Origin of the sequence: Sphingomonas immobilis (assembly GCF_030580995.1) — a bacterium.
Taxonomy (GTDB): Bacteria; Pseudomonadota; Alphaproteobacteria; order Sphingomonadales; family Sphingomonadaceae; genus Sphingomonas; species Sphingomonas immobilis.
This window is the reverse complement of record NZ_JAUQSZ010000004.1, coordinates 166109-278899: the sequence shown is the minus strand read 5'-3', so window position 1 is coordinate 278899 and position 112791 is coordinate 166109. Positions and strand designations below refer to the sequence as shown.

Here is a 112791-nt window from a genome sequence, read left to right as displayed (position 1 = left end):
GCGACGTCGAAACGATGCTTGTCGCGGACCCCGCTGGTGCCGATCTGCGATTCGACCGCGAACCCCGTCATGCTGCCGTCGACTCCTGCTGCGCCTTCCAGTCGCGCTTGATCTTCTTGGCGAGGCTCCATTTGTGGACCTCCGTCGGGCCGTCGTAGATGCGGAAGGCGCGGATTTCGCGGTAGAAATGCTCGACCATCGTATCCTCGGTCACGCCGGTGCCGCCGAGCACCTGGACGCAGCGATCGGCGACGCGGCTCAGCGCCTCCGACACCGTCACCTTGGCCATCGAGCTTTCGGCGGTGCCGAGCGCGCCGGTGTCGAGCACGTCGGCGCACCAGTCGATCATCAGTTCGGCCGTCTTGAGGTCCATCAGATTGTCGGCAAGCATGAAGCCGACGCCCTCGTGATCGATCAGCGTCTTGCCGAACGCCTGGCGGCGGTTGGCGTAATCGGTCGCGATCTCGTTGGCGCGCACCGCGGCACCATGCCAGCGCATGCAATGCGACAGCCGCGCCGGGCTAAGGCGGATCTGGGCGTATTTGAAGCCCTCGCCACTCTCGCCGAGCATCTGGTCGGCGGGCACGCGCAGATTGTCGATCGTGATCTCGGCATGGCCGCCGGGCATGCCGGTGTCGATCGTGTTGGGCACGCGCGTGATCTGGATCGCGGGATCGGGCAGATCGACGAGGAACATGCAGGCGCCGTCATCCGACTTCGCCATGATGATGCCGACGCTCGCGCCGTCGGCACCCGTGATGAAGCGCTTCTTGCCGTTGATGACCCAGTGGTTGCCATCCATCTTGCAGGTCGTCTTCATCATCGACGGATCGGAGCCCGCGCCGCCATCGGGCTCGGTCATGAAGAAGGCGCTGCGGCACTTGCCCTGGACCAGCGGATTCAGGAAACGCTCCTTGAGCTCCGGGCTGCCGACCTTGCCGAGCAGATACATATTGCCCTCGTCGGGCGCGGTGGTGTTGACGGCGAGCGGGCCGAGGATCGACAGGCCCGACTTGCGCAGCACCAGCGCGGTTTCGCGCTGCGTCAGATGGCCGCCGTCGGGCAGGATGTGCGGCGTGAGCACGCCCGCCGCGCGCGCCTTCTCCTTGAGCTCATCAATCAGCGAATCGAGCGGGTTGCCATGATGGTCGCGCCGCGTGTCGGCCTCGTAAGGCGTGACGACGTCGCGAACGAACGCCTCGACCTTCGCGGCGATTTCCAGGGCCTGCGGCGAATAGCCGCCTTTCGTGCTGTCAGCGTTGCTCACCTGTCATCCTCTTACCGATTTCAATGTTCCGTTGTTCGCACCGGGCTTCCGTGTCAACGTCGCGTGAAAAGATGAGGAGAGGTTATGGCGGTGCAAGCACCCGCACATCTGGACTGGAGCAAGACCGCGCCCGTCGCGGCGACGGTGCCCGCCCTGCTCGCCTGGGGCGCAGCGACGCACGGGCAGCGCGACGTGCTGGTGATCGACGACGAGCGGCTGACCTATGCCGAACTCGACACGCGATCGGCGGCGTTCGCGGCGCACCTGCTCGCGGCCGGCGTCGGGCGGGGCACGCGCGTGGGGCTGCTGCTGCCGAACGGTGCGGCGTTCGTGGTGAGCTTTTTCGCACTGGCGCGGATCGGCGCGGTCCCGATTCCGGTCAGCACATTGTCGAGCCCGCCCGAACTGGCGCGCATCAGCCGCAGCGCCGGGTTCGCGCTGCTGATCGCGACCGATGCGTATCTCGGCACGGATTTCCTCGCGCGGATAAGCGCGATGCTGGGCGACGGCGCGCGCGGCCCCGCGATCGCGCAGCCCGAGGTGCCGCATCTGCGCGCGATCTGGCTCTGGCACGGGACGGCGGCATGGGCGACGACGATCGTCGAATCGCCCGCGCCGCCAGCGGCAGCGGCCTGCGTCACCGCGGCGGAGGCGCTGGTCACGCCCGCCGACATGCTGACGATCATCTACACTTCGGGCTCGACGTCGGAGCCCAAGGGCGTGATCCACAGCCACGGCACCTTCATGCGATCGTCGCGGCGCTGGGCGGCGTCGATGCCGTATCGCGATGGCGACCGGCTGTTCGGGGCCTCGCCGATGTTCTGGGTCGGCGGGCTCGTCACCTCGCTGATGACGCTGATGCAGGTTGGCGGCGCGCTGGTCAGCTCGGCGAGGAGCGGCGCGGCGCTGCTCGACGTGATCGAGCGCGAGCGCTGCACCACGCTGCAGGTCTGGCCGCACATGGCGCGCCAGATCGCCGAAGACCCGAGCTTCGCGGGCCGCGACTGGAGCGCGATGCGCATCGGCACCGTGCTGGACATGATCCCGCCCGAGCGGCACCAGCGCAATCCCAACGGCTTTGGCTGGGCGATGGGGATGACCGAAACCTCGGGCCCGCACAGCCTGGCGATGGCCGAGATCGACGACGATCATCGCGGCGCGATGGGGCTGCTCGCGCCCGGCATGGAGCATCGCATCGTCGATCCCGAAACCGGCGAACTGCTCGGTGAGGGCGAGCCGGGCGAGCTGCACGTGCGCGGCGACACGCTGATGCTCGGCTATGCCGGGCGCGAGCGGACCGATACGTTCGATGCCGACGGCTGGTTCGCGACCGGCGACATCTGCTCGATCCGCGACGCGCACCTGTTCTTCCACGGCCGGCGCGACGCGATGATCAAGACCGCCGGCGCCAATGTCGCGCCCGCCGAGGTCGAGGCGGCGCTGCTCACCCTGCCCGGCGTCGCGGAGGCGCATGTCCTCGGCATCGCCGATCCGGTGCGCGGGCAGGTGGTCGGCGCGCTGCTGGTGCCGCACGCCGACGTCACGCTGGAACGCGATGCGGTGCTGGCCGCCGCGAAACCGCTGCTGTCGTCCTACAAGGTGCCGCGCAAGCTCGTCATCGCCGCCGCCGCCCCCGCGACCGGCACCAACAAGCTCGATCGCCGCGCCGCCGCGCGGATGATCGAGGAACTGGGGTGAGCGCGCCCTAGAGCGGATCGGCCGCGAGCAGTTGCTTGATCGACTGTTCGGCCGCCGCCAGCATGTCGGTGTGCTTCGGCGACCAGCCGAACTCGCGCCGCGTGCGCGGGCTGCGCGACCGGCTCGACACGCCGAACACGATCAGCGTCGCGAACTTGCCCCACAAGGCGATCGCCTCGTCCATCGTGATGCTGCGCGTCGGCGCGCCCGTCAGCCGCGCCACCGTCTCGGCGATCCAGCGGTTGGGCACTTCACCGGCGACGGCGTGATAGACCGCGCGGTCCTGGCCGGCCTCGGCGACGTGGCGGAAGGCCTCGCCCAGATCCTCGCCGTGGATGTGGGTATACATATTGAGGCCTTCGCCGATGTAGCAGGCGGCACCCGTCTTGCGCACCGAGCCGAGCACGTCGGTGACGAGCGCATGGGGCTGATCGTGCGTCCACACCGCCGGCGGACGCACCACGATGCCGCGCTTCAGGCCCTTGGCGGCGGCCGAGCGGACGCGCCCTTCCAGCGCCCAGCGCGTCGAGATCGCGCGTTGCGGCACGAACTCGTCGGTTTCGGCGAACGTATCCTCGCTCCACGCGCCGCCGGTGCGCTGGCCCAGCACGCCAGTGCCAGAACAGAAGATCAGCGACTTGCCGCTCGCGCTCATGTGATCGAGCATCCAGTCGACCACCGCCGTCTCGGCATCGCCCATCGAGGGGGCGAACACCACCGTCTCGGCATCCGCAATGCCGCGGGCAAGCGCGTCGCGGTCCTCGGCATCGCCGCGGATCGGCGCGATCCCGGTCGCCTTCAGCTTCTCCTCCGACGCATCGGAGCGCGCGAGGCTCGACACCTCGTGCCCCGCCGCGGCCATCGCGCGCGCCGCATGTCCACCGATCAGGCCGGTGCCGCCGATCACGAAAATCTTCATGGTCTTGCTTCCTTTATTTCCTGCGCAGCCGCGCGAGCCGATCGGCCATTTCCGGGCCGCGCCCGGCGGTGTGGTGCATTTCCCAGGCGATGCCGCCGGTCAGCGTCATGCCGTCGGTCTCGCGGCGCAGCGCCTTCATCGCGCGCGTCGCGCGCCAGCTGTTGGCGAGGATATCGGCGCACATCCGCTCCGCCTCCGCCGCCAGCGCATCGTCGGCCACGCACAGGTTCGCCAGCCCCATCGCGGCGGCCTCCGCCCCCGAATAAGTGCGCGAGGCATACATCATCTCGTCGGCGCGCGCCGGGCCGATGCGGCGCGGCAGGCGTTGCGAGAGGCCCCAGATCGGCACGAGATCCCATTTCGCATGGGTGTCGGCGAATTTCGCGCCTTCGCCAGCGATGATGATGTCGGCGGCGAGCACCAGCTCCAGCCCGCCCGTCATGCAATGCCCCTGCACCGCCGCGACCACCGGCATCGGCAGCGTCGCCAGCCGTTCGATCACGCCCGTCTCGAAGCGGCCGGCGGCATTGTCCTCCGACCCGCCGGCGATATCGTCGAGATCGTGCCCGGCGCAGAAGCTCCGCCCCGCCGCATCGAGCAGCACGCAGCCGACCGTGTCGGGCGTGATGCGGTCGAGATGCGCGTCGATCTCGCGAAAGCTCGCGAGGCTGATCGCGTTGAGCTTCTCGGGCCGGTCGAGCGTGATCCGCGCGAGGCCATCGGTTATCGAGAATTGCGTCAGGTCCGCCATCGTCAGCGCCCCGCGAACACCGGCGCGCGCTTGGCCTTCACCGCCGCGAGCCCTTCCCGGAAATCCTCGGTGCCGAGCAGGATCGCCTGGTTGAGCACGTTCGCCGACCATTCCGCCTCCATCGAGGTTTCGAGTCCGCGGTGCAGCGCCTCCTTCACCGAGGCATAGGCGAGCGGCGCGATCGCGGCGAGTTCGCCCGCGAACGCCGCGCCACGCTCCGCCAGCGCATCGGCCGCGACGATCTCGCCCGCCAGGCCGATCCGCTCCGCCTCGGCCGCCTTCACCGCCTGCCCGAGCAGCACCATCTGCGATGCGCGGCCGAGCCCGATCAGCCGCGGCAGCAGGAACAGCCCGCCGAGCGGCGGCATGATGCCGAGCTTGATCCAGCTTTCCTGGAAGAATGCATTCTCCGCCACGATGCGGAAATCGCAGGCGAGCGCAAGTTCGCAGCCGACCGTGACGGCGGCACCCTGCACCAGCGCCACCGTCGGCTTGGGGCAGGTGTAGATGCGCTTCGCCGCGCCCTGGAAATGGGCATAGATCTGCGCCTTGATGTCGCTCGCGGGCATTTGCGTCAGATCGTCGAGAAAGGCGAAATCGGCGCCCGCGCAGAAATGCTTGCCGTCGGCGGCAAAGACGATCGCCTTCACCCCGGCATCGGCGATCAATTCGTCCATCCCGCGGCAGATTTCCGCCAGCGTCTGCGGGCGCAAGGTGTTGCCCTTCTCGGGACGGGCAAGCGTCAGCGTGCCGATCGGTCCGGCACGGCCGACCGTAATATCCTCATAGTCGTTCACGAAAACTCCTGGGTTCAACTCAACCGTCGATGCGGTGGAATTCGGGAATCCAGACATCCTCGACCTGGACGAAGGCGACGCGCACCTTCTGCCCGATCGCGACGCTCTCCGGGTCGATGCCCTGCATCTGCGCGGTCAGCCGCACGCCCGGCTCGCCGTCGAGATCGACCACCGCGAGCGCGTAGGGCACCTGCAGATTGGGCAGCCACGGCTGGTAATTGACGGTGTAGCTGTGGATCACCCCCGTCCCCGCCGCCGCGCGCGGCGTGACGCTGCGCGACAGGCAGACGGGGCAGATCAGCTCAGGCGGGTGAATCGCGTGATCGCAGGCGTCGCAATGCGCGATCATCAGCTCGCCGCGTTCCCCGCCCGTCCAGAAGGGCGTATTCTCGGGCGTCAGTTCGGGCAGGATGCGGATCGGGGCGTTCATGCGACTTCCTTCACGTTTTGCGGGCGGACGAGCCGGCCGGGCAGCGCCCCGGTCGGCGCGCCGTCGCGGTAGGTGACGACGCCGGAGACGATCGTCGCGGCATAGCCATCGGCGATCTGGCGCAACCGCCTGCCGCCGGCGGGGAGATCGTGCGTCACCGACGGCACGTGGAGCTTGAGCGCGTCGAAGTCGATGACGTTGAGATCGGCCTTGTAGCCCGGCCGCAACCGGCCGCGATCGGAGAGGCCGACGGTGTCGGCGGCGGCGCTGGTCAGCGCCGCGACCGCCTTGGCGAGCGGAATGCGCTGCGCCGCCGCCACGTCGCGCGCCCAATATTGCAGGTAATAGGTCGGGAAGCTCGCATCGCAGATCATGCCGTAATGCGCGCCGCCATCGGCAAGCCCGACGATCGTATTGTCGTCATCGAGCATCGCGCGCACGGCGTCGTAATTGCCGTCGCGGTAATTGGCACCGGGCTGATAGATCAAGGTGCGGCCCTCGTTCTGCATCAGCAGGTCGTAAGCGAACGCCTCGAACGACACGCCCGCCGCCGCCGCGCGCTTGTCGAGCCGCTGGTCGAGCGGCGGATCGTAGATCGCCTCGTCGCCCATCTCATAGCCGTAGCGCGCGGCGTGGACGGTCTTGAGCGAGACCGGATTGGTATCCTCTGCCACCTCCGCCAGCAACCTTTCCCGGAAAGCCGGATCGCGCATCGCGGCGACCTTTTCGGGGAGCGTGAGGCCGTTGAGCGCGCGGAAGCTCGGGTGGAGCGAGAAGGGGTGGAAGCTGAGATCGAGCCCGTAGAACATGCCGACGGGGCGCGGCGCGACCTGCGCGCGGATCGGCACGCCCGCGGCATTGGCATCGGCGGTGCCGCGCAGATAGACCTGCCACGCATCCTCCGGCCCGGCGGGCATCTGCAGCAGCGAATAGGAAGTGGGCCGCCCCGCGCTTTCGGCGAGACGCCGGATCAGGCCGATCTCATCGCCCGCATCGCCCATCACGCGCGGGATGATCTGCAGCACGCCGGCATCGGCATCGTGCAGGCCGCCCGCCAGCGCGCGCAGCTCGTCCTCTTCGGAGAACAGGCTCGGCGCGAGATCGCCCGCCTTCGTGCGGTGCATCATGTTGCGCGACGTGGTGACGCCGATCGCGCCGGCGCGGATCGCCTCGGCGGTCAGCGCGCGCATCTGCGCGAGATCGTCGGCGGTCGGCGGCTCGTGGCTCGCCGCGCGTTCGCCCATCACATAGACGCGCAGGGCGGAGTGCGGGAGCTGCGCCGCCACGTCGATGTCGAACGATCGTTCGCCGAGCGCGTCGAGATACTCGGGGAACGTCTCCCAGTTCCACGGCAGCCCTTCGGTCATCACCACCTCGGGCACGTCCTCGACGCCTTCCATCACCGCGACCAGCATGTCGCGTTCGCCCGGTCGGCACGGCGCGAAGCCGACGCCGCAATTGCCCATCACCACGCTCGTCACGCCGTGGCCCGACGACGGCGCCATGCGGTTCTCCCACATCGCCTGGCCGTCGTAATGCGTGTGGACGTCGATGAAGCCGGGCGTGACGATCTTGCCGGTCGCGTCGATCTCCTCGGCGGCGGTGCCGGAGACCGCGCCGATCGCCGCGATCAGCCCATGCTTGATGGCGACATCGGCGATGCGCGCCGCGCCGCCCTCCCCGTCGTGAACGGTGCCGCCGCGAATGATGAGATCGAAATCCGCCATTACCCGCATCCTCTTGTCGTTTGCACGATCGATATCCTCGGCAACCTGGTTTACCAAGTGAATAGATGCGCGGTAAGGCGGCCGGGAGAGGATTCCTAGATATGACGAAGACAGTGCGGATCGGCGGCGCGTGCGGCTTTTACGGCGACTCCTCGGTCGCGCCCGCGCAATTGATCGCAGGCGGCGTCGATTATCTGATCCTCGATTACCTTGCCGAAGCGACGATGTCCGTGCTCGGCAACATGAAGCGCCACCGCGCCGATCTCGGCTATGCCGCGGATTTCACCGAATGGGTCTGGAAGGACAATCTGCGCGCGCTGAAGGAGACGGGCACGAAGATCGTCACCAACGCGGGCGGCGTGAACCCGCAAGCGTGCGCCGCGCGGCTTGCCAAGATCGCTGCCGACGCCGGCCTCTCGTTCAAAATCGCGATCGTCGAGGGCGACGACATGCTGGGGCGGCTCGACGAACTCTCCGCCCAGACCGAACTCTACACCGGCACGCCCTTCCCCCCGCACGATCAGATCGTCACCGCCAACGCCTATCTCGGCGCGACGCCGATCGCGAAGGCGCTGGCGATGGGTGCCGATCTCGTCATCACCGGCCGCGCGGTCGATTCGGCGCTGACGCTCGGCATCCTGATGCACGAATTCGGCTGGTCGCCCGAGCAGTACGACCTGCTCTCGGCCGGGTCGCTCGCCGGGCATATCGTCGAGTGCGGCGCGCAAGGGTCGGGCGGGCTGTTCACCGATTGGGAGGACGTGCCCGACTGGGCGCATATCGGCTATCCGATTGTGGAATGTTCGGCCGACGGCAGCTTCGTCGTCACCAAGCCCGAGGGCACCGGCGGCCTCGTCTCGCGCGGGGTCGTCGCCGAGCAGACGCTCTACGAGGTCGGCGATCCGCAGGCCTATATGCTGCCCGACGTGGTGTGCGATTTCACGCAGGTGACGATCGAGGAGATCGGCACGAACCGCGTGCGCGTGGCGGGCGCGATCGGCTATCCACCGAGCGGCAGCTACAAGGTGTCGATCACGCACCAGGACGGCGAGCGCTGCCTCGCCTTCATGCCCGTCGTCGGCCGCGACGCCGCACGGAAGGCGCAGCAGCAGGGTGAGGCGGTCGTCACCCGCGTCGAGGAGATGCTGCGCGACCGCAACCTCGGGCCGTTCCGCGCCAAAAGGATCGAGATCATCGGCGCCGAATCGAGCTACGGTGCCAATGCCCGCGCGCAGGCGACGCGCGAAGTGGTCTGCAAGATCGCGGTCGAGCATGACGACACCCGCGCCTTCAAATATTTTCTGCGCGAGTTCGATTCGCCGACCACGTCGATGTCGGTCGGCACGACCGGCTGGTTCGGCGGGCGCGGGCAGGTGACGCCGGTGATGCGCGTCTTTTCCTGCCTGATCGACCGCGAGGCGGTGTCTGTGACGGTGACGCTCGACACCACCGAAACGGTCGCCACCCCTGCCCCGCCGGCGCGCTTCGATCCGGCGATGATCGTGCGCCCGGCCGCGCCCGATGCGCCCGCGCCGCCCGCCGCGACGCGCACCGTGCCGCTGATCGAGCTCGCCTGGGCCCGCTCGGGCGACAAGGGCGATGCGTTCAACATCGGCGTCATCGCGCGCCGGCCCGAGTATCTGCCCTATATCCGCGCTGCTCTGACGGAAGAGGCGATGCGCGCCTTCTTCGCGCACGAGTTCGAAGGCGCGCGCAACCCCGCCGTCAACCGCTACGACGTGCCGGGGATGGACGCGCTCAACCTGCATTTCCTCGATGCGCTCGGCGGCGGGCAGTTCGCCAGCCTGCGGCTCGATCCGCTTGCCAAGGGCAAGGCGCAGCAGTTGCTCGATTTCGAAGTGACGATGCCCGCCCCGCTGTGAAGGGAACCGCGCCCGCGCTCGCGCGCTGACTCCGCCAGAGGAGAGATGCGATGGCCGACCCCAAGGATCCCGACGCGCTGACCGAGGATGGCCGCGCGCCGGTGTTGAGCGAAGATCAGGCGGAGACGCCGCCCGATGCCGATGCGGACGAGGCGAAGGCGATCGACCTGCCGATCGAGGAAGGCGATTTCGACGCCCAGCCCGGCTGAGCGGTCAGATCGCGCCTTCCGCGCGCAGCGCCGCGATGCGCGCATCGTCATAGCCCAGCACCTCGTGCAGCACGCTGTCGGTATGTTCGCCGAGCTGCGGCGGTGGGGATACCTGGTTGACCGGCGTTTCGGACATGCGAATGGGGTTGGCGATCATCGGCAGGGTGATGCCCGAGCTGTCGACCACCGTCCGCGCCAGATCGCGGCTGACGATCTGCGGGTCGGCGAAACACTGGTCGACCGTGTAGATCGGCGAGCAGATGATGTTGGCGGCGACCAGCGCCTCGTAGAGATCGCCGAGCGCCCAGTCGGCAAGCGTGCGGGTGATCTCCACCTCCAGCGCGGCGACGTTGGTGAAGCGTTCCGCGCGCGTCCCGAACAGCGGATGCGTCAGCAGGTCGAGCCGGTCGATCACGCCGCAGAAGATGCGGAACTTGTCCTCCGCGCTCGCCTGGATGTTGATCATCCCGTCCTTGCACGAATAGGTCTGCGCCGGTGCCGATCCGGCGGCGGCGGTGCCGAGGCGCAGCGGGATGTCGCCCGTCATCAGGTAATCGATCGCGCGGTGCGACATGGTCGCCACCGCCACGTCGAGCAGCGCCATGTCGATATGCTGGCCCGGCCCGCCCTGCTCGCGCACGCGCAGCGCCGCCTGGATCGCGTTGGAGGCGTACAGGCCGGTGATCAGGTCGCTGATGATCAGGCCGATCTTGGTCGGCGGCTGATCGGGTTCGCCGGTGATGCTCATCATCCCGCTCATCGCCTGAAACACGCTGTCGGTGCCGGGGCGCGGCGCATAGGGCCCCGTCTGGCCGAAGCCGGTGATCGAGCAATAGACGATGTCGGGCGCGACCTCGCGGATGCCGGCATAGTCGAGGCCGTAGCGGGCGAGGTCGCCGACCTTGAAATTCTCGACCATCACATGGCTGATCGCGGCGAGATCGCGCACGATCTGCTGCGCGCCGGGCTTGGTGAGATCGACCTCGACCGATTTCTTACCGCGATTGGCCCCGATGAAATAGCTCGAGATCGGCACGTCGTTGCCGTTCGCATCCTTGACGAAGGGCGGGCCGTAGTGGCGCATCTCGTCGCCGCGCGTCTTGCGTTCCAGCTTGATGACGTCGGCACCGAGATCGGCGAGCATCTGCGTGCAGAAGGGGGCTGCGAAGGTGCGGCCGAGATCGACCACGCGGATGCCCGCGAGCGGTTTCGGGAGGGACATGAGCGTCACTGTTCCTTGTGGTTCATCGCGCGCAGATTGTTGCCGACCCACATCAGCAGCAGCACGACGATCGGCGCGAAAATCGCCATGACGGTGACCATCGACAGGCCGATCTTGGCCTTGTCGACGAACACCGACTGGGTGATGAAGGCGGTGATCGGTGCGCCGATCAGCGATCCCAGCACGGTGATGACGGCGTAGAACCAGGCGGACATCCGCCCGCGCAGGTGCGGCGGCGTATGCAGCTGGAGCGCGGCGACGGCATAGCCGAGGAACGGGTAGCAGAGCACCGAATAGATCGCCATCGTGCCCAGGAAGATCCACGGATTGCCCGACAGCAGGCCGATGATCGTCGCCGGCACGCCGATCAGCACGCCGACCCATTGGTAGCGGACGTGCGCGTCGGCCATGCCGCGCGCATAGAGCCGATCGACCAGCATCGCCCCGCCGATCTGCCCGATCAGCCCGGCGATGATATGCTCGGTGCCCCAGGCAAGGCCGATATTGGCGATGTTCCAGCCATACGTGCGCTGCATGAAGGTGGGGATCCACGACAGCAGCGAATTGGTGATGATGTTGAGCGTGCCGAACGCCACCGGCAGGCCGAAGAACAGCCGCGGGTTGGAGGCGCAGAAGCGGAAGAAGGCGGCGATCGACATGCTCATGTCGCGCCCGGCCACCGCCTCGTGCCGGCGGTCGATCCGCTCCTTCACCAGCAGCGCGAGCGGCGCGAGCAGGACGGTCGGCACGCCCACCGCCAGGAACACCATCTGCCACGGCTGCACCGTGCCGATCACCGGCACCGCCTGCGGGCTGCCTTCGGCGATCAGATGGACGAGCTGCCCGCCGAGGATCGTCGCGAGGCCCGTGCCGATCACCGAGCCCAGCGAATAGGTGGCGAGCGCGGTCGACAGCTTCTCGCGCGGGAACTGCTCGGTGATCAGCGAATGCGCGGCAGGCGTCAGCGCCGATTCGCCGACGCCCACGCCCATCCGCCCGATCAGCAGCACCGGAAACGCGCCCGCCAGCCCGCACACGCACGTCGCCAGTCCCCAGACGATGATCGCCCCCGTCGTCAGCCAGCGGCGCGAGAAGCGATCGATCAGGCCGCCCATCAGCAACCCGCACAATGCGAAGAACAGCCCGAAGGACGGCCCCATCAACCAGCTCATCTGAAGCTCGGTGAAGCCGAGATGCGCCTGGATCGGCTTGACCATCATGTTGATGACCTGCCGGTCGATGAACGCGATCACGTAGAACGACAGGAACAGCGCGACCATCGCTCCGCCGGTCAGGTAACCGCGCGTCGCGCCGGGCGGGGATGGGGTCGTGCTGGTCATCGGCATCGCTCTCCTGTGGTCGCTCAGAAATCGACGCCGACGCGGACGCCGTAGGTGCGCGGCTTGGCAAAGACCTGCGTATCGCCCGACGCCGACGACAGGATGTAGAGCTGGTGCGCGGTGTCGAGCAGATTCTGCACCCACACCGCGACCTTGTAATGGCCGCCGGCCGGGCGCCAGCCCACTTCGCCGTTGATCAGCGTATAGCCCGGCTGGACGACACGGTTGCTCGCCTCCCAATATTGCTTGCCGCTGTAATAGACGTTGGCGGCGGTGGTGATCTTGCCCGCGCCGATGTCGAACGCATAGTCGAAGCCGCCGCTCACCGTGATGAAGGGCGTGCGGATGATGTTCTTGCCGGTCGCGTCGATGAAGACCGTCGCGTTGCCGCCGGTCGGCACGCCGCCCGCCGACAGGATCGGCGTCGTCACCTGCGCCCCCGGATAACTGGTGTAGGTGCCGTGCAGCAGCGACATGCCGAAGCGCAGGTTGAGGCCCTGGACCGGGTTGGCGAACAGCTCCGCCTCGCCGCCGTACAGCCGCGCCGCGCCGGCGTTCTGAAGGTCGGAGGCGAGCGTCACCGGATTGCGGACGTTGACCTGCAGATCGCTGTAGTCGGTGTAGAAAGCGGCGATCGTGCCGCGCAGCCACGGCGCCATCTTGAACTTGCCGCCAATTTCGTACTGCGTCACCGTCTCGGGGTTGACCGGCACCGGATTGGCGCTGCCGCTGGGGAAGGTCGAGGATGCGAAGATCCCCGATTTGAAGCCCTGCCCGGCCTTGAGATAGACGTTGGCATCGTCGCTGAACTTGTACTGGATCGTCCCGCTCGGCGTGAACTGGCTGAAGCGCTTGCGCCCGAAGCGTTCGTTGTTGGTGGTGAGATTGAGGTTGGTGATGTCGAAGCCGCGGATCTCGCTGGTGTAGCGGCCCGCCGCCGTGATCGAGAGCGCGTCGGTCAGGTGATAGGTCAGCTGCGCATAGGCGGCGATCGAATCGGTCGTCACCACCGAGACGATGTTGGTCGCCGCCGTCGTCACGCCCGCGGCGGAGGTCGTGATCACCTGCGACGGATTGTTGCCCGCCGTCGCCTGGAAATACGTGCCGCCGACGATCCAGTCGAGCCGCCCCGTCGTCGACGAGGCATACAGCTCCTGGACGATCGAGTTCGAATAGTAATTGACCTTCTGCAGCGAGACCGGCTGCGCGGTCGCGTCATTGTCCGACAGGATGTCGAGCTGCGAGCGATCGACGCCGGTGATCGCCGTGATGTCGGCGAACCCCGCGTGGAAGATCGCGGTCAGCGATCCGGCATTCTGCTGGAAGCGCGAATCGCCGCCGTTGGTCGATGTCTCGAACGGACCCGTCGGGATCAGCACCGCCGGGTTGCGCACCAGCGCGGTGGTGTTGCGGTTGAGCGGCTGCGCCGAGGTCGCGAGCGAATCGCGCATCGTGTTGTGCGATACCGAGAAGATCAGGTCGAGGTTCTCGGTCGGCCGCACGCGCACCTTGCCGCGGATCGAAAAGCCGTTGGTGTCGCCGCGGTTGGGCCCGCCCTGCAGGTTCTTCAGATAGCCGTTGTCATCCTTGTAGAGGACGGCGAGGTCGGCCGCGATCACGTCGTTGCCGCCGGTCGCATAGCCTTTCAGGAGCACCTCGTCGTAATTGCCGTAGCTTGCCGAGGCCTTGAAGGCTTCCTGCGCGCTCGGCGTCGTGGTAATGATGTTGATCGCGCCGCCGGTGCTGTTGCGCCCGAGCAGCGCGCCCTGCGGCCCGCGCAGCACCTCGATCCGGTCGATGTTGTTGAGTTCCATCACCGAGGAGGCGAGGAACGGCTGATAGACGCCGTCGATATAGACCGGCACCACCGATTCGTCGCCCGCGCCGACGCCGCGCGTGCCGATGCCGCGGATCGTCGGCTGCGGCGAGAAGGAGGATTGCGCGAAGTTGAAGCCCGGCACGACCTGCGCGAGCTCCTTGCTGCTCTGGATGCCCGAATTCTGCAGCGTCGCCGCGCTGAACGCGGAGATCGAGATCGGCACGTCCTGCAGCCGTTCCTCGCGGCGCTGCGCCGTCACGACGATATCGCCGACATCGGGCTGGGCCGCCGGGGCCGGAGCCGTCTCCGGCTGAGCTGTGGTCTGGGCGAATGCCTGGGTCGAACTGCCCGCCAGCAGAACGGCGGCGATGGCGACGCGGCGCGCGGATGCGATGTGAAGTCCCATTCTTCCTCTCCTTCGTCCGGCTCGTTCTTGTGGCCGTCATGCGGCTCGTCCGGTTCGACAGGAATTTCACATCCCGAAGGTGCGATCATCACCGATTTATCGCGCGATCTATCACGAAACGTGCTAGATGTGTAACGGGAGAGAAACATGATTGATCCATCAGAGATCAAGAGCTTCGTCACGATCGCAGAGGAGCGTTCCTTCTCGGCCGCCGCGCAACGCCTCGGGCTGGCGCAGTCCGCCGTGTCGCAGCGGCTCAAGCGGCTCGAGGACCAGCTTGCGCTGCATCTGCTCGATCGCACGTCGCGGCGGGTGCGCGTGTCGGTCGAGGGCGAGCTGTTCCTGCCGCACGCCTACCGCCTGCTCGAAGTGCATGAGGAAGCCCTGCGCGCCGCCGATCACATCCGCAGCAAACGCGGCTCGACGCTGCTGCTCGGCGGCTACAGCTTCCTGATCGAGGAACGGCTGAAACTGGTCGAGCATTTCCTGGAACTCAACCCGACGACGCAGGTCGATGTCCATCACGGCGCGCGGCTGGATCTCTACCGCCGGCTCGCGACGGGCGAACTCGACGCCGTCGTCGCGCTGGCGCTGCCGGGACAGACGCAGACCGATCTCGAGGCCGTCCATGTCGAGCGCCGCCAATGCCACGTCGCCTTTCCGCCCAGCCATCCGCTCGCCGCGCGGTCGACGATCACCTATGCCGATCTGAGCGGACATCCGCTGACGATCTCACCCGGCCGGCAGGACGCCGAAATCCTCGGCACCGTCACCGCCGAACTGGTGCGGCGCGGGATCGAACTGATCGCCGCGCCCGAAGCCGATCGTCGCGCGATCGAGCAATTCGCGAACGTGCGCGGGCTGCCGTATCTGCGCTGGTATCCCAGTTGCCGCGAACGGCATGAGCGCAGCGGTTGCGTCGTGCTGCCGATCGACGACGATGTCGTGTTCACCGACCTGATCGTCTATTTCAGCAAGGACGGCGGCCGTGCGGTCGCCAGGCACTTCGCAGACTCGGTTCGCGACTATGTTGCGCTGGGGCTGAACGAGGCGACGGCCTAAACCACGCGCCGCAGCAGCGGCTCGCCCGCGAAATGGCGGCGAAGGTTGTCGAGCGCCCCTGCGAACACGCGCGCGAACGCCTGTTGCGTCGCGCCCGCGACGTGCGGCGCCATCAGCACGTTGGGCACGCCGGCCCAGTCCGATCCATTGATCGGCTCATGCTCGAACACGTCGAGCGCGGCCGCGCCGAGCCGCCCGTCCTGCAGCGCCGCGATCATCGCCGGCTCGTCGATCACGAACCCGCGCGAGACGTTGACGATGAGGCCATCGGGGCCCAGCGCAGCGAGGACGTCGGCGGTGATCAGCCCGCGCGTGCTGTCGTCGCCCCGCGCCGCGACCATCAGCACGCTCGACCAGCTCGCCAGCTCCTCCAGCGATTCGATGCGCGGCCACGCCGCGTCGGGCTTGGGGCGCGGCCCCCACCAGGCGATCTCGCAGCCGAACGGCTCCAGCCGGCGCGCGATCGCCAGCCCGATATGGCCGAGCCCGACGATGCCCACCTTCTGCGCCGACACCGACACCGGCGGGCGGCGGCGCGCAGCCGGCCAGCGATCCTCGCGCACATAGCGGTCGTTGGCGATCACCTCGCGCGTCTGGGCGAGCATCAGCGTCACCGCGAAATCGGCGACGTCGCCGGCGTTGAGATCGCCGGCATTGATGACGGCGACGCCGCGCGCCTTCGCCGTGTCGAGGTCGATCCCCGACATGCCGGCCGCCACCGTCGCGATCAGGCCGAGATCGGGCAGCAGATCGAATCGCGCCGCATCGAACCGCTCCATCCCCGAAACCAGCGCCGCGCCGATCCCCGCGCCGTTGGCGGCGAGAAACGCATCGCGGTCGCCGGCGCCCTCCAGCCGGACGATCTCGAACTCATCCGCGCCCGGACGCACCAGCTTCTCGATCGCGTCGCTCATCACGAGCAGTCTGGGTTTGGGCATCGCTCACCTTTCAGTTTCCGTTGACGAATAGCGCGGGCGCGTGAATGGCACACTTATATAACCTAGCAAAACAGCAAGGAGCGGCGACTCATGGAAACACGCTTTCTCGGCCGGAGCGGCCTCGAAGTCTCGGTGTTCGGCTTCGGTACGATGACCTTCAGCGACGGCGAGGGCATGTTCGGCGGCGTCGGCGCGACGCGCGGCGACGATGCCCGGCGCCAGATCGATATGTGCGTCGATGCGGGCGTCAACCTGTTCGACACCGCAGACGTCTATGCCGCCGGCCGCTCCGAGGAAATCCTCGGGCAGGCGCTGGGGGCAAAGCGCAAGGACGTGATCGTCGCCACCAAGGCGTTCGGCCGCATGGGCAAGGGCGCGCACGACACCGGCCTGTCGCGCCGCCACCTGATCGACGCCTGCGACGCCAGCCTGAAGCGGCTCGGCACCGACTGGATCGATCTCTACCAGGTCCACAGTTTCGACGCGCTCGCCCCGCTCGAGGAGACGCTGCGCGCGCTCGACGATCTCGTGACGGCGGGCAAGGTGCGCTACATCGGCTGCTCCAACTTCAACGGCTGGCATCTGATGAAGGCGAGCGCCATCGCCGAACGGCGCGGCAGCGAGCGTTTCATCGGCCAGCAGATCCAATATTCGCTGATGGTGCGCGATGCGGAGGAGGAGCTGCTCCCCTGCGGCGTCGATCAGGGCGTCGGCGCGCTGATCTGGAGCCCGCTTGCGCAAGGCTTCCTGTCGGGCAAGTTCCGTGACGGCGACAGCGATGCAGCGCAGCGGCTCGTCCTCAACGGGCGGCTGAAATCCTATGACACGCCGCTCGGCAAGGCGGTGGTCGATGCATTGCTGGAGATCGCCGCCGCGCATCCCGGCGCCTCGCCGAGCCAGGTCGCACTCAACTGGCTGCTCGCGCGGCCGGGCGTGTCGACCGTGCTGCTCGGCGCACGCAGCGACGAACAGCTCGCCGACAATCTCGCGGCGGCAAGCTGGTCGCTGACGGCGGACGAGGTCGCCGCGCTCGACAAGGCGAGCCAGACCGGCATGCGCTATCCCAATTCGCACCACCGCCTGTTCACGCAGCACCGCAACCCGCAGCTGTTCGAACGCTTCAAGGATTGAGTGTGACGCTACCGCTGGCGGAAAGGCTTGCGCTGGAGCGTAGCGGGCCGAACGTGTTCCGCGGCTTCGCGCCCGATATCGGCGGCGCGCGCATCTTCGGCGGCGCGGCGGTCGGGCAGGCGCTGCTCGCCGCCTATGAGACGGTGGAGGCGCGCGTCTGCCACTCGCTGCACTGCTATTTCATCCACCCCGGCAACCCCGCAGAGCCGGTGTTCTACGAGGTGACGCGCTCTCGCGACGGCGGGGCGTTCGCGACGCGGCACGTCTCGGCGGTGCAGGACGGGCGGCCGATCCTGGAAATGCTCGCCTCGTTCCAGCGCCCCGCGCCGGGCTTCGAACATCAGGCGACGTTGCCCGACGCGCCCGATCCCGCGACGCTCGGCGACGACGATCAGCGCGGCGCGGCGGTCGGCATCCAGCTGCGCAACGTGCGCCTCCCGCGCCCCGGCTGGACGGAGGAGGTGCAGCCGCCGCATCACCAGACGTGGCTGCGCAGCGCCCTGCCGCTCGGGCCGGAGCTGCGCCATCACCAGGCAGCGCTTGCCTATGCCTCGGACTTTCCGCAGCTTCCCACCATCGTCCAGCCGCATCCGGTGACCTGGTCGACGCCGGGCTTTCAGGTCGCGAGCCTCGATCACGCGATCTGGTTCCACCGCCCGTTCGATTTCACCGGCTGGCACCTGTGCGACATGGATACGCCCTCCTCGTCCGACGAACGCGGGCTCAGCCGCGCGACCGTCTTTGCGCAGGACGGTACGGTCGTCGCGACGGTGCTGCAGGAGGCGATGATCCGCCTGCGCGCACCCCGCGGCTGACGCGCTTCGATGACGACCGTGGAGGAACGATGAGCCAGCCCGCCCCCTTCGATCTCACCGGCCGCGTCGCGCTCGTCACCGGCGGCAACGGCGGTATCGGCCGGGCGATCGCGCTCGGCTTCGCGCGTGCCGGCGCCTCGGTCGCGATCGCCGGGCGCAATCCCGCCAAGACCGCCGCCGTCCTCGCCGAGCTGGCGGCGATCGGCCGCCCCGCCACAGCGCTCGCGCTCGACGTCACAGACCGGGCGGCGCTCGCGGCGGCGTCCGCCACGGTCGAGGCGGCGCTCGGGCCCATCGACATCCTCGTCAACAACGCCGGCATCGCCGAGGCGAGCGGCGGCATCCTGCGCCAGAGCGAGGACGGGTGGGATACGATGCGCGCGACGCATGTCGATGCCACCTTCCTGCTCTCGAAGAGCATCGCCGCCGGCATGGCGAAGCGCGGGCGCGGCAAGATCATCAACCTCGCCAGCATGTACGCCTATTTCGGCAGCGGCATGGCCCCCGGCTACAGCGCGGCGAAGGGCGCGATCGTGCAGCTCACCAAATCGATGGCGATCGAGCTCGCGCGCCACAACATCCAGGTCAACGCCCTCGCCCCCGGCTGGATCGAGACCGACATGACCGATGGCGCGCGCGACGCCGATGCGTTCAACGCGATGCTGATGGCGCGCACGCCGGCCGGGCGTTGGGGCAAGGCCGACGAGCTGGCCGGCGCGGCGGTGTTCCTCGCCAGCGCCGCGAGCGACTTCGTCACCGGCGTGACGCTGCCGGTCGACGGCGGCTATTCGATCTTCTGACCTAGTCCTCGCGCTCGGTCAGCAGCCCGCGCGGATCGCCGAGCGAGGCACCGCCGTCCATCGTCAGCGTGCGGCCCGTCACATAGCCGCCCTCATCGGAGGCGAGGAACAGGAAGGCCGCGGCGATCTCCTCCGGCCGTCCGGCGCGGCCGATCGGGATCTCGCGCCCCATCGCGGCGATCTGCTCGGGGCTCGCCATGCTGGTCAGCGAATGCGTGACCGTCAGACCCGGCTCGATCGCGTTGACGGTGATGCCGTGGCCCGACAGCTCCAGTGCTGCCCCGCGCACGAAGCCCGTCACCGCCATCTTGACCGATCCGTAGTGGACGCGGCTCGGCAGCGACTTCTGGTTGCCCGCCACCGACGAAGTGACGAGGATGCGCGGCGCGCCGCTCTTCTTCAGCCACGGCAGCGCGTCGTGCGTCATCCAGAACGCCGCCTTCACGCCCACGTCGAACATCTTGTCGAGGACGTCGTCGGGCATGTCGGCGAGGAAGGCAGGCGTGAGATAGGCGGCATTGTGCAGCACGATGTCGATCGCGCCGAAATGCGCGGCGGCCTGTTCCACCATTGCCTTCACCGCCGCGCGGTCGCCCATGTCGAGCGCGATCAGGATCGCCTCGCCGCCGGCCGCGACGATCTCGTCGACCACCTCCTGCCCCGGCGCGGCGGTGCGCGTCGCCACCACCACCTTCGCACCTTCCGCGGCGAACCGCAGCGCGGTCGCGCGGCCGATGCCGCGTCCGCCGCCGGTCACGATCGCGACTCTTCCGTCCAGCTTGCCCATGACTCTCTCCTCTTTTGTTTGCCTTAGTCCCGGTCGTGCAGGCGCAGGATCAGCGACTGGCTGGCCGTCGCCATCAGCACGCCGCCTTCGGAAAACAGATGCATCCCGCCGTGGACGACACCGGCATGGACCGATTCGATCCGCGTGTCGCACAGCACCCATGTGCCCTCGGCGGGCCGCGCATAGCGGATGGTGTTGTCCAGGCTGTTGCCGCCCGCATCGCGCCCGACGGCGTCGCTGATCGCGACCGAGACGTAGTCGGCGGCGATCGCCAGCATCGCCGCATCCACTGCGCGCCCGTCGCGCGATCGCAGCCAGAAGCACAGCCGCCCGACGCCGCGCCCGTCCATCACGACGCCGGTGGGATAGCGTCCCGCCGCCAGCCGCACCTCGAAGCGATCGCGCACGTCGCCGCCGCGCTCGCGCCAATGGCTCACCTCCGGGCAGTCGCCGGGGGGCGGCACGTCGGGCATCGTCACCCACTGGTCGGAAATCGCGCTGTCGCGCGCGCCGAGCGCGGCGCTGACCGAGATGATCTTTTCGTCGTCGACATGCAGCAGCACGTTGGCCTGGCTGGTCTGATTGCCCTCGACCGGCACCCACACGTCGAGATCGACCACCGACCCCGGCCGCGCGAACGACAGATAATGCGCCGTCGCCCAGATCACCGGGCGCTGGCACGTCTGTTCCAGCGCGCTGATCGCCGCCGCCAGCCCGACGCCGCCGAACAGGAAGCGGCGTTCGGGCAGGCCGACGGAGATGTCCAACGTGACGGGCAGATACCAGCGGTGCGGATTGTGCGTCGCGCGCAGATCGAAAAGCGGTGCCATAGGACACGCCTTGTCGCATCCCGGGGCGCGAGCGCAAGCGGGCTCTCGACTCGAACGCCGCCTTTGCTATGGCACTTAGATAGATAGGTCGCGCGGAGGATACCGATGCAATATACCCGGCTTGGACAAACCGGCCTGCGCGTCTCGCGCCTGTGCCTCGGCTGCATGACCTACGGCATCGCGCAAAAGGGGCAGCACGAATGGACGCTCGACGAGGAGTCGAGCCGCCCCTTCTTCCGCCAGGCGCTGGAGGCGGGGATCAATTTCTTCGATACCGCCAACGGCTATTCGGCGGGAACCTCGGAGGAGATCACCGGCCGCGCGCTGAAAGACTTCGCGCGGCGTGACGAAGTGGTGATCGCCACCAAGGGCTTCATCCCGTGGCGCAACGCCCCCAACACCGGCGGCCTGTCGCGCAAGGCCCTGTTCCAGGCGGTCGATGACAGCCTGCGCCGGCTCGGCACCGACTATATCGATCTCTACCAGATCCACCGCTTCGATGCCGAAACGCCGGTCGAGGAAACGATGGAGGCGCTCCACGACATCGTGAAGGCGGGCAAGGCGCTCTACATCGGCGCGTCGTCGATGGCGGCGTGGCAATTCTCGAAGATGCAGTACGTCGCCTCGGCGAACGGCTGGACGCGCTTCGTGTCGATGCAGCCGCAGGTCAATCTCATCTACCGCGAGGAGGAGCGCGAGATGCTGCCGCTGTGCGCCGACATGGGCGTCGGCGTCATTCCGTGGAGCCCGCTCGCGCGCGGCAAGCTGACGCGCCCGCTCGACGTCAAGACCGCGCGGTCGGAAACCGATCAGTTCGGCAAGGCGATCTACGCCAAGACGGCGGATCAGGATGCCGCCGTGGTCGATGCCGTGTTGAAGATCGCCTCGGCGCGCGGCGTGCCGCCGGCGCAGATCGCGCTCGCCTGGCTGCTCGCCAAGCCGGAGATCACGGCGCCGATCATCGGCGCGTCGAAGCCGGCGCAGCTCGACGATGCCGTCGCCGCGCTCGACGTCACGCTCGACACGGACGAGATCGCCGCGCTGGAGGCGCCCTACGCGCCGCACGCCGTGACCGGCGTCACCTTCCCGTCGCGCTTCACCGGCCGCGTCTCGGTGCTGTCGTGAGCATGCCCTTGCGCGTCGCCGTCACCGGCAGCGCCGGCAAGATCGGGCGCGAGGCCTGCGCCGCGCTGAAGGCCGCGGGCCACCGCGTGATCGGGCTCGATCTGCGCGCCGCGACGATCGGCGGGGTGCGCACGGCGGCGGTCGACTGTACCGATTTCGGCGCGGTGCTCGGTGCGCTGTCGGGCATCGACACGATGTTCGGCATGGCGCCGCTGCCGCAGGTGCCCGATGCGGTCGTCCACCTCGCCGGCATCCCCGCCCCCGGCCTCGCCGACGATGCGCGCATCTTCGACGTCAACACCGTTTCCACCTACAACGTCTTTTCCGCCTGCGCGCGGCTCGGCATCAAGCGCATCGTCTGGGGATCGAGCGAGACGATCCTCGGCCTGCCCTTCACCACCCCGCCCGCCTTCGTGCCCGTGGACGAAAGCCACCCCGATCTGCCCAACTGGTCCTATTCGCTGGCGAAATTCCTCGGCGAGCAGATGGCCGACCACATGACGCGCTGGCACCCCGCCCTCTCGGTCGCCTCGCTGCGCTTCTCCAACGTGTTCGACGCCGCCGATTACGCGCAGCAGCCGGGCGCTGCCGCCAGGCCCGATTTCCGCAAGTTCAACCTGTGGGGCTATGTCGATGCGCGCGACGCCGGCGAAGCTTGCCGCCTCGCCGTCGAAGCCGATTTCGCGGGGCATGAGCGGTTGATCATCGCCGCATCCGACAACATCACCGGCCACCCCAGCGCCGATCTGGTGGCGGCGAACTTCCCGCAGAGCCCGGTCAAGGGCACGCTCGACGGCGACGCCTCGCTGCTGTCGTCGGCACGCGCGAAGGCGGTGATCGGCTACGAACCGCGCCATTCCTGGCGGAACGCGGCGGCATGAGCGACATCGTCCGTTTCGAAGTGATCGACCGCGTCGGCGTCATCACGCTCAACCGCCCTGACAAGCTCAACGCGCTCGACGATGCGATGCACCCGGCGCTGGATGAAGCCTGGGTGGCGGCGCATACCGACCCGAGCGCGCGCGCCATCGTGCTGACGGGCGCGGGGCGCGGTTTCTGCGCCGGTGCCGACCTCACCCGGCTCGATCGCTTCGCCGCCAGCCGCGGCAGCGATTTCGATTTGCCTGCGCCCGGCGTGGCCGGCGCGGCCTATCGGGGGCTCGGCCTCGATCCCGATCTCGCCACGACCTACACCTTCCCGCTCGCCACGCCCAAGCCGGTGATCGGCGCGATCAACGGGGCGTGCATCGGCATCGCCTTTGCGATCGCGATGACCTGCGATGTCCGTTTCGCCAGCACCACCGCCAGGTTCGGCGCGGCCTTCCCCCAGCGCGGCATCCATGCCGAGGCCGGGATCGCGTGGCTGCTGCCGCGCATCGTCGGCCGCACCCTCGCCGCCGATCTGCTGATGTCCGGCCGCGTGATCGGCGCGGACGAGGCGCTGCGCATCGGCATGGTCAGCCGCATCGAGGAGCCGGACGCCTTGCTCGATGCCGCGATCGGCTATGCGCGCGAGATCGCGATCAACTCGGCCCCGCAGGCAGTCGCGATCATCAAGCAGCAATTGTTCGACGGCTGTACCGAAAGCTTCGGCGACGCCGCGCGCAAGGCGCATGACCTGCTGCTCGAACGCTTCGCCTCCGACGATTTCGTCGAAGGCATCGCCAGCTTCCGCGAGAAGCGCCCGCCCCGTTTCGCCGACCTGTAAGGACGCCCACCGCGATGATGATCCGCAATCATTACGACGAAGAACACGAAGCCTTTCGCGACGCCTTCCGCACCTTCCTCGAACGCGAGGCGATCCCCAACCGTGCGCAATACCGCGCCGACGGCATGGTCAGCCGCGATCTCTATCGCAAGATGGGCGAGCAGGGCTTCCTCTGTTCGTGGGTGCCCGAGGAATATGGCGGCCTCGGCCTCACCGATTTCCGCTACGACCAGGTGATGATGGAGGAGGTCGGCCGCAGCCTCGAATCGGGGATCTGGACCGGCGCGCTCAACCGCAATTCGCCGCCCTATATCGGCAAGTACGGCAGCGAGGAGACCAAGCGCCACTTCCTCCCCAAGCTCGCCAGCGGCGAGATGATCTGCGCGATCGCCATGACCGAGCCCGATGCGGGCAGCGACATCGCCGGCTTCAAGACCCGCGCCGAACAGCGCCCCGACGGCACCTGGGTGCTCAACGGCTCCAAGACCTACATCTCCTACGGCCTGATCGCCGAGCTGTTCGTGGTGGCGGCCAAGACCGACGTGAACAACAAGCGCCAGCTCGGCCTCTTCCTCGTCGAACGCGGCATGCCCGGCTTCAGCAACGGGCGGAAGCTCGAGAAGCTCGGCTTCCACACGCAGGACACTGCCGAGCTGATCTTCGAGGATGTCGTGCTGCAGCCCATCCACGTGCTCGGCGATCCCGCGAAGGGCTTCGACTATATGCGCGGCGGCCTTGCCGAGGAACGGCTCACGACCGCGGCGCAGTCGCTGCCCTGGTCGCAGAAGGCGATCGAGCTGACGCTCGATTTCGTGACGCAGCGCAAGGCGTTCGGCCAGACCGTCGCCGATTTCCAGAACACCAAGTTCAAGCTCGCCGAGATGCAGACCGAGGTGAACGCCTGCCAGGCGTTTCTCGATCACTGCGCGCGCCTGTTCAACGCCGGCCAGCTCGATCAGGCGACCGCCGCTTCGCTCAAGCTCAAGACCAGCGAGGTGCAGGGCCGCATCGTCGACGAATGTCTCCAGCTCCACGGCTCGGCCGGTTACATGCAGGAATATCCGATCTGCCAGCTCTATCAGGACGCACGCATCTTCCGCATCTTCGCGGGCACGTCCGAAGTGATGAAGATCGTCATCGCCAAGGATCTGATGGGGCGCTGACCTATTCGCCGCGCGCCCGCGCCGCTTCGACGGCGCGGCGCATCGGCGCCAGGCCGAGCACGAAGGCGATCGTCGCGACCGGCCCGAGCGCCAGCACGCTCACCGCCAGCGACAGGTGGATGAGCGCGTCGTCCTTGAACATCAGGTCGGTGAACAGGCCGACAATCCCCGGCCCCACCGTCAGCGCGAACAGCGCGACGAACAGCAGGTAGATCGCCGACATCCGCCCGCGCAGCGTCGGCGGGGTGACGATCTGGATCGCCCCCGCCGCGATCGCCACCATCCCCATCGGGATCATCGCGATCGTCGAAAGCGCGAAGAACAAGGTCGGGTTCGGCATCAGGAAACACCCCGCGCCCGTCACCGTCGCCGCGATCCCGCCCCAGACGTAGAAGCGCATGTGCGCGTCGAGAACCCCGCGCGCATACCAGCGATCGACGATCGCACCGGTGATCGGCAGTGCCAGCGCGCCGGTCACGAAGGTAAAGACCGCCAGGACGATACCGGTCTGTCCGATCGGCCAGCCGAAATGGCGCGTGAAATAGGCGGGCAGCCACGCCAGCCGCGAATAGGCCATCGCCATGATGCAGGCGAAGCCGAGGAAATGGCACGCGAAGAAGCGGCCGTGGGCGTGGAGGAACGCGAACAGTTCCCGCCAGGTGCCGCGCACCGCGCCGGCGCCGCGCCGCGCCGGTTCGGGAATCAGGAACACGAGGAACGCGAGCAGGATTCCCGGCGCGCCCGTCACGATGAACGCGAAGCGCCACGCGGTGACATGGCCGAGCAGCGGCAGCGTCACGCCGTCCTTCGCCGCCTCGATGATGAGCCCGCCGATCGCCAGCGAGGACGATGCGCCGAGCTGCGCGCCGATCGCGAACACGCCGAGCGCCAGCGTCAGCCGCTTCTTGGGAAACAGGTCGCTCAGGATCGAATAGGCGGCAGGCGCGAGCGCCGCCTCGCCTGCCCCCACCAGCACCCGCGCGGCGAGCAGTTCGGGATAGGTCCGCGCCAGCCCGCACGCCGTCGCCGCCAGCGCCCAAACGAACACGCCCACGAAGATCACCCGCCGCCGCGACAGGCGATCGACCGCAAGGCCGAGCGGCAGGCCGAACAGCGCGTAGAGCAGCGCGAAGGCGAAGCCCTGCAGCAGGCCGATCTGGAAATCGGAAATCCCCAGATCGGCCCGGATCGGCGCGACCATCAACGCGATGATCTGCCGGTCGATGAACGCGAGCGCGTAGAGCAGCAACAGCACGCCCACCGCCGTCCAGGCGATCCGCGCGGCGGGGTAGCTCGGATCGCTGGAAGCGGTGGATGCAGTCATGCCAGCCTCAGAACTTGGTGCCGATGCGAATGCCGTAGGTGCGCGGCGGCGAATAGCGATCGAATTCGGCGGGCGTGCCGTACAGGATCGCGCCCGTCGCCGGGTTGCGCAGCGGCGAGCTGTTGATGATCTGCGTGATCGCCAGCGTATCGGTCAGGTTCTGTCCGTACGCCTCGACGAACCAGCCCGAATGCGCCGTGTAGCGCACGTTCGCGCCGAGCAGCCAGAAGCCGGCGGCCGAATAGATCGGGTTCTGGAACACCGTGTAATAGGTGCGCGAGCGGTACGATCCGTCGCCGTGCAGCGTCACGTCGCCGCTTGCCAGCGGGATCTTGTAGTCGGCGTAGACATTGGCCGAAATCTCCGGCGCGCGCGTCAGCCGGTTGCCCTGGACGTTGAAGAACGGCCGCGCGGCGGGATCGGTCGCGGTGCAGGAACCGCGCAGCGGATCGCAGAACACCGCCGATCCGAATTCCGAATGAAGGTACGACAGGCCGCCGCCGACGGTGAAGTTGCTCGTCGCCTTGACGTCGAGCGTCGCATCGACGCCGTAGAGCTTCGCGCTGCCGGCATTGGTGATGATCGGCGAGATCACGCTGTTGATGGTCAGGTACTGAAGAACCTGGATGTCCTTGTAATCATAGTAGAACCCGGAGACGTTGAAGCGCACGCGACGGTCGAACAGTTGCGATTTGAAGCCGCCTTCATACGACCAGATGCTCTCGGGGCCGAAGCTGTTGGTCGGCACGTCGGTATTGAAGCCGCCGCTTTTGAAGCCGCTGGTCGCGGTTGCGTAGATCAGCCAGTCCGCATTGGGCCGGAACTCGACGCCGACACGCGGCGACCATTTGCTGTCCCTGCGGCTGTTGAACGTCGGCGCGGCGACCGGGTCGACGCGGTAGAAATCATAGGTCTTCTTTTCGCTGGTGTAGCGTACGCCGCCGACGATGCTGAACTGGCCCAGATTGAGCTTGGCATCGACGTAGAAGGAATAGGCATCGGTCGTGCCGAAGCGATCGGTATAGGTGCGCGGCACCGCCAGGCTCGGGCCGAGGATGCGCTTCAGCTCCCTGGCACTCTCGTAGAAATAGGTGCCGCCGATGATCGCGGACAGCGGCCGCTTCTCGTCGGTCGACAGATAGGTTTCGTGATAGATCGAATCCGATCGCACATAGCTGCCGATCGCGCCGACGCCGTTGGGGAAGTACGTGCCCGGACGCGGCACCTGGTCGCTGTCGTAGTAGATCGGGCCGACGTCGTAGATGCGGTCGCTGGTGATCGACGTCAGCTTGCCGATCGGCGTCGTCCAGTGGATCGTGGCGCTGACGCCGTAATCCTTGGCGGGCTGCTCCGGCTCGATGTCGTAATAGACCGCGCGCGGATCGTCGGTGTAATATTGCGGATTGCCGGCATAATAGACCGACGTCGCAGGCCGCAGCTTCAGGAAATCGCCGCTTTCGGTATAGGTATAGTCGCCGCGCAGGATGATATCGAGATTGTCGGCAGCGAGGATCTTGAAGGCGGCGCGGATGCCCGCGATGCGCAGGTTCGCGATGCGATTGCCGGTAAACAGGTTGCGGTAATAGCCGTCGCGATTCTCGTACTGTGCGGAGATGCGCGCCAGCAGCACGTCCTTGACGATTGGCCCGGAGATCGAGCCGCGGATGTTGAGATCGTTGTAATTGCCATAGGCGATGTCGGCCTTGCCCTCCATCCGGTTGGCGGGATCCTGCGTCACGATGTTGATCGCGCCGCCGGTCGCGTTGCGGCCATAGAGGGTCGCCTGCGGGCCCTTCAGCACCTCGATCCGTTCGATGTCGCTGAAGCTCTGGTTGGTCTGCGTGGTGTTGGGCAGATAGACGCCGTCGAGATAGGTCGAGACGCTGTTGGCGGTCGCGATGCCCTGCAAATTGGAGCCGATGCCGCGGATATAGACCTGCGTCTGCAGGCCGAGATCCTGCGACACGAGCAGACCCGGTGTCTGGAACTGCAGCGTCGCGGTGCCCTGCACGCCGGTCTTGTCGAGCTGTTCGCTGCTCAGCACGTTGATGGCGGCGGCGGTGTCCTGCGCGGTCGCGGTGCGGCGCAGGCCGGTGACGACGATGTCGCGCGACGGGTCGGTATCGGCGGCCGCCTCGGGCGGCACCACCGGCGCGGCGGACTGGGCCAATGCTGGTGCGGCGGCGAAGCACGCCAGCGCAAGCGACGACGAACGAATCATCAGCGATCGAATATCCTTCATGGCATCCCCTCTTCCTGTTGCGCCGCCCTCATTGCGGGGCGTTCGCTTTTCTGGACGTTGCGTCCAGAGCTCGATTGATCCCACACTTGCGGCGGGCGATCATTCTTCAATTAAGGCGTTATCTATCATCGTTGGCGCTAGATCGCGGTTCGCGCAGCGCGCCGTGGACGAACATCTGTTCCCACGTGCTGCTGATCCGCGCCGCACGCTCGCGCTTTTGCTCCTGCGTGCCGCCCATCGACAGCGCCATGAGACCGGCGAAATCGAGCGCGGAGGAGATTAACGCCGCCGCCACCGGATCGACCCCGTCGCGCAAGGAACCCGCGCGCGCCATCACGTCGAGCTGTTCGAGCAGCTTGGCGGAGCGCGCATCGGCCGCCACGCCCTCCTGCAGGATGCGGTAGATGCGCGTGCGGATGATCGATTCGTCCTCCACCGCCAGCCGCAGCGCGAGGCCGAAGGGGTTGCGGAAATGGTGCGTGCCGTCGGCGAGGTGCAGCAACTGCGCCTGCACGTCGGCGCGCATCGCCACGAGCAGCGCCGGACGATCGGCGAAATGGTAATAGATCGTGCCGCGCGCGACGCCGGCCCGGCGTGCGGTGGCGACCAATGTTACCGCTTTCTCGCCCCCTTCCGCCATCAGCTCGATCGCCGCCGCGATCAGCCGCTCGCGCTGGTCCTCGCCGCGGCGCGAGCGGGTTGACGGCCCAGGATCGGTAACGGGATCGGTCACTGTGGCGAGGCTTAACAAGTGCGTCCTCCGAAGTCAGCTTGAATTTGTTGTACAATGTTGTACAAGTCCGTCAACGACAGGAGAGGATGATGGCGTCGATTGCCAATCTGCCGGCGGCGGGCGGCCTGGGGGACGAAGTGGCGCTGACGCCCTTCGGCACCGCGCCGCTGCCAGTGTTCGTGCAGCCCCGCGTGGAGGCGTTGCGCGCCGATATCGGCGCGCTGGCCGACTGGTTCCGCACCAACCGCCCCGCGCTGGATCAATTGCTCGTCGATGCCGGCGCGATCGTGCTGCGCGGCTTCGCGGTGGAGGATACGGCCGCCTTCGGGCGCGTCGTGGATTGCTTCGCGCCGACCGATTTCGGCTATCTCGCCGGTGCCTCGCCGCGCGCCCAACTCGCGCCGCGCGTGTTCGAGGCGACCAGCGCGCCCGCCGAGGCCGTGCTCGGCATGCATCAGGAGATGGCGTATCTCCCCAATTATCCCAGCCGGATCGCCTTCTACTGCCGGATGCCCTCGGTGACGGGCGGCGAGACCTATCTCGCCGACATGCGCGCCGTCACGCGCGAGATTCCCGCCGCTTTCCTCGCCGCCGTGCGCGAACGCGGCGTGCTCTACACCCGCAATTTCCGCGCGCCGCAGGTCAGCACCGGCCACCCGGTGCTCGATGTCTTTCACAAGACCTGGACCGATGCCTTCTCCACCGCCGATCCCGGCAAGGCGATCGCCGATTGCGCCGCGATGGGCCTGCAGGGATCGTGGCTCGACGACGGCAGCCTCTCGGTCGCTTACCGTGCGCCCGGCCTGATCGATCATCCCGTCTCGGGCGAGTGCCTGTGGTTCAACCAGATCGCGACGCAGACGCTTAACCGGCAGAACACCGGCGATCGCTTCGCCTTGTACGAACGGCATTACGGCAGCACCCGGCCGCGCCCGTATCTCACCACCTACGGCGACGGCGGCGCGATCCCGGAGGATTTCGTCGCCGCGCTCTACCCGATCCTGTCGCGCAACACCGTCGCCTTTCCGTGGAGCCACGGCGACATCCTGCTGATCGACAATTTCCGCACCGCGCACGGCCGCAACGCCTTCACCGGCCTGCGCGACGTGCAGGTCGCCCTGCTCAACTAAGGAGTTCCGCCATGGCGACGCTCGCCTTCGATGCCGCCCCCGTTTCCGCAAGCCCGATCAGCGAGGGCGAGGCCGCCGCGCGGCGCGATCTCGCCGCCTGCTACCGGCTGTGCGCCCTCAACGGCTGGGACGATCTCGTCGCGACGCACATCTCCGCGCGCGTGCCCGGCGAGGAGGCGTTCCTGATCAATCCCTTCGGCTTCCTGTTCGAGGAGATCACGCCGTCGAGCCTCGTCAAGATCGACCTCGACGGCAATCTGCTCGCGCCGACGCCGCACAGCGTCAATCAGGCGGGCTTCGTGATCCACAGCGCGGTCCACGCCGCGCGGCCCGATGCGCATTGCGTGATGCACCTCCACACACGCGACGGCGTCGCCGTCTCGGCGATCGAGGAGGGGCTGTTGCCGCTCAACCAGACGGCGATGCTGCTCGCCACCGACATCGCCTTCCACGAATACGAAGGCGTCGCGCTGCACCTCGAGGAACGCGAAAGGCTCGCCGCCGATCTCGGGAGCCGCAGCCTGATGCTGCTGCGCAATCACGGCACGCTGGCGCTCGGCCCGACCGTCGCCGACGCCTTCACCTCGATGTATTTCCTCGAATGGGCCTGCAGCGTGCAGGTCCGCACGCTGGCGATGGGCCGGCCGCTGCACATGGCCGATGCCGGCGTCGTGGCGGGCGTCGCCGCGCACCGCAGCCCGGACGGCAGCGGGCTGGCGCGCGATCTCGTCTGGCCCGCGATGCTGCGGCGGCTCGACCGGCACGATCCGCACTGGCGCGACTAGGCGCCGCCGCGCCGGAACTCCGAAGGGCTCATCCCCGTCCACTGCCGGAACGCGCGCGTGAAGGAGCGCGGCTCGGCATAGCCGAGCGCCGCCGCCACCGCCTCCACGCTCTGTCCGGTCAGCGAGAGCTGGCGCATCGCCGCGTCGCGCCGCACGTTCTCGCGGATCGCCGACAGCGCCATTCCCTCGCCGCGCAACCGCCGCCGCAGCGTATCGGGCCCGATGCCGAGCGCGTGCGCCACCGCATCGCCGTCGCGCGCCGGGTCGGCGGCGAGCAGCAGCCGCACGCGCCGCGCCAGGCCCGTGTCGCTCGCCGGGATCGTCATCATGTCGAGCGGCGCGCGCGCCAGCATCGCCGCCAGATCGGCGCGCGTCCGCCGGATCGGCACCGCCAGCGCATGCGCATCGAGCTCGATCGAACGCTCGCCCGCGTTGAAGCGGTGCGGGCACGGAAAGAGATATTTGAACTCCTCGAAATAATCGCGCGGGCGCGGATAGTCGAAGGTCGCCGCCAACATCGGCACCGTCTCGCCCGCCAGCCAGCACGCCAGCCGGTGCCAGGTGATCAGCCAGAACTCGCTGAAATAGCGCGTCGGGTCGAGCCCCGGATCGGCGAAGCGCGCGACGATCTTCACCCGCTCGCCCGGCTCCACGCGCGTCTCGATGTCGCGCGTGGCGAGCGTGTAGAACCGCGCCGCGCGGGTCAGCGCCGCCGCCACGTCGGGCGCGTCGAGCGCGATCTCGCACGCGAAGGCGAAGGCGCCGGGCGGCATCGCATGCGCGGTATAGCCCATGAATTCGTCGTCCATCGTCGCGCGGATCGCCGCCACCAGCCGCGCCATCGCCGTCACGTCGCCGCGCCAGCCCGGCATGTCGAGATTGGCCGGGTCGATCCCCGCCGCGCGCAGCAGCGCATCGACATCGACCCCGCGCTGCAGCGCGCCGTCGGTGCAGACGCGGAAATAGTAACGGTCGATCGTCGCCACGCAGGCCTGCCCGGTTCGGTGAGTTTGCCTCGCCGATACTGACCTGTTCGCCGCCGATGACAAGCGTAAACCGGCGCCATCACCGCCGCGGCCGATGAGTCGCGCGGCCCCGTTTCGCCAGGAGAGCGCCATGAACGCCATCGCCACACCCCCCCGCGAGGAATCCGCGGAGCGCCGCTGGGCGCGCTTCAAGCCGATCGTCACCGGCGACGATTATGTCGCGAGCCTGCGCAACCGTCCCGTCTCCGTCTATCTCTTCGGCGAGCTGATCGCGGAGCCGGTCGATCATCCTATCATCCGCCCGTCGATCAACGCGCTCAAGCAGACCTATGATCTCGCGACCGAGGATCCCGAGCTGGCGACCGCGCACAGCGACCTGATCGACGCGCCCGTCAACCGCTTCCTGCACATCGTCGGCTCGCCGGGCGATCTCGTCGCCAAGAACCGGATGCAGCGCCGCATGGGCCAGCTCACCGGCACATGTTTCCAGCGTTGCGCGGGGCTCGATACGGTCAGCGTGCTGCACTCGATCACCTACGATATCGATGCCAAGCACGGCACGACCTATCACCAGCGCTATCTCGAGTTCATGCGCCACGCGCAGAAGAACAACATCGTCCTCGGCGCGGGCATGACCGATCCCAAGGGCGACCGGTCCAAGCGCCCGAGCGAGCAGGCCGACCCGGACCTGTTCATGCACGTCACCCGCCGCACCGAACAGGGCATCTACGTGACGGGCGCGAAGGCGCACATGACCGGCGGGCTCAACTCGCACTGGATCTGCGTCATGCCGACCATGAACATGGGCGAGAAGGACAAGGATTACGCCGTCGTCGGCATGGTGCCGGGCGATGCCGCGGGCATGACCTACATCTACGGCCGCCAGTCGTGCGACACGCGCGCGATGGAAGCGGGCGAGATCGACAAGGGCAATGCGAAGTTCGGCGGGCAGGAAGTGCTCGTCGTGTTCGACGACGTGTTCATCCCGCACGAACACGTGCTGATGGACGGCGAATATGAATTCGCGCAGGAAATGGTCGCGCGCTTCACCAGCTATCACCGCGCTTCCTACGTCTGCAAGACGGGGCTGGGCGACGTGCTGGTCGGCGCGGCCGCGACGATCGCCGAATATAACGGCGCGGATCAGGCCAGCCACATCAAGGACAAGCTCGTCGAGATGACGCATCTCAACGAGACGATCTATTCCTCGGCGATCGCCTCCAGCCATGAGGCGAAGCAGCTTCCTTCGGGCATCTTCATGAACGATTCGATGCTGGCGAACGTCTGCAAGCACAACGTCACGCGCTTCCCCTACGAGATCAGCCGCCTCGCGCAGGATCTCGCCGGCGGCCTGATGGTCACGCTGCCGAGCGAGCAGGATTTCGATCACGAGGTCGCAGGGCCGATGCTGCGCAAATATCTGATGGGCCGCGCCAACGTGCCGGTCGAGCATCGCCAGCGCCTGCTCCGCCTGATCGAGAACATGACGCTCGGCCGCAACGCCGTCGGATATCTCACCGAATCGATGCACGGCGCGGGCTCGCCCCAGGCGCAGCGCATCCAGATCCTGCGCGGCATGGAGGTCGAGCGCAAAAAGGGATACGCCGAGGATCTCGCCGGTGTCGGCCGCAACGAGGAGCGCGTCTGAACGACGCAACCGGCGACCGGGCAAAGACCCGGCGCAAGCGAGAGGAAGAACGACGTGACGACAGGCGATCTGCCCGGGCTGGCACGGCTGCGGCCCGACGATCATTTCATGATTCTGTCGGAGACCGACGCCTCGCCGATGCATGTCGGCGCGCTGCTGCTGTTCGACGCGGTCCCGGCCGGTTTCGCCGAGACGATACGCCGCCAGGTCTCCGAACGGCTGCCGGCCACGCCGCTGCTCGCGCGGCTGGTCGAGGCGCCCGAGGGGTATGATTCGGACGTCTGGGCCGATGTCGCCGCATGCGATCTCGACTATCACCTCACCCGCGTGTCGCAGCCGCTCGATCCCGTGGCCCTTCGCGCCGCCGTCGCCGACCTGTCGATGGAACGGCTCGATCTCGCCCGCGCGCCGTTCCGCGGCTTCGTGTTCGATGCGCTGCCGGGCGGCGCGGGCGCGGTCTATCTCAAAGTCCATCACGCCGTCGCCGACGGCATCGGCTTTCAGGAGATCCTGCGCCGCCTGAGCGATGCCGAGCCCCCTCCCCCGCCGCGTCCGGCCGATGCGGCGCTGCCCGATGCGGAGACATGGCGCGCCGCCGCCGACGCACGCTTCGCCGCCCTCGCGCCGGAGGCCGCCGCCCATTCGGCGCAGCGGCGCGAGGCGCTGGCCGCGCTCGACGCGCTCAAGCAGGATCCCGCCTCGGCCCGCGCGCGCACGCCTGTCCTCAAGATGAGCGGGCCGACCTCGCCGCAGCGCAGCCTCGCCACAGTGTCGCTGCCGCTTGCGCGGGTGAAGGCGGTGGCGGCCGCGCTCGGCGGCACGATCAACGACATCTTCCTCGCCATCGCCGCCACCGCGATCCGCGAGACCCTGCTGGAGATCGGCGACCTTCCCGAGACGCCCGTCGTCGTCAATTCCGCGCGCAGCTACCGCCGGCCGGAACACGGCGCGTTCGGCAACCGCATCGTGGCCCTCCACCCGCACGTCGCGACGCATCTCGCCGATCCGGTCGAACGGCTGCGCGCGATCCAGGCGTCGATGGCGCTCGAACGTGCGCGCACGCACCTCGACGAGGCGATGCTCGGCGCACCCGAAAAACCCAACGGCGCGCGCGACCGGCGCGCGAAATTCGCGGAGCGGACGGCGGACGGCGGGCGGCTGCTGCCCGGCAACGTCACGCTCTCTAACGTCCCCGGCCCGGCCGAGGCGCTGTCGTTCGCAGGGCTCACGCTCGCCGCCAATTATCCGGTGCCGATCATCGGCAGCGGGCGCTTCCTCAACATCACCTCGCGGCGCAGCGGCGCGATGCTCGACATGGGCGTGATGAGCGACGCCAGCCGCCTGCCCGATGCGCGGCCGATCGGGGCGCGCGTCGCCGCCGCGCTCGATCTCTACGAGGGCCTCGCGCTTGGCTGATCGCCAGCCGCTCGTCCTGCTGAGCGGCGTGGGCGGGGACGAGGCGGTGTGGGAACCGCTCGTGCGTGCGCTCGCCGACGTGGCCGATTGCCGGCCGATGGTGGCGGCGGGCGACAGCATCGCGGCGATGGCGGACGATATCCTCGCGCGCTGCGACGGGCCGTTCGCCCTCGCCGGCCATTCGCTCGGCGGCTATGTCGCGCTGGCGATCCAGCGCGCAGCGCCCGCGCGGGTGACGCGGCTCGCCCTGCTCAACACCAGCGCGCAAGCGGACGATGCCGATGCCCGCGCCAATCGCGAAAAGGTGATCGCGCGGATCGCGCGCGACGGGTTCGACGCGGTCGTGCGGCTGATGGCCCCGGCGACCACGGCGTCGCCGATGGCCGAGGCGGCGGCGATGCTGCTGCGCTCCGGCGGCGAACGCTTCGTGCGCGAACAGCGCGCCGCGATGACCCGGCCGGACGCCCTGCCCGGCCTGTCCGCGCTCGCCGTGCCGCTGCTGGTGGTGGGCAGCGCGCGCGACGCGATCATCCCGGCGGCGCGCAGCGTCGAGATCGCCGATGCCGTCCCCGGCGCGACCCTCGTGATGCTGCCCGATGCCGGGCATCTCGCCCCGCTGGAGGCACCGGCGGCGGTGGCGGCGGCGATGCGCGCGTGGCTCGCGGCGGCTTAGCTGCCGCGGTGGCGCATCGCCGCCATCACCCCGCCGTCGACCAGCAGATCCACGCCGGTGATGAACGATGCGCGGCCCGATGCGAGGAATTCGATCGCATCGACGATTTCGGGCATGGTCGCCTCACGCGCCAGCGGCGTCGCGGCGAGCAGATCGTGTTTTACCGGCTGGTTCCTGAACTCCAGCGCCCCCATCGGCGTCGCGACCAGCCCCGGCGAGATCGAGACGATCCGCGCGCCGCGCGTGCCCCACGCCGCCGCCCGCCGCTCGCACATCCGCTTAAGCGCGAATTTCGAAAGCTGGTACGCGAGCAGCGAGCTGGTTTCCGGCATCAGCCGCTCGATCCGTTCGATCGTGCCATCGCCGAGCGGATCGTCGAGCAGCGAGACGATCGCCTCCGCCGGCGTGAGCGTATGGCTGGCGAGCGAGCCGACGAACACGGCCGCCGTTCCAGCGCCGGCGAGCGCGAACATCGCCTGCTCGATGCGGGCGGTGCCGGTCAGGTTGGTGTGCATCAGCGTCCGCCAGTCGCCCATGCTGGGGGAGAGCGCGGCGACATGCGCGCAGGCCCGCAAGGGGCCGCGCGCGCGCAGCATGGCGGCAAGCGCCGCGACCGATTCGCCGTCGGTGATGTCGCAGGCGACGCCGGTGACATCGAGCCCTTCGTCGCGCAGTGCCGCCGCGCGTTCCTCGATCGCCACGGCGTTGCGGCTGGCGATCACCACGCGGTGCGTCTGCGCGAGCCGTCGCGCCGTGACCAGGCCGAGTCCGCCCGAACCGATGACGGCCGCGAGCGGCAGATCGGGGCGTTCACTGGAACCGATCGTCGCCATTTTCTCTCCTTTATGCTTCCGGCGCTTCACGAGCCCGATACGATCGGCTAGTCGGGCGCGTCGATGTAGATATCTGTTTCCCTCCGCGAGGGCCAACGGCGTAGCGGTAGGATGCTGGAAGAGAGAGGGCGAAGCGGCCGAATGACCAAGCAGGCACTGGCGGGGCTGCGTGTCCTCGATTTCTCGGATGCCCGTACCGGCGCACAGGTCGGGCAGACACTGGCCGATTTCGGCGCCGAGGTGATCCTGATCGAGAAGCCCGGCGGCGCGGCGCTGCGCGGCCAGGCGGCGTGGCCGTTCTGGGCACGCGGCAAGAAATCCGCGACGCTCGATCTCAAGGATCCCGCCGATCTCGCCGTCGCGCTCGATCTCGTCAGGACCGCCGACGTCGTAATCGAAAGCTTCGAGCCCGGCACGGCCGACCGGCTCGGCATCGGTTACGCCGCGCTCAGCGCGCTCAACCCGCGCCTCGTCTACGGCTCGATCACCGGCTTCGGCCGCGACACCGGCTTTTCGGATCTGCCGGGCTTCGAAGGGCTCGTTTCCGCGAAATTCGGCATCAACTGGACGATGGAGGGCATGGCCGACCGGTCGGGCCCGGTCTATTGCTCGGTCGCCTACCCCTCCTATGCCGCCAGCCAGCTTCTGTTGCAGGGCATCCTCGTCGCGCTGTACGAACGCGAGGAGAGCGGTGCGGGGCAATGGGTCGAAACGTCGCTGGCCGAGGCGATGACGATCTACGATCCGTACGGCTGGGCCATGCGCACCGCTGCGATCAAGTTCGGCGGCGGCGAGATGAAGCAGCTGCCGCGCGTGCTTGACGGCGTGCCGACCGGCGGCCTGTCGTTCCGGCTGCTGATCGCGCTGACCAAGGACGGCCACTGGCTGCAATTCTCGCAGACGCCCGACCGGCTGTTCCGCGCGATGATGCGGCTGTTCGGGCTCGAATGGATGTTCGACGATCCCGAATGGTCGGAAATTCCCAATTTCGAATCGGCGGCGAAGCGACTCGAATTCTGGGAAATCCTGCTCAACATCGTCCGCAGCAAGACCGCGGCGGAATGGGCCGCCGGCTTCGACGAGGAACCCGACGTCTGGGGGGAACAGTTCCGCAAGGGCAGCGAGCTGCTCCATCACCCGCAGATGGAATGGAACAAGATGGTGGTCGCGCCGGATCACGCGGGCTTCGGCACGGTGCGCCAGCCCGGCCCGATCGCGCATCTTTCGGCGACCCCGGCGGACGTGCTGTCGCCGCCCCCCGCGCTCGGCCAGCACGACGCCGAGGTCCGCGCCACCGCGGGCGCGGCGAGCTCTGCCACCGCCCCCGCGGCGCCCTCCGCCGCGCTGCCGCTCGCCGGCGTGACGATCGTCGAACTCGCGACCTTCTACGCCGCCCCCTACGGCGCAACGCTGCTCGGCGAACTCGGCGCGCGTGTCATCAAGCTCGAGGAGTTGAACGGCGAGCCGCAGCGCAACATGCTGCCTTTCCCCGAAGTCGCCGGCCTGAAAGCGTTGCTCGGCAAGGAATCGGTCGGCGTCGATCTCGCGACGGCGGAAGGGCGCGAGATCGCCTATCGCGTCATCGCCAAGGCCGATATCGTCCTGCAATCCTTCCGCGGCGGCGCGGCGAAGCGCCTCGGCCTCGACGCGGAGTCGCTCCGCGCTGTCAATCCCGACCTGATCTATCACAATGCGCCCGGCTATGGCGTGGACGGGCCCTACGCCCGCCGCCCGGCCTTTGCGCCGACGATCGGCGCGGCCGCCGGCATCGCCTGGCGCAACGCCGGGCCGGTCATCCCGAGCGGTGCCGACCTCGACCTCGCGGCGATCGAGCCGGCGTCGAACCAGCTCGGCAGCGCGGTGATGACGGGCGGCAACGCCGACGGCATGTCGGCGATCACCGTCGCCAGCGCGATGATGCTCGGCCTGCTCGCGCGCCGTCGCGGCCACGGTGCGCAGGATCTGTTCACATCGATGCTATCGAGCGTCGCGCACGGCCTGTCCGAAGTGATGCTCGAATATGACGGCCAGCCGGCGACACCGGAGGCCGATTCGGGCCTGTACGGCCTGCACGCGCTGTACCGGCTCTACGAAACGCCATCGGAATGGGTGTTCCTGGCCGCCCCGCGCGATCGCGACTGGGACCGGCTCGTCACCGCCTTCCCCGCCGCCGCTTCGCTCGCCAACGATCCGCGATTCGCGACGGCTGCCGATCGCCGCGCGAACGACGCCGCTCTCGCCGAGGCGATCTCCGCGCTGTTGCAGGCGCGCCCCGCCGCGGAGTGGGAGACGCTGCTGCGCGCTCACGGCGTCGGCTGCGTGGTCGCGGCGCGCGGCCCGATCGAGGCGAACTACATGGGCGATGCCGGTGCGGCGATGAACCTCCTGACCGAGGGCGATCACCCGATCCTCGGCGAGATGTCGCGCCTGAAGCCGCTGATCCGCTTCTCGCGTTCGGCGACGACGACGAAGGACGCACCGCTGGTCGGCCAGGATACAGAAGTGGTGCTGCGCGAATTCGGCTATTCGGACGACGAGCTCGCGGCGCTGGTCGCCAAGGGCGTCATCGTGATGGGGTGATCACGCGGGCGGCGTCAGACTGACGCTGCCCGTCGCCAGCACCGTGCCATCCGCGGCGCGCGCCCAGAGCGACAGGTCGATACGCCCCGGCCCAACGGAGTCCACCGTCGCTCCGCACGTCAATACACCAGGATGAAACGGCCGGTGATACCGCACCGCATAGCGGGCGATCGTCGCCTGCGCGGGCGGCGCCCAATCGGTCACGACGCGGCACATATGCGCAAAACTGAGCCAGCCGTGTCCGATCACGTCGGGATAGCCCTGTTCGATCATGAACGGATGGTCCCAATGCTGGCGCACGTAATCGTCGGCAGCGCCGGCATATTTGACGAGCGCGAGGCGATCGACCTCAAGCGCGATCTCCGGCAGCTCGAAGCCGGCAGCGGCGTCGGCAAAAGGGTTTTGCGATGTCATGGCGGTCTTTCAGGGATCGAACGAAACAGAGCCGACGCGCACCGTCGCGACGCGCGCGCCGTCCTGATTGCTCAGCGTCATCTCGGCGATCTGGAATAGCAGCGGCCCGGCGCGGCCCTCACGCAGATAGGCTTCGGCGTAGCGCGCCTCGCCGCTGATCACGTCGCCGGCGCGGATCGGCACGCCGAGGTCCACGGCGTCGTCGGTATGCAGGAACATCGATAGCGGCAGGTCGAACGTCAGCAGGCCCGCCATCGTCTCCGCGCAGAAGGTAGAGACATAGGTCGGCGCGGCGATGATCGCCCCGAACGGGCCCTTCGCCGCTGCCGCTTCGTCGATGTAGAGGGGATCGGTCTGGCCGGTGGCGTGCGCGAACTTGACGAGCGCACCAACCTCGATCCGCCGCGATACTCCGGGGCCAATCGTGCCGATCCGCGTGCGCAGCCGGTCGACATGCGGTTGAAGGTCCGCCGCCGTCGCCTTGATATCCTCCGAAATCGCCACGACGCCCCTCTGCCCGACCGTCCGAAACCCTAGATATTTGGAACTTCGGTGTCAATATGACTTTCGTGTTCCAATGTACCGGCGGCTTGGAGGAGAGGGAACGGTTCGCCCGGCACGAAATCGAATCCGTCCGCGGTGGCGACGATCCGGCCATGATGCGGCTCTGGGAAATGCGCTGGAAAAATCAGCGCGCGTTCGGCCGCCACTCTCGCGAACAAAGATTTCCGGGTCGCGATAGCCTGGCCGAGATCGTCGCAGCCGCGCAGATGCAGGTCGGGCCGCAGGATCTGGGCGGGATGATGCAGGGTATCGCCCACGAAATAGGCGATCGCCTCCGCAGACTCGAGGCGCAGGATCATGTGGCCGTGCGTATGGCCCGGCGCCGCCTCGGCCAGAAGGCTCGGCGAGACGCGATATGGCGGCTCGATCAGACGCGCCAATCCGGCGGCCAGGACCGGTGCCACCGACTCGGCGAAGACATGGCGGTTATATTCGTTGAACTCGGGGTCTGGATCGACCGCCGCCGCAGGATCCCAGCGCGCGACTTCGCGTGCGGCGAACAGATAGGTCGCGTTGGGAAAGGTCGGGACCCAGCGCCCCCCCTCGTCGCGCGTGTTCCAGCCGCAATGATCGCAGTGAAGGTGAGTGCAGAAGACGATGTCGATTTCTTCGGGCGCAACGCCTGCCGCCGCCAGGCCGGCAAGCCAAGGCGTATCGAGATCCTCGAAATACGGAAAGCCCGGACGTTTGCGGCCATTGCCGTTGCACGGATCGATCAGGACGATCAGCCCGTCGACGTGGACGATCCAGCTCTGGCCGCAAAAGACGAAGCTCATGCGTTCGCGGTTGAGAAAGCCGCCGCCAAACGGCACGAGCGCGCGCGTGATGAAATCGGCATCGTCGGTCAGCGCATCGATCGGCAATTCGAAGCGCAGTTCCTCGACCCGGTCGATCATGGCCTCTCCTACCCTCAGCGGCATGACCCTTCTCCCGACGCGCCCGTTCGCGATATCGCACGGCAGGTTAACCGGCCGAATCGGGAGCGGCAATCGGGCAATGGGCAGGCTTGCCCTCCCCCGCGAGCGGTCGCAAAGACCGTGCTGGAACACGCAACGCAGGACGCGCAGCATGGACGACGATTACGGCCCGACTTCGCACAGTTTCGTGTCGCAGCGGCTCAAGCTCAATTATCTCGACTGGGGCAATGCCGCCGCACCGACGCTGATCCTCGTCCACGGCGGGCGCGACCATGCGCGCAGCTGGGACTGGATCGCGCGCGCGCTGCGCCACGACTGGCACATCATCTGCCCCGATCTGCGCGGGCACGGCGACAGCGCCTGGTCGCCTGACGGGGCCTATACGATGCCCTATTTCATCTGCGACCTCGCACAGCTCGTCCACCAGCAGAGCGCCAAACCCGTGACGATCGTCGCCCATTCGCTCGGCGGCGCGATTTCGCTGCGCTACGCCGGGCTCTACCCGGAGCGCGTGCGCAAGCTGGTCGCGATCGAGGGACTCGGCCTCTCGCCCGATGCGATCGAGGAACGCGACGCGACCGCCTTTGCCGATCGCTGGCGTGGCTGGATCGAGGAGCGCCGCGGCATCAGCGCGCGCTCGCCGCGCCGCTACGCGACGATCGACGAAGCGCTGGCGCGGATGCGATCGGAGAACGGTCACCTCTCCGAGGAGCAGGCGCGGCATCTGACCGTCCACGGCGTCAACCGCAACGAGGACGGCAGCTTTAGCTGGAAGTTCGACAATTATCTGCGCTCGTCGCCACCGCTCGACGTGACCGATGACGAGTTGCACGACCTGTGGGGACGGATCGACTGCCCTACCCTGCTCGCCTACGGCAACGACAGCTGGGCGTCGAACCCCGCGAAGGACGGTCGCGCCGCGCATTTCAGATCGGCGCAGGTCATCACTTATGACAATGCCGGCCACTGGCTGCATCACGACCAGTTCGACACGTTCCTGGCGGATCTCCGCGCGTTTCTGTGATGTTTCCCAAAAAATGTTGCGGCGCAACAATTTCTCTTGACAACGCTGCGCTAGCTAATACTAAGCTAGCGTAAGATCACCAAACCGATCGCGTCATCCTCAGGAAAATGGAGCTGCATCATGCGTATCATTCTGACCCTCGCCGCCGCCACGCTCGTCGCCACCCCGATCGCCGCTGCCGTTGCAGCGGATGCCACCGGCACCGCCACCGCCGTCGTCGCTGCGCCGAAGCGTGGCGCCACGCTGCGCGATGCCAAGGCGACCCGCCTCGGCTCGATCGACCGCGTCAATGCCGACGGTTCGGTGCAGATCATCTTCAACTCGAAGTTCGTGACGATCCCCGCCGACAAGCTGGTCTCGGGCACCGACGGCGTCGCGACCTCGCTGACCAAGGCGGAAGTCTCGAAGCTCCGCTAATCGAAACGGCCCGGTCGCGCGTGTGCGCGGCCGGGCCTTTCTTTCACTCTACCAACCGCGCGATGATCTTCTCGCGCTGCTCGGGCGTCACGCCGAGCCCATCGCGCAGATACCCGTCGATGCTGCCATAGCGCTCGACCATCGCCGCGAAACCATTCTGCAGATAGCGCGGCTCGACCGACATCAGCGCACGCAGGCCGTCGTCGGTCATGTCGCCGAAGATCGCCTTGATATGCAGCCCGCCCGCCGCGACGCGCGCCTCGATATTGCCGGTGATGTTCGTCAGCAGATAATCCGCCATCATGTCGTCGGGATGGACCCCGACGAGGTGGTGGAGCAACGCGACGGCGATGCCGGTCCGGTCCTTCCCGGCGAGACAGTGAATCAGCGTCGGCCGGTCGAGATCGGCCAGCCGCGCGAAATAGCGCGTGTAGAGCTCCATCAGAACCGGCCGGAAGGGCATGGTGCGATAGGTGTTCATCATCGATTCGCGCGCCTGGTCGGCGTCCATCGCACCGCGCGCCGCCTCGACATGCGGCGCCTGCGTCACCGTCTCGTCCTCGATCAGGATGACCTCGGCATCGAAGCCGTCTGGGCGCGGGCACGGGGCCGCGATACGCTCGCTCTTGCCGCGCAGGTCGATCACCGCGCCGAGGCCGAGGCCCGCCACCGTCGCCAGATCCTCCGGCGTCGCATCGAAATGCTGGGCGGAGCGGAACAGCCGCCGCTCGCGCAGCCGCCCGTGCGGGGTGGCATAGCCACCATAGTCACGGAAGTTGAAGATGCGGCGACACTCGACCAGCCGATCGAGCACGATTGCCTCAGACATCGCGGTATCCTTTCCTGAGAGGGAGTGGTCAGAGCGCGCGGGCGATCAGCACCTTCATGATCTCGTTGGACCCGCCGTAGATGCGCGAGATGCGCGAATTGCGGAACATCTGCGCGATCGGATATTCGTTGATATAGCCGTAGCCGCCGTGAAGCTGCAGGCACTGATCGACGATTTCCCACTCGGTATCGGTCGCCCACATCTTCGCGATGGCGGATGTCGTGTTGTCGAGCGTGCCGGCGATCGCCTTGGCCGTGCAATCGTTGACGAAGGTCTTGGCGATGCGCGCCTTGGCGTACATCTCCGCCAGCTTGAACTGGGTGTTCTGGAAATCGAAGATCGGCTGGCCGAACGCCTTGCGCTGCTTCACGTAGTCGACCGTCTCGGTCAGCGCGCGTTCCATCGTGGTGACGGCGTTGACCGCGATCAGCAGGCGCTCGCGCGGCAGCTCGGCCATCAGCTGGAGGAAGCCCTTTCCCTCCTCCGACCCGAGCAGGTTCTGCGCGGGCACCCACACGTCGTCGAAGAACAGCTCCGACGTGTCCTGCGCATCATTGCCGATCTTGTCGAGATTCTGGCCGCGCCGGAAACCTTCGACCTCACCCGTTTCGACCACCAGCAGAGAGATGCCGCGCGCGCCCTGCGCCGGGTCGGTCTTGGCGACGACGACGACGAAATCGGCGATCTGGCCGTTGGAGATGAAGGTCTTGGAGCCGTTGATGCGGTAGCCGTTGCCGTCCTTCAGCGCGGTGGTGCGGATCGCCTGGAGGTCGGAACCCGCACCGGGCTCGCTCATCGCGATCGCCGCGACACGCTCGCCGGTGACGAGGCCGGGCAGCCAGCGGTGCTTCTGCTCCTCGGTGCCGTGCAGCTGGATGTATGGCGTGACGATGACGTTGTGCAGGCTGGCGGCGAAGCCCTCCACCCCCTTGCGCTGGATCTGGTCGACGACGACGAGATCGTGGCGGAAATCGCCGCCATGCCCGCCGTAGGCCTCCGGCACCGACACGCCGAGCAGCCCGGCCGCGCCGGCTTCGCGCCAGAACTCCCGCTCGACCTGGCCGTCCTCGCGCCATTTGGCGACGCGCTTCTCATCGACGTTCTGATCGAGGAAACGTCCCACCGAATCGTGGAACATCCGAATTTCCTCGTCGGCCATATAGTCGGGCTCGGGAAAGGTCATCGCGGTCATCTGGGATCCTCAGGCAAGCATTGTGCCGACAGCCCTGACAAACATTCGGCCCGCGGGCAATCTCACCTGGTCAGATAGGTGCGTACAAATCGACGGGCCGGAACGCCACCGCCTCACGCCTCGCAGGCGATGGGATCGACCTCGACCAGCCGCGGCGCGGATTCGATATTGGCGATGACGCGGTCGAGCACGCCGAGCGCGATCTCGAGCGCGGCCGGATCGACCCCGGCGAGCGCGATCGTCTCCTCGTTGGCGCCGAGCTGGGCCAGCCGGTCGAGCAGCGGCAGCGCGAGCGACGTCAGATAGAGGCGATGCGTGCGGCGATCGGCGGCATCGGCGCGCCGTTCCACCCAGCCGCTGTCGACCAGCCGGTCGATCAGCCGGCCCGCGGTCACGTCGCTCACCTCGATCAGTTCGGCGATGCGACGCTGCGACGCGCCTTCGTAGCAACTGATCGCATAGATCGCCCGCCACTGCGCGCGGGTGATGCCCAGGCTGCGCGCACGCGCATCGAAGCGGGTTCGCTGCAGGCGGCCGATCAGGCTAATTCGATAACTGATAAGGGCATTGGCGCGCATTCCGGCTCTCTCCACGCGGCTCGTCTCCCGGCTGCATCAAACGCACTTGGTTAGACATCTCGTCGCAAATGTCCTAGCCGGAATGCGTAAACCTTCTCGCGAGCACGAACGCGATCATAGGACAAGGAGAGGCGCGATGACCAGCCACGGGATAGCTGCGGAGGAAGGCGTCGTCGATTCGTCCCCGATCAGCGAATACGGGCTCGGTCGCGGCACGATGATCGCCATTGCCTGCTTCACCGCGACATTGTCGGCCGCGCTGATCTACGACGTGCTGCCACCGATCATGAGCAACCTGACGGAGCATTTCGGCGGCGGCGCGCACGGCACGTTCATCGCGCAGTTGGCCGGTACGCTGCCGCTGTTCGGCGTGATGCTCGGCGGCCTTACCGCGGGCTGGATCGCGGAGCGCATCGGCCTGCGCGCGGCGCTGCTGAGCGCGATGGCGCTGTTCGGCCTGTCCGGTTCGGCAGGCGTGGTGCTTGACCACGAGACCGCGTTCCTGGCCACGCGGTTGCTGATGGGTGTCGGTGCCGGCGTGATGACGGCCGCCTGCAACGCGATGATCGCGATCTATTTCAGCGGCGCGCCGCGGGCGCGCATGAACGGCTTCATCATCGGCTCGGGGGCGATCGGCGGCATCGTGTTCGTGCTGATCGCGGGGCTGACGGCGACATGGTGGTGGCGCGGGCCGTTCCTGTTGCACGGCGCGATCGTGCTGATCTTCCTCATCCCGGTGCTCGCCGCCGGCCGGGTTCCGGCAAGCCCGCCGGAATCCGACAATCCGTTCGCGAACCTCAAGCGCTTGCGGCCGATCCTGCCGGCCTGCGCGACCGGCTTCGCCTGGTTCGTGATGATGTTGATGAGCGGCGTGAAGACTCCGTTCGTCATGGCGGAATCGGGCATCACCGATCACGGCACGATCGGCATGATCTATGCGCTCAACGCGGCGTCGGTGACGGTCGCGTCATTCCTCTTCGGGCATTTCGTGCCGCGCTATCAACCGGTGCTGGTGATCCGCCTGTCCTTCCTGATCGCGGCGATCGGGCTGTGCGTCGTCGCCACGGCGCACAGCGTGCCGCAGTTCATCCTCGCCCTCGTCATCAACGGCAGCAGCGTCGGCGTCGCGCTGACGGCGATCTGGACCTGGGGGATGCGGCTGGCGCCGCGCGCTCTGGTGGCGCGCGCGCTCGGCACGATGACGACCTGCCTCTATCTCGGCGGCGCGGTGATGCCGATCCTGACCGCGCCTTACGAGCGGTTGCTCGGCACGCGCGGCCAGTTCTTCGGCATGGCGGCGACGATCGTCGTGGTCGTCGCCCTGCTGTGGATCACTCAGCGCAGCCGCACCACGCTGACGGAAGCGCCTGCGGAATAATCCTCAGTCCGAAAAGGCCGCGCTGCCGGTCGCGACCTGCGCGCCGTGCTGGTTGACGATCCCCAGCGCCAGGTCGCCCTCCCCTTCGGCGGCCGGCGCCGCGGTGCAGTGGAGCGCGTCGCCCGGAAAGGCGCTGCTGCGATAGCGCACGTCGATGCGCCGCAGCCGCTGGCCCGCCGGCGCGCGCGATCCCGCCAGTTCGGCAAGGTAGCTCGACAGCCCCCAGCCGGGCAGGATCGGCAGCGGCAGCCCTTCCGCCTGTGCATAGGGCGTGTCCCAATGAATGCGGTGTACCCCCCAGATCGCGGCGGCGAACATGAACATCGTCACCATGTCCGGGCTCTTGATGAAACCATCGTCGGTCCATTCGGTCGCGGGCCGGCTGGCGGTCGCGGCCGCCTCTCCCTCCGGCGCGGCATAGGGCGGCAGCGGCGGCGGCGGCGCGCGCAGGATCAGCGTCGAGCCGTAGCGCTCGATCACCTCCCCGGCGGGCGTCGTCAGCGTCGCTTCCTTCTCGACGAAGACGATGTTGCCGGTCTTGCCCTGCTTCTCGGTGATCGACTTGGTGGTGAACACCTCGACGATGTCCTCACCGGCGATGGCGGGACGGACGAGATCCCAATGCTGCCCAGCGAGCATCGTCTGCAGATGCGTGAGCCCCGGCGGTGCGGCGCTGTCATACTGGCCGTCGGCGAGCAGGCCCGAGCGAAACGGCACGGGGCGTGTCGCGGAGGCGTTGAACAGCGGCGGCGCGACGATCCCGGCGAAGCCCGCCGCGCGCGCCGCGCTTTCGTCGGTGAAGATCGGGTTGGGATCGTCGATGGCGGCGGCGAACTTGCGAATCTGGTGCGCGTCGATCTTGCCGTGGCGTGGCTCGGTCTGCTCGCCGACGATCGACATCACTTGCGGCGTCAGGAAACTGGCTTGGGTCACACGACCTCTCCCTTGAAAGACGTTCGGATTATTGCCCGAAATTCGGATCGGTGCGCATCACCGCGACGACGCCTCCGTCGACGCGCAGATCGGTGCCGGTCACGAAACTGGCCTGCGGCGAACATAGATAGACGATCGCGTCGGCGATTTCGCCGGCGCTGCCCATGCGCGGCACCGGCGTCGCGGCGAGCATCTGTGCGATGACCGGCGCGGCGTCGAACTCCGCGGCGTTCATCGGCGTGTCGATCAGGCCGGGCGACAGCGAGACGATGCGCGCGCCGCGCTTGCCCCAAGCCGCCGCGCGCGCCTCGACCAGCCGCATCACGCCGCGCTTCGAATAGCCATAGCCCGCGTAAGGGTCGCCGCCCGCCGCCAGCCGGTCGAGCGCGCCGTCGGCAAGCGGATCGTCGAGGTCCGCGTCGCGATCGCTCGCGGCGGTGTGCCCGGCGACCGAGGCGATCAGCACTGCCGCGCTCCCCTCCCCCGCCAGCGGCGCGAGCGCGTCGGTCAGCCGCACGCTCGCGCACAGATTGACGTCGAGGATGCGGCGCGCGTCGGCCATCGTCGGCGAGAGGCCGGCGGTATGGATCAGCCGCGCCAGCCCGCCGTTCGCCTCGACCGCCGCGACGATCGCTGCGAGGACGGCGGGTTCGGTGAGATCGCCCGCGACGATGCGGTGCCCCGCCCCCGCCAGTTCCGGCAGCAACGCGGACAGCTTCGCCTCAGACACATCGCACAGCAGCAGCGGGCCGCTGGCGGCGAAGCGTCGCGCGGCTTCCGCACCCATGCCGCCGGCCGCGCCGGTGATGACGGTGAGGCCGCTCACTGGCTGCGGCCCCGCGCCTGCACGGCGAGGCGGCGCGCCTCGACCTCCTCGGGCGTGACCGCGGAATTGGCGGCGGAGGAGACGCGGTGTTCGATCGCCAGACCATCGCCGAAGCTCGCCGCATAGCCGTCGTCGATCAGCGTCTTGTAGGCCTTGAGCATCGCCGGATCGATCGACGCCATGTCGCGCGCGAGCTTCTGCGCGGCGGGCAGCAATTCGTCGGGCGCATAGACGTGATTGACGAGGCCCCAGGCCTCGGCGGTGGCGGCGTCGAGGAAATTGCCGGTGAACGACAGTTCCTTCGCCCGGCTGATGCCGATGATGCGCGACAGCTTCTGCGACAGGCCCCAGCCCGGCATGATGCCGACGCGCGCGTGCGTGTCGGCGAAGCGCGCGTTGGTCGAGGCGACCAGCACGTCGCAGGCGAGCGCGACCTCGAACCCGCCGGTGATGGCGACGCCGTTGATCGCGCCGACGACGGGCTTGCGGCACACCTCGATCGCCTTGACCGGGTTCTCGTCCGCCCCCTCGGCGTTGGCGGCACCGAGCGCACCCGGCTCCGATCCCAGTTCCTTCAGGTCGAGCCCGGCGGTAAAGGCGCGCGTGCCCGCGCCGGTCAGCACCACGGCACGGACGTCGTCATTGGCGTCGATCGCGGTCATCACCTTGAACAGTTCGGAGCGCAGCGCCTTGGACAAGGCGTTCATCGCCTCGGGCCGGTTGAGCGTGACGGTGGCGACGCCGTCCGTGATATCGAGGGTAATGATCTCGCTCATGCAGCCAGTTCCTTCGCTTCGGCGCGCGCGCGGGCGCGCAGTTCGTGTTTCAAGATCTTGCCGGTGCTGTTGCGCGGCAGGTCGGCGACAAGCACGATGCGCTCCGGCGTTTTCTGCTTCGCGACGCCGATGCCGGCGAAATAGGCGCGGACGCTCTCCAGCGTCACCTCGGCGCCCGGCCGCGCGATGACATAGGCGCTGACGATCTCGCCCATCCGTTCGTCGGGAAAGGCCACCACCGCCACGTCGAGGATGGTCGGATCGGCAAGCAGCAGATCCTCGACCTCGCGGGAGGAGATGTTCTCGCCGCCGCGGATGATGATGTCCTTCTTGCGATCGGAGATGACGAGGAAGCCGTCGGGATCGAAATGGCCGATGTCGCCGGTGCGATACCAGCCGCCGGGCAGGAAGGCGGCGGCGTTGAGGCGCGTGTCGAAATAACCGGTGAAGAGTTCGGGCCCGCGCGTCACCATCTCGCCATCGACGCCGGGGGGCAGCACGTTGCCATCGTCATCGACGAACTGCATCTCGCAGCCGACCATGAGCTGCCCCTCGGTCGTCAACCGCTTTTCCATCGCGTCGGCGGGATCGCCGGTGGTGACGGTGGGATGCTCGCTCGATCCGTAGCAGCGGAAGGTTCTCAGGCCCCGCGCGGCGCAGCGCTCGATCAGCGTCGGCGGCACCGGCGCCGCGCCGACCAGCACGCTGACCATGCTCGACAGATCGCGGCCGTCGCGGTCGGCGGCATCGAGGATGCCGGTAACATGGAACGGCGTGAACGAGCCCGAGCTGATACGGTGCCGCTCGACCAGCATCGCGGCATCGGTGACATCCCACTGGTCCATCAGCACCAGCTTGGAGCCTTGCGTGATGTAGCGCATCATCGTGCAGGCACCCGCGACATGCCCCGGCGGCCACGGCGAGAGCGTGACTTCGACGATCGCGCGGCGCGCATAGGCGACCTGCGCCATTTCCGACAGCAGCGTGCGGCTGGAATGGCAGACCCCCTTCGGATCGGCCGTCGTCCCGGATGTATAGACCAGCATCGCGAGATCGTCGGCATCGCGTGCGGCGGGCGCCGCGCCATCGTCCTGCGCCAGCATCTCCTCCCAGCGCGTCGCACCGGCGGGCACCGCATCGCCGATCACGACATGCGTCGCCAGCGCGGGCAGATCGCCGCACGCCGCCAGTGTCTCGCCGTAGTCGGCACTGCGCCAGCGATCGGGCGTGACGAGCAGTCTCGCGCCCGACTGGCGCAGGATGAAGCCCATTTCCTTCGCGCCGTAGATCGAGACGATCGGCAGCATCACGGCCCCGGCATGGGCGATACCGATGCACGCCACGATCCACTCGCTCCACGCCGGCAACTGCACCGCGACGATGTCGCCCGGCACGATGCCGCGCGCACGCAGCCCGGCCGCGAAGCGCAGGCCGTCGGCCATCACGTCGGCCAGCCGGTGCGATCCGGGGCGAAGGGCGGAATGGACGACCAGTTCCGCATCGGGGTGAAGCGCCGCACCGTCGAGAAATGCGGCGATCAACGGCCGGTCGGTGCCCTCAAGCGTTGTTTCGCTCATCGCATTCCCCTCCGTTTCTTGCTTTTCACGGTGTCCACCATGGCCAGGACGAATCGCTCTCCCTGCCAATGCCCGCGCACCGTGCGGCGCACAAGCGCTTTGCCCGCACCACGCTTACCTAGATAGCGACGTCGCTTTGACCCGGACCGGCAATTCGATATGGGACGCGGGCGAAGGAGTCGATGATGCCGGACGAAAGCCATCCCGAAATCCGTGAGGGCGTACGCCGGCTCGTCGCTGATTTCCCCGGCGAATACTGGCGCGCGCTCGACCGGGAGCGCACCTACCCGACGGAATTCGTCGCCGCGCTGACGCAGGCGGGCTATCTCGGGATGCTGATCCCGGAAGAATACGACGGCTCGGGCCTCGGCCTGTCGGCGGCATGCGCGGTGTTGGAGGAGGTCCACCGCTCGGGCGCGAACGGTGGTGCGGCCCATGCGCAGATGTATACGATGGGCGCGATCCTGCGCCACGGCAGCCCCGAACAGAAGGCCCGCTACCTGCCCCATGTCGCCAGCGGTGCGCTGAGGTTGCAGGCGTTCGGCGTGACCGAACCCGGCGCGGGCACCGACACGACGCGCATCTCGACCTTCGCGCGGCGCGACGGCGACGATTATGTCGTCAACGGCCAGAAGATCTGGATCAGCCGCGCCGAGCATAGCGACCTGCTGCTGCTGCTCTGCCGCACCGCGCCGCGCGACGCCGCGGCCAAGCCCTCCGCGGGGATGAGCCTGCTGCTCGTCGACATGCGGCAGTCGGTCGGCAACGGGCTGACGATCCGGCCGATCCGCACGATGCTCAATCATGCGACGACCGAACTGTTCTTCGACGATCTGCGCGTGCCCGCCGCCAATCTGATCGGCGCCGAGGGCAAGGGCTTCCACTACGTGCTCGACGGCATGAACGCTGAGCGCATCCTGATCGCCGCCGAATGTATCGGCGACGGGCGCTTCTTCATCGACAGGGCGAGCGCCTATGCGAAGGAGCGCAATGTCTTCGGCCGTGCGATCGGCGAGAACCAGGGCGTGCAATTCCCGATCGCGCGCGCGCAGATCCAGCTTTCCGCCGCCGCGCTGATGGTCGACCATGCCGCCGCCCTGTTCGAGGCGGGAGAGCCGTGCGGCACGGAGGCGAACATGGCGAAGATGCTGGCATCCGAGGCGAGCTGGTATGCCGCCGATATGTGTGTGCAGACGCACGGCGGCTTCGGTTTCGCCGAGGAATATGACATCGAGCGCAAGTTCCGCGAGACGCGGCTCTATCAGGTCGCGCCGATCTCGACCAACCTCATCCTCAGCCATGTCGCAACGCATGTGCTGGGCCTGCCCAAGTCTTTCTAGGAGAGGCGCATAATGACTGCCACGCCCGATCTTTCGCCGCTGTTCCAGCCCTTTACGTGCAAGTCGCTCAGCTTGCGCAACCGCATCGTGATGTCGCCGATGACGCGCCAGTTCGCGCCCGGCGGCGTGCTGATCGACGAGGTCGACGGCTATTACGCACGCCGCGCAGCGGGCGGCACCGGCCTCATCGTCAGCGAAGGCACGGCGGTCGATCACGCCGTCGCGCATTATTCGGCGAAGATCCCGCATTTCTACGGCGACGCCGCGCTGGCGCGCTGGCGCGCGGTGGCGGCTGCGGTCCATGCCGAGGGCGGCGCGATCGTGCCGCAGCTCTGGCATTCCGGGCTTGCCCGCCGGCGCAGCCACACCGCCAATCCCGAATTGCCCAACGCCTCCGCCTCGGCGCTGACCGAGGACGACCTCACCGCCGCCGCCGCGAACGGCACCGCCCCGCCCTCCGACAAGCCGCGCCGCCCGGCCGAGCCGCTGAGCGAGGCCGAGATCGCCGATGTCGTCGCCGCCTTCGCGCAGGGCGCGGCCGACGCCAAGGCGGTCGGCTGCGACGGCGTCGCGATCCACGGCGCGCACGGCTATCTGCTCGACCAGTTCTTCTGGGAACGCTCGAACCGGCGCGACGACCGCTACGGCGGCTCTCTCGAGAACCGCATCCGCTTCGCGGTCGAGGTGGTGGCGGCGGTGCGCGCCGCGGTCGGCCCCGATTTCGCGATCCTGCTGCGCTTCTCGCAGTGGAAGAGCCAGGATTACACCGCCAAGATCGGCCCCACGCCCGATGCGCTCGCCGCCATCCTGCAGCCGCTCGCCGATGCCGGGGTCGATGTGTTCGACGCCTCGACCCGGCGCTTCTGGGAGCCCGAGTTCGAAGGCAGCCCGCTCAACCTCGCCGGCTGGGCCAAGAAGCTGACCGGCAAGGCGGCGATGACGGTCGGCTCGATCGGACTCGACGGCGAATTCCTCACCGGCGGCGGCCCGGCCGAGGCGAGCGCCTCCACCGAAAGGCTCGAACAGCTCGCCGAGATGATCGCGCGCGGCGATTTCGATCTCGCCGGCGTCGGCCGCGCGCTGATCGCCAATCCCGACTGGGCGAACCTGGTCGAAAGCGGCCGCTTCGACGCGCTGCGCCCATACAATGCGTCCGCGCACGTCAAGACGCTGGAGCAGACCGAAGCCGCCTGAGCGGCTCGCCACGAGAGAGAGGATCCCCGATGGACATCACCCGCGACACGCCGTTCGTGCCCGAGGACGACCAGTATCACGCGCTGGGCGGCGATCCGCTCAACCTCGAGACCAACTGGTGGTCGATCAACATCCCCGAGCGGCGGATCGGCATCTGGGTCCATTCGGCCTATTATCCCAACACCGGCAAGCTGCGCTGGCGCATCTTCGCGTGGGACGATCGCGGTGCCGATCCCGCGCGGCTGGCCTATTACCGGATCGAGGACGGCGTCGACATGCCGGGCGCGCCGGACCTGCGCGACATCGTCTTCCCGGCGGGCGGCTATCACCTCAAGATGACGCGACCGCTGATGGACTACCGCGTCGAATTCGCCGATCCCGCCGCCGGTTTCGCGCTCGAGTTCGATTTCGTCGCGGCGCATCCGCCGCACCGCTTCACGCCGGGCGAGCCGCCGGCGATGTTCAACCCGCACCTCGACCAGCTCGGCCGCTATACCGGCACGCTGACACTGCGCGGCGAGCGCATCCCGATCGACTGCTGGTCGGTGCGCGACCGCACCTGGGGCCCGCGCGAGGGGGCGCATGCTTCGTCCCAGAAATACGTCGGCAAGCCCGCCAAGATCCTCCACCCCGGCGGGCCGCGTTGGCGCGAGATCGAGCGCGAGCGCGGTCGCGGGCGCATCCAGTATATCTTCGGCCATACCGACGACCAGACGGGCTTCCTCAGCTTCGTGCGCCCGCAGGACGGCGACGTGCAGGGCCGCTCGCCGCTCAACATGGGCTGGCTGCTCAAGGACGGGCGCTTCACCCGGCTCGACAAGACGAAAAGCTGGATGAAGAACTGGCGCTCGCCCGACACCGGCTGGAGCGCGCATATGGACGTGATGCTCGCCGACGAGGAAGGCCGCACGATGGAGGCCGAGGGCTTCACCGTCAGCCATATGTGCGAGCACGGCAACGGCTCCAACGCGCTGATGCGCTGGGAATATGACGGCAAGACCGGCTGGGGCGAGGATCAGGACGGCTGGAAGACCGATCATTTCGCGCGGATGCTGTCGGCGCTGCGCGCGACCGGTTGACAGCGAGGGGACCGGGCGGGGATAGCGCCGGCTCCCCAGAGCGAAGGCCCGCGACGTGACCGACCCATCCCCCGCGGCGACCGACCCGGCGCTCAGCCTCGACTATTACCCGCACCACCATCACGTCACGCTGCGCCAGTCCGACGGACTGGGCGACGAGGGGCATGTCCCCAACGGCACGCTCGCGGTGCTGTGCGACGATGCCCGGCAGGACGTCTATACGCACATCATCGGCGACCGGATCCGCAGCCACGCGATCCATCTGGTCGAGATCAATTTTCGTTTCCTGCACGAGGTGACCTATCCCGGCAGCCTGACGATCGGTGTCGGCATCGTCGCGATCGGCAACAGTTCGATGCAGCAGGTGATCGGGTTCTTCCGCGACGGCCGCTGTCACGTCCTGTGCCGCGTGGCGAGCGTAAAGACCGCCGACGGCCGCTCGGCACCGCTGACCGATGCGGAGCGCGCGCGGGCGCAGGCGTTTCTCGTCTCCGGCTAGCGCGACGTCAGTCGAACATGCCGCCGTCACCCTGATAGGTAACGCGGATCAGCACCGCGCCGGCATCAGGAAAACGCGCGCGCGCCTCGGCGCTTTCGTAGGTGACGGCGCGTGGCCCCGCACCGCGCAGGTTCGACACGCTGTAGGCGGCAAGATCCTCGCGCGCGAGCGTCGCCAGCACGGCATCGCCCGATACGATCTCGATCGCGACGCGGAATTGCGGCAGCTTGGCGATTTCCTCGTCGAGGCCGTGGATGCGATCGTCCTCGGCCCGCCAGCCCTCGCTCCAGGCGGCGGCGCGCGGGTCGCTCGCGGAATAGGGATTGGCCTCGTGCGGGAGGCGATAGGCGTGGTCGGCGCGCGCCATCAGGCGGATTTCTTCGAGCAGCGCGTCGTTCGCCATGATGTCGGTCTCCATCGCCGCGTCTCGATCGCGACCGGCGCGGATATGCACGCCCCGTCACGCGGTTTAAAGAGGTAACTCGAAGGCTTCGTGGCGGTTTCATTGCCATATTGAAGATTTTCTGCCACAAACCGCGCATCTATTGTTCAGATGAGGCGGGGATCGCGCAAATGCATTCAGATGCCACCCGAATCGGCGAACTGGCCGATGCCGGCGAGCGCATGATCGAGCGCTTGCGCCGCAAGGCGTTCCTGCCCGAAAGCCGCAAGAGCCTCAACGTGCGCGTCGGCATCGCCGAGGCCGCGGCCTTGCTCGGCTGCTCGACGAATCGCATCCGCATGGCCGAGGAGGACGGCCGCCTCCCCCCTCCCCCCGCCTCGGGCACCGGGCGGCGCGTCGGCTATACGATGGAGGATCTGCTCAACATGCGCGAGGTGCTAGGCGCGAGCCCGGCGCGCGCGCCGCTCGATACGCCCGCCATCATCGCCGTGCAGAATTTCAAGGGCGGCGTCGGCAAATCGACCGTGACGACGCATCTCGCGCATCATTTCGCGGTGCTCGGCTACCGCGTGCTGGTGGTCGATTGCGATAGCCAGGCGACGACGACGACGCTGTTCGGCTTCAACCCGCATTTCAACATCACGCGCGAGGAAACGCTCTACCCCTATCTGTCGATCGACCCGACGCAGACCGACCTGCTCTATGCCGTCAAGAAGACGACCTGGCCCAATGTCGATCTCATCCCCTCCAACCTCGAGCTGTTCGATGTCGAGTACGAGCTGGCGGCTTCGGGTTCGGACGGCGGATCGGTGCTGGCCGCGCGGTTCCGCAAGCTGAAGCGGGGGCTCGCCGATCTCGCGCGCAATTATGACATCGTCATTCTCGATCCGCCGCCCGCGCTCGGCACGATCAGCCTGGCGGTGATGCAGGCGGCGAACGCGCTGCTCGTGCCGCTCGCCGCGACGACGCCCGATTTCTGCTCGACGGTGCAGTTCCTCTCGATGATGGATCAGGTGATCCAGCAGCTCGGCGATGCCGGGATCGATGTTTCCTACGATTTCGTGCGGCTGATCTGTTCGAAGTTCGACGGGAACGATCCCAGCCACGCGATGGTCCAGTCGATCATGGAACAGACCTTCGGGCCGACCTTGCTGCCGGTGCCGATCCTCGAATCGGCAGAGATCAGCCACGCCGCGATGCGGATGATGACGGTGTACGAGCTGGAGCGGCCGATCGGCACGCCCAAGACGCACAAGCGCTGCCGCGCCAATCTCGAAGAGGCGCTCGGCCAGGTCGAATTGCTGGTACGGCGCGGCTGGGGGCGCACGGTGCCCGCCAGCGAAGAGACGGTCGTCAACGAAGCGGCATGAAGGGGCTGTCCTACAGCGCTTTTGTTCTTGATATGTTCGCGTGAGAGGGAATCGAGTGGCACGCAAGCAAAAGGAATATCTCGCGGCATTGCTCGCTGACGAACCCGCCGCCCCGGCCGCGCCCGAGGCCGGCGCGCCGGACGGTGCGGCGGCGGCGAGCTTCGCCGACCAGCGTGCCGAGCGGATGCGCGGCACGACCTTGCTCGGGCGCGAATCGGCGCTGGCGCGGCTCGCCTCGGGCGAGGTGCGACAGGTCACGCAGTTGCTGCTCGATCCCGCGCGGGTGCGGATCTGGCCGGGCAACGCGCGCGTCTACGCCCAGCTCAGCGAGGAGAATTGCCGCGACCTGATCGATTCGATCCTTGCCGAGGGCGGGCAGAAGGTGCCGGCGGTGGTGCGCCGGGTCGAAGGCGATCCGGCCTGCGACTATGAGGTGATCGCGGGCACGCGGCGGCATTTCGCCGTGTCGTGGCTGCGCGCCCATTCCTATCCCGATGTCGCCTTCGTGGCGCAGGCGGCGGTGCTCGATGACGAGGCGGCGTTCCGGCTCGCCGATCTCGAGAATCGCGCGCGCAAGGACGTGTCCGATCTCGAACGCGCGCGCAATTATGCCGCCGCGCTGACGCAGCATTACGGCGGCCAGCTCACGCGCATGGCGGAGCGGCTGCGGCTCTCGAAGGGCTGGCTGTCGAAGATGGTCAAGGTTGCCGGCATCGACGATGCGGTGTTCGCCGCCTTCGCCTCGCCTGCCGACGTCCAGCTCAAGCCCGCCTATGCGCTGGCACAGGCGCTCGACCATGCAGGGGCGGCGCGCGCGATCCGGGCGATGGCGGGCGTCATCGCCGCCGAACAGGCCGATCTGCGCGCGGGCGGCAACGCCCCCTATCCCTTCGCCGACGTGCTGCGCCGCTTGCTCGATGCGCCGCACGCGCGCGCGGCCAAGCCCGAGCCCTATACGCACCAGCTCGCCGACGGCCGCGCCACGATCAGCGTGTTGTCGCACAATCGCCAGGGCGTGACGTTGCGGCTGCACGCCGGGTCGGGCGCGGACAAGGAGACTCTGGTCAACGCCTTCCGCGCGACGCTCGCGCATCTCGACGCGGCGGGGATCGCCCCGAAGAAATGATGGTGCCGCGCCCTGCCCGCCGTTTCCCCGGGGAAACGGGCGCGGTGTTTCCCCGGGGAAACGCACGATGACGCGCGCCAACCGCGAGCGAATCGCCGAACAGTTCGACCTGTTCCTTCCCTATCTCTCCGACCTGCCGCTGCGCGACCAGCGCGAGATGATGGAGCGGCCGTTCTTCAGCCTCGCCAAGTCGAAGCGGATGAAGCCGATCGACTATCGCTCGCCCGACGGCAAATTGTGGGTCCATGTCTCGGCCAATCCCGATTACGGCATGGCGACGATCTGGGATGCCGACATCCTGATCTATTGCGCCTCGATGCTCGCCGACATGGCGCGGCGCGGGGTCAACGACGTGCCGCGCAAGCTCCACCTGATGCCCTATGATCTGCTGCGCGCGATCGGCCGCCCGACGACGGGGCGCGCCTACGAACTGCTCGGCCAGGCGCTCGACCGGCTGGTGGCGACGACGGTCAAGACCAACATCCGCGCCGAGAACCGCCGCGAGGCGACCTTCTCCTGGCTCGACGGCTGGACGCAGCTCGTCGACGAAAAGACCGAGCGATCGCGCGGGATGACGATCGAGCTGTCCAACTGGTTCTACGAAGGCGTGATGATGACGGGCGGCGTGCTGTCGATCGACCGCGCCTATTTCGACATCACCGGCGGGCGCGAACGCTGGCTCTACAAGGTCGCGCGCAAACATGCGGGCGGCGCGGGCGAGGCGGGCTTCGCGATCTCGATGCCGACCCTGTTCGAGAAATCGGGCGCGGAGGGGCAGTACCGCCGCTTCAAGTTCGAGCTCGCCAAGATCGCCGAGCGCGACGAACTGCCCGGCTATGCGCTCAGCCTGGAGACACCGGCCGGCAAGCGCGAGCCCAATCTGCGCATGCGCCGCCGCGCCGACGGCGAGATCGCGAAACCCGCGCGGGCGGCAAAGGCTGCCCCCTCCCCTGCCCTTCCGGCCGCATCCGCGCCTGCCCCCGCCGAACCCGTTCTCGACGCCAGCGCGCTCATCCGCCGTTCGGTGAGCGGCCTGTCGGGCCGCGCGACCGAAGGCTTCATCGCCGACGATACGCTCGCCCTGCTGCGCGCGGAATGTCCCGGCTGGGACTATCAGAACCTCCACGCGCTGTTCCGCGAATGGATCGGCGGCGACGCATCGCGCACGCCGGTCAATTACCAGAGCGCCTTCATCGGCTTTGTGCGCCGCTACGACGGCAAGAACCGGCACACCCTGCCCGGCCGCTGAGCCGCTACCCGCGTTCCCGAAGGTACGAGATCGCCGCGCCGTCCGTTCCCGATGTGTCGGCATCCCGCGCCCGATCGGCGTCCGATCCCCCGCCCTGCCCTCCCGCTCGCCAAAGCGGCGCAAGAATTGAACGCCAATCGCGGTGCGGTTGTTGGATTTGATTCAATCGCGACGCCGGTGACGGGCTCCGGCACGGCGCATCGACCTTTCGGGAACGGCTCCCGACCTTCCGGGAACGCTCCGACGATCTTTCGGGAACGGCGTCCCCGACCCTTCGGGAACGCCTCACCGACCTTTCGGGAACACCCTACCCCGCCCGACTCGCGGATTCCGGCCCGTCACGGCGCGGATTTCGGGGGCCTAACCTTCTAATAGAATCCTGAAACCCTCTAACGCCTACGAGAGAATTTGAAGACTTTGGAAAGGGAGAAGGGGGTTCACTTCCACTCCGGCTCGCTCCACCACGGGAAATAGCCGGGCATGCCGGTGCTGACCTTGTCGGCATAGACCGCAGGGCGCTTCTCCAGGAAGCTAGTGACACCCTCGACCGCGTCGGCGCTGCGTCCGCGCGCATAGACGCCGCGGCTGTCGATGCGGTGTGCCTCCATCGGGTGCGCCATGCCGAGGCCGCGCCACAGCATCTGGCGGGTGAGGGCGACCGACACCGCTGCCGTATTGTCGGCGATCTCGCGGGCGAGCGCGGTGGCGGCGGGCAACAGATCGGCGGGCGCGAGGAGGGAGCGGGTGAGGCCGCCCGCGTGCGCTTCGGCGGCCGGCATCACGCGGCCGGTCATGCACCATTCCAGCGCGGTCTGGATGCCGACGACGCGCGGCAGGAAGAAGCTCGACGCAGCCTCGGTCACGATGCCGCGCCGCGCGAACACGAAGCCGATCTTGGCGGTGTCGGCGATCAGGCGGAAATCCATCGCCAGCGTCATGGTGATGCCGATGCCGACTGCCGGGCCGTTGATCGCGGCGATGACGGGCTTGAGGCTCTCGAAGATGCGCAGCGTCACCTTGCCGCCGGTGTCGCGCACATCGGGGTGGCTCCAGTCGATCGTGCCGTCCGCCGAAACCGGCCCGCCGCCGTCGCGCACGGCATAGTTGAAGGTGTCGGCACCGGCTTCGAGATCCGCGCCCGCGCAAAAGCCGCGGCCTTCGCCGGTAACGATCACCACGCGCACGTCGTCATCGGCATCGGTCTTGTCGAACGCCGCGACCAGCTCGCCCGCCATCACCGAATTGAAGGCGTTGAGCCGGTCGGGGCGGTTGAGGGTGATGGTGGCGATACCGTTGGCGACGTCGTAGCGAATGGTCTCGAACATAGGGCTCTCCTCTTTCGAGGAGAGCGATTACGCAGCGCTGCCGAGAATGTCGATAATGGCGTGCCGGTCCTGGCCGGCGAGCCAGAAGTCCGCCGAATTGACCAGATGCGTGCGCCAGTGCGCCTCGGCACCGGCGGCGTCGCCCGTCTCGATCAGGCGGGTGAGCCGCGCGATCGAACGCACGCCGCGGCTGCGGAATTCGAGCGCGGCGGCATCGGGCTCGACCGGCTCGGCATGGCGGTCGCGGTTGCGTTGATGCGTTTCGAGCAACGTCGCGATCGTCGCTGCGGTCAGCGCGAGCATCTGGTTGCCGGTCAGCGCGACGAGGCGCTGGTGGAAGCGGGCGAGGGCGCCTGCCAGATCGGTCCAGGCGCGCGCATCGACCAACGCCGCGAGCTCGGAATGCGCGGCGCGCAGGTCGGCGATGTCGCGGCGGTCGCGGCGCCTGGCCAGCAGCGCGGCGGCGAAGGGCTCGAACGCCTCGCGCGCTTCGTAGAGTTGCTCGATCGTCGCGCCCGCCGCCTGCAGCGTCTGTCCCGTCACGCGCGCGGCGCTGTCGGGGGCGGGGCGCAGGGGGCGCACGCCGCTGCGCGACCCATGGCGCACCTCGATCAGCCGTTCGCTCTCCAGCACGCGGAACGCCTCGCGCAGCGTAGGCCGCGACACGCCGAAGCGCGCCATCAGCGCGGGCGTGCGATCGACCGGGCGGCCGGCGATGATCTCGCGGCGCAGCGTCTCCGCGATGGTCTCGGACGCGCGACGCTTGGGCAGGGGAGGGGCCTCGCTCATCCGCCCGCCGCCTCGCGCGCCTCGGCATCGCGATTGGCCTTGTAGAGATAGGTCAGCACGCCGACCGGGATGCGGCTGCCGCCCGTCACCTGCACCACCGTGCCGCTCGTCCACGACGATTCGTCCGATGCGAAATAGACGGCGAGCGGGCCGACATCGTCGACCTCGCCCAGACGGCGCAGCGGCACCGTCTCGATCTGGCGGCGGCGGCGGCTTTCGGAGGTCATCGAGGACGAGCTTTCGGTCAGCACCACGCCCGGCGCGATCGCGTTGACGCGGATGCCGAGGTGCCCCCATTCGACCGCCATCGTCGCGGTCAGGTTCTCGACGCCGGCTTTGGCCGCGCCGTAATTGCCGGTCATCGGGCAAGGCTGCGAGCCGGAGCGCGACGAGATGTTTATGATCGATCCGCCTCGCGTCATCGTCCGCGCGGCGGCCTGCGCGGCGAAGAACGTCCATTTGAGGTTGAGATCGACGACCGCATCCCACTGCCGCTCGTCCATGTCGATCAGCGGCCCGACATCGCCTGGCGACGCGCTGCCGGCATTGTTGACCCAGCAATCGATATAGCTCCGCCCGCCAAGCGCCAGCGCCGCCGCGACCACTTCGGCAATGCCATCGAAACTCATAATGTCAGCAGGCACCACCGCAACATCCGCGCCGAGCGCGCGCAATTCGGCCGCAGTCTCCTCCAGCGGAGCGAGGCTTCGCCCGGTAATGACCACGTCCGCGCCGGCCTGCGCCATCGCGCGCGCGATACCGCGGCCGATGCCGCGCCCGCCACCTGTCACCACCACCGTCTTGCCGCTGAGCGAGAACATGCATCGTCTCCTGTATGTCTTTAATGGATACCTTCTGCTCTTGACATGGAAACCCTGTCAATGTCTGTTGCGCGCCGAGCCGCAGCAGAATCGGCGCGGAGGAGAGTGGCATGGAATTCGCCTGGACCGAGGAACAGCAGGCCTATCGCACCCGCGTGAAGGGGGCGCTCGACGAGCTGCTGCCCGACGATTGGGACAGCCACTACGCGCCGCAGGGCTATGGCTCGGCTGACCAGATCAACTTCAGCCGGGAGTTCTGCCCCAAGCTCGCCGAGCGTGGGCTGCTGGTGCGGCACTGGCCGGCGGAATGGGGCGGCGAGAGCGCCGATCCGTGGGAGCAGTTCATCCTCGCCGAGGAGATGAAGTGGCGCGGCGAACCGCGCGGGCCGCAATATATGAACGTCAACTGGCTCGGCCCGGTGCTGATGAAATACGGCACGCCCGAGCAGCAGGAGGAGCATCTCGGCCGCATCCGCCGTGGCGAGGTGATCTGGTGCCAGGGCTATTCGGAACCGGGCGCAGGCACCGACCTCGCCGCGTTGCAGACGCGCGCCGAGCGCAAGGGCAACGGCTATGTTGTCAACGGCCAGAAGATCTGGACGAGCTATTCGCGCCTCGCCGATTTCTGCTTCCTGCTCGCGCGGACGGGGCAGGGTCGCAAGGACATCTCGATCTTCCTCGTGCCGATGGATACGCCGGGCATCGAAGTGAAGCCTTTCCCCGGTCTGGTCAGCGACGGGCATCTCAACGAAGTGTTCTTCACCGATGTCGAGGTGCCGGGCAGCGCCCGCGTCGGCGAGGAGGGCAAGGCCTGGGACATCATCACTTACGCGCTCAGCTTCGAGCGCGTCGGCATCCCGCGCTATCACGTCGGCAGGAAACTGCTCGACAAGGCCATCGCCCAGCTAGCGCGCGAGGGCAGGGGAGACGATCCCGTCATCAAGGCGCGCGTCGGGCGGATCGTCGCCAAGTTCGAGGCGGCACGGCTCCTGACCTATGTCGTCGTGGATCAGCGCGCGAAGGGGGCGGGGCCGAGCGTCGACGCCAATATCAGCCGCATCACCGCGTCCGAGGCGTGTACCGATCTCACCAATTTCCTGATCGAATACGTGCCCGATTGCCTGACGACGGGCGATCCCGTGCTGCGCGAATTTCACCGCGGCAACATCGCCGCGACGATCGCGGCCGGCACCTACGAACTTCAGCTCAACCTGATCGCGCGCGGCGCGCTCGATCTGCCGCGAGGAAACTGACGCGATGGATATGGAATTGACGGGCGAGCAGCGCCTGCTGGTCGAGGCGGTAGAGGCGCTCGGCAGCCGCTGGCAGGCGATGCCGCCGGGGCACGAGCGCGATTACGCGCATTACGAAGCGAACCTGCAAGGCGCGCTGGCCGAGGGCGGCTTCCTGCGCGCCGGGCTCGACATGGGGATGCTCGAGGCGGCGCTGGTTGCGATCGAAGTGTCGCGGTTGCCGGTGGTGACGAGCGTCGGCGCGTCGGCGCTGGTCGCAGCCGTACTGACGGGCGACGTCCCCGATGGTCCGCTCGCGATCGTCGGGGGCGACTGGCGCAAGGCGCAGCGGATGCTGCCGGTGGCGACGCACGCGCTCGCGCTGCACGGCGAGCGCGCGCTGCTGCTCGATCTGGCCGGCGTTGCGGTCGCGCCGGTCGCCTCGGTCTATGCCTATCCCTACGGCCGCTTCGCCGCCGAACCCGACTGGTCGGCCGCGACCGATATCGGCGACGCGGCGACGCTGCGGCAATGGGCGCGCGTCGCCATCGCCTGCGAGGCGGCGGGCGCGGCGGAATCGGCGGTGGCGGTAACGGTCGCGCACGTGAAGGAGCGTTTCGCCTTCGGCCGCGCGATCGGCAGCTATCAGGCGGTGCAGCACCGGCTCGCCCAATGTCATCAGATCGCGCGCGCGATGCGCTTCCTCGCGCTGCACGCGGCCTGGTCGGGCGAGGCGACGGCGGCGGACATCGCCGCGACCTATGCGCAGGATCACGTCAACAAGCTCGCCTTCGATCTCCACCAGTTCAGCGGCGGCATGGGCGTGACGTGCGAATATCAACTGCACTTCTTCAGCTATCGCCTGCGCGCGCTGCAGGGCGAACTCGGCGGGGCGGACGGTGCGGCGAGCGGCGTGTACGACCGGCTGTGGGGCGCAGCCGCCTGAGTCGCATCGATCGCGGGCGCGGCGCGTTGATGGCGCATGCAGACGGAGAGACGCGATGACCGATCAGACCAGCCAGCCGCCCGAAGTCGACACCGACGAGGAAAAGCGCGCCGCGCTCGCCAGGGCCGAACGCGAGCAGGGCGTCGTCGATCAGCAGGCCGCGAGCGCCATACCGGCCGAGAAAACGCCGGCGCAATAACTCTCGTCAGGAGCGAGGGCTCCAAAATCCCCTCAGAGCCTTGCTGAGCGCTTTTTGCTTCAAGGGTATCCCTGCGCACGGCTGTAAGCCGGTTTGCCGCTGTGCGCGGCTCTGAGGGGATGCTTTTTCGAGTCGCACCTTGCCCGCGTTCGGTACCGTGCGCATTTCTCGAACGATAGACCGTTGTCGGCGCGCTTTTTCGAATGCTCCGCTCAAATCCATGTGCGGAACAAGAATCCGCTTTTGTTCGGATTGGCGCAACACTAAGGTCATCTCGTACCAGAGAGCGCTTTTCCGCGAACCGGCGGCCGGCGACAGGGGAGGGAACCACATGACGACCATCGCAGTGATCTTGCGCGACGGAACCGAACAGCATCTGCCGGCACAGTCCGGCTTTTCGGTAATGGAAACGATTCGCGACGCCGGCATCGACGAGATGCTGGCGCTGTGCGGCGGTTGCTGCAGTTGCGCGACGTGTCACGTGATCGTCGATCCGGCCTGGATCGATGCGGTCGGCGGGCCCAGCGCCGACGAAAGCGATCTGCTCGACAGCTCCGATCACCGCGTGGCGACCTCGCGGCTGTCGTGCCAGATCGCCATCGCGCCGGAACTCGACGGCCTGCGCGTCACGATCGCCCCGGAGGACTGACCGCCGGGACTAACGCTCAGCCCGCCGCGCGATAGTCCGCCTCGAGCCGGTCGACCAGTTCGGCGACGGTCGGGATATCGTCGATCTGGCCGACACCGTGGCCGCCGCTCCAGATATCGCGCCACGCCTTCAGCTCTTCGGGAATGGTCGGCTGGAGGAAACCCTGCGTCGGCGGCAGGTTCGCCGGGTCCAGCCCGACGCGCTCCAGCGATCCGCGCAGGAAGGTGGCGGACATGCCCGAGATCCGGTCGGTGGTGATGACGTCCATCATCTTCTGCCCGACCAGCAGGTCGCGATATTCCGGCCCGGCCATCGATTCCTGCGTCGCGACGAAGCGCGTGCCCATGTAGGCGAAATCGGCGCCGAGCGCCTCGGCCGCGCGGATGCCGCGCCCGTCGCTGATCGCGCCCGCCAGCAACAACGCGCCGTCGAACTGGCGGCGCGCCTGCGGCACGAAGGCGAAGGGATTGGCGGTGCCGGTGTGCCCGCCCGCGCCCGCCGTCAGCAGGATCAGCCCGTCGACGCCTTGCTCGGCTGCCTTGGTGGCATGGCGCAGCGTCGCCACGTCGTGAAAGACGAGGCCGCCGTAAGCGTGGACCTTCGCCACCACCTCACCCGGCGGGCCGACGCTGGTGATGACGAGCGGCGGCTGATACTGTTCGATCAGCGCGAGATCGGCGACGAAGCGTGGCTCGCCCGCGCCGCGCACGATCAGGTTGACGGCATAGGGCGCGATGACGGCGGCGGGGTCTGCGGCCCGCGCATCGGCCAGCTCCTGCTCGATACGCTGCAGCCACGCCTCGAAATCCTCCGCGGTGCGGGCGTTCGCGCTCGGGAACGATCCGATCACGCCCGCCTTGCAACAGGCGATGACGAGATCGGGGCCTGACATCAGGAACATCGGCGCCGCGATCACCGGCAGGCGGATGCTCGCCCGCAATTCCTCCAGCGTCATGCGGCGACGGCTCCGGCCACACTCAGGCCCGCGCGCTTGAGGCCGAACAGCCGGGCTGCGTTGAGCCCGACGATATCGGCCTTCTCGCCTTCCGAAATCTCGATCCCGTCGAACAGTTTCGACAGCACGAACGGCGTGTTGGGGAAGGTGCCCTCGGCGTGCGGATAGTCCGAACCCCACAGGAACGCCTGATGCCCCACCACCGATCGCGCCATGATGCAGGCGCGGTCGTACTGGAACGAGCAGGCGACCTGATCGCGGATGATCTCGCTCGGCATCCGGTCGAGCTTGGGGCGCACCATCATGTAATGCGCGTCGTAGACCTCGTCCATGCGCTCGGCGACGGCGGGCAGCCAGCTCGCGCCCGATTCGATGCAGGCGATGCGCGCGCCGCGGTGCCGGTCGAGCATCCCGCCCGCGACGAGCATCATGATCGCGTCGGCACCGTCGTTCATCTGCCGCGTATAGTTCATCACCGCGCCGCCCGCGCCGCGGTGGACGACGACATCCTCCTGGCCTGTGCCGGTGTGCAGCACGAAGACGATGCCGAGCTCGGCGGCGAGCGCGAACACCGGATCCCACACCTCGTTATTGTAGGTCGGCACGCCGGCGGGCATCACCACCGGCAGCATCGCCGTGGTGAAGCCGAGCGAGGCCAGCCGCTTCAGTTCGAGCGCGGTGTTGCCGAGATCGCGCACCGGCAGCACGCCGCAGCGCACGAACACGTCGGTATGCGCGCGGAAGAAAGCGTCGTGCCAGTCGTTGTAGATCTGGCAGGTGGCGAGCTCCGCCTCGGGATCCTCGATATGATAGGTCCACAGCGCGAGGCTGGGAAAGACGATCTCGGCGTCGATCCCTTCCGCGCGCATGTCGGTCAGGCGGCCCTCGATATTGTTATGGCCGAGCGCCTTGCGCGCGGGCTGTTCTCCCGGCGCGAGCTTGCGCGTCGCGGTCGCCTCCATATCGGCCATGTTGGGGCGCATCCGCATGCGGTGGATGATCTTGTCGCCGCTGACGGTGCAGCGGAAATCGTCGCGCACCTCGCTGCGGATCGCGTGGAAGGCCAGCGACTTGGGCAGGTTGGCGGTAAAGAGATCGGCGGGCTCGACGATGTGGCCATCGGCGCTGAAAACGAAGCTCATATCCTGTCCTCTCCTCTGTTTACCCGCCCTGACGGGCGCGCGATACAGGTTCCTCTATGCGGCATGTGGATTGGTTGATCCCCCGCGGTATGCCGGATAGAGAGAGATAATAACAGTGCGGTGTCAACCGATGTCGAGGCGCCGGCGCGCGACCCGACAGGGCGCGGCGGGTGAGAGGGCGAAGGCTTTGACGCAGCAGACACAGGCGTTGGCGGGTTTGCGCGTCATCGACTTTTCCGACACGCGCGCCGGGACGCAGACCAGCCAGCTGTTCGCCGATTTCGGTGCCGAGGTCATCCTGGTCGAACGGCCCGGCGGCAGCGCGCTGCGCCGCGACGGCGCGTGGCCGTTCTGGGGGCGGGGCAAGCAGAGCATAGAACTCGACCTCAAGGCACCTGACGACCTGCAGGTCGCGCAGCGGCTGGCGGGCAGCGCAGACGTGGTGATCGAGAGCTTCCGGCCCGGCGTCGCCGACCGGCTCGGCATCGGCTATGCGACGCTGGCGGCGGGCAATCCGGGGCTGGTCTACGCTTCGATCAGCGGCTTCGGGCAGAGCGGGCCGCTGGCCGGTCTGCAGGGCTACGAGGGCATCGTCATGGCGACCTTCGGCGCGATGTCCGCCTTGTCGACGCTGTCGCCGGGCGACGGGCCCGGTTTCGCCTCCGCCGCATATTGCGCCTTCGCCACGAGCCAGCTTGCGGCGCAGGGGATCCTCGCTGCGCTCTACGAACGCGGCAAGAGCGGCGCGGGGCAGCGCGTCGAGACCTCGCTGGCCGAGGGCCTTACGGTCTATGACACCTTCAACTGGTTCTCGCGCGTCGTCGCCAGCCGGTTCCAGGACAGCTTCACGCAGACGCCGGTATCGGCAAACGGCGTTCCCAGCGGCGGCCTGTCGTTCCGCCTGCTGATCGCGCTCACCAAGGATGGCCGCTGGCTGCAATTCTCTCAGACCGTCGATCGCCTGTTTCGCGCGATGATGGCGATGTTCGGCCTCACCTGGATGTTCGACGATCCCAGATGGAAGACCGCGCCGGACTTCGACGACGTGGATACGCGACGCGAATTCTGGGAAATTCTGCTCGCCAAGGTACGCGAAAAGACGGTTGCGGAATGGGCGGCGGAATTCGATCGCGACCCGAATGTCTGGGGTGAATTGTTCCGCAAGGGCAGCGAATTGCTCGATCATCCCCAGATGATGTGGAACGGCATGACGCACGAGACGGCGGATCGTGACGTCGGTGCCTTGCGGATGCCGGGGCCGATGATCCGCGCCGACGCCACGCCCGCGCGGATCGGCGTGGCCCCGCGGCTCGGCGAACATGCGGCGGCGCTGCGCCGGATCGCCGAGGCGCTGTCCGATCCCGCGCCCGGCGGCACCGCGCCGCCCGCCGTCCGTGCGAAACCGCCGCTCGACGGCGTGACGGTCATCGAGCTCGGCACCTATTACGCCGCCCCGTACGGCGCGACCCTGCTCGCCGAACTCGGCGCGCGCGTCATCAAGCTCGAACAGCCTGACGGCGATCCCCACCGCAACATGCTGCCCTTCCCCGAAGTGTCGGGGATGAAGGTGCTGCAAGGCAAGGATTGCGTGGCGATCGACCTGCACGGCGATGCGGGCCGCGCCGTCGCGCACGCCATCATCGCCAAGGCCGACATCGTGCTGCAATCGTTCCGCGCGGGCGTCGCCGAGCGGCTGGGGCTCGACGCGGCGACGCTGCACGCGATCAACCCCGGCCTGATCTACCAGAGTGCGCCGGGCTACGGCGAGAGCGGGCCGTGCGGGCATCGCCCCGCCTTCGCGCCGACGATTGGTGCTGCGGCCGGGCTCGCCTGGCGCAATGGCGAGTCGGTGATCCCCGAAGGCCCCGATCTTTCGCCTGCGGAGACCAAGGCGGCGGCGCTGCGGCTGGCGGCGGCGGTGATGGGGGTCGGCAATGCCGACGGCCTCTCGGCGGCGAGCGTCGCGACGTCGATGCTGCTCGGGCTCGTCGCGCGCCAGCGCGGGGCAGGGGGGCAGGTGCTGTTCACGTCGATGCTGTCGAGCGCCGCGCACGCGCTGGCGGAGACGATGGTCGAATATGATGGCGTCGCCCCGCCCGATCGTGCCGATGCGATCGTGCAGGGCTTTCATGCGCTCTATCATCTCTACAAGGCCGCAGACGGCCGCTGGCTGTTCCTCGCCGCACCCCGCCAGCGCGAGTGGGAACGGCTGTGCGGCGCGCTGCCGGGCGGCACGGCCCTGCGCGACGATGCGCGTTTTGCGACGATGGCATCGCGGCGCGACCATGACGCGGCGCTGCTCGACGCGCTCGCGGAAACCTTCGCGACCCAGCCGGCGGCAGCGTGGGAGGCGCTGTTGCGCGCCGCCGACGTCGCCTGTGTGGTCTGCGCGCCGGGGCCGGTCGAGGCCAATTATCTCGACGCCGGAAGCGTGGGCCAGCAGCTCGGGCTGGTGACCGAGACCGACAATCCGTTCCTCGATCGCGTCCCGCGCCTGAAAGCGCTGATGCGCTTCTCGCGATCGGAAACCGTGGCGGGGCCGGCCGGGCTGGTCGGGCAGGATACCGACCGCGTGCTCGCCGATTTCGGCTATGACGCTGCCGAGATCGCACAACTCGGCGAGCGCCACGTCGTCGTCCAGAATTGAGTCGCCGCGCGCTGCCGTTTCCGCCGCAGGCTGCACGACCGGAGTGGCGCGAAGAAATGACGTTTCATCACTTGTTGCGCTGACGGCGTACGGTATGATCGCAGTCTGAAAAGCGGCCCATGAGAGCGCGGCTAACGGAGAGCGAACGATGTACGACGTGATGGCGGGTGTCCGCGTGATCGAGGTGGCGGAACATACGTTCGTGCCGGCGGCATCGATGATCCTCGCTGACTGGGGTGCCGACGTCATCAAGATCGAGCGCACCACCGCGGGTGGCGATCCCGGCCGCAATCTGGCGATCCCCAATTCCGGGCGCGACGGGCGCAATATGTTCTTCGAGGCGGGCAATCGCGGCAAGCGTTCGCTGGCGCTCGATCTGACGCAAGCGGAGGGCCGCGCGATCCTGCGCCGGCTCGTCGAGACGGCGGACGTGTTCATCACCAACCTGCGCGCCGATGCGCGCGCCAAGCTCGGCATCGAACCGGCCGATATCGCCGCGATCAACCCGCGCATCGTCTATGCACGCGGCACCGGCTATGGCCTGCGCGGGGCGATGGCGAACGACGGCGGCTTCGATTTCCCCTCGTCCTGGTGCCGCTCCGGCTCGGGCTACATGCAGACGCGCCCCGGCCTGGAGCCGCCGCAGCAACCGGGATCGGTCGGCGATCTCGGCGGCGGGGCGACGCTGGCGGGGGCGGTCGCGGCGGCGCTGTTCCGGCGCGAGCGGACGGGGCAGGGCGCGGTGGTCGACAATGCGCTGTATCTGTTCGGCATCTATCTGATGTCGCAGTCGATGGCGGCGGCGGGCATGGGGCTGGATCGCGGGCCGAACGGCGGCCGCGACGAGGCGTTCAGCGCGATGGTGAACCTGTACCGCACGAAGGACGACCGCTGGATCTCGCTGTGCCTGCTGATGGATCGCTGGTGGCCCGATCTGCTCCAGCATCTCGGCCGCACCGATCTGCTCGACGATCCGCGCTACAAGGATGCCGCCGCCCGGTTCGAGAACCGCCGCGCGCTGATCCGCGAGTTCGACGAGGTGTTTCTCGCGCACGATTTCGCCTGGTGGAAGGACAAGCTCGCCACGCTCGAAGGCGTTTGGGCGCCGCTGCAGAGCCCGGCCGAGGTGATCGCCGACCCGCAGGCGCTGGAAAACGGCTTCATCACGCGCATCGAGGACGGCGACGGGCAGGGCTATCTCGGCGGGGCATCGCCCGCGCAGTTCGACGAGCGCCCGATCGGCGCGCTGCGCACCGCCCCGCGCTACGGCGAGCATACCGGCTCGATCCTCGCCGAGCTGGGCATCGCGGGGGAGGAAGCGGCGGCGCTGCACGGTGCCGGCATCGTCCGCCTGCCCGACGCGGCCTGACCCGTGATCATTTCTCGGTGCCGTTACAATTTTCAGCTATTGTTCGGCATCATGTTACAGTAAAGCATCTATGTAACGACGGCCCGACAGAGTCGCGGCACGCTTGGAGAGGACAGCATGACGATTCTGAAGAACAGCAAGGCGCTCTACATCAACGGCGAATGGATGAGCACCGACCAGCTCGAGGCAGTGCTCAATCCGGCGACCGAAGGCGTGCTCGGCGAGGCCCCGGTCGGCGGCCCGGCGCATGTCGAGGCGGCGCTCGCCGCTGCCTACGAAGCCTTCCACAAGGGTCCGTGGCCGCGCCTTCCGCAGCGCGAGCGCCAGGCCAAGATGACCGAGTTCCTCGACGCGATCGAGCGCCGCGCGCCGGAGATCATCAAGCTGATCGTGGCGGAGGCCGGCGCGACGCAGATGCTCGCGCAATATCTGCAATACGGCATCCCGATGCAGCACGCGCGGCACATGGTCGAGATCTCGTCGCGCCCGGCGATCACGCCGCTGCCGGTCGAAACCACGCCCAATGCGCAGGGCACGCTGACGCTGGGTGCTGGCGTGATGGCGCGCGATCCGGCCGGGGTGGTCTCGGCGATCACGCCGTACAATTTCCCGTTCTTCCTCAACATCGGCAAGATCGTGCCCGCGATGGTGGTCGGCTGCACCGTGGTGCTCAAGCCGTCGCCCTACACGCCGTTCGAGGCGCTGATCCTGGGTGAGATCGCGGAGGAAGTCGGGCTGCCCAAGGGCGTGCTCAACATCGTGACCGGCGGGATCGAGGTCGGCACCGCGCTCACCACCGATCCGCGCGTCGATCTCGTCAGCTTCACCGGCTCCGACAAGGTCGGCGCGATGATCCAGGCGCAGTCGGCGCCGACGCTCAAGCGCGTGCTGCTCGAACTCGGCGGCAAGTCGGCGATGATCGTGCGCCCCGACGCAGACATCGTCGCGGCGGCGCAGAACGGGCTGATGGGCTTCACCATCCACTGCGGCCAGGGCTGCGCGCTGCTGACGCGGCACGTCGTCCACAATTCGATCCGTGCGCAGTACGTCGCGGCGGTGAAGGACATGCTGCAGCATGTGAAGGTCGGCGATCCCGCCGATGCATCGGTCGGGATGGGCCCGCTGATCCGCGAAGTGGCGCGCAAGCGCACCGAGGATTACGTCCAGATCGCGCTCGATCAGGGGGCGACCCTGGTGTCGGGCGGCAAGCGGCCGGCGGGGCTCGACAAGGGCTTCTTCCACGAGCCGACCTTGTTCGACAACGTCCACAACAGCCACCGCATCGCGCAGGAGGAGGTGTTCGGCCCGATCGGCGTCGTCATCGGCTACGACACCGACGAGGAGGCGATCGAGATCGCCAACGACAGCGAGTTCGGTCTCTCGGGCTCGGTGTTCTCGGCGGACGTCGGCCGCGCCTATGAGATCGCGCTGCAGATCCGCACCGGCGGCGTCTCGATCAACGGCGGCGGCGGCCGCATGTCGAGCCACGCGCCGTTCGGTGGCATCAAGCGCTCGGGCTATGGCCGCGAATACGGCATCGAGGGCCTGAACGAATTCACCACCATCAAGACGATCAGCTTCAAGGGCGGTTGAACCCCCCGCGAGGCAGGAGAGACGACATGACCGATCTCATGGAAATCATGATGAGCCCGCCGCCGGAAGAGCCGGTGCATCTCGACGTCGAGGCACCCGCGCACGTCCCGCGCGAGTTGATCCGCGATCTGCGCAATTTCCAGGGTCAGCTGCCTAACAGCTGCCCCGATCCCTATATCCACACCGAGCGGCTGCGCGAGGCGGACATTCCGCCGGTCATGTGGTCGCCGTTCCCGTCGACCTGGATTGTCGGCGGACACTGGGTGCTGACCGGGTACAAGGATTGCGCCAAGGTCTATCAGGACGGCGAGACCTATGGCTCGCATGGCCAGGCCGATTTCCAGAAGCTGATCGGCGAGGACTTCAAATGCATCCCGCTGTCGTTCGACGGCGGCGAACATTCGTCCTACCGGCGTTTCCTCAACCCCTGGTTCACCCCCAAGGCCGTGGGCGAGATGGACGCCGATATCCGCGCGCTCTGCGACGAGATGATCGACGAATTCCTGGCGAAGGGCGGCGGCGATTTCGCCTATGATTTCGCGCGCGTGTTCCCGGTCAAGGTGTTCTTCAACTTGATGGGCTTCCCGCATGCGGTGCTCGATCAGTTCCTCGCCTGGGAATATGAGATCCTGCATACGCGCGATTTCGAGCGGATGGGGGCGGCGACCGCGTCGGTGCTGGCGTGGCTGCGCGATTTCATCACGGAAAAGGAAGCGAGGCCCGACGACAGCCTGACCTCGAAGATCGTCAACGGCACGATCGACGGCAGGCCGCTGACCGCCGACGAGAAGATCGGCACGATGTTCTTCCTGTGGCTGGGCGGGCTCGATACGGTCGCCTCGACGCTGGGGCAGATGTTCCGCCGGCTCGCACTCGACCACGGCCTGCAGCAGCGGCTGCGCGAGAATCCCGCGCTGATCCCCGGCGCGATCGAGGAATTCCTGCGGATGCAGCCGCTGGTCTTCTCGATGCGCCAGCTCAAGAAGGACCAGGTGCTGCACGGCGTCGAGATGAAGTCGGGCGACTGGGTGCAGGCGCTCACCTCGGTCAGCAATTTCGATCCCGAGACCTTCAAATGCCCGCGCGATTTCGATCCCGAGCGCAAGGGCAACCGTCACTTCACGCTGGCGAGCGGCGCGCACCTGTGCATGGGCGCGCATCTGGCACGGCAGGAGATGAAGATCGCGCTCGAGCATTGGCTGCGCCGCGTGCCGATGTTCAGCATCGCCGACAGCGATGACCAGATGGTATCGCCCGGCCTGATGTCGGTGACGAACCTCCACATCGCCTGGTAAGCCCCCGTAAAAAACACAAGACTGGAGAGAGATCGATGCGTTTCGAGAACAAGGTCGCCGTCGTCACCGGCGCGGGGCAGGGAATCGGCGAGACCTATGCCAAGCGGCTCGCCGCCGAGGGCGCGAAGGTCGTCGTCGCCGAGCTCAACGCCGAGCAGGGCCAGCGCGTCGCGTCCGAGATCGGCGATGCGGCGATCTTCGTGAAGACCGACGTGGCCGATCCCGCCTCCTGCGCCGCGCTGGCCGAGGCGACCAAGGCCGCGTTCGGCGGTGTCGACTATCTCGTCAACAACGCCGCGATCTTCGCGGGCATGCGCTACGAACCGTTGATGTCGGTCGATCTCGACTATTACCTCAAGTTCATGGCCGTGAACCTGCACGGCGCGCTCTACGTCACGCGGGCGATCGTGCCGCTGATGGAGGGGCGCAAGGGTGCCGCGATCGTCAACCAGTCGTCGACCGCCGCCTATCTCTCGGGCTCGGCCGGCGCCTATTACGGCATCTCGAAACTCGGCACCAACGGCCTGACGATGAGTCTCGCCGCCGAACTCGGTCCCAAGGGCATCCGTGTCAACGGCGTCGCGCCCGGCCCGACGCTGACCGATGCGATGCGCCAGGTCGATGCGAAGATCATCGAGGGCATCGTCGCGCAGATGCCGCTCGGCCGCCTCGGCGACACCAACGAACAGGCCGACGCCGTGCTCTTCCTGCTGTCCGACGCGGCCGGATTCATCACCGGCCAGACGCTGTGCGTCGACGGCGGCATGATCCGCAAGCCATGAGCCTCGCCGGCAAGGTCGCGATCGTCACCGGCGGGTCGAAGGGAATGGGCAGCCGTTTCGTCGATGCGCTGGTGGCCGAAGGCGCGAAGGTGGCGATCTTCGCGCGCGCCTCGGCGGAGGCCGATGCGCTGGCGGCGCGGCACGGCGATGCCGCCGCCGCGTTCGATTGCGACGTCGCCGATGCGGCGGCGGTGGAGCGCAGCATCGCGGCGGCGGTCGCGCGCTTCGGGCGGCTCGACATCCTCGTCAACAACGCCGCGCTGTTCCATCCCTTCCTGCTCGAGGAAGCGACCAGCGCGCAGGTCGAGCGGCATGTCGGCGTCAACCTGCTCGGGCCGATCTGGTGTACGCGCGCGGCGATCCCGCATCTGCGCGCCAGCCGCGGCCATATCGTCAACATCAGTTCCGAATCGGTGCGGATGCCGTTCCCGTTCCTCAGCGTCTATGCGGCGACCAAGGCGGGGCTGGAAACATTGTCGCAGGGCCTGCGCGACGAGCTGCGCGAGGATGGTATCCGCGTCACCGTGCTGCGCTCCGGTTCGGTGGCGGGCAGCACCGGCGGCGCGCATTGGGATCCCGAAGTGGTGCCGCGCTTCTTCGCGACGATCCAGCGCACCGGCCATGCCGCCTTCACCGGCCACAGCGTCGAACCCGAAACGATGGCCAGAACGCTGATCGCGGTGCTGACGCTTCCGGCCGACGTCAGCGTCGATCTGATCGAGGCGCGCGCATCGCAACCCGCCAACGAAACGTCGCTGGCCCGGGCGAGCGCCAATCGCGCCGAGTGACGTTTCAGCCGGCGGTGTCGTCCTGGATCGGCCAGCCGAACGAGGCCGCGATCGTATGCGCCGCCGCTTCGCGCATCTGGGCGAAGGTGATGACGCCGCCGTTGCTGTCGTAGACGCGGGCGAGCGCGCCCAGGCGCTCGAGCATCATCAGCACGGTGCCGCCGCTGGCATAGGGAAAGACACGGCGCGAAACCCGGCCTTCCCGCTGCGCCAGCTCGATCTTGTGGACCATCGCCAGGATCAGCGGGCGAATCGATTCCTCGCGGACGCGGATGAAACGAATGTCGCCCTCTTCGGCGGCGAGGTTGCGCGTGCGCATCAGCGCGCGGTGCGCGCCCCAATAGGCGAGATAGTGATCGACCATCTCGACCGCGCGATCGTGGCTGTTGGCGCGCGTCCATTCGGAATTGACCGTGGCGATGATCTCGGGCGTGCTTTGCGTCAGCTCGGCCGAAGCGGCGAGCGCGACCTCGATCACATTGTCGAAATACACGTAGAAGGTCGCCGCCGACGTGCTCGCCGCCTGCGTGATGTCGACCACCTTGAGGTCGCGCAGCGGGGTGGTGGCGAGGAGCTCGACGGTGGTATCGATGAGCTTGCGCCGGGTCCGCCGGCCCTTCGAGCCCATCATCTGGCCGCTCTGATTCAACTCCGGCGTCGCCAACGTCAACGAATAGCCCCTCGTAACTTTCCCAAACACCTATACACATCGGTTTACAGCGCGAAAGCGCCGCGATAACAGGATTGACGGATCGTCAGTTATTCGCGCGGGCGACTCTCGCGCGGCATAGGCGGCAGGAGAGGAAGAAGATGACGCAGGTAATGAAGGGCGTCCGCGTTCTCGAGATCGCGCAGTTCACCTACGTGCCCGCGGCGGGCGCGGTGCTGGCCGATTGGGGTGCGGACGTGCTCAAGATCGAGCACCCGGTTCGCGGCGATGCGCAGCGCGGCATCCAGATGCTGCAACGCCTCGCAGTCAATCCGCAGCGCAGCGCCTTGATGCAGCACCCCAATCGCGGCAAGCGGTCGGTCGGGATCGATGTCTCCACGGCGGAGGGGCAGGAGCTGATCTACGAGCTGGCCAAGTCCTGCGACGTGTTCCTCACCAATTATCTGCCCAGCCAGCGGCAGAAGCTGAAGATCGATCTCGAACATATCCGCGCCGCCAATCCCGACATCATCTACGTCCGCGGCTCGGCCTTCGGCGACAAGGGGCCGGACCGGGAAAAGGGCGGTTTCGATTCGACTGCCTTCTGGGCGCGCGGCGGATCGGCCAAGCTGGTGACGCCGCCCGAACTCGGCGGCCCGCTGCTGCAGCCCGGCCCGGCGTATGGCGACACGATCGGCGGCATGAACATCGCCGGCGGCATCGCCGCCGCGCTGTTTCACCGCAAGAATACCGGCGAGACGACCGAGGTCGACGTGTCGCTGCTGTCCTCCGGCATCTGGGCGACGGCGTGCAGCATCGACGTGGCGATGGAGCTGAAGTCCGATCCGTTCCAGGCGCAGATGCCCGGCGGCGGCGCGCAGGTCGGCACCAATCCCTTCATGGGCGTGTTCGAAACCGCCGACGGCGGGCACATCAACCTCACCGTGCTGAAGCCCGGTCCCTATATCCGGGACACTTTCGAGCATCTCGACCTCGCTCACCTGGTTGACGATCCGCGCTTTTCCACCGACACCGCGCTGATGCAGGAAGCGAATGCCGCACTGGCCCATGCCGAAGTGACGCGCGCCATCAAGGCGCGCCCCTTCGCGTGGTGGATCGAACGGCTCAAGACGCTGAAGGGCCAATGGGCGCCGTACCAGACCGTCCACGACGTCGCGTCGGATGAACAGGTACTTCAAAACGACTTGATCTTCGAGGTCGAATCGGCTGATGGCGGGCCGCCGATCCGGCTGGTCGCCAATCCGGTGCAGTTCAACCGCGCCAAGGTGGAGACCGTCCGCGCGCCCGAACCGTCGGAGCACACCGAGCTTGTGCTGATGGAATTGGGCATCGACTGGGACCGGATCGAACAGTTAAAAGCGATCGGTGCGGTCGCGTGATGGAGAAGGACATGGAGTTGAAGCCCGGTTCGCGTTGGAAGAGCGCGGTTTGCACGAGCGAAGTCGTGGTGGTGCGCCCTCCCAAGACGCCGGTGAGCCTGGAATGTGGCGGGCAGCCGATGGTCGCGCTGGCCGCGACGGCACCCGAAGGCCTCGAACTCTCGCCGGACTTTTCCGGCGGCACCGCGGTCGGCAAGCGCTATTTCGACGAGGCGGCGGGGCTCGAAGTGCTCGGCAGCAAGGCCGGCAAGGGCTCGCTCGCGATCGACGGCAAGCCGCTCAACCTGAAGGAAGCCAAGGCGCTTCCCGCTTCGGACTGATCCATCGCCATGCAGATTTCGCTCCTGCTCGAAATGGCCGCCGAGAGTTTTCCCGACCGGCCGATGCTGTCGGGCCCGGACGGCCCCGTTCTCGGTGAGGAAGTGCTGGCGCGCGCGCGCGGCGGCGCGGCCTGGCTGGCGCAGCAACCGGGCAAGACGCTCGTCTTCTGCGGCCTGAACGGCCCGACGCTGCCCGTCGCCCTGTTCGCCGGCTCGCTGGCGGGGATGCCGTTCGCGCCGGTCAATTACCGGCTGGCGGATGCCGATCTGCGCAAGCTGCTCGCGCGCACCGCGCCGTCGGTCGCGATCGTCGATGCCGACATGGTGGCGCGCGCCGAGGGGATCGAGGGCGTGACCGTCGTGACGCGCGAGGCGTTCGACGCCGCCTGTCTCGATCCCGCCAACCGCGCGGCGGAGATCGAGCCGAGCGAGCAGGACATTGCCGTGCTGCTGTTCACCAGCGGCACCACCGGCGAGCCCAAGGCGGCGGTGCTGCGCCACGGCAACCTTACCTCCTACGTCGTCTCGACGGTCGAGTTCATGGGCGCCGAAGAGGGCGAGGCCGCGCTGATCAGCGTGCCGCCCTATCATATCGCCGGCATCTCCGCGATCCTGACCGGCATCTACGGCGGGCGGCGGCTCGTCTATGTGTCTGCCTTCACGCCCGAAATCTGGGTCGATACCGCGCTTGGCGAGGCGGTGACGCACGCGATGGTGGTGCCGACGATGCTCGGCCGCATCCTCGATGTGCTCGATGCGCGCGCGATCACGCTGCCGACGCTGCGCGCGCTCTCCTATGGCGGCGGGCGGATGCCGCTGCCGGTGATCGAGCGTTCGCTGGGGCTGCTGCCGCACGTCGATTACGTCAACGCCTACGGCCTGACCGAGACGAGCTCGACCGTGGCGGTGCTCGGCCCCGACGATCACCGCGAAGCGATCTCCTCGCAGGATCCCAAGGTGCGCGCGCGGCTCGGTTCGGTCGGCCGGCCGCTGCCGACGCTCGAACTCGAGATCCGCTGCCCCGACGGCAAGCCCGTCCCGGCGGGCGAATCCGGCGAGATCCACGTCCGCGGCGAGCAGGTGGCGGGCGAGTACCTCCACAAGAAAGTGCTGTCCGACGACGGCTGGTTCGCGACCAACGACGCGGGCTATCTCGATGAGGCCGGCTATCTCTACGTCGAGGGTCGGCTCGACGACGTGATCGTGCGTGGCGGCGAGAACATCTCGCCCGGCGAGATCGAGGACGTGCTGCGCGCGCATCCCAGCGTCCGCGACGTCGCCGTGCTCGGCCTGCCCGACGATCAATGGGGCGAGCGCGTGGCGGCGGTGCTGGTGTGCGACGACGCACCGGCGATCGCCGAGCTGGCGGCGTGGGTGAAGGCGCGGCTGCGCTCCACCAAGACGCCCGAGACCTGGGAATTCCGGGCCGAGCTTCCCTATAACGAGACCGGCAAGTTGCTGCGCCGCGTGCTCAAGGTCGAGCTGACGACGCGGGTCGCCGCCTGAGCGCGGCCTTGGCCGCGATCGATCATCTCGAGGCGGAAGCCTTTTCGGCACTGGGCGAGCGGCCGATCGTCTGGATCGACCTTGCCGACGCGGGTGCGCCTGCGCGGGCCCGCGCCCTGTCGCGCGACACTACGGCGATCGTCGGCGGGATCGACCGCGCGGGCGCCGTGCCGGTCGTCGAACCCGACGCTTTCGACCTTCTGCTGACCACCCGCCCTGCCGCGCCCGCGCCGTGGGTGACGGTGCGCGATCCGCTGGCGGCCGCGCAGGCGATCGCCGCGGCGGTGGCGCGTGCGCCGATCGCGGCGGCGGCGGCGGCGCGCGTGTTGCGGATCGGTGCGGGCCTGCCGTTCGGCGATGCGCTGCAACTCGAATCCTTCGCCTATTCGACCTTGCTCGGCGGGGCGGCGTTCCGCGCGTGGCGCGCGGCGCAACCCGATCGTGCGATGCCGGTGGCGGCAGGCCCGCCCCTCGCCGTTGCGCGCGACGGCGATGTCGTGACGATCACGCTCGCGCGGCCTGAAAGCCGCAACGGCATCTGCGCGGGGATGCGCGATGCGCTGCACGAGGCGCTGTGCGCGGCGCTGGACGATCCGTCCTCTCCGTGCGTCGTGCTGCGCGGGGAGGGGGCGTGCTTCTCCACCGGCGGCGTGCTGGCGGAATTCGGTACGGCGACCGATCTCGCGCAGGCCGATGCGGTGCGGATGCTGCGCTCCTGCGCGCTGCGCCTGCACGAACTGGGCGACCGCGCGACGGCGATGCTGCACGGCGCGTGCATCGGATCGGGGATCGAGATTCCCGCCGCCGCCGCCCACCGCTTCGCCGCGCCCGGCAGTTTCTTCCAGCTTCCCGAACTCGGCATTGGCCTGATGCCGGGCGCGGGCGGCACGGTGAGTGTCGCCCGCGCGATCGGGCGGCACCGCACCGGCTACATGCTGTTGAGCGGCCGCCGCATTCCGCGCGACGTGGCGGCGGGCTGGGGGCTGGTCGCGGCATGAACCGCGCGCTCGCCCTGGCGGATCGGCTGTGCGGCGACATCGCGCGCCACGGCGTCCAGCTCGATCCGCGCGCGACGCTCGATCGCGGCGATGCGGTCGCGCTGGCGCGGCCCGGCCGGCGTTCCGCCAATCGCCACGCGCGGCTGGTGCGCGCGCAGGACGGCTGGCTCGCGGTCAATCTCGCGCGGGGCGAGGATATCGAACTCGTGCCTGCCTGGCTGGGACGCCCGGTACGCGGCGACGCATGGTCCGCCGTGACGCGCGACGTGCGCGGCATGACGGCTGTGGAGGCGCGCGACCGGGCGGCATTGCTCGGCCTGCCCGTTTCGATCGTCGGCGAAGCGCCGCCGCGCCTGCCCAAGCCGCCGGTGCAGGCAGGCGGACACCCCCGCGCCGCGCCGCGCGTCCTCGATCTGTCGAGCCTGTGGGCCGGGCCGCTGTGCGGCGCGATCCTCGCCGCCGCCGGGGCCGCCGTCACCAAGATCGAAAGCGCCGCCCGCCCCGACACGACCGCGCGCAGCGCCCCCGCGCTCGACCAGAGTCTCAACGGCGCGAAAGCGCGCCAGCGGCTCGACTTCGCGCAACCCCGCGACCGCGCGCGCCTCGCCGCCCTGATCGCCGAGGCGGATGTCCTCATCACCAGCGCCCGCGCCCGCGCCTTTGTAGCGCTCGGGCTGGACCGCGATACGGTGCTGGCCGCCAACCCCGCGCTGATCTGGGTGGCGGTGAGCGGTCACGGTTGGGACTCGCCGCGTGTCGCCTTCGGCGACGACGCCGCCGCTGCGGGCGGGCTGGTGCGCTGGAGCGCGAGCGGTGCGCCGGAGTTCCTCGGCGATGCCGTCGCCGATCCGCTGACCGGGCTTGCCGCCGCCGCCGCCGTGCTGGGCGCGCTCGCGGGCGGCGCGAGCGGCTTCATCGATGCCGCCATGGCGGGCGTCGCGGCCTCGGCGCCGTGAGCCGGCTGCTGCTTCGCGGCGTCGAGGTCGACGGCGCGGCCTGCGACGTGCTGATCGCCGACGGGCGCGTCGCCGCGATCGGCCGCGACCTGCCGCGAGAGCGCGACGAGATCGCCGGGCGGGGCGGCGCGCTGATCCCCGGCCTCGTCGATCACCACATCCATCTGCTCGCGACCGCAGCCGCGGCGGAGTCGATCGATCTGTCGGCGTGCGAGACGCTGGACGCGGTGGCGGGCGAGATCGCGCGCATCGCCGCGACACGCCCGGCCGGAAGCTGGCTGCGCGCGACGCGCTGCCCCGCGCCGGTCGCCGAACGGCTCGACCGGCATGTGCTGACGCGCATCGCCCCCGCGCACCGTCTGCGCGTGCTCGATCGCACCGGCGCCTTGTGGGTGCTCAACGATGCGGCGCTGGCGGCGGCCGGCGAGATCGCCGGGCTGGAGCGCGATAGCGGGCGGCTGTGGCGCGGCGATGCGGCGCTGCGCGCGGCGATCGGCACGGTCGTCCCGCCGCTCGCGCCGCTTGGCGCGCGCCTCGCCGCCTGCGGCGTCACCGCCGTCACCGACGCGAGCGTCACCACCGATGCGGATGCGGCGGCGATCCTGACGGGCGCGATCCCGCAGCGGCTCACGCTGATGAGCGGCGGTGCGCTGTCGTCCCCGGCAGACGGTGCTTTCGCGGTCGGGCCGGTCAAGATCGTCCCCGACGAACGCGCACCGCCCGATCTCGACGCCTTCATCGCCCGCATCGCCGATGCGCGCGCCTGGGGCCGGGCGGTCGCGGTACACTGTGTCACGGCGTTCGAGCTCGCGCTGACGCTGGCGGCGTTCGAAGCGGCGGGCACCCGGCCGGGCGACCGCATCGAACATGGCAGCGTGATCCCGGCCGACGCGATCCCGGTGATCGCCGCGCTCGGCCTGACGGTGGCGACGCAGCCGGGCTTCGTCGCGGCGCGCGGCGACGCCTATCTGCGCGATGTCGCGGCGGGCGAGCACGCCGATCTCTATCGCTGCGCCAGCCTGATCGCGGCGGACGTGCCGGTGCTCGGCAGCTCGGACGCGCCCTACGGCCCGCTCGATCCGTGGGCCGCGATGCGCGCGGCGGTGACGCGCGAGACGGCGGCGGGCGTCGTGCTCGGCGCGGACGAGCGGATCGCCCCTGCGCAGGCGCTGCGCCTCTACACCGGCGGCACCAGCGTGCGCGTGGGGATGGCGGCGGACCTCTGCCTGCTGCGCGTCGGCCTGGCCGCGACGCTCGACGCGCTCGATGCGCAAAACGTCGCCGCCACGCTGATCGGTGGACGGGCTGTCCACTTATCAATCTAGGTGTACTTGGTAACGAGAAACGGTAAAGGATCGTATGCCGCGCTGCAGCGACGGACGAAGGAGAGGACGGACATGGCGATCGCCATCGACCTGAACGGGCAGGCCGCACTCGTCACCGGCGGGGGCGGCGGCATCGGCCGCGCGATCGCGCTGCGGCTGGCGGCGGCGGGCGCCGACGTCGCGGTCGCCGACATCGTGCCGGAGCGCTGCGAGGAAGCCGCCGCGCGCATCCGCGAGGCGGGCCGCAAGGCGCTCGCGATCCCGACCGACGTGATGGACAGCGAACAGGTCCGCGCCGCCGTCGCGCAAACCCACGCCGCGTTCGGCCGCTTCGATATCCTCGTCAACAATGCCGGCGGCGTGTCGCGGCGCGATTTCGTCGATCAGTCGGAGCGTAGCTGGCAGCGGCATATCGACATCAACATGACGAGCATGCTCGCCGCCATCCACGCCGCCGCGCCGCTGATGGTGGCGGGCGCGCGCGGCGGATCGATCGTCAACGTCAGCAGCATCGAGGGCACGCGCGCCGCGCCGGGCTTTGCGGTCTATGCCGCCTGCAAGGCGGGGATGGAGAGCTTCACCAAATCGATGGCGATCGAGCTGTCGCAGCACGCGATCCGCGTCAACGCCATCGCGCCCGATCATACCGTGACGCCCGGCAACCGCGGCAATCGCAGCGGCCCGGTCGATCCGGCGAACTGGAAGGAACCCGGCGCAGAGGCGCAGGATGCGATGAACCGCCTGGTCCCGCTGGGGCGCGAAGGCGTGGATGTGGAATGCGGGGACGCCGCCGCCTTCCTCTGTTCGCCGCTCGCCTGCTACATCACCGGCGTGGTGCTGCCGGTCGATGGCGGCACCGCCGCGGCGGCCGGCTGGCACCGTGACCCAGACGGCGCCTGGACGCTCGCCCAGGGCCTGAAATTCGGCTGAAGGAGCCTCCATGTCGATCATCACCACCGAACGGCAGGGGCCGATCGCCATCCTGCGGCTCAACCGGCCCGATCTGATGAACGCGCTCGGCGCGCCCGGCGACGGCGAGGCGATCCAGGCCGCCTGCGCGGCGCTCAATGCCGATCTGGCGGTGCGCTGCGTGATCCTCACCGGCGAGGGCCGCGCCTTCTCGGCCGGCGGCGACGTGAAGGCGATGGCCGATCCCAACGGCTCGTTCTCGGGCACGGGCCTCAAGATCCGCAACCATTACCGCGACAACATCCACCGCGCCGCGCGCGCGCTCTACGGGCTCGACATGCCGGTGATCGCCGCGGTCAACGGCGCGGCGATCGGGCTGGGCTGCGACGTGGCGTGCATGGCCGATATCCGCATCGCGTCGGACAAGGCGAAGTTCGGCGTGACCTTCCTCAAGCTCGGCCTCGTCCCCGGCGACGGCGGATCGTGGCTGCTGCCGCGCGTGATCGGGGCGAGCCGCGCGGCAGAGCTGTTCTTCACCGGCGACGTGATCGACGCGCAAACCGCCGCCGACTGGGGCCTCGTCAGCCGCGTCGTGCCGCACGACACGCTGCTGGACGAGGCGCTGGCGCTCGCCACGAAGATCGCCGCGCTGCCGCCGCATTCGCTGCGCCTGACCAAGACGTTGCTGCGCCAGGGCCAGAACACCAGTTACGATACCGCGCTCGACATGGCCGCCTTCGCCCAGGTCAACGCGCACGCCACCGCCGATTACCGGGAGGGCGTCGCCGCGCTGATCGACAAGCGCCCGCCCGACTTCAAGGGAGAATGAGATGACCGACGATCCGAAGCTCGTGTTCCGGCCCGAGGACGATTGCTATCATCAACTCTCCGACGATCCTTACGAGACCGAGACCAACTGGTGGTCGTTCAACATCCCCGAACGCAAGATCGCCTGCTGGATCCACACACCCTATTATCCCAATCGCAAGACGGTGACGTGGCGCATCTTCGTGTGGGACGATCAGGGTATCGAGCCCGGCCGCCTCGCCTATTACAAGAAGGTCGAGGAAGCGCCGATGCCGGACGATCCCGATCTGCGCGACATCACTTTCCCGAACGGCGGCTACAGCCTCAAGATGCTCGAGCCCGGCATGAAATATCACCTTGGCTATGAGGACAAGGAGCGCGGCTTCGCGCTCGATTTCACGCATACCGGCGTCCACCCGCCGCACCGCTTCCGCCCCGGCGAACCGCCCTTCGTGCAGACGCCGCATTTCGATCAGCTCGGCCATGTGATCGGCACGATGACGCTGCGCGGCGAGAAGATCGCGATCGACGGCGTCGGCGTGCGCGATCGCACCTGGGGCCCGCGCGGCGGCCCGTACCAGACCAGCCAGAAGAAGCACGCGCCCGACAGCAACCGCGTCAAGCATCCCGGCGGGCCCTTGTGGCGCCAGATCGAGCGCGAGCGCGGGCGCGGGCGGATCGATTACATCTACGGCCACAGCCTGGATTTCCAGACCGGCTTCCTCGGCTTCGTGCGGATGCAGGATGCCGATGCCAAGGGCTGGGCGCCGATGAACGTCGGCTGGCTGCTGAAGGACGGCGTGTTCGGGGAGATCGACAAGGAAAAGTCGAAGATGCTCAACTTCCGCGATCCGGTCGCGGGCTGGAACAGCCACATGCTCGTCGATCTGTACGACGAGACCGGCCGCCGGCTGGAGGCGGAAGGGCAGTCGGTCAGCCGCATGAGCGAGGGCGGCTACGGCCTCAACCAGTTGATGCGCTGGGAAATGGACGGGCGCATCGGCTGGGGCGAGGATCAGGACGTGTGGGTGGGCGATCATTTCGCGCGGATGCTCAACGCGCTGAGGACGACGCGGTGAGCGATCTCGCTGCGTTGCTGCCGGACGGCCTGTTCGCCGCGGTCGAGGCGGCGGCGGGCGCGACCATCACCGCCGTCCGCCCGCGCGGCGGCGGCGGTGCCTCGCGTGAGGGGGCGGAGCTGACGCTCGCCTTCGCCGACGGGCGCAGCGCGGACGCCTATATGAACTACGACGTCCACCGCGCAGGCGCCGGCGACGATGCCGCCTTCCTGCGCGAGGCCGCGATCCTGCGCGCGCTGTCCGGGCCGTTCGCGGGGTCGGGCGTCGCGACGGCGCGCTTCATCGCGTCGATCCCCGAATTGCGCGCGCTGGTGGCCGAAAAGGTCTCGGGCGATTCCAATTTCCAGCTCGTGAAGAGCGATCCCGCGCGCCGCGATGCGATCGCCGCCGATTTCATGGCGCAGCTAGCGGCGCTCCACCGCGTCGATCCGCACGGCGTCGCGGGCGTGCCCGCCCCCGCCAGCGTGCGCAGCCAGATCGAGGCGCGCATCGCCGACATCCGCGAGAACAACGCCGCGACCGGCAACCCGCTGATCCATCTCGCCGCCGACTGGCTGGCGGCGAACATCCCGCCGGAGCCGGAGCGGATGGTGGTCGTCCACGGCGATGCCGGCCCCGCCAATTTCCTGTTCGCGGGCGACAAGGTGACGGCGCTGCTCGACTGGGAGCTGGTGCATGTCGGCGATCCGATGGCCGATCTCGCGATGATCTGCCTGCGGATGCTGTTCCAGCCGTTCGTGCCGCTGCCCCAGGCCTTTGCCGCGTACGAGGCGGCGGGCGGTGCGCCGGTCGATCTGGCGCGCGTGCGCTACTGGCGGCTGCTGTTCCAGGCGGGCTTCTCGAGCCGCTCGCGCCATGATGACCCGACCGCGCCGCCGCCGCCCAATCTCGGCATGAACATGGTCTATTCGATGGTTCACAGGCGCGTGCTGGCCGAGGCGCTGGCCGAGGCGAGCGGCATCGATCTCCCGCCCGTCGCCATGCCCGATGCGCCGGAGGGGCCGCACGCGCGCTCCTTCGCCATCGCGCTCGACGATCTGCGCGACATGATCGTCCCGCGCCTGTCGGATCAGCAGGCGGCGGTGAAGGCCAAGGGCCTCGCCCGGCTGGTCAAATGGTGGCGCGATATCGAACGGTTCGGGCCGGGCTTCGCGGCCGTCGAGGTCGCGGAATTGTCGGCGGCGCTGGGCAGGCCGTTCGCGACGCTGGGCGAGGCGCGCGCCGCACTCGCGGCGGCGGTGGCGGGTGGTGCCATCGCGCAGGAAACGGCGGTCCGCCTGTGCCACGCCGGCGTCGTGCGCGATTCTGCGCTGATGGCGGACGCGATGGGCGGTCTGGCCAGCACACGCTTCGCACCGCTCACCTGATCTCACCCCGATCCTGCATTGTCACGAGTGACACTTTGCCGGCGCGGAAGGGCAAAGTGTCATGCGTGACAAAGCGCGCGACTCGCGCATTTCCGGGATTCACACCGGCATCCGATTGTGCTTTGTTCCCGGCATGGACACGGTTCGCCCCAACACACACGAGGCGTCGCCCGCGAGCGTCGGCGCGATCCTGCACCGGCTGTCGGCGCAGTCCGCGCGGCCGCGCTACGCCTTCCTCGTGCTCAACCTGCTGAGCGAAGCGGCCGATGCGCGCGGCGAGGCGGGGCCCTTCATCCGCCGCGAAGGCGCTGCGGTGCCGATCCGCGACTGGCTGACCGAGCAGCTCATGCCGGTCTCCGCCCGCGACGGGCGGCGCGGCAAGCTGCGCGTGCGCCTGCGCGAAGCGATCGAGAGCGCGGCGGAGGATGCGTCCGCCAGCGATGCCGAGGTCGAGGCGGCGGTGCATGAGCGCGCACTGGCGGTCGGCAAGACCAACGTCAGCCGCGCCGTTTCCGATCTCGTCCGCGCGGGCCTCGTCGAGCGGCATTATGCCGGCTGGATCAAGGATCACGTCAACCGTGGTGGCGGGCGGCACGCGGTCTATACCGTCGCGCGCGAGGCGCTGGCGGTGATGCGCGGCGGCGGCGGCCTGGCGCGCGCGGAGCAGCTCCGCCTGATCTGAAGGGGAGGGCCCGGCATGGACGATCCGGTCGCGATTACCAACTGGCGGCGCATCGATGCGCGGCTGACGACATCGGGCCAGCCCGACGAGGCGCAGCTCGCCGCGATCCGCGCGCTCGGCGTCGAGCATGTCGTCAACCTCGCGCTGCACGAGCATCCACGCGCGCTGCCCGACGAACGCGCTGCGGTGACGGCGCTTGGCATGGCCTATCACCATATCCCGGTCGATTTCGACGCGCCGACCGAAGCCGACTTCGCGAAGTTCTGCGCGGTACTGGCCGAGGCCGGCGACCGGCCGCTCCACGTCCATTGCATCGTCAACGCGCGCGTGACGGCGTTCGTCACCCGCTATTTCCGGGAGGTGCAAGGTATGGCCGACGCGCGGGAGCAGGCCCGGCTCGACTCGGTGTGGCGGCCCGGCGGCGTCTGGGCGCAGTTCCTCGGTGACGAGGAATCCGTCGGCGAGCCGCACCGTTACGCGGGGCGCGACTATTGACGCTTCAGCGCACCATCAGCAGGCCGCCGTCGATCGCGTAGATCTGTCCGGTCAGGAAGCGCGCGCCGGGCGAGCAGAGGAACAGCATCAGCGGCACGAAATCGCGCTCCGGGTCGCCGAGCCGCCCGTCGATCGGCATGTCCGTCGCCAGCCGGGCGTCGAGCGCGGCGAGCGCCTGCGGCGACATTTCGGAGCGCGTCTTGGCGTACATCGGCGTGGCGATCGCCGGGGCGATCATGTTGACCGTGACGTTGTGCTTGCCCCATTCCTTGGCGGCGGTGCGCGACCAGGCGACGACAGCGCCCTTCGTGGCCGAATAATGCGCCTTGTTGGGCAGGCCCGACACGCCCGCGCCTGAGGCGAAGTTGAGGATGCGCCCGCCCGCGCCGCCATTGCCGTCGCGGATCAGCCGGAACGCCGCCTGGTTGGTCAGCAACGTGCCGCGCGCGTTGACGGCGAAGATCTGATCCCAGGCCTCGACCGTGATGTCCTCGGCCGGAGAAGCGGGCGCGATGCCGGCGGCGTGGACCAACGTGTCGAGCCCGCCGAGCAGCGCGGCACTTTCCGCGAACGCCGCATCGACCGAGCCCTTGTCCGACACGTCGCAGGCGACGAACCCGGCGATGCCCGCCGCCTCCGCCGCGGCCCGCCCCGCCGCCTCGCTGCGGTCGAGCGAGACGACGCGCGCGCCGGCGGCGGCGAGCGGCGCGAGCAGCGCCGCACCCATGCCGCTCGCCCCGCCGGTGACGGCGATCCGCTGCCCGGTGAGGTCGCTCACCTCACCACGTCCCGCCGTCGCAGCGCAGCAGCGTGCCGGTGACGTAGCTCGACGCCGGGCTGGCGAGGAACAGCGCCGACGTGACGATCTCGGGCGGCTGGCCGGGGCGTCCGAGCGCGTTGCGCGCTGTCTCGCGCGCCTCGGGCGTCCAGGCCTTGGCGATATCGGTGAGGAAGGGGCCAGCCGACAGCGTGTTGACGCGCACCTTCGGCCCATATTCGTGCGCGAAGGACAAGGTCATCGCGTTGAGCGCCGCCTTGGACGATCCGTACGGCACGATCTCGGGCAGCGGCATCACCCCGCCGGTCGAGGACACGTTGATGATCGCGCCGCCGTCGCCGTCGCGCATCCGCTGCGCGATGCGGCTGGCGAGCCGGAAAGGGCCCTTGAAGTTGAGGTTGAAGACGCTGTCGAACAATTGCTCGGTCACGTCGTGGCTCGGCATCCGCGGGCTCATCCCGGCATTGTTGACGAGGATGTCGATCCGGCCGAACTCGGCATAGGCGGTGTCGATCAGCCGGTCGATCTCGTCCCATTTGCCGACATGCGCGCCGATCGCCAGCGCCCTGCGGCCGAGCGCGCGCACCTCCTCGGCGGCGGCCTCGCAATTCTCGATCTTGCGGCTGGCGATGATGACGTCGGCACCGTGGCTGGCGAAGGCGCGCACCATCTCCAGCCCGAGCCCGCGGCTGCCGCCCGTGACGAGCGCGACCTTGCCCGTCAGATCGAATAGCGGGTGCATCCTCTTCCTCCTCTTATGTGTCAGCCGCTGACGTAGATCAGCTGGCCGGTGATGAAATCCGATTCCGGGGTGCAGAACAGATAGATCGCGCCTGCCGCTTCCTCGGGCGTGCCGGCGCGACCGAAGTGATTGCGCGATTCGACGTCGGCGAAGCGTTCGGGCGTCATGCCCATCACCACGGGGGCGCCCAGCACCGTCTCGTTGCGCGTCTCGCCCTCGGCGAGCGGCGCGTTCATGCGCGTGCGGATCAGCCCGAAGGCGACCGCGTTGACGTTGACGCGCGACGGGCCCCACTCGCTGGCGATGACATTGGTGAGGCCGACCAGCCCCATCTTGCCGGCGGCATAGCCCGAATGGCCGATCGCACCGCGGATCGAGCCCGAGGAGACGTTGACGACCTTGCGGTGATGCCCGCCGCCTGCCGCCGCTTCGCGCTTCGCGGCCGATCGAATGAACGGCGCGGCGGCGCGCAGCAGTCGGAACGGCGCGGTCAGATGCACGTCGATCATCGCGTCGAACAGTTCGTCGGGCGTGTTTTGCACCATGCCGTGGCGGGCATAGCCGGCGTTGTTGACGATGATGTCGAGCCCGCCCAGCCCGTCGATCGCCGCCGCCACGAAGCGTTCGGCGAAACCCGGTTCGACGACATTGCCCGCACAGGCCAGCGCCCGGCCGCCGCCTGCGACGATCTCGTCGGCGACCGCCTGCGCGGCCGCCGGATCGAGATCGTTGATCACCACCGCCGCCCCGGCCGAGGCGAGCTTCAGCGCCGCCGCGCGGCCAATGCCGTTGCCCGAGCCGGAGACGATGGCGACCCGGCCGGCGAGGCCGTTCATTACTCGGCCGCTTCCAGCGCGGGGGCCTTGCTCAGGATGTCGGCATATTTCTCGCGCGCGGCGGCAAGGCGCGTCGGGATATGCTCGCTCGGGAACAGGCCCTCGGACGGCTTGGCGTTGCGGGTGAACGCCTTGGCGACCTGCACCTTGTGGACCTCGGTCGGCCCGTCGGCGAGCGCGAGGCTGGGCAGGCCCATCCACATCGCCGCCAGCACCGTCTCGTTGGTGACGCCGTAGCTGCCGTGGATCTGGATCGCGCGCTGCACCACGTCGTGATAGATTTTCGCCATCTGCACCTTGCACATCGCGATCAGCGTGCGCGCGGCACCGTGCGGCTCGTTGTCGATCACCCACGCGGTCTTGAGCACGAGCAGGCGGAACTGCTCGATCTCGATCGCGGTGTCGGCGATCATGCCCTGGACGAACTGGTGATCGGCGAGCAGCTTGCCGGCGGTGCGGCGCGAGACGACACGCTCCTGCATCATCTCGAACGCGCGCTGGCAGCGGCCGACGGTGCGCATCGCATGATGCACGCGCCCGCCGCCCAACCGCGCCTGCGCGACCTTGAAGCCCTCTCCCGGACCCCCGAGCATCGCATCGAGCGGCACGCGCACCTTGTTGTAGTGCATGTAGCCGTGGATGCCCTGGCTCTCGTTGTCGAGATCGTCGCCGATCACGCCGACGTTGCGGACGATCTCGATCCCCGGCGTCTCGGCGGGCACGACCAGCATCGACATGCGGCTGTGCGGCGGCGCGTCGGGGTCGGTGACGGCCATCACGATCAGGAAGCTGGCGTAGCGGGCGTTCGACGAGAACCATTTATAGCCGTCGAGCACCCATTCGTCGCCCTCGCGCGTCGCCTTGCAGACGAATTCCTTGGGGTCGGCACCGGCCTGCGGCTCGGTCATCGAAAAGGTCGAGACGATATCGCCGTCGAGCAAGGGCTGGAGATAGCGCGCCTTCTGATCGGGCGTGCCGAACATCGCGAGGATCTCGGCATTGCCGGTATCGGGCGCGGCGGTGCCGAAGATGGTCGGCGCCCAATAGGACCGGCCGATGATCTCGTTCATGTACGCGAGCTTCATCTGGCCATAGCCCTTGCCGCCGAGATGCGGATCGAGGTGGCAGGCCCACAGCCCCTGCGCCTTCACCTGCTCCTGCAGCGGCGCGATGACGGCGCGCGCGGTGGCGTTCTTCGTGTCGTACGGGTCGCCGTGATGCGGGAAGAGCAGGTCGATCGGCTCGCATTCGTTCTTCACGAAATCGCGCATCCAGGCGAGCTTGGCCTGAAATTCGGGTTCGACGGTGAAATCCATTGGGTCTCTCCTGATATCTTTTGGGGGTCAGCCGATGCGGCGGATCAGCGCCTCGGCATTGGCGAAGCTTTCGAGCACGAGGCGCGAGAAGAACACGCCGGTTTCCTTCGACAGCGTGCCCTGCGCCGACTGCGCGACCTTATATTCGAGGATGCAGCCGCCCTTGAACATCGCGAGGATCGCGTAATAATCGAAGTCGGCCATGTCGCGGCCGGTGCCCGATGCGTAGTAACGCGCCATTTCCTGCCGCGTCGGCCAGTTCTCGCTGTTGTAGAGCCGCTTCGAGGGCAGCACGTCGGGTGCCGTCTCGTCGCGCATCGCATTGGTGAAGCTGGCGAGATCGAGCAGCGGATCGCCGATCGTCGACAGCTCCCAGTCGATCAGCGCGTTCAACCGGCACGGCGGCCCGTCGGCGAACAGCGCGTTGGGCGTGCCGACGTCGCCGTGGATGATCCCGGCCTTGAACGTCTTGGGGATGTTGTTCCGCAACCAGTCGCGCGTCAGCTCGTAGCCCGGCAGGTGACGGCCGGGATAATCGTAGAGCTCCTTGTAGCTGAGGAGCTGGCCTTCCCAGCGATCGACCTGGCGTTCCAGGTAATTGTCGGGCTTGCCGAAGCCTTCGAGACCGACCGCCTTGTAATCGACATTGGCGAGCGCGACGAGGCCGTCGACCATCGCGTAGGCGACGCCATATTCGAACGGCGCCTTGTCGAACGGGGCCTTGTGATAGATGTGCTCGTCGATGATCGTAGCGGCCCAGCCCTCGACCAGTTCCATCACGTAGAACGGCGCGCCGATCACGCCGGCATCGGCGCAGCTCCCCCGGCAGACGGGGTGCGGCACCGGCGTGCCGTTGAGCGCGGTCAGGATGCGCGCCTCGCGCAGCACGGTCTTTTCGCTGCCCGGCGGCGGCACGGCGGGCGGGCGGCGCAGCACCATCGTCTCGCCGCCGCGGTTGAGCGACAGGATGACGTTGCTGGTGCCGCCGTGGATCTTCTTCACCGCGAGCGGGCCGTCGCCGAGCTCGGGGATGGTGTCGTCAAGCCACGCGGTCAGCCGCGCGACGTCGTAAAGCCCTTCGGTCTCGCTCATGCATCCTCCTGTTCGTCGGCGTCGGCGGTTTCGCCGATCGCACGGACATTCTGCTGGATCGCCGCGCGGACGGTGCGCAGGCCGGCGACCACCGTCGCCAGCATATCGGCATCGATACCCTCGGCGAGCTGTTCGGCGCGCGCGATGCCGGCGAGATCGGCGAGGTGCCGCAGCCGCGTGCCCTCCTCGGTCGGGGCGAGCAGGCGCGCGCGCTTGTGATCGGGGTTGTCGTGCCATTCGATCAGGCCGCGCGCGACCAGCGCATCGGCGGCGCGCTGGATCACCTGCCGGGGATGATCGAGGCTCCTGCCGATCTGCGGCACCGTCGGCAGCTGGCGCGCGCCGGTAACGGCGGTCAGCACGACGTTCTCCACTTCGGTCAGCCCGTGCATCGCGCGGATATCGCGAAAGGCGACCGCCATGCGCCCGCGCGCCCGCGCGATCTCGTCGAGAAACTGAATCAGGTGGCGCGCGGTTTCGGACATGACACGTTCATGCCAACTTGACACATCAGTGTCAACTGCCTTGCTAACGTCAGGCGGCGGCGTCCTCCGCGACGATGCCGCGCATCCCGCTCGCGACATAATCGACGAAGGCAGGCCCGACGCCCTCGCCGGCAAGATAGGCGCGCGACACCGGCAGCGGCGTCGCGCGGAAGCCGGGATCGGCGATGGCGCGCGCGGGAAAGTCGTGGTGGACGATCGCGCCGCGCCCGATCAGCACGTAATCCGCGCCGTGATCGAGGCAGCGTTGCGCGCGCGCCGCATCCATGATCTTGCCCGCGACGCCGAGCCGCGTCGTCCCGCGCGGCAGATCGGTGAAATAGTCGATCAGCGGCTTTCCCGCCTCGGCGAACTCGATCGGCGGCTTGAACACGTCCCACAGCGACATATCGAGATAGTCGATCCGCCCCGACAGCATCACCTGTTCCGCCAGCGCACGCGCCTCGGCGATGGTGATGCCGAACCGTTCGGGCGACAGCCGCAGGCCGAGCTGGAAATCCGCGCCCGCGCGGTCGCGGATGCCGGCGATGACCTCCAGCAATACGCGCGTGCGATTCTCGAAGCTGCCGCCGTAGCGATCGTCGCGGTGGTTGTTGTCGGCATCGAGGAACTGGCCGAGGAGATAGCCGTGCGCACCGTGCAGCTCGACGCCGTTGAAGCCCGCCGTCTCGGCGCGCAGCGCCGCCAGGATGAAGTCCTCGATCACCTGTTCGACCTCGCCGGTCGACAGCGCCCGCGCGCCGGTTTCGGCATCGTCCCATGGGCAGACCGCGGGCAGGCCGGTCAGGTCGCTGCGCGCCCGGCGGCCGGAATGCTGGAGCTGCACCGCCGACGGTGCGCCCGCCGCGTTGATCCCCGCCGCCAGCCGGGTGAGCCCGGCGAGATGCTTGTCGGACCAGATGCCGAGCTGGCCGGGAAAGCCCTGTCCATCCTGCTGGACGTGTGCGGCGCAGGTCATGGTCAGGCCGAAGCCGCCCTGCGCGCGCATCGTCAGCCAGGTATATTCGTCCTCGCCCAGCGTCCCGTCGGGGTTGCTCTGCGTGTTGGTCAACGGCGCGAGCATGAAGCGGTTCGGCATCGCCGGGCCGTGCGCGAGGCTCAATGCCGCGGCGAGGGGGACGGAATCGGCCAACAGAATCTCCTCAGGCGGAAGCGGTGCTGCCATCGCACCAGGTAATGGCATAGCCTGCGCCCGACGCCTGCACACGACAAGCCTTGGCGCCGCGGAAATGGCCCGGCGCGACCACCAGGTTCCGATCGGCCGCAAGCTGCAGCAGCGCGCGGCGCGACGCCACCGCCGCAACCGGATCGTGATTGCCTGCGGTGTTGATGTCTGGATCGAGGATCTGGATTGGCGAGTGGACGACGTCGCCGATAAACAGCGCGCCGTCGCCGCCGGCGTCGAGCCTCACGGCGATCTGCCCGATCGTATGGCCGGGTGCCGGCATCAGGGTGAAGGCATCGGCGAAGGTCTCGCGTCCCTCGACCACCCAGGCGAGCCCGGCCTCGATCACCGGCAGCACGCTGTCGGTATAGACGCCGCGATTATAGGCGACCTCCGCCGGCAGGTCGCCGGTCAGTTCGCGCGCCCAGAAATCGCGCTCCGCCCGGCTGAAGATATAGCGCGCGTTGGGAAAGGTCGGCACGAAGCGGCCGTCGACGGCGCGCGTGTTCCAGCCGCAATGGTCGGCGTGGAGGTGTGTGCAGAGCACGAAATCGATGTCGTCGGGCGTCACGCCGGTTGCGCTCAACCGGTCGAGCCACGGCGTATCGAGCTGGTGATAGCCCGGTATGGCTGCACGGTCGCGGCCATTGCCCACGCATGGGTCGATCAGCACCTTGTAGGGGCCGATCTCGACCAACCACGCATGGTGCGAGAAAAGCGCCGCACGTGCCTCCGGATCGATATGATCCGGGACGAGGAGCGCGCGGTGGCCGGCGATCAGGGCGGCGTCCCATCCTTCGAAAAAATATTCGAGCGGGTAAGCCATCGAATCCTGCTCGAGGATGGCGTGGACCAAAGCCGCGCCAACCCTGATCGCCGACATGCGACTATACGCGCTCGATGATGATCGCCGGGGCCATGCCGCCCGCCGCGCACATCGTGACGAGGCCGCGCTTGAGGTCGCGGCGCTCGAGCTCGTCGAGCACGGTGCCGATCAGCACCGCGCCGGTCGCGCCGATCGGATGACCGAGGGCGATCGATCCGCCGTTGACGTTGACCTTCTCGCGATCGAGCTTGAGGTCGCGGATGAACTTCTCGGCGACGACGGCGAACGCCTCGTTGATTTCCCACAGGTCGATGTCGTCGACCGTCAGGCCGGCGCGGGCGAGCGCCTTCTTGGCGGCGGGGACGGGGGCGTTGAGCATCAGCGTGGGATCGTCACCGACATTGACCGCGACGACGACGCGCGCGCGCGGCTTCAGCCCGTGCGCATCGGCATATTCCTTCGATGCGAGCAGCACGGCGGCAGCGCCGTCGACCACGCCCGAGCTGTTGCCGGCATGGTGGAAATGCTTGATCTCGATGTCGGGATATTTCTTGTTGATCAGTCCGTTGAAGGTCGTGCCCTTCTCGTCGAGCGGCATCGATCCGATCGCCTCGAACGACGGCTTCAGCGATGCGAGACCCTCCGCCGTGGTCTGCGGGCGGGGGAATTCCTCCTTGTCGAGCACCAGCGCGCCGGTATCGTCATAGACCGGCACCAGGCTCTTGTCGAAACGCCCCTCGGCGATGGCGACGGCGGCGCGGCGCTGGCTTTCGAGGCCGAGCGCGTCGAGAGCCTCGCGCGTGATGCCTTCCATCGAGGCGATGGCGTCGCCGCATACGCCCTGGTGCGATTGCGGATAGGCTTCCTGCAGGCGTTCGTTGCCCGATCCCATGCCGAGCGGCTTGAGGCCCGCCGCGGCTTCCTCGGCCGCCATCGTCGCGGTGAGCGACATCATCTCGGTGCCGCCGGCGATCACCAGATCCTCCAGCCCCGACATGATCTGCCCGGCTGCGAAGCTGACCGAGGAGATGCCGCCGCCGCAGAAGCGATCGAGCGTGGTGCCGCTCACCTTCGGGTCGAAGCCCGCGTCGAGCAGGGCCATGCGCGCCATGTCGCCGCCCTGCTTGCCCTTCTGGGTCGAGGTCGACCAGATCACGTCATCGATATCGGCGGTGTCGAGCTTGTTGCGTTCGGCGATCGCCTTCAGCACCGTCGCGGCGAGGTGCTGCGGGTGCATGTGCGCGAGCGCGCCTTTTCCAGCCTTGCCCACGCCGCGCGGGGTGCGGACGGCATCGATGATGTACGCTTCGGCCATATAGTCGTCTCCACAGATGTGCCGCGCTGGCGCGCGGGGTCGATTCGGAATAGCTGTCTCACCTAGCCATACAAGTGGGTCACACAAGTGGCGAAATGAAACCTTCGGGCAGGAGAGAGATGGGTATGCGACCACTGGAAGATAAGATCGCGCTGGTAACGGGGGCGGGCCGGGGCATCGGCCACGCCATCGCGCGCCGGCTCGCGGCGGACGGGGCCGAGGTGATCCTGAACTATTCGCGCGCGAAGGAAGGCGCGGAAGCGCTCGCCGCCGAGATCGTCGCGGACGGCGGCAAGGCATGGACGGTGATGGGCGACGTCGCCGATCTCGCCTCGATCGCCGCGATGTTCGAGGTTGTCGCCGCGCGGACGCCGGCGTTCGACATCCTCGTCAACAATGCCGGGCGCGGGTCGAACGGGCAGCCGACGCTGGAGACGTCTACGCCGGAAATCTATGACGATCTCTTCGCGCTCAACACGCGCGGGCTGTTCTTCGTGACGCAGGCCGCCTCGCCGCTGCTGCGCGACGGTGGCGCGATCATCAACATGAGCAGCATGGTGACGCGCGCGCGCATGTCCGGCCTGTCGGTCTATGCCGGCACCAAGGCGGCGGTGGAGGCGTTCACGCGCATCTGGGCGGCGGAGCTCGCACGGCGGCAGATCACCGTCAATTCGGTGTCGCCCAGCATGGTGATGACCGACCTCATCCGCGACAACATGCCGCCCGATCGGATCGAGAAGATCGCGCGCGCGATCCCGCTCGGCCGCGTCGGCGAGCCCGAGGATATCGCCGCGACGGTCGCCTTCCTCGCCGGGCCCGGCGCGCGCTGGATCACCGGCCAGGATTTCCCGGTGAGCGGCGGCACCTGAAACGGCGAACGCCGGGGGCATTGCTGCCCCCGGCGCCCCGCCCCCCCCCGGGTCTGGCCGGTCAGAACTTCGTCTTGATATCGAACGTAAACATCCGCGGCGGCCCATAGGCATAGCTTTCGACGCCGAAGATCACCGTCGCGCTGGTGCCGGTGTAATAGGTCTTGTTGGTCAGGTTGGTCGCGTTCGCCGCAATGTCGAAGCGCGAGCCGAGAACGTGGTTCCACTCGACGCGCAGATCGACCAGCGTGCGCGACGGCACCAGGTTCGCACCCGCCGCCAGCCCGTTGATGTTGAGCAGCGGCACCGCCCCGCCGGTGAACAGCAGGCCCAGCGTCGCCTGCGTCGCATAGGGCAGCGTCACCGAGCTGACATAGGTGTTGAACGAATCCTGATAGGTGACGGTCGGCGCGAACACGAGCTCGCCCTTGCCGTCCGGCAACTCGCCGTGCAGGCGGGCGGTCAGGCTGAACTTGTTCTTCGATACATAGGGGACCGGGTTGTCGGCCAGGCTCTGCGTCAGGCCCGGCACTGACGTATCGGTCCATTTGTCGTTGTTGGCGTCGGTATAGGCGTAATTGCCTTCGAGCGTGAGCCATTTGGTAACGTCGGACTGCAGATCGAATTCGAAACCTGCATAGGTCGTCTTGTCGACGTTGGTCGTCACGGTGACGAGGTTGGGCACGCCCGACACGAGCGCGAGGCCGAGGAAACTGACCTGCTGGCCCTGATATTTGTCGTAATATCCCTCGACGTTGAAGCGCGTCCGCGCGCCGCCGATGTTGAAGGTGGTCTTCAGGCCGCCGAAGAAATCGTCGACGCCTTCCGGCCCGAAGCTCTTGGGCAGCGGGGCCACGGCGGAATCGTTGAATCCGCCGCGCTTGTAGCCGCGACGATAGCCGCCATAGACCAGGGTGTCCGAATTGACGTGATAGTCGATGCCGAAATTATAGGTGTTGCCCTGGAAATCGGTCTCGTTGAGCGTCAGCGTCTGCGGAACCGACGGCACCTGCGCGCCCGGCGCCTGTGCGATAGTCTGGCTGGCGCTGCCGCTCAGGCTGCTGACATGATCCCAGCTATGCCGGAATGCGGCGGTGACGCTCAGCTTCGGCGTGACCTCGAACGTGCCCGACGCGAACAGGCCGAACGAGTCGATATCGGTGCCGGCAAAGCGCGAGCTGACCGCGACGGTGCAGGTGGTTGGCGTGGTGCAGACCGGCGTCTGGATCGTGCCCGACGCGATCGGGATGGATCCGGTGCCACGCGGTTCGCGGGTGATGTCTGCGAGGCCGCCGACGATGAAGTTCAGGCGGCTGTCGAACAGGCTGCCCTGTAGCTGCAGTTCGTCGGTGAACTGGTGATTGGTGCCGACGTACGGCAGGCTCGGTAGCGAGATGGTGGCGCTGCCGTTGCCGTCGGCGTTGGTGCCCTGCGACGGCGATCCCTTGGCGGTGATGTAGCCGGCGATGTTCTTGATCGTCAGCGCGTCGCTGAGCGTGAGCGTCGAGGTGTTGATCGCGGCGAAGGCGGTGCGCGGCTGGTTGTTGAAGCGTACGTCCGACACCGAATATTGCGTGCCGAAGCCGGTGTCGGGAACGGTGCCGAAGCCGGTCGCGGTCGGCGCGAGCAGGCGGCCCGCACCCGCACTCGCCTGATCCGCGACACGCTGATAGGTCAGCACCGTCGAGTTCGTGAAAGTGTCACTCGGCTTGAGCAGCAGGGTAGCACGAATCATCTGCTGATCGCGGTTGTTGAAATCCTGCGCGGGCAGAGTCTGGCCGGTCAGCGTTTCTCTGGTGCCGGCGAAGCTGTGGCTGTAGCCGTCGCGCTGCCATACGAAACCGGCGATGCGCAGCGCAGCCTTGTCACCAGCGAGCGGGATGTTGATCGCGCCTTCCGCCTGGAAATCGCCGTAGGTGCCGCCCTGCAGGCGGACGTAGCCGCCGAAAGTGTCGTCCGGCGCGCGCGGCACGATGACGACCGCGCCACCCGTCGTCGAGCGGCCGAACAACGTGCCCTGCGGCCCCTTGAGCACCTGGAACGACTGGAGATCGAAGAACTGCGGATAGAGCGTCGGCGCCTGGAACGGCGCGCTCAGCGGCACGTCGGCGAAATAGGTTTCGACCGCGCCCGCCGCCGCACCGTAGTTCGTGCCGCGGCCGCGGATCGCGAAGGTCGGCAGGCCCGGGCTGCCCGAGCTGGAGGCGACGGTGAGGCCGGGGACAGCCTTGTCGAGATCGTTCGAGCTGAAGATCGCCTGCTGCTTGAGCTTGTCGTCGGAGAAGGCGGTGATCGCGAGCGGGACGCTCTGCAGGCTCTCCTCGCGGCGACGTGCAGTAACAACGATGTCGCCGATCATGTCGGTGGTCGCCGGGGCGGCGGCGGGCTGCGCCTGATCGTCGGTGCCTTGCGCGGACGCGGCACCCGAGAGCGCGGTGCCGCAGCACAGCAGTGCAGTATATCCGACAATTCCGTAAAACCGCTTCATGACCGTCCTCTCCCTGCACCGCGGCGGCGTAACCGGCACGGGCCAAGCTGTTCGTCCGTCGTTGCTGCGGACGCGGGGCTGATTAGGTTCCTGTTGGACAAGGTGTCAAGCGCCGACGCCAAAACTCAGGGTGGATGTCTCGTCTGTGATGCATATTTGTCATTAATTAGATGACATCATGAACAGTATGTCATGTTGGTTTCTTGGCGATTTCGTGCGTCGAAAAGATGCCGCGGGCGATGTTGGATCAAGCCGAAAACGTAATATTGCGTGGAGTATCTGCACGTAATCAGGGTGATTAAGGTTAGCGTGCTTATTAAAAGCTAGCATAGTATTTGCCTGCTGCGCCTTGTTATGATGCAAAACTATCACAGTCGAAGAGGCAAAAGATGACAGCATTGTCATGGTAACTTGCAACTAGGTACCTGCTTGGTTACGAACGCGAGTAGGCCCGAAAGAGGTCTCTGTTCAATGGGAGGATTGCCAGATGAAAGTGAACGCGCGTTTTGCGTGTGGTACGGCTGTGCGCCGTGCGCCGCTCCACAAGATCATGGTTTCGCTCGGCGCGCTCGCCGCGGGTCTGATATCGACTGCCGCCACCGCGCAGTCGGCCGCAGCACCGCAGGACGCGCCGGCGCAGGAACAGACGCTGGAAGACATCGTCGTCACCGCCCGCAAAATCGCCGAGAACCTGCAGGACGTGCCGGTCGCGATCACCGCCTATTCCGGCGCCACGCTGACGCAACAGGGGGCCACCAAGGTTTCCGACGTCGCACGTACCACGCCCAGCCTCACCGTTCGCGAATCGCCGTCCAACCCGAGCGGCATTTCGATCACACTGCGCGGACAGGTGCAGACTGACATTCTTGCCACGCTCGATCCGTCCGTCGGCACGTATGTCGATGGCGTCTACTGGTCGCGCGCTTACGGCCTCAACCAGGATCTGCTCGATCTGCGCAGCGTCCAGGTGCTGAAGGGCCCGCAGGGCACCTTGTTCGGGCGGAACACGACGGGCGGCGCAATGCTGTTCGAAACCAACGATCCCGATTTCAACGGCATTTCGGGCAGCGTGCAGGGAACGTACGGCCGCTTCAACGAGCGGGTCGCGACCGGCGTCATCAACATCCCGCTGATCGCCGACAAGCTCGCGATCCGCGCGGCCGTGCAGCGCAACCTGCGCGACGGCTGGATGGTCGATCGCATTACCGGCGACAAATATAACGATCGCAACAACTGGGCCGCGCGCGGCAAGCTGCTGTACCGCGCGACCGACAATTTGAGCTTCCTGTTCTCGGGCGAGTATTTCAAACAGGAAACCCACGCATCCGGCCGCCAGCTGCTGTATCTCATCCCGAGCGGCCTAACCCCGCCTTCGGCCGCTGGCGATGCCTCTCTGCAGGCGGCGGGCGTGGCCGCCGCGGCCACGCTCACCGGGGCAGGCGCCACCGTCCCGGCCGGCATCAGCCCGTTCAGCTATCCGGCGATCGGGTCTTCCGGCGCGACGCAGGCGGGCGGCAATCTGCGCTCTTACTATGTCGGCCTGAACCCGAACAGCACCGAATTGTCGCACGGCGTTGCGGGCAACATCAACCTGCCCGACGCCTCGCCGCGAACCTTCGTCGAGACGCAGACTTATAACGGCACGATCAACTTCGATACGTTCTTCGGGAACATCAAGTTCATCGGCGGATGGCGCAACGTCAAGACGACGTCACGGCTCGATCTCGACGGTTCGGTCGCGCCGATCCATACCACCACCGGGGACCAGAACCTGACGCAATATTCGGGCGAGTTGCAGGCGACCGGAAAGATGTTCGACAATGCCGTCGATTTCGCCGGCGGCCTGTTCTATTTCCACGAATCGGGCTTCGACACCTCGTCGTCGATCACGCTGCCGTCGTTCAACGCCGCCACCACGCTGTTCAGCGGCCAGCTCGATAACGACAGCATGGGCATGTACGGCCAGGCGTCGTGGCACATGACCGACCGGCTGACCTTCACCGGCGGCCTGCGCTATTCGGTCGACGACAAGGGTCTGACGACGCGCAATCAGACCTTCAACCGCACGACGGGCGTCTTCGCCTGCCAGATCCCGACGGCGACGGTCGCGACCCAGTGCGCGCTGCCGGTGCGCAACGCCTTCGAAGGTGTCGCGTACCTCGCCAGCCTGGACTACAAGCTGACCGACGACGTGCTGGTCTACCTCAAGACCAGCCGCGGCTTCCGGTCTGGCGGGCAGAATCTGCGCGCCAATTCGGTGACGACGGCGATCCCGTTCCGGCCCGAAATCGCCTACGCCCATGAAGCCGGCATCAAGAGCGAGCTGTTCGAACGGCACCTGCGCGTCAATCTCGCGGGCTATTATTCGAACGTGTACGATATTCAGCGCACGACGCTGATCGGCCTTCCCAACGGCACCACCCAGACGGTGCTGAGCAATGCCGGCGGCATCCGCATCTTCGGTTTCGAAGGCGAAGTCACCGCGCAGTTGCCGGGCGGTTTCCAGCTAGGCGGCACCGGCACCTACACCAACGCGAAATATACCGGCTTTCAGGAGCTTCCCAGCCGCACCAACCTGACGGGCAGCCGTCTGACCGAGCGGGTGGAGGGTGTGCCGGAATGGAGCTTCTCGGTGTCGGGGGCCTACGCGCACACGTTCGATTTCGGCAAGCTCAACCTGCGCGCTGACTATAGCTGGAACTCGAAGATCAATCTTCAGCCCTACACGCCGTTCCTCGGCGATCCGCAGGGCGTGACGATCGATCCGAATACCCCCGGCCGCACCATCGCGCAGAACGTCGTCGATGCGACGACCTCTCCTGCGCAGGGCGTGCTCAGCGCACGCGCGTCGATCTCGATCATGGACGACAAGCTCGAGTTCGCCGTCTACGGGCGCAACCTCACCGACAACCGCGCGATCGTGCAGGCGCTCTACGTGGGCGGCATCGGCTACGTCTCGGGCGTGCCGCGCGAGCCTGCCACCTACGGCGGGACGATCACCTTCCGCTTCGGGCAATAGTCCGCGCCGCGGATATATCGTTCGACAGGGGGTGCCTTCGGGCGCCCCCTTTTTTATGAGCGGCGGGGATCGGGCGTGGCGATACGCGCGCATGAAAAAGCCGGGCCGCGCGGTGGCGCGGCCCGGCTGGTGAGGCGTTCCGGCAGGCGGGTTATTCGCCGCCGAACTTCTTGGTCAGCGTGAAGCCCCACATCCGCGGCGCGCCGGCGATGCCGACGAACATGCCGCTTGAGCTGGGATCGATGCCTGAATAATAATACTTCTTATCAAGCAAATTGGTGACGAAGAATGCCACGTCGAGCCCGACGTCCTTGATGTTGTAGTTGATGCGGGCGTTGAGCAGCCCCAGCGCCGCCCGCCCGTTGGCGTAGGAGCCGCCGTTGACGTTCGCGACCGTGGCATCGACCACCGACGCCGGCAGGTTCGGGTTGACGAGGCGCGCCGGCGGGCGCGCGCCCGCGGTGAACGCCCAGTCGCCCTCGATCCCGACCACGCCTGGCCCGACCGGGAATTCGTAGCGCGCGTTGATCGCATAGCTCCACGGCGGCAGCGAGAAGCGCTCGCCCGTCGCATCCACCGCCGCGCCGCCCTGGATCGGCAGCGCGCCGGGGAAGCTGTCGTACTTGCCCTCGATGTACGTCAGGTTGCCGCCGATCGTCAGCCCGGTGGTGGGCCGCACCGTCAGCTCGGCCTCGAAACCCTTCAGCGTCGCATTGGCGGCGTTCTGGATCACCGTCGCCAGCGCGCCGGACGGCGTGGTGACGATGATCGATTCCTGTTTGTTGTTGTATTTGGTCATGTACGCCGCCGCGTTGAAGCGGACGTGGCGGCCGAACAGATCGGATTTGATGCCCACTTCGTAATCGGTCGCGGTTTCCGGCCCCGCCGGTGCGATCGTCGGCGAGCGGAGCTGGAACGCGCCGCCACGGAAGCCGCGCGCCGTCTTGGCATAGGCGAGGATGTCGGGCGTGACCTGCCAGTTGATGCTGGCGAGATAGGTTACGCCGGTGAACTCGCGCGCGTTCGTGCTCTGGCAATTGGCGGTATTGGTGGTGACCAGCGCCGCCCCGCCGGGCCCGGTGACGCCGGTGCCGCAGATGTAGTTGCCGGTTGCGGGCACGTAGTTGGCGAGCCGCGAGACCAGCGCCTTCTGCTCTTCGGTGTAGCGCACGCCGCCGGTGATCGAAACCGTGTCGGTGATCTTGAAGTCGCCCTGCGCGAACACCGACCAACTCTTGTTGATCACCTCATAGCCGTCGTTGAAGAAGATGATGCCGGTCAGCGCCGGGAAGGCGCGCGCGACCTGCAGGTCGCGACCCTTCTCGTTGCTGTAGAAGCCGCCCAGCAGCAGGTTGAGCCGGTCGTCGACGCCGGTGATCTCGAAGTTGAGTTCCTGCGAGAAGAAATCGTCGGTCTGTTCATGCGGGTTGGCGATCGGGAAATTGTTGACCAGCCCGCCGGGCTTGCCCGAAGCGATCGGGATGCCGCCCGAGCCCAGACCCACTTCGAGGCCGTCGTAATAGGTGCCGTCGAGATCGAAATGCTGATCGGTGAAGAAGGTGCGATAGCCCGTCACCGATTTGATCGCGAAATTGTCGGTCAGCTCGTAGCGCATCGTCAGGCCGATGGTCTTGACCGTATTGAAATCGTCCTGCCGGTAATCGGTGAAGGTCGTATAGGGATCGGCGCGGCCAAGCGCGGTCATCCGCGCGAGATCGGCCTGCGCGGCGTTGTAGGCGGCAAGGAACGTCGGGTTGGCGAATGACGCGACGCCGAGGAAAGGTCCGCCGCCGCGCTCCACCGCAGCCTCGATCGCCAGCGTGCCCGACGGTATGAAATAGATCGGCGTATTGAGCGTGCCATTCTCGCGCGACTGATAATATTCCGCCTTCAGCGTAGCGGTGAACTTGTCGCTGGGGGTGAACAGGAACGAGGCGCGTCCGATGAACTGGTTGCGGTCCTGCCCGAGATCCTGGTTGGTGATCGCGGAGCGGCCGAAGCCCTCGCGATAGGTCTTCTGCGCGGCGATGCGCACCGCGAGCACGTCGTTGATCAGCGGGATGTTGACCGCCGCGCGCCCGGCAATGAGGTTATATTGCCCGGCATCCATGCCGACGAAGCCGTGGATGCCGTTGAAGTCGGCATTCTTGGTCAGGATGTTGACCGCGCCGCCCGTCGTGTTGCGGCCGTAGAGTGTGCCCTGCGGTCCCTTCAGCACTTCGAGCCGCTCGACGTCGAAGAACGCCCCGTTCAAGCCGCGCGCACGCGCGACATAGACGCCGTCGAGATAGATGCCGACCGCCTGGTCGACCGTCAGCAGCACGTCGCTGGCACCCTGGCCGCGCAGGTTGAACTGCACGATCGAGGCGGCGGACGGGTGCGGCTGCGGCTTCAGCCCCGGCACCGCGCGGCCGATATCGGCCAGGCTGGTGACGCCGGCCTGCGCAAGCTGCTCGCCCGATGCGGCGGTGATCGCGACAGGGACGCGCTGCAGCGACTCGGCGCGTTTGCGCGCGGTCACGATGATGTCGTCGATGCCGCCTTCCACGGGTTGTGCGGCAGCGACCGGCGTTGGTGAAGGCGGCGGCGGCGATTGCGGCAAGTCATTCGCCGAAGCGACGCCAGTCAGCGCGGTACCGCAGCAAAGCGCACCAAAGTAATACGAAAAGCGGCGAATGCCCTTCATCTGATCCCCTCCCCAATGGTACGCGCCTTTTGCAGGCCCGCATATTCTCGCCCGTGTTCGCACGGTGCGACCGAAAGGATAGGGCCGCTTCGGAAATTAAGTCAAGCAGCATTTACGGAGAAAGTATACTAAGTAAGCTCGGTATCTTGTGGTGTATTGGGTGTCGATAGTTGTTGGAAGGTTGACCTAGCTAGCGATGTCGGGTTGTTGGCGAACGAACGTGATCGGAAGAGGCGACGCTATGGATATCGACAGGTTGTTCGACGTGACCGGAAAAACCGCATTGGTGACCGGAGGCTCCGGCGGGATCGGTTACATGATCGCGGAGGGGCTGGCGCGGGCCGGGTGCAAGGTGTTCATCGTCTCGCGCAAGCCGGCCGGTATCCAGGCGGCGGCGGACACGCTGTCGGCGTTCGGAGAGGTCGTCGCGATCGCCGCCGATCTCGGCACGGCGGAGGGCATCGCCACCGTGGCGGAACAGGTCAACGCCGCCGGGCCGCTCAACATCCTCGTCAACAATGCCGGCACCACCTGGGGCGCGCCGATCGACGAATTTCCGCGCGACGGCTTCGACAAGGTGCTCAAGCTCAACCTGCTCGCGCCGTTCGACCTGACGCGCGCGCTGCTGCCCGCGTTGCGCAAGGGTGCCAGCATCGAGGATCCGGCGCGCGTCATCAACATCGCCTCGATCGACGGGCTGAAAGTGCCGGTGTGGGAGAGCTATCCCTATTCGGCGACCAAGGCGGGCCTCATCCACATGGGCCGCCATCTCGGCAAGTTCCTCGCGGGCGAGCATATCAGCGTCAACACCATCGCACCGGGCTTCTTCCCCTCGAAGATGACCGCGACGATCGCGGACTTCGACAACCCCGAGGAGATGGCGAACATCGCCTCGCCGCTCGGCCTGCGCACCGGCACGACCGAGGACATCGCGGGCGCGGTGATCTTCCTGTCGTCGCGCGCGGGCGCGTGGCTGTCGGGCGTCACGATCCCCGTCGGCGGCGGCCGCGGCACGGTCGACAGCTGACCGCGCCGCGCCCTCTGCCTTGCGCCGCGGCGTGCCGATCGTATGCCGGGCGTTCCCGAAGGATCGATCATGCACCCACGACTCCACGCCGCAGCGCATCCCGACAAGCCTGCCGCGATCCTCGCGGAAACCGGCGAGACGCTGACCTATGCGCAGCTCGAGGCCACGGCGAACCGCGCGGCGCATCTGTTCCGAAAACTGGGTATCGTTCCCGGCGATACGGTCGCCGCGTGGCTGCCCAATACGCTACGCTATTTCGAGATCTTCTGGGCGGCGCAGCGCGCGGGGCTGTACATCACCCCCGTCTCGACGCGGCTGACCGCCGACGAGGCGGCCTATATCGTCGCCGATTGCGGTGCGAAGCTGCTGCTGACCAGCGATGCGATCGGCGCGATCGCGGCGTTCATGGAGGGGCCGCGCGCCGACTGCCCCGCGCTCGCGACAGTGCTGTGGGCCGACACGCCGGTGGCGGGCGCGGATAGCTGGTCGGCGGCGATCGCGCCGTATCCCGCGTCGCCGATCGCCGATGAGACCGCCGGGCGCTATATGTGCTATTCCTCCGGCACGACCGGGCGGCCCAAGGGCATTCGCGTCGCGCTCGAAGGCGGGCCCGCGATCGGCCCGAACCCGATCGCCGAACGCATGCAGCGGCTCTACGGCGGCACCGCCGCCACTGTCTATCTGTCTCCCGCGCCCTTCTACCACGCCGCGCCGCTGGCCTTTTCAACCGCGGTGCAGCGGCTCGGCGGCACGGTGGTGATGCTCGATCACTTCACCCCCGAGGGTACGCTCGCCGCCATCGAGCGCTACCGCGTCACCTGCACGCAGATGGTGCCGACCATGTTCCTGCGCCTGCTGCGGCTGAGCGCGGAGGAGCGCGCCGCGCATGATCTGTCGTCGCTCACCTGCGTGATGCATGCCGCCGCGCCGTGCCCGATCGAGGTGAAGCGCGGCATGATCGACTGGCTTGGCCCGATCATCCACGAATATTATTCGAGCTCGGAGAGCAACGGGACGACCACCACCACGTCGCAGCAATGGCTCGAACGGCCGGGCTCGGTCGGCCGCGTCGACACCGGCGTGCTGCACATCTGCGGCGAGGACGGGATCGAGCTGCCCGCCGGAAGCGCCGGCACGATCTATTTCGAAGGCGCTGGCGAGCCGTTCGAATATTGGAACGATCCCGAAAAGACCGCCGAATCGCGCCACCCGACGCAGCCCGGCTGGTCGACGATCGGCGACATCGGCTATGTCGACGCCGCCGGCTATCTCTACCTCACCGACCGCAAGAGCTTCATGATCATCTCGGGCGGGGTCAACATCTACCCGCAGGAGGTCGAGAACCTCCTCGCCGTCCATCCCAAGGTCGGCGACGTCGCGGTGTTCGGCGTGCCCAACGATGAGATGGGCGAGGAGGTGAAGGCCGTCGTCCAGCCGCGCGACTGGAGCGACGCCGGCCCGGCGCTGGCCGAGGAGCTGATCGGCTATTGCCGGCAGCGGCTGAGCGGCCTCAAATGCCCGCGCTCGATCGATTTCGATCCCGCCCTGCCGCGCCACGAGACCGGCAAACTCTACAAGCGCGTGATCCGCGACCGCTACTGGCAGGGCCACGCCACGCGCATCGTCTAGCGCGTCAGCGCCCCTGGAACACCGGCTTGCGCTTCTCCAGGAACGCGGCGACGCCTTCGGCATGATCGGCAGTGCGGCCCGCCGTGCGCTGGTTCACGCGCTCCATCGCCAGCGTGTCGGTCAGCGTCATCGCCGCCGCCCGCGCGATGCCTTCGCGCATCAGGCCGTAGGATATGGTCGGCCCCGCCGCCAGCCGCGTTGCCATCGCGCGCGCGGTCTCCATCAGCACCGCGTCCTCGACCACCTGATAGACCATGCCCCATTCGAGCGCGGTGGCGGCGGGGATGCGTTCCCCCAGCATCATCATCTGCGTGGCGCGCGCGCGGCCGATCAGGCGCGGCAGCAGCCAGGTCGCACCGACATCGGGCACCAGCCCGATATTGGCGAAAGGCTGAAGGAAATAGGCGGACGCGCCGGCGATGACGATATCGCCCGCCAGCGCATAGCCGCAGCCGCCGCCCGCCGCCGCACCGTTGACGGCGGTGACGACCGGCACCGGCAACCGCGCGATCCGCTCCAGCAGCGGGTTGAAACCGGTTTCCAACCCCCGGCCCATGTCCTGCCGGGTCGCGCCGCTGCCCTTGCCGGGCGTTAGATCGGCACCCGAGCAGAAGGCGCGCCCCGCGCCGGTGATCAGCAAAACACGCGCGCCCTCGTCACGGGTGCGATCGAGCGCATCGGTCATTTCGTCCAGGCTCTGCTGCGAGAGCGCGTTGAGCACCTGCGGGCGGTTGATCGTCAGCGTCGCGACCGAGTCCTCGATCGCGAAGAGAATATGGTCATAGGTCATGGCTTGTCCTTATCGCCGCGCGCGAGCAGCGCATCCAGCCGCGCCTCGATCCCGGCCAGCCGGCTGTCGTCGGGCGCGGGCCGCCTGCGCGGCACCAGCACCGGCATCACGAAATAGCGGAGCCGCCCGCGCAGCGTCTCTTCGTCCCACGGCGCGGCGCTGGCCAGCACGATCATCTGGTCGGCGGTCCAGTCGATCAGTTCGGCGACGGTCACGCGCGCGTCGCTCGCCGCCTGCTCATCCATGACGGAGGACAGGAGCGGCGCGAGCGCGGTCTCCGCGCCGTGCGCGTGGCTCGCCTTGAACAGCCGGATCGCCGCCGCCGACATGCCGGCGTGCAGCGTGCGATCGAGCCAGCCGACGCGCTGCATTTCGAGAATGGCGTGGAGAAGCACCGTCTCGATCCGCTCGGCGACGCTGCCGGGGCCGAGATAGATGCAGCGCGACCATTCGCGGAACGGCTCGGCGCGCGCGATCAGCAGCGCCTTGAACAGCGATTCGCGATTGCCGTAGCGCCGGTAGAGCGTCGTGCGCGACACGCCGGATTCGCTCGCGACCTCCTCCAGCGAGGTGTTGTCGAAGCCCTTGCGTTCGATGCAGCGCGCCGCCGCGTCGAGCACCGGATCGCCGGGCAGCGATCGGGCCTCGACGAACGGCGGCGGGGCGGGACGGGCATGTGCGTGCGGCATCACTGCCTGCATATCCATGCCCGGTCCCGCTGTCCTGCTACAAATGCGGCTTCGCGTATCAGGCCTCGGCGCCCTTGAGCGAGGCCATGTCGATGACGAAGCGGTACTTCACGTCGCTGCGTTCCATCCGTTCGTAGGCATGATTGATGTCCTGGATGGCGATCGTCTCGGTATCGGGCAGGATGTTCTTCTCGGCGCAGAAGGCGAGCATTTCCGCCGTCTCGGCGATGCCGCCGATGGCCGATCCGGCGAGCGACTTCTGCCCGCCGAGCAGCATGCCCGAGTGGATCTGCGGCAGCATGTCGATCGCCCCGACGATGACATGCACGCCGCGCGGCGCGAGCAGGCGCAGATAGGGGCCGACGTCGTGCGCCACCGGAATCGTGTCGAGCACCATGTCGAAGCTGCGCGTCGCCGCCTTCATCGCATCCGCATCGGTGGTGATCAGCACGTGATGCGCACCGAGCGCGGTGGCGTCTGCCGCCTTCGACGGCGAGGTTGTGAGCACCGTCACCTCCGCGCCGAGGCCGACCGCGAGCTTCACGCCCATATGGCCGAGCCCGCCGAGCCCCGCGACCGCGACGCGCGTGCCCGGCCCGACGTTCCAGCGCTTGAGCGGCGAATAGGTGGTGATGCCGGCGCACAGCAGCGGCGCAGCGCGCTCGGGATCGAGGCCCTCGGGCAGCTTGATGACGAAATGGTCGCGCGCGACGATATGATCCGAATAGCCGCCGAAGGTCAGCGATCCGTCGCGGCGATCCTTGCCGTTGTAGGTGAGCGTCGAGCCCTTGGCGCAATATTGTTCGAGATCGTCATGACATTCGCCGCATTCCATGCAGCTGTCGACCATACAGCCGATCGCGGCGAGATCGCCGACCGCGATGCCGGTCACGTCGCTGCCGATCGCGGTGACGCGGCCGATGATCTCATGCCCCGGCACCACGGGGTACATCGAATTGTGCCAGTCGTTGCGCGCCTGGTGCAGGTCCGAATGGCAGACGCCGCAGTAGAGGATGTCGAGTGCGACGTCGTCGCTGCGCAACGCGCGGCGTTCGAAGGTGAAGGGGGCAAGCGCATCGGTCTTGCTCTGCGCTGCATAAGCCTTGGCGGTGGTCATAGTCGCTCTCCTTGATCCTGAAATATGGCGGTCAGCCGGGCATCGAACTCTGCTGTAGGATGGCGCACAAGGTGCGGGTGCCGTCGGCGGCGATCGCCTCGACATCGGCGCGGGTGATGGCGACGGAGCGGCCGGCGCGGACCACGGTGCCGGTCGCGATCAGCATCTCGCCCTGCGCCGGGCGCAGGAAATTGATCTTGTATTCGAGCGTCAGCACGTCCTTGCCGGGATCGAACATCGTCATTGCCGCATAGCCGCCGGCGACATCGCCGATCAGCCCGACCATGCCGCCGTGGACGAACCCCTGTTGCTGGCGCACCTTGTCGGTGATCGGCAGCCGCACTTCGCAGCGCCCCGCCGTCACCGCCCCAAGCTCCGCGCCGATCGTCGCCAGCGCGCCCTGCCGGGCGAAGCTCGCGGCGATGTCGGCGGCGAAATCGGGGTTGCGCGGTGTCACGTCACCGCCCGGCGAAGACCGGCGGACGGCGCCCGAGGAAGGCGGCGAGGCCTTCGGCCGCGTCGGCCGACGCCATCGCCGTCGCGATCGCCTCCGCCTCGGCATCGAGATGCGCGGCGAAGTCCGCGCCGTAGCTGGCGGCGAGCAGCCGCTTGACGCCGCCATAGGCAGCCGTCGGCCCGGCGGCGATCTTCGCGGCGACGGCCTGCGCCTCATCGGCCAGCGCCGCGTCGTCGACGATGCGCGTGACCAGGCCATAATCGGCCGCTTCCTCCGCATTCAGGCGGCGGCCGAGATAGGCCAGTTCCTGCGTGCGCCGCAGCCCAATGACGCGCGGCAGCAGCCAGGTCGCACCGCCGTCCGCAGTCAAGCCGATGCCGGTATAGGCCATCGAGAAATTCGACGAGCGCCCCGCCAGCACCACGTCGCCGCCCGCGACGAGGCTGAGACCCGCGCCCGCCGAAGCGCCCTGCGCGGCGACGACCAGAGGTGCTGGATGATCGAACAGGAATTTCAGTCCCTCGTGCAACCGCCCGGCGAGGCGGCGGAGGAAATCGCTCGGATCGGCCTCGTCGGCGAAAGCGCGGATGTCGCCGCCGACGCAGAAATTCTTGCCCTCCGCGCGCAGCAGGAACACGCGCGTGCCGGGATCGCCAGCCAGCCGCTGCGCGACGGTGCTGAACGCATCGACCAGCCCCCAGCTCATCGCATTATGCCCTTCGGGCCGGTTGAGCGTGATGGTGGCGACGCCGTCCGCAAGCGTGCCGGTGACGAGATCGGTCATATAAGGGCTCCTGTAGGGGCGGTATCGCGGATCGCCTGCATCACCGCGGCGCCACGAACAAGGTCTGATGCGCGCGCGCGAACGGCCCGCGCGTGTCGGCGAGGATCATGTCCGACCGGCCGACGCCGGTGCCCGCGCTCGCCGTCGCCGCATCGACCAGCAGCCATTCGCCGACGGGCTCGCGCGTCAAATGCAGCGTGATATCGAGATTGGCATAGGTCCAAGCGCCAGAATCCAGCACGCTGCCGAGGCCGCCGCCGAAATCGCCAAGCATCGCGGCGCGCAGCAGCGGCGTCAGCGGCTCGTCGGCGATATGATCGTGCCCGAACCGTACCCACAGCACGCCCGGCCCCGGCTCGCGCAGCGCGCCGCTCACTTTCCGCGTCTCGATCGTGCCCCCGAACGCACGCGCATCCATGAAGTCGACCTCCGGTACGCTCTCGGGCGGCGGATAGGCATTGGGCTCGGCGAATGGCGGCGTCTCCGTCTGGCGCACGCGCAGCGCCGTCGCGCGCGCCACCGCACGGTCGCCGACCACCAGTTCGGCCTCGACCATCTGGATGCGCTTGCCCTCGCGCAGCACGCGGGTCCGCGCGGTCGTATGCTCCATCGGCGCGGCGGCGAGGATGTCGATCGTCAGCCGCGCGGTCGTCATCGCCGCGGGCGCGGGGATCGTCTCGACCGCCGCTGTCGCCAGCCCGCCGAGCCCGACGCCGTTCTGCTTGCCGAATTCCCACGGCGAGGCGGCGAGGCGCGTCGGCATGAAACCGTCGCCG

Annotated in this window: 105 protein-coding genes (2 of these 105 only partly in view); 53 read left to right on the top strand and 52 right to left on the bottom strand. The window is 68.0% G+C overall.

Annotated features, from left to right (window positions below):
- A protein-coding gene (locus Q5H94_RS08295) for a phosphotransferase (RefSeq protein WP_304560791.1) crosses the window boundary here: on the bottom strand, positions 1–71 show its 5' portion. The gene continues 1006 nt to the left of window position 1, outside the view; the window shows 71 of its 1077 coding nt (coding positions 1–71); it begins with the start codon at positions 69–71; its stop codon lies beyond the left edge, outside the window.
- Positions 68–1267: an acyl-CoA dehydrogenase family protein gene (locus tag Q5H94_RS08290; RefSeq protein WP_304560790.1), complete on the bottom strand. Its 1200-nt coding sequence runs from the start codon at positions 1265–1267 to the stop codon at positions 68–70. The genes Q5H94_RS08295 and Q5H94_RS08290 overlap by 4 nt, the downstream gene beginning before the upstream one ends.
- Before the next feature lie 84 nt (positions 1268–1351).
- On the opposite strand from Q5H94_RS08290, the gene Q5H94_RS08285 reads away from it, so the two are divergent.
- Positions 1352–2965: a class I adenylate-forming enzyme family protein gene (locus tag Q5H94_RS08285; protein WP_304560789.1), complete on the top strand. Its 1614-nt coding sequence runs from the start codon at positions 1352–1354 to the stop codon at positions 2963–2965.
- 7 nt (positions 2966–2972) lie between these two features.
- On the opposite strand, the gene Q5H94_RS08280 is transcribed toward Q5H94_RS08285, so the two are convergent.
- Genes Q5H94_RS08280 through Q5H94_RS08260 form a run of 5 tightly spaced genes read right to left on the bottom strand, consistent with a single transcriptional unit; the run spans position 2973 to position 7589 of the window.
- Entirely contained in the window at positions 2973–3884 is a 912-nt protein-coding gene (locus Q5H94_RS08280) for an NAD-dependent epimerase/dehydratase family protein (RefSeq protein ID WP_304560788.1), read from the bottom strand.
- Positions 3885–3897: 13 nt separating this feature from the next.
- Positions 3898–4635 (bottom strand): enoyl-CoA hydratase/isomerase family protein, encoded by a 738-nt coding sequence (locus Q5H94_RS08275; protein ID WP_304560787.1) that lies wholly within the window; start codon positions 4633–4635, stop codon positions 3898–3900.
- A 2-nt stretch (positions 4636–4637) separates the two neighbouring features.
- A complete protein-coding gene (locus Q5H94_RS08270) occupies positions 4638–5432 on the bottom strand; it encodes an enoyl-CoA hydratase/isomerase family protein (RefSeq protein WP_304560786.1) in 795 nt (264 codons plus the stop codon).
- A gap of 19 nt (positions 5433–5451) precedes the next feature.
- Positions 5452–5862, bottom strand: a complete 411-nt coding sequence (locus Q5H94_RS08265) for a Zn-ribbon domain-containing OB-fold protein (RefSeq protein ID WP_304560785.1) — start codon at positions 5860–5862, stop codon at positions 5452–5454.
- Positions 5859–7589, bottom strand: a complete 1731-nt coding sequence (locus tag Q5H94_RS08260; RefSeq protein ID WP_304560784.1) for an N-acyl-D-amino-acid deacylase family protein — start codon at positions 7587–7589, stop codon at positions 5859–5861. The genes Q5H94_RS08265 and Q5H94_RS08260 overlap by 4 nt, the downstream gene beginning before the upstream one ends.
- A gap of 101 nt (positions 7590–7690) precedes the next feature.
- Here Q5H94_RS08260 and Q5H94_RS08255 point away from each other — a divergent pair, with 101 nt between their 5' ends.
- On the top strand, positions 7691–9472 hold the full coding sequence (locus tag Q5H94_RS08255; RefSeq protein WP_304560783.1) for an acyclic terpene utilization AtuA family protein: 1782 nt from the start codon (positions 7691–7693) through the stop codon (positions 9470–9472).
- 50 nt (positions 9473–9522) lie between these two features.
- On the top strand, positions 9523–9681 hold the full coding sequence (locus Q5H94_RS08250; RefSeq protein ID WP_304560782.1) for a hypothetical protein: 159 nt from the start codon (positions 9523–9525) through the stop codon (positions 9679–9681).
- A 4-nt stretch (positions 9682–9685) separates the two neighbouring features.
- Here the strand turns inward: Q5H94_RS08250 and Q5H94_RS08245 are convergent, their stop codons facing one another.
- The 3 genes from Q5H94_RS08245 to Q5H94_RS08235 are packed head-to-tail and all read right to left on the bottom strand — an operon-like array spanning position 9686 to position 14468.
- Positions 9686–10903, bottom strand: coding sequence for a CaiB/BaiF CoA transferase family protein (locus Q5H94_RS08245; RefSeq protein WP_304560781.1), 1218 nt, complete (start codon positions 10901–10903; stop codon positions 9686–9688).
- 5 nt (positions 10904–10908) lie between these two features.
- Positions 10909–12243: an MFS transporter gene (locus Q5H94_RS08240; protein WP_304560780.1), complete on the bottom strand. Its 1335-nt coding sequence runs from the start codon at positions 12241–12243 to the stop codon at positions 10909–10911.
- A 23-nt stretch (positions 12244–12266) separates the two neighbouring features.
- Positions 12267–14468, bottom strand: a complete 2202-nt coding sequence (locus Q5H94_RS08235) for a TonB-dependent receptor (protein WP_304560779.1) — start codon at positions 14466–14468, stop codon at positions 12267–12269.
- Between the two features lie 147 nt (positions 14469–14615).
- Between Q5H94_RS08235 and Q5H94_RS08230 the strand changes: the two genes are divergently transcribed.
- Complete coding sequence (locus tag Q5H94_RS08230) at positions 14616–15530, top strand: LysR family transcriptional regulator (RefSeq protein WP_304560778.1); 915 nt, start codon at positions 14616–14618, stop codon at positions 15528–15530.
- On the opposite strand, the gene Q5H94_RS08225 is transcribed toward Q5H94_RS08230, so the two are convergent.
- Positions 15527–16468: a 2-hydroxyacid dehydrogenase gene (locus tag Q5H94_RS08225; protein ID WP_304560777.1), complete on the bottom strand. Its 942-nt coding sequence runs from the start codon at positions 16466–16468 to the stop codon at positions 15527–15529. The two genes, Q5H94_RS08230 and Q5H94_RS08225, sit on opposite strands and share 4 nt — an antisense overlap.
- 90 nt (positions 16469–16558) lie before the next feature.
- On the opposite strand from Q5H94_RS08225, the gene Q5H94_RS08220 reads away from it, so the two are divergent.
- The 3 genes from Q5H94_RS08220 to Q5H94_RS08210 are packed head-to-tail and all read left to right on the top strand — an operon-like array spanning position 16559 to position 19214.
- Positions 16559–17599 (top strand): aldo/keto reductase, encoded by a 1041-nt coding sequence (locus Q5H94_RS08220; RefSeq protein WP_304560776.1) that lies wholly within the window; start codon positions 16559–16561, stop codon positions 17597–17599.
- 2 nt (positions 17600–17601) lie between these two features.
- Positions 17602–18414 (top strand): acyl-CoA thioesterase, encoded by an 813-nt coding sequence (locus tag Q5H94_RS08215; RefSeq protein ID WP_304560775.1) that lies wholly within the window; start codon positions 17602–17604, stop codon positions 18412–18414.
- A gap of 29 nt (positions 18415–18443) precedes the next feature.
- Complete coding sequence (locus tag Q5H94_RS08210; protein ID WP_304560774.1) at positions 18444–19214, top strand: SDR family NAD(P)-dependent oxidoreductase; 771 nt, start codon at positions 18444–18446, stop codon at positions 19212–19214.
- A 1-nt stretch (position 19215) separates the two neighbouring features.
- Here the strand turns inward: Q5H94_RS08210 and Q5H94_RS08205 are convergent, their stop codons facing one another.
- Both Q5H94_RS08205 and Q5H94_RS08200 read right to left on the bottom strand, forming a co-directional pair.
- On the bottom strand, positions 19216–20001 hold the full coding sequence (locus Q5H94_RS08205; RefSeq protein ID WP_304560773.1) for an SDR family NAD(P)-dependent oxidoreductase: 786 nt from the start codon (positions 19999–20001) through the stop codon (positions 19216–19218).
- A 23-nt stretch (positions 20002–20024) separates the two neighbouring features.
- Positions 20025–20831 carry an acyl-CoA thioesterase gene (locus Q5H94_RS08200; RefSeq protein WP_304560772.1) on the bottom strand — a complete coding sequence of 269 codons (807 nt, stop codon included), beginning with the start codon at positions 20829–20831 and terminating at the stop codon, positions 20025–20027.
- A 105-nt stretch (positions 20832–20936) separates the two neighbouring features.
- Here Q5H94_RS08200 and Q5H94_RS08195 point away from each other — a divergent pair, with 105 nt between their 5' ends.
- From Q5H94_RS08195 to Q5H94_RS08180, 4 genes are read left to right on the top strand one after another with little or no spacing between them, the layout of a single operon-like run.
- Positions 20937–21956: an aldo/keto reductase gene (locus Q5H94_RS08195; protein ID WP_304560771.1), complete on the top strand. Its 1020-nt coding sequence runs from the start codon at positions 20937–20939 to the stop codon at positions 21954–21956.
- A 2-nt stretch (positions 21957–21958) separates the two neighbouring features.
- Complete coding sequence (locus tag Q5H94_RS08190) at positions 21959–22837, top strand: NAD-dependent epimerase/dehydratase family protein (protein ID WP_304560801.1); 879 nt, start codon at positions 21959–21961, stop codon at positions 22835–22837.
- The gene (locus Q5H94_RS08185) at positions 22834–23664 is read left to right on the top strand and encodes an enoyl-CoA hydratase-related protein (RefSeq protein WP_304560770.1); all 831 of its coding nucleotides are present in this window, start codon (positions 22834–22836) and stop codon (positions 23662–23664) included. Before Q5H94_RS08190 ends, Q5H94_RS08185 begins: the two co-directional genes overlap by 4 nt.
- A 14-nt stretch (positions 23665–23678) precedes the next feature.
- Positions 23679–24827, top strand: coding sequence for an acyl-CoA dehydrogenase family protein (locus Q5H94_RS08180; RefSeq protein ID WP_304560769.1), 1149 nt, complete (start codon positions 23679–23681; stop codon positions 24825–24827).
- A gap of 1 nt (position 24828) precedes the next feature.
- Here Q5H94_RS08180 and Q5H94_RS08175 read toward each other — a convergent pair whose 3' ends face one another.
- From Q5H94_RS08175 to Q5H94_RS08165, 3 genes are all read right to left on the bottom strand, one after another.
- Positions 24829–26151 (bottom strand): MFS transporter, encoded by a 1323-nt coding sequence (locus tag Q5H94_RS08175; RefSeq protein ID WP_304560768.1) that lies wholly within the window; start codon positions 26149–26151, stop codon positions 24829–24831.
- A gap of 7 nt (positions 26152–26158) precedes the next feature.
- A complete protein-coding gene (locus Q5H94_RS08170; protein WP_304560767.1) occupies positions 26159–28393 on the bottom strand; it encodes a TonB-dependent receptor in 2235 nt (744 codons plus the stop codon).
- Positions 28394–28511: 118 nt separating this feature from the next.
- Complete coding sequence (locus Q5H94_RS08165; protein WP_304560766.1) at positions 28512–29126, bottom strand: TetR/AcrR family transcriptional regulator; 615 nt, start codon at positions 29124–29126, stop codon at positions 28512–28514.
- Between the two features lie 89 nt (positions 29127–29215).
- Here Q5H94_RS08165 and Q5H94_RS08160 point away from each other — a divergent pair, with 89 nt between their 5' ends.
- Both Q5H94_RS08160 and Q5H94_RS08155 read left to right on the top strand, forming a co-directional pair.
- Positions 29216–30256 (top strand): TauD/TfdA family dioxygenase, encoded by a 1041-nt coding sequence (locus Q5H94_RS08160; RefSeq protein WP_304560765.1) that lies wholly within the window; start codon positions 29216–29218, stop codon positions 30254–30256.
- Positions 30257–30267: 11 nt separating this feature from the next.
- Positions 30268–31041 (top strand): class II aldolase/adducin family protein, encoded by a 774-nt coding sequence (locus Q5H94_RS08155; protein WP_304560764.1) that lies wholly within the window; start codon positions 30268–30270, stop codon positions 31039–31041.
- Here Q5H94_RS08155 and Q5H94_RS08150 read toward each other — a convergent pair.
- Positions 31038–32027, bottom strand: coding sequence for an AraC family transcriptional regulator (locus Q5H94_RS08150; RefSeq protein WP_304560763.1), 990 nt, complete (start codon positions 32025–32027; stop codon positions 31038–31040). The two genes, Q5H94_RS08155 and Q5H94_RS08150, sit on opposite strands and share 4 nt — an antisense overlap.
- 130 nt (positions 32028–32157) lie before the next feature.
- On the opposite strand from Q5H94_RS08150, the gene Q5H94_RS08145 reads away from it, so the two are divergent.
- From Q5H94_RS08145 to Q5H94_RS08135, 3 genes are read left to right on the top strand one after another with little or no spacing between them, the layout of a single operon-like run.
- Positions 32158–33675: a 4-hydroxyphenylacetate 3-hydroxylase family protein gene (locus Q5H94_RS08145; RefSeq protein ID WP_304560762.1), complete on the top strand. Its 1518-nt coding sequence runs from the start codon at positions 32158–32160 to the stop codon at positions 33673–33675.
- A gap of 54 nt (positions 33676–33729) precedes the next feature.
- A complete protein-coding gene (locus Q5H94_RS08140; protein ID WP_304560761.1) occupies positions 33730–35091 on the top strand; it encodes a wax ester/triacylglycerol synthase domain-containing protein in 1362 nt (453 codons plus the stop codon).
- On the top strand, positions 35084–35764 hold the full coding sequence (locus tag Q5H94_RS08135; protein WP_304560760.1) for an alpha/beta fold hydrolase: 681 nt from the start codon (positions 35084–35086) through the stop codon (positions 35762–35764). The genes Q5H94_RS08140 and Q5H94_RS08135 overlap by 8 nt, the downstream gene beginning before the upstream one ends.
- Here Q5H94_RS08135 and Q5H94_RS08130 read toward each other — a convergent pair.
- On the bottom strand, positions 35761–36597 hold the full coding sequence (locus Q5H94_RS08130) for an SDR family oxidoreductase (RefSeq protein WP_304560759.1): 837 nt from the start codon (positions 36595–36597) through the stop codon (positions 35761–35763). The two genes, Q5H94_RS08135 and Q5H94_RS08130, sit on opposite strands and share 4 nt — an antisense overlap.
- A gap of 141 nt (positions 36598–36738) precedes the next feature.
- Between Q5H94_RS08130 and Q5H94_RS08125 the strand changes: the two genes are divergently transcribed.
- The gene (locus tag Q5H94_RS08125; RefSeq protein WP_304560758.1) at positions 36739–39177 is read left to right on the top strand and encodes a CaiB/BaiF CoA transferase family protein; all 2439 of its coding nucleotides are present in this window, start codon (positions 36739–36741) and stop codon (positions 39175–39177) included.
- Here the strand turns inward: Q5H94_RS08125 and Q5H94_RS08120 are convergent, their stop codons facing one another.
- The 3 genes from Q5H94_RS08120 to Q5H94_RS08110 are packed head-to-tail and all read right to left on the bottom strand — an operon-like array spanning position 39178 to position 41051.
- Positions 39178–39591, bottom strand: coding sequence for a MaoC/PaaZ C-terminal domain-containing protein (locus tag Q5H94_RS08120; RefSeq protein ID WP_304560757.1), 414 nt, complete (start codon positions 39589–39591; stop codon positions 39178–39180). It lies immediately after the preceding gene.
- A gap of 9 nt (positions 39592–39600) precedes the next feature.
- A complete protein-coding gene (locus Q5H94_RS08115; RefSeq protein ID WP_304560756.1) occupies positions 39601–40095 on the bottom strand; it encodes an FAS1-like dehydratase domain-containing protein in 495 nt (164 codons plus the stop codon).
- A gap of 29 nt (positions 40096–40124) precedes the next feature.
- A complete protein-coding gene (locus Q5H94_RS08110) occupies positions 40125–41051 on the bottom strand; it encodes an MBL fold metallo-hydrolase (protein WP_304560755.1) in 927 nt (308 codons plus the stop codon).
- Between the two features lie 172 nt (positions 41052–41223).
- Here Q5H94_RS08110 and Q5H94_RS08105 point away from each other — a divergent pair, with 172 nt between their 5' ends.
- Both Q5H94_RS08105 and Q5H94_RS08100 read left to right on the top strand, forming a co-directional pair.
- A complete protein-coding gene (locus Q5H94_RS08105; protein ID WP_304560754.1) occupies positions 41224–42096 on the top strand; it encodes an alpha/beta fold hydrolase in 873 nt (290 codons plus the stop codon).
- 120 nt (positions 42097–42216) lie between these two features.
- Positions 42217–42513, top strand: coding sequence for a hypothetical protein (locus tag Q5H94_RS08100; protein ID WP_304560753.1), 297 nt, complete (start codon positions 42217–42219; stop codon positions 42511–42513).
- 43 nt (positions 42514–42556) lie between these two features.
- On the opposite strand, the gene Q5H94_RS08095 is transcribed toward Q5H94_RS08100, so the two are convergent.
- The 3 genes from Q5H94_RS08095 to Q5H94_RS08085 form a co-directional block, all read right to left on the bottom strand.
- Positions 42557–43342 carry a tyrosine-protein phosphatase gene (locus Q5H94_RS08095; protein WP_304560752.1) on the bottom strand — a complete coding sequence of 262 codons (786 nt, stop codon included), beginning with the start codon at positions 43340–43342 and terminating at the stop codon, positions 42557–42559.
- 28 nt (positions 43343–43370) lie between these two features.
- Positions 43371–44534 carry an acyl-CoA dehydrogenase family protein gene (locus tag Q5H94_RS08090; RefSeq protein WP_304560751.1) on the bottom strand — a complete coding sequence of 388 codons (1164 nt, stop codon included), beginning with the start codon at positions 44532–44534 and terminating at the stop codon, positions 43371–43373.
- Between the two features lie 113 nt (positions 44535–44647).
- Positions 44648–45112 (bottom strand): MarR family winged helix-turn-helix transcriptional regulator, encoded by a 465-nt coding sequence (locus tag Q5H94_RS08085; RefSeq protein ID WP_304560750.1) that lies wholly within the window; start codon positions 45110–45112, stop codon positions 44648–44650.
- Positions 45113–45248: 136 nt separating this feature from the next.
- Here Q5H94_RS08085 and Q5H94_RS08080 point away from each other — a divergent pair, with 136 nt between their 5' ends.
- A complete protein-coding gene (locus Q5H94_RS08080) occupies positions 45249–46490 on the top strand; it encodes an MFS transporter (protein WP_304560749.1) in 1242 nt (413 codons plus the stop codon).
- 3 nt (positions 46491–46493) lie between these two features.
- Here Q5H94_RS08080 and Q5H94_RS08075 read toward each other — a convergent pair whose 3' ends face one another.
- The 4 genes from Q5H94_RS08075 to Q5H94_RS08060 are packed head-to-tail and all read right to left on the bottom strand — an operon-like array spanning position 46494 to position 50602.
- A complete protein-coding gene (locus Q5H94_RS08075) occupies positions 46494–47423 on the bottom strand; it encodes an FAS1-like dehydratase domain-containing protein (RefSeq protein ID WP_304560748.1) in 930 nt (309 codons plus the stop codon).
- Between the two features lie 28 nt (positions 47424–47451).
- Positions 47452–48249, bottom strand: a complete 798-nt coding sequence (locus tag Q5H94_RS08070) for an SDR family oxidoreductase (RefSeq protein ID WP_304560747.1) — start codon at positions 48247–48249, stop codon at positions 47452–47454.
- Positions 48246–49025 (bottom strand): enoyl-CoA hydratase, encoded by a 780-nt coding sequence (locus Q5H94_RS08065; protein ID WP_304560746.1) that lies wholly within the window; start codon positions 49023–49025, stop codon positions 48246–48248. The genes Q5H94_RS08070 and Q5H94_RS08065 overlap by 4 nt, the downstream gene beginning before the upstream one ends.
- The gene (locus Q5H94_RS08060) at positions 49022–50602 is read right to left on the bottom strand and encodes an AMP-binding protein (RefSeq protein WP_304560745.1); all 1581 of its coding nucleotides are present in this window, start codon (positions 50600–50602) and stop codon (positions 49022–49024) included. Before Q5H94_RS08060 ends, Q5H94_RS08065 begins: the two co-directional genes overlap by 4 nt.
- 182 nt (positions 50603–50784) lie before the next feature.
- Here Q5H94_RS08060 and Q5H94_RS08055 point away from each other — a divergent pair, with 182 nt between their 5' ends.
- From Q5H94_RS08055 to Q5H94_RS08040, 4 genes are read left to right on the top strand one after another with little or no spacing between them, the layout of a single operon-like run.
- Positions 50785–51942, top strand: a complete 1158-nt coding sequence (locus Q5H94_RS08055) for an acyl-CoA dehydrogenase family protein (RefSeq protein WP_304560744.1) — start codon at positions 50785–50787, stop codon at positions 51940–51942.
- Between the two features lie 12 nt (positions 51943–51954).
- Positions 51955–53136, top strand: coding sequence for an oxidoreductase (locus Q5H94_RS08050; protein WP_304560743.1), 1182 nt, complete (start codon positions 51955–51957; stop codon positions 53134–53136).
- Positions 53137–53165: 29 nt separating this feature from the next.
- On the top strand, positions 53166–54215 hold the full coding sequence (locus Q5H94_RS08045) for a DUF7065 domain-containing protein (protein WP_304560742.1): 1050 nt from the start codon (positions 53166–53168) through the stop codon (positions 54213–54215).
- Between the two features lie 55 nt (positions 54216–54270).
- A complete protein-coding gene (locus Q5H94_RS08040) occupies positions 54271–54714 on the top strand; it encodes an acyl-CoA thioesterase (protein WP_304560741.1) in 444 nt (147 codons plus the stop codon).
- Between the two features lie 7 nt (positions 54715–54721).
- On the opposite strand, the gene Q5H94_RS08035 is transcribed toward Q5H94_RS08040, so the two are convergent.
- Complete coding sequence (locus Q5H94_RS08035) at positions 54722–55132, bottom strand: hypothetical protein (protein ID WP_304560740.1); 411 nt, start codon at positions 55130–55132, stop codon at positions 54722–54724.
- A gap of 155 nt (positions 55133–55287) precedes the next feature.
- Here Q5H94_RS08035 and Q5H94_RS08030 point away from each other — a divergent pair, with 155 nt between their 5' ends.
- From Q5H94_RS08030 to Q5H94_RS08020, 3 genes are all read left to right on the top strand, one after another.
- On the top strand, positions 55288–56487 hold the full coding sequence (locus tag Q5H94_RS08030; RefSeq protein WP_304560739.1) for an AAA family ATPase: 1200 nt from the start codon (positions 55288–55290) through the stop codon (positions 56485–56487).
- 55 nt (positions 56488–56542) lie between these two features.
- Positions 56543–57613, top strand: coding sequence for a ParB/RepB/Spo0J family partition protein (locus Q5H94_RS08025; protein ID WP_304560738.1), 1071 nt, complete (start codon positions 56543–56545; stop codon positions 57611–57613).
- A gap of 67 nt (positions 57614–57680) precedes the next feature.
- Positions 57681–58862 (top strand): replication initiator protein A, encoded by a 1182-nt coding sequence (locus Q5H94_RS08020; protein ID WP_304560737.1) that lies wholly within the window; start codon positions 57681–57683, stop codon positions 58860–58862.
- Positions 58863–59299: 437 nt separating this feature from the next.
- Here the strand turns inward: Q5H94_RS08020 and Q5H94_RS08015 are convergent, their stop codons facing one another.
- The 3 genes from Q5H94_RS08015 to Q5H94_RS08005 are packed head-to-tail and all read right to left on the bottom strand — an operon-like array spanning position 59300 to position 61797.
- Positions 59300–60187: a crotonase/enoyl-CoA hydratase family protein gene (locus Q5H94_RS08015; protein WP_304560736.1), complete on the bottom strand. Its 888-nt coding sequence runs from the start codon at positions 60185–60187 to the stop codon at positions 59300–59302.
- Positions 60188–60214: 27 nt separating this feature from the next.
- Complete coding sequence (locus Q5H94_RS08010) at positions 60215–60976, bottom strand: FadR/GntR family transcriptional regulator (RefSeq protein WP_304560735.1); 762 nt, start codon at positions 60974–60976, stop codon at positions 60215–60217.
- Positions 60973–61797 carry an SDR family NAD(P)-dependent oxidoreductase gene (locus tag Q5H94_RS08005; RefSeq protein WP_304560734.1) on the bottom strand — a complete coding sequence of 275 codons (825 nt, stop codon included), beginning with the start codon at positions 61795–61797 and terminating at the stop codon, positions 60973–60975. Before Q5H94_RS08005 ends, Q5H94_RS08010 begins: the two co-directional genes overlap by 4 nt.
- A 110-nt stretch (positions 61798–61907) precedes the next feature.
- Here Q5H94_RS08005 and Q5H94_RS08000 point away from each other — a divergent pair, with 110 nt between their 5' ends.
- The 4 genes from Q5H94_RS08000 (at position 61908) to Q5H94_RS07985 (ending at position 64823) form a co-directional block, all read left to right on the top strand.
- Positions 61908–63050, top strand: coding sequence for an acyl-CoA dehydrogenase family protein (locus Q5H94_RS08000; RefSeq protein WP_304560733.1), 1143 nt, complete (start codon positions 61908–61910; stop codon positions 63048–63050).
- A 4-nt stretch (positions 63051–63054) separates the two neighbouring features.
- A complete protein-coding gene (locus Q5H94_RS07995) occupies positions 63055–63975 on the top strand; it encodes an acyl-CoA dehydrogenase family protein (protein ID WP_304560732.1) in 921 nt (306 codons plus the stop codon).
- A 55-nt stretch (positions 63976–64030) separates the two neighbouring features.
- Positions 64031–64174 carry a hypothetical protein gene (locus Q5H94_RS07990; protein WP_304560731.1) on the top strand — a complete coding sequence of 48 codons (144 nt, stop codon included), beginning with the start codon at positions 64031–64033 and terminating at the stop codon, positions 64172–64174.
- A 331-nt stretch (positions 64175–64505) separates the two neighbouring features.
- A complete protein-coding gene (locus Q5H94_RS07985; protein WP_304560730.1) occupies positions 64506–64823 on the top strand; it encodes a 2Fe-2S iron-sulfur cluster-binding protein in 318 nt (105 codons plus the stop codon).
- Positions 64824–64839: 16 nt separating this feature from the next.
- On the opposite strand, the gene Q5H94_RS07980 is transcribed toward Q5H94_RS07985, so the two are convergent.
- Positions 64840–65778, bottom strand: a complete 939-nt coding sequence (locus Q5H94_RS07980; RefSeq protein ID WP_304560729.1) for an NAD(P)H-dependent flavin oxidoreductase — start codon at positions 65776–65778, stop codon at positions 64840–64842.
- On the bottom strand, positions 65775–66920 hold the full coding sequence (locus Q5H94_RS07975; protein ID WP_304560728.1) for an amidohydrolase family protein: 1146 nt from the start codon (positions 66918–66920) through the stop codon (positions 65775–65777). The genes Q5H94_RS07980 and Q5H94_RS07975 overlap by 4 nt, the downstream gene beginning before the upstream one ends.
- 187 nt (positions 66921–67107) lie before the next feature.
- On the opposite strand from Q5H94_RS07975, the gene Q5H94_RS07970 reads away from it, so the two are divergent.
- From Q5H94_RS07970 to Q5H94_RS07945, 6 genes are all read left to right on the top strand, one after another.
- Positions 67108–69567: a CaiB/BaiF CoA transferase family protein gene (locus Q5H94_RS07970; protein ID WP_304560727.1), complete on the top strand. Its 2460-nt coding sequence runs from the start codon at positions 67108–67110 to the stop codon at positions 69565–69567.
- Positions 69568–69715: 148 nt separating this feature from the next.
- A complete protein-coding gene (locus Q5H94_RS07965; protein ID WP_304560726.1) occupies positions 69716–70936 on the top strand; it encodes a CaiB/BaiF CoA transferase family protein in 1221 nt (406 codons plus the stop codon).
- Between the two features lie 117 nt (positions 70937–71053).
- Positions 71054–72529 (top strand): aldehyde dehydrogenase family protein, encoded by a 1476-nt coding sequence (locus Q5H94_RS07960; RefSeq protein WP_304560725.1) that lies wholly within the window; start codon positions 71054–71056, stop codon positions 72527–72529.
- 26 nt (positions 72530–72555) lie between these two features.
- Positions 72556–73824 (top strand): cytochrome P450, encoded by a 1269-nt coding sequence (locus Q5H94_RS07955; RefSeq protein ID WP_304560724.1) that lies wholly within the window; start codon positions 72556–72558, stop codon positions 73822–73824.
- Positions 73825–73859: 35 nt separating this feature from the next.
- Positions 73860–74606, top strand: coding sequence for an SDR family oxidoreductase (locus tag Q5H94_RS07950; protein WP_304560723.1), 747 nt, complete (start codon positions 73860–73862; stop codon positions 74604–74606).
- Positions 74603–75394, top strand: a complete 792-nt coding sequence (locus Q5H94_RS07945; RefSeq protein WP_304560722.1) for an SDR family oxidoreductase — start codon at positions 74603–74605, stop codon at positions 75392–75394. The genes Q5H94_RS07950 and Q5H94_RS07945 overlap by 4 nt, the downstream gene beginning before the upstream one ends.
- Before the next feature lie 4 nt (positions 75395–75398).
- Here Q5H94_RS07945 and Q5H94_RS07940 read toward each other — a convergent pair whose 3' ends face one another.
- Positions 75399–76064, bottom strand: coding sequence for a TetR family transcriptional regulator (locus tag Q5H94_RS07940; protein WP_304560721.1), 666 nt, complete (start codon positions 76062–76064; stop codon positions 75399–75401).
- Between the two features lie 140 nt (positions 76065–76204).
- Between Q5H94_RS07940 and Q5H94_RS07935 the strand changes: the two genes are divergently transcribed.
- The 12 genes from Q5H94_RS07935 to Q5H94_RS07880 all read left to right on the top strand — a co-directional run bounded on the left by Q5H94_RS07935 (position 76205) and on the right by Q5H94_RS07880 (position 87887).
- On the top strand, positions 76205–77443 hold the full coding sequence (locus Q5H94_RS07935; protein ID WP_304560720.1) for a CaiB/BaiF CoA transferase family protein: 1239 nt from the start codon (positions 76205–76207) through the stop codon (positions 77441–77443).
- Positions 77444–77454: 11 nt separating this feature from the next.
- The gene (locus tag Q5H94_RS07930; protein WP_304560719.1) at positions 77455–77763 is read left to right on the top strand and encodes a hypothetical protein; all 309 of its coding nucleotides are present in this window, start codon (positions 77455–77457) and stop codon (positions 77761–77763) included.
- Positions 77764–77772: 9 nt separating this feature from the next.
- Positions 77773–79269 (top strand): class I adenylate-forming enzyme family protein, encoded by a 1497-nt coding sequence (locus tag Q5H94_RS07925; protein WP_304560718.1) that lies wholly within the window; start codon positions 77773–77775, stop codon positions 79267–79269.
- 8 nt (positions 79270–79277) lie between these two features.
- Positions 79278–80267, top strand: a complete 990-nt coding sequence (locus Q5H94_RS07920; RefSeq protein ID WP_304560717.1) for an enoyl-CoA hydratase/isomerase family protein — start codon at positions 79278–79280, stop codon at positions 80265–80267.
- The gene (locus tag Q5H94_RS07915; protein WP_304560716.1) at positions 80264–81223 is read left to right on the top strand and encodes a CoA transferase; all 960 of its coding nucleotides are present in this window, start codon (positions 80264–80266) and stop codon (positions 81221–81223) included. The genes Q5H94_RS07920 and Q5H94_RS07915 overlap by 4 nt, the downstream gene beginning before the upstream one ends.
- Positions 81220–82548 carry an amidohydrolase family protein gene (locus Q5H94_RS07910; RefSeq protein ID WP_304560715.1) on the top strand — a complete coding sequence of 443 codons (1329 nt, stop codon included), beginning with the start codon at positions 81220–81222 and terminating at the stop codon, positions 82546–82548. The genes Q5H94_RS07915 and Q5H94_RS07910 overlap by 4 nt, the downstream gene beginning before the upstream one ends.
- Positions 82549–82620: 72 nt before the next feature.
- A complete protein-coding gene (locus Q5H94_RS07905; RefSeq protein ID WP_304560714.1) occupies positions 82621–83478 on the top strand; it encodes an SDR family NAD(P)-dependent oxidoreductase in 858 nt (285 codons plus the stop codon).
- Positions 83479–83488: 10 nt separating this feature from the next.
- Positions 83489–84286, top strand: coding sequence for a crotonase/enoyl-CoA hydratase family protein (locus Q5H94_RS07900; protein WP_304560713.1), 798 nt, complete (start codon positions 83489–83491; stop codon positions 84284–84286).
- 1 nt (position 84287) lies between these two features.
- A complete protein-coding gene (locus Q5H94_RS07895; protein ID WP_304560712.1) occupies positions 84288–85343 on the top strand; it encodes a DUF7065 domain-containing protein in 1056 nt (351 codons plus the stop codon).
- Positions 85340–86710 (top strand): phosphotransferase family protein, encoded by a 1371-nt coding sequence (locus tag Q5H94_RS07890; RefSeq protein ID WP_304560711.1) that lies wholly within the window; start codon positions 85340–85342, stop codon positions 86708–86710. Before Q5H94_RS07895 ends, Q5H94_RS07890 begins: the two co-directional genes overlap by 4 nt.
- A gap of 61 nt (positions 86711–86771) precedes the next feature.
- A complete protein-coding gene (locus Q5H94_RS07885; protein ID WP_304560710.1) occupies positions 86772–87392 on the top strand; it encodes a hypothetical protein in 621 nt (206 codons plus the stop codon).
- Positions 87393–87407: 15 nt separating this feature from the next.
- Entirely contained in the window at positions 87408–87887 is a 480-nt protein-coding gene (locus Q5H94_RS07880; protein ID WP_304560709.1) for a protein tyrosine phosphatase family protein, read from the top strand.
- A 4-nt stretch (positions 87888–87891) separates the two neighbouring features.
- On the opposite strand, the gene Q5H94_RS07875 is transcribed toward Q5H94_RS07880, so the two are convergent.
- The 9 genes from Q5H94_RS07875 to Q5H94_RS07835 are packed head-to-tail and all read right to left on the bottom strand — an operon-like array spanning position 87892 to position 96460.
- Complete coding sequence (locus tag Q5H94_RS07875) at positions 87892–88665, bottom strand: SDR family NAD(P)-dependent oxidoreductase (protein WP_304560708.1); 774 nt, start codon at positions 88663–88665, stop codon at positions 87892–87894.
- 1 nt (position 88666) lies between these two features.
- Entirely contained in the window at positions 88667–89407 is a 741-nt protein-coding gene (locus tag Q5H94_RS07870) for an SDR family NAD(P)-dependent oxidoreductase (RefSeq protein WP_304560707.1), read from the bottom strand.
- Positions 89408–89427: 20 nt separating this feature from the next.
- Positions 89428–90243: an SDR family NAD(P)-dependent oxidoreductase gene (locus Q5H94_RS07865; protein ID WP_304560706.1), complete on the bottom strand. Its 816-nt coding sequence runs from the start codon at positions 90241–90243 to the stop codon at positions 89428–89430.
- A complete protein-coding gene (locus Q5H94_RS07860; RefSeq protein ID WP_304560705.1) occupies positions 90243–91559 on the bottom strand; it encodes an acyl-CoA dehydrogenase family protein in 1317 nt (438 codons plus the stop codon). The genes Q5H94_RS07865 and Q5H94_RS07860 overlap by 1 nt, the downstream gene beginning before the upstream one ends.
- Before the next feature lie 27 nt (positions 91560–91586).
- On the bottom strand, positions 91587–92651 hold the full coding sequence (locus Q5H94_RS07855) for a phosphotransferase family protein (RefSeq protein ID WP_304560704.1): 1065 nt from the start codon (positions 92649–92651) through the stop codon (positions 91587–91589).
- Positions 92648–93136 carry a MarR family winged helix-turn-helix transcriptional regulator gene (locus tag Q5H94_RS07850; RefSeq protein ID WP_304560703.1) on the bottom strand — a complete coding sequence of 163 codons (489 nt, stop codon included), beginning with the start codon at positions 93134–93136 and terminating at the stop codon, positions 92648–92650. Before Q5H94_RS07850 ends, Q5H94_RS07855 begins: the two co-directional genes overlap by 4 nt.
- Positions 93137–93185: 49 nt before the next feature.
- Entirely contained in the window at positions 93186–94286 is a 1101-nt protein-coding gene (locus Q5H94_RS07845) for an NADH:flavin oxidoreductase (protein WP_304560702.1), read from the bottom strand.
- A gap of 10 nt (positions 94287–94296) precedes the next feature.
- Positions 94297–95202 (bottom strand): MBL fold metallo-hydrolase, encoded by a 906-nt coding sequence (locus tag Q5H94_RS07840; RefSeq protein WP_304560701.1) that lies wholly within the window; start codon positions 95200–95202, stop codon positions 94297–94299.
- A gap of 4 nt (positions 95203–95206) precedes the next feature.
- The gene (locus Q5H94_RS07835) at positions 95207–96460 is read right to left on the bottom strand and encodes an acetyl-CoA C-acetyltransferase (RefSeq protein ID WP_304560700.1); all 1254 of its coding nucleotides are present in this window, start codon (positions 96458–96460) and stop codon (positions 95207–95209) included.
- A 125-nt stretch (positions 96461–96585) separates the two neighbouring features.
- Between Q5H94_RS07835 and Q5H94_RS07830 the strand changes: the two genes are divergently transcribed.
- The gene (locus Q5H94_RS07830; protein WP_304560699.1) at positions 96586–97329 is read left to right on the top strand and encodes a glucose 1-dehydrogenase; all 744 of its coding nucleotides are present in this window, start codon (positions 96586–96588) and stop codon (positions 97327–97329) included.
- A 61-nt stretch (positions 97330–97390) separates the two neighbouring features.
- On the opposite strand, the gene Q5H94_RS07825 is transcribed toward Q5H94_RS07830, so the two are convergent.
- Positions 97391–99817, bottom strand: a complete 2427-nt coding sequence (locus Q5H94_RS07825) for a TonB-dependent receptor (RefSeq protein WP_304560698.1) — start codon at positions 99815–99817, stop codon at positions 97391–97393.
- Positions 99818–100304: 487 nt separating this feature from the next.
- On the opposite strand from Q5H94_RS07825, the gene Q5H94_RS07820 reads away from it, so the two are divergent.
- Positions 100305–102836: a TonB-dependent receptor gene (locus Q5H94_RS07820; protein WP_304560697.1), complete on the top strand. Its 2532-nt coding sequence runs from the start codon at positions 100305–100307 to the stop codon at positions 102834–102836.
- A 151-nt stretch (positions 102837–102987) separates the two neighbouring features.
- Here the strand turns inward: Q5H94_RS07820 and Q5H94_RS07815 are convergent, their stop codons facing one another.
- Complete coding sequence (locus tag Q5H94_RS07815; RefSeq protein ID WP_304560696.1) at positions 102988–105357, bottom strand: TonB-dependent receptor; 2370 nt, start codon at positions 105355–105357, stop codon at positions 102988–102990.
- Between the two features lie 406 nt (positions 105358–105763).
- On the opposite strand from Q5H94_RS07815, the gene Q5H94_RS07810 reads away from it, so the two are divergent.
- Positions 105764–106549, top strand: a complete 786-nt coding sequence (locus Q5H94_RS07810; protein ID WP_304560695.1) for an SDR family NAD(P)-dependent oxidoreductase — start codon at positions 105764–105766, stop codon at positions 106547–106549.
- Between the two features lie 69 nt (positions 106550–106618).
- The gene (locus Q5H94_RS07805; RefSeq protein WP_304560694.1) at positions 106619–108178 is read left to right on the top strand and encodes an acyl-CoA synthetase; all 1560 of its coding nucleotides are present in this window, start codon (positions 106619–106621) and stop codon (positions 108176–108178) included.
- 4 nt (positions 108179–108182) lie between these two features.
- Here the strand turns inward: Q5H94_RS07805 and Q5H94_RS07800 are convergent, their stop codons facing one another.
- The 6 genes in view from Q5H94_RS07800 to Q5H94_RS07775 are tightly spaced (at most 40 nt apart) and all read right to left on the bottom strand, a layout consistent with a single transcriptional unit that may run on beyond the window.
- A complete protein-coding gene (locus Q5H94_RS07800; protein ID WP_304560693.1) occupies positions 108183–108968 on the bottom strand; it encodes an enoyl-CoA hydratase-related protein in 786 nt (261 codons plus the stop codon).
- The gene (locus Q5H94_RS07795; RefSeq protein ID WP_304560692.1) at positions 108965–109675 is read right to left on the bottom strand and encodes a TetR/AcrR family transcriptional regulator; all 711 of its coding nucleotides are present in this window, start codon (positions 109673–109675) and stop codon (positions 108965–108967) included. Before Q5H94_RS07795 ends, Q5H94_RS07800 begins: the two co-directional genes overlap by 4 nt.
- Positions 109676–109715: 40 nt before the next feature.
- The gene (locus Q5H94_RS07790; RefSeq protein ID WP_304560691.1) at positions 109716–110774 is read right to left on the bottom strand and encodes an NAD(P)-dependent alcohol dehydrogenase; all 1059 of its coding nucleotides are present in this window, start codon (positions 110772–110774) and stop codon (positions 109716–109718) included.
- 31 nt (positions 110775–110805) lie between these two features.
- Positions 110806–111231, bottom strand: coding sequence for a PaaI family thioesterase (locus Q5H94_RS07785; protein ID WP_304560690.1), 426 nt, complete (start codon positions 111229–111231; stop codon positions 110806–110808).
- 1 nt (position 111232) lies between these two features.
- Positions 111233–112015 carry an enoyl-CoA hydratase/isomerase family protein gene (locus Q5H94_RS07780; protein ID WP_304560689.1) on the bottom strand — a complete coding sequence of 261 codons (783 nt, stop codon included), beginning with the start codon at positions 112013–112015 and terminating at the stop codon, positions 111233–111235.
- Positions 112016–112055: 40 nt separating this feature from the next.
- Positions 112056–112791 carry the 3' portion of a thioesterase family protein gene (locus Q5H94_RS07775; protein WP_304560688.1) on the bottom strand. It continues 26 nt past the right edge of the window, so 736 of the gene's 762 nt are visible here — the last part of the coding sequence; its start codon lies beyond the right edge, outside the window; it ends in the stop codon at positions 112056–112058.

Excerpts from the sequence above, each read along its gene's own strand:
- Q5H94_RS08285 (WP_304560789.1), top strand. The coding sequence starts at position 1,352 with ATGGCGGTGCAAGCACCCGCACATCTGGACTGGAGCAAGACCGCGCCC.
- Q5H94_RS08280 (WP_304560788.1), bottom strand. The coding sequence starts at position 3,884 with ATGAAGATTTTCGTGATCGGCGGCACCGGCCTGATCGGTGGACATGCG.
- Q5H94_RS08275 (WP_304560787.1), bottom strand. The coding sequence starts at position 4,635 with ATGGCGGACCTGACGCAATTCTCGATAACCGATGGCCTCGCGCGGATC.
- Q5H94_RS08265 (WP_304560785.1), bottom strand. The coding sequence starts at position 5,862 with ATGAACGCCCCGATCCGCATCCTGCCCGAACTGACGCCCGAGAATACG.
- Q5H94_RS08260 (WP_304560784.1), bottom strand. The coding sequence starts at position 7,589 with ATGGCGGATTTCGATCTCATCATTCGCGGCGGCACCGTTCACGACGGG.
- Q5H94_RS08255 (WP_304560783.1), top strand. The coding sequence starts at position 7,691 with ATGACGAAGACAGTGCGGATCGGCGGCGCGTGCGGCTTTTACGGCGAC.
- Q5H94_RS08250 (WP_304560782.1), top strand. The coding sequence starts at position 9,523 with ATGGCCGACCCCAAGGATCCCGACGCGCTGACCGAGGATGGCCGCGCG.
- Q5H94_RS08245 (WP_304560781.1), bottom strand. The coding sequence starts at position 10,903 with ATGTCCCTCCCGAAACCGCTCGCGGGCATCCGCGTGGTCGATCTCGGC.
- Q5H94_RS08240 (WP_304560780.1), bottom strand. The coding sequence starts at position 12,243 with ATGACCAGCACGACCCCATCCCCGCCCGGCGCGACGCGCGGTTACCTG.
- Q5H94_RS08235 (WP_304560779.1), bottom strand. The coding sequence starts at position 14,468 with ATGGGACTTCACATCGCATCCGCGCGCCGCGTCGCCATCGCCGCCGTT.
- Q5H94_RS08230 (WP_304560778.1), top strand. The coding sequence starts at position 14,616 with ATGATTGATCCATCAGAGATCAAGAGCTTCGTCACGATCGCAGAGGAG.
- Q5H94_RS08225 (WP_304560777.1), bottom strand. The coding sequence starts at position 16,468 with ATGCCCAAACCCAGACTGCTCGTGATGAGCGACGCGATCGAGAAGCTG.
- Q5H94_RS08220 (WP_304560776.1), top strand. The coding sequence starts at position 16,559 with ATGGAAACACGCTTTCTCGGCCGGAGCGGCCTCGAAGTCTCGGTGTTC.
- Q5H94_RS08210 (WP_304560774.1), top strand. The coding sequence starts at position 18,444 with ATGAGCCAGCCCGCCCCCTTCGATCTCACCGGCCGCGTCGCGCTCGTC.
- Q5H94_RS08205 (WP_304560773.1), bottom strand. The coding sequence starts at position 20,001 with ATGGGCAAGCTGGACGGAAGAGTCGCGATCGTGACCGGCGGCGGACGC.
- Q5H94_RS08200 (WP_304560772.1), bottom strand. The coding sequence starts at position 20,831 with ATGGCACCGCTTTTCGATCTGCGCGCGACGCACAATCCGCACCGCTGG.
- Q5H94_RS08195 (WP_304560771.1), top strand. The coding sequence starts at position 20,937 with ATGCAATATACCCGGCTTGGACAAACCGGCCTGCGCGTCTCGCGCCTG.
- Q5H94_RS08190 (WP_304560801.1), top strand. The coding sequence starts at position 21,959 with ATGCCCTTGCGCGTCGCCGTCACCGGCAGCGCCGGCAAGATCGGGCGC.
- Q5H94_RS08185 (WP_304560770.1), top strand. The coding sequence starts at position 22,834 with ATGAGCGACATCGTCCGTTTCGAAGTGATCGACCGCGTCGGCGTCATC.
- Q5H94_RS08180 (WP_304560769.1), top strand. The coding sequence starts at position 23,679 with ATGATGATCCGCAATCATTACGACGAAGAACACGAAGCCTTTCGCGAC.
- Q5H94_RS08175 (WP_304560768.1), bottom strand. The coding sequence starts at position 26,151 with ATGACTGCATCCACCGCTTCCAGCGATCCGAGCTACCCCGCCGCGCGG.
- Q5H94_RS08170 (WP_304560767.1), bottom strand. The coding sequence starts at position 28,393 with ATGAAGGATATTCGATCGCTGATGATTCGTTCGTCGTCGCTTGCGCTG.
- Q5H94_RS08160 (WP_304560765.1), top strand. The coding sequence starts at position 29,216 with ATGGCGTCGATTGCCAATCTGCCGGCGGCGGGCGGCCTGGGGGACGAA.
- Q5H94_RS08155 (WP_304560764.1), top strand. The coding sequence starts at position 30,268 with ATGGCGACGCTCGCCTTCGATGCCGCCCCCGTTTCCGCAAGCCCGATC.
- Q5H94_RS08145 (WP_304560762.1), top strand. The coding sequence starts at position 32,158 with ATGAACGCCATCGCCACACCCCCCCGCGAGGAATCCGCGGAGCGCCGC.
- Q5H94_RS08130 (WP_304560759.1), bottom strand. The coding sequence starts at position 36,597 with ATGGCGACGATCGGTTCCAGTGAACGCCCCGATCTGCCGCTCGCGGCC.
- Q5H94_RS08125 (WP_304560758.1), top strand. The coding sequence starts at position 36,739 with ATGACCAAGCAGGCACTGGCGGGGCTGCGTGTCCTCGATTTCTCGGAT.
- Q5H94_RS08120 (WP_304560757.1), bottom strand. The coding sequence starts at position 39,591 with ATGACATCGCAAAACCCTTTTGCCGACGCCGCTGCCGGCTTCGAGCTG.
- Q5H94_RS08110 (WP_304560755.1), bottom strand. The coding sequence starts at position 41,051 with ATGATCGACCGGGTCGAGGAACTGCGCTTCGAATTGCCGATCGATGCG.
- Q5H94_RS08105 (WP_304560754.1), top strand. The coding sequence starts at position 41,224 with ATGGACGACGATTACGGCCCGACTTCGCACAGTTTCGTGTCGCAGCGG.
- Q5H94_RS08100 (WP_304560753.1), top strand. The coding sequence starts at position 42,217 with ATGCGTATCATTCTGACCCTCGCCGCCGCCACGCTCGTCGCCACCCCG.
- Q5H94_RS08095 (WP_304560752.1), bottom strand. The coding sequence starts at position 43,342 with ATGTCTGAGGCAATCGTGCTCGATCGGCTGGTCGAGTGTCGCCGCATC.
- Q5H94_RS08090 (WP_304560751.1), bottom strand. The coding sequence starts at position 44,534 with ATGACCGCGATGACCTTTCCCGAGCCCGACTATATGGCCGACGAGGAA.
- Q5H94_RS08085 (WP_304560750.1), bottom strand. The coding sequence starts at position 45,112 with ATGCGCGCCAATGCCCTTATCAGTTATCGAATTAGCCTGATCGGCCGC.
- Q5H94_RS08080 (WP_304560749.1), top strand. The coding sequence starts at position 45,249 with ATGACCAGCCACGGGATAGCTGCGGAGGAAGGCGTCGTCGATTCGTCC.
- Q5H94_RS08065 (WP_304560746.1), bottom strand. The coding sequence starts at position 49,025 with ATGAGCGAGATCATTACCCTCGATATCACGGACGGCGTCGCCACCGTC.
- Q5H94_RS08060 (WP_304560745.1), bottom strand. The coding sequence starts at position 50,602 with ATGAGCGAAACAACGCTTGAGGGCACCGACCGGCCGTTGATCGCCGCA.
- Q5H94_RS08055 (WP_304560744.1), top strand. The coding sequence starts at position 50,785 with ATGATGCCGGACGAAAGCCATCCCGAAATCCGTGAGGGCGTACGCCGG.
- Q5H94_RS08050 (WP_304560743.1), top strand. The coding sequence starts at position 51,955 with ATGACTGCCACGCCCGATCTTTCGCCGCTGTTCCAGCCCTTTACGTGC.
- Q5H94_RS08045 (WP_304560742.1), top strand. The coding sequence starts at position 53,166 with ATGGACATCACCCGCGACACGCCGTTCGTGCCCGAGGACGACCAGTAT.
- Q5H94_RS08035 (WP_304560740.1), bottom strand. The coding sequence starts at position 55,132 with ATGGAGACCGACATCATGGCGAACGACGCGCTGCTCGAAGAAATCCGC.
- Q5H94_RS08030 (WP_304560739.1), top strand. The coding sequence starts at position 55,288 with ATGCATTCAGATGCCACCCGAATCGGCGAACTGGCCGATGCCGGCGAG.
- Q5H94_RS08020 (WP_304560737.1), top strand. The coding sequence starts at position 57,681 with ATGACGCGCGCCAACCGCGAGCGAATCGCCGAACAGTTCGACCTGTTC.
- Q5H94_RS08015 (WP_304560736.1), bottom strand. The coding sequence starts at position 60,187 with ATGTTCGAGACCATTCGCTACGACGTCGCCAACGGTATCGCCACCATC.
- Q5H94_RS08010 (WP_304560735.1), bottom strand. The coding sequence starts at position 60,976 with ATGAGCGAGGCCCCTCCCCTGCCCAAGCGTCGCGCGTCCGAGACCATC.
- Q5H94_RS08005 (WP_304560734.1), bottom strand. The coding sequence starts at position 61,797 with ATGTTCTCGCTCAGCGGCAAGACGGTGGTGGTGACAGGTGGCGGGCGC.
- Q5H94_RS08000 (WP_304560733.1), top strand. The coding sequence starts at position 61,908 with ATGGAATTCGCCTGGACCGAGGAACAGCAGGCCTATCGCACCCGCGTG.
- Q5H94_RS07995 (WP_304560732.1), top strand. The coding sequence starts at position 63,055 with ATGGATATGGAATTGACGGGCGAGCAGCGCCTGCTGGTCGAGGCGGTA.
- Q5H94_RS07990 (WP_304560731.1), top strand. The coding sequence starts at position 64,031 with ATGACCGATCAGACCAGCCAGCCGCCCGAAGTCGACACCGACGAGGAA.
- Q5H94_RS07985 (WP_304560730.1), top strand. The coding sequence starts at position 64,506 with ATGACGACCATCGCAGTGATCTTGCGCGACGGAACCGAACAGCATCTG.
- Q5H94_RS07980 (WP_304560729.1), bottom strand. The coding sequence starts at position 65,778 with ATGACGCTGGAGGAATTGCGGGCGAGCATCCGCCTGCCGGTGATCGCG.
- Q5H94_RS07975 (WP_304560728.1), bottom strand. The coding sequence starts at position 66,920 with ATGAGCTTCGTTTTCAGCGCCGATGGCCACATCGTCGAGCCCGCCGAT.
- Q5H94_RS07965 (WP_304560726.1), top strand. The coding sequence starts at position 69,716 with ATGTACGACGTGATGGCGGGTGTCCGCGTGATCGAGGTGGCGGAACAT.
- Q5H94_RS07960 (WP_304560725.1), top strand. The coding sequence starts at position 71,054 with ATGACGATTCTGAAGAACAGCAAGGCGCTCTACATCAACGGCGAATGG.
- Q5H94_RS07955 (WP_304560724.1), top strand. The coding sequence starts at position 72,556 with ATGACCGATCTCATGGAAATCATGATGAGCCCGCCGCCGGAAGAGCCG.
- Q5H94_RS07950 (WP_304560723.1), top strand. The coding sequence starts at position 73,860 with ATGCGTTTCGAGAACAAGGTCGCCGTCGTCACCGGCGCGGGGCAGGGA.
- Q5H94_RS07945 (WP_304560722.1), top strand. The coding sequence starts at position 74,603 with ATGAGCCTCGCCGGCAAGGTCGCGATCGTCACCGGCGGGTCGAAGGGA.
- Q5H94_RS07935 (WP_304560720.1), top strand. The coding sequence starts at position 76,205 with ATGACGCAGGTAATGAAGGGCGTCCGCGTTCTCGAGATCGCGCAGTTC.
- Q5H94_RS07930 (WP_304560719.1), top strand. The coding sequence starts at position 77,455 with ATGGAGTTGAAGCCCGGTTCGCGTTGGAAGAGCGCGGTTTGCACGAGC.
- Q5H94_RS07925 (WP_304560718.1), top strand. The coding sequence starts at position 77,773 with ATGCAGATTTCGCTCCTGCTCGAAATGGCCGCCGAGAGTTTTCCCGAC.
- Q5H94_RS07915 (WP_304560716.1), top strand. The coding sequence starts at position 80,264 with ATGAACCGCGCGCTCGCCCTGGCGGATCGGCTGTGCGGCGACATCGCG.
- Q5H94_RS07905 (WP_304560714.1), top strand. The coding sequence starts at position 82,621 with ATGGCGATCGCCATCGACCTGAACGGGCAGGCCGCACTCGTCACCGGC.
- Q5H94_RS07900 (WP_304560713.1), top strand. The coding sequence starts at position 83,489 with ATGTCGATCATCACCACCGAACGGCAGGGGCCGATCGCCATCCTGCGG.
- Q5H94_RS07895 (WP_304560712.1), top strand. The coding sequence starts at position 84,288 with ATGACCGACGATCCGAAGCTCGTGTTCCGGCCCGAGGACGATTGCTAT.
- Q5H94_RS07885 (WP_304560710.1), top strand. The coding sequence starts at position 86,772 with ATGCGTGACAAAGCGCGCGACTCGCGCATTTCCGGGATTCACACCGGC.
- Q5H94_RS07880 (WP_304560709.1), top strand. The coding sequence starts at position 87,408 with ATGGACGATCCGGTCGCGATTACCAACTGGCGGCGCATCGATGCGCGG.
- Q5H94_RS07870 (WP_304560707.1), bottom strand. The coding sequence starts at position 89,407 with ATGCACCCGCTATTCGATCTGACGGGCAAGGTCGCGCTCGTCACGGGC.
- Q5H94_RS07865 (WP_304560706.1), bottom strand. The coding sequence starts at position 90,243 with ATGAACGGCCTCGCCGGCCGGGTCGCCATCGTCTCCGGCTCGGGCAAC.
- Q5H94_RS07860 (WP_304560705.1), bottom strand. The coding sequence starts at position 91,559 with ATGGATTTCACCGTCGAACCCGAATTTCAGGCCAAGCTCGCCTGGATG.
- Q5H94_RS07855 (WP_304560704.1), bottom strand. The coding sequence starts at position 92,651 with ATGAGCGAGACCGAAGGGCTTTACGACGTCGCGCGGCTGACCGCGTGG.
- Q5H94_RS07850 (WP_304560703.1), bottom strand. The coding sequence starts at position 93,136 with ATGTCCGAAACCGCGCGCCACCTGATTCAGTTTCTCGACGAGATCGCG.
- Q5H94_RS07840 (WP_304560701.1), bottom strand. The coding sequence starts at position 95,202 with ATGTCGGCGATCAGGGTTGGCGCGGCTTTGGTCCACGCCATCCTCGAG.
- Q5H94_RS07835 (WP_304560700.1), bottom strand. The coding sequence starts at position 96,460 with ATGGCCGAAGCGTACATCATCGATGCCGTCCGCACCCCGCGCGGCGTG.
- Q5H94_RS07830 (WP_304560699.1), top strand. The coding sequence starts at position 96,586 with ATGCGACCACTGGAAGATAAGATCGCGCTGGTAACGGGGGCGGGCCGG.
- Q5H94_RS07825 (WP_304560698.1), bottom strand. The coding sequence starts at position 99,817 with ATGAAGCGGTTTTACGGAATTGTCGGATATACTGCACTGCTGTGCTGC.
- Q5H94_RS07820 (WP_304560697.1), top strand. The coding sequence starts at position 100,305 with ATGAAAGTGAACGCGCGTTTTGCGTGTGGTACGGCTGTGCGCCGTGCG.
- Q5H94_RS07810 (WP_304560695.1), top strand. The coding sequence starts at position 105,764 with ATGGATATCGACAGGTTGTTCGACGTGACCGGAAAAACCGCATTGGTG.
- Q5H94_RS07805 (WP_304560694.1), top strand. The coding sequence starts at position 106,619 with ATGCACCCACGACTCCACGCCGCAGCGCATCCCGACAAGCCTGCCGCG.
- Q5H94_RS07800 (WP_304560693.1), bottom strand. The coding sequence starts at position 108,968 with ATGACCTATGACCATATTCTCTTCGCGATCGAGGACTCGGTCGCGACG.
- Q5H94_RS07795 (WP_304560692.1), bottom strand. The coding sequence starts at position 109,675 with ATGGATATGCAGGCAGTGATGCCGCACGCACATGCCCGTCCCGCCCCG.
- Q5H94_RS07790 (WP_304560691.1), bottom strand. The coding sequence starts at position 110,774 with ATGACCACCGCCAAGGCTTATGCAGCGCAGAGCAAGACCGATGCGCTT.
- Q5H94_RS07780 (WP_304560689.1), bottom strand. The coding sequence starts at position 112,015 with ATGACCGATCTCGTCACCGGCACGCTTGCGGACGGCGTCGCCACCATC.